The sequence below is a fragment of the Myxococcus eversor genome (genome assembly GCF_010894455.1).
Classification (GTDB): Bacteria; Myxococcota; Myxococcia; order Myxococcales; family Myxococcaceae; genus Myxococcus; species Myxococcus eversor.
The window spans coordinates 1-115343 of the sequence record NZ_JAAIXY010000006.1 but is presented as its reverse complement, the minus strand read 5'-3'; the positions used below and the strand labels follow the sequence as shown (position 1 = coordinate 115343).

The 115343-nt window shown below is 68.9% G+C and carries 91 protein-coding genes (1 of these 91 running past the window's edge); 60 read left to right on the top strand and 31 right to left on the bottom strand.

Annotation, left to right across the window (positions count from 1 at the left end; translation table 11 throughout):
* The 3 genes in view from G4D83_RS13995 to G4D83_RS13985 are tightly spaced (at most 31 nt apart) and all read left to right on the top strand, a layout consistent with a single transcriptional unit that may run on beyond the window.
* A protein-coding gene (locus G4D83_RS13995; RefSeq protein WP_163865242.1) for an aldehyde dehydrogenase family protein crosses the window boundary here: on the top strand, positions 1-256 show its final stretch. The gene continues 1235 nt to the left of window position 1, outside the view; only the last 256 of its 1491 coding nucleotides appear in the window; the start codon falls outside the window, past its left edge; its stop codon occupies positions 254-256.
* Positions 257-287: 31 nt separating this feature from the next.
* The gene (locus G4D83_RS13990) at positions 288-1754 is read left to right on the top strand and encodes a glutamine synthetase family protein (protein WP_176433268.1); all 1467 of its coding nucleotides are present in this window, start codon (positions 288-290) and stop codon (positions 1752-1754) included.
* Between the two features lie 23 nt (positions 1755-1777).
* Complete coding sequence (locus G4D83_RS13985; RefSeq protein ID WP_163865241.1) at positions 1778-2962, top strand: iron-containing alcohol dehydrogenase; 1185 nt, start codon at positions 1778-1780, stop codon at positions 2960-2962.
* A gap of 49 nt (positions 2963-3011) precedes the next feature.
* Here the strand turns inward: G4D83_RS13985 and G4D83_RS13980 are convergent, their stop codons facing one another.
* The 3 genes from G4D83_RS13980 to G4D83_RS13970 form a co-directional block, all read right to left on the bottom strand.
* Positions 3012-3608, bottom strand: a complete 597-nt coding sequence (locus tag G4D83_RS13980) for a hypothetical protein (RefSeq protein WP_163865240.1) — start codon at positions 3606-3608, stop codon at positions 3012-3014.
* 163 nt (positions 3609-3771) lie between these two features.
* Positions 3772-5055, bottom strand: coding sequence for an Nramp family divalent metal transporter (locus G4D83_RS13975; RefSeq protein ID WP_163865239.1), 1284 nt, complete (start codon positions 5053-5055; stop codon positions 3772-3774).
* Between the two features lie 139 nt (positions 5056-5194).
* Positions 5195-6394 (bottom strand): macrolide family glycosyltransferase, encoded by a 1200-nt coding sequence (locus tag G4D83_RS13970; protein ID WP_163865238.1) that lies wholly within the window; start codon positions 6392-6394, stop codon positions 5195-5197.
* 127 nt (positions 6395-6521) lie between these two features.
* On the opposite strand from G4D83_RS13970, the gene G4D83_RS13965 reads away from it, so the two are divergent.
* A complete protein-coding gene (locus G4D83_RS13965; RefSeq protein WP_163865237.1) occupies positions 6522-7136 on the top strand; it encodes a TetR/AcrR family transcriptional regulator in 615 nt (204 codons plus the stop codon).
* Positions 7137-7143: 7 nt separating this feature from the next.
* On the opposite strand, the gene G4D83_RS13960 is transcribed toward G4D83_RS13965, so the two are convergent.
* Entirely contained in the window at positions 7144-7824 is a 681-nt protein-coding gene (locus tag G4D83_RS13960) for a hypothetical protein (protein ID WP_163865236.1), read from the bottom strand.
* A gap of 323 nt (positions 7825-8147) precedes the next feature.
* Between G4D83_RS13960 and G4D83_RS13955 the strand changes: the two genes are divergently transcribed.
* The gene (locus G4D83_RS13955; protein WP_163865235.1) at positions 8148-8879 is read left to right on the top strand and encodes an HAD family hydrolase; all 732 of its coding nucleotides are present in this window, start codon (positions 8148-8150) and stop codon (positions 8877-8879) included.
* Positions 8880-8940: 61 nt separating this feature from the next.
* On the opposite strand, the gene G4D83_RS13950 is transcribed toward G4D83_RS13955, so the two are convergent.
* The 6 genes from G4D83_RS13950 to G4D83_RS13925 all read right to left on the bottom strand — a co-directional run bounded on the left by G4D83_RS13950 (position 8941) and on the right by G4D83_RS13925 (position 15975).
* The gene (locus G4D83_RS13950) at positions 8941-10785 is read right to left on the bottom strand and encodes an ArnT family glycosyltransferase (protein WP_163865234.1); all 1845 of its coding nucleotides are present in this window, start codon (positions 10783-10785) and stop codon (positions 8941-8943) included.
* The gene (locus G4D83_RS13945; protein ID WP_163865233.1) at positions 10782-11732 is read right to left on the bottom strand and encodes a hypothetical protein; all 951 of its coding nucleotides are present in this window, start codon (positions 11730-11732) and stop codon (positions 10782-10784) included. The genes G4D83_RS13950 and G4D83_RS13945 overlap by 4 nt, the downstream gene beginning before the upstream one ends.
* Positions 11719-12231 (bottom strand): zinc metalloprotease, encoded by a 513-nt coding sequence (locus tag G4D83_RS13940; protein ID WP_163865232.1) that lies wholly within the window; start codon positions 12229-12231, stop codon positions 11719-11721. Before G4D83_RS13940 ends, G4D83_RS13945 begins: the two co-directional genes overlap by 14 nt.
* Before the next feature lie 74 nt (positions 12232-12305).
* On the bottom strand, positions 12306-13271 hold the full coding sequence (locus tag G4D83_RS13935; protein ID WP_163865231.1) for a CarD family transcriptional regulator: 966 nt from the start codon (positions 13269-13271) through the stop codon (positions 12306-12308).
* Between the two features lie 72 nt (positions 13272-13343).
* Complete coding sequence (locus G4D83_RS13930) at positions 13344-13556, bottom strand: hypothetical protein (protein ID WP_163865230.1); 213 nt, start codon at positions 13554-13556, stop codon at positions 13344-13346.
* Positions 13557-13644: 88 nt separating this feature from the next.
* Positions 13645-15975 (bottom strand): serine/threonine-protein kinase, encoded by a 2331-nt coding sequence (locus G4D83_RS13925; RefSeq protein WP_163865229.1) that lies wholly within the window; start codon positions 15973-15975, stop codon positions 13645-13647.
* A gap of 236 nt (positions 15976-16211) precedes the next feature.
* Here G4D83_RS13925 and G4D83_RS13920 point away from each other — a divergent pair, with 236 nt between their 5' ends.
* Together G4D83_RS13920 and G4D83_RS13915 are read left to right on the top strand one after the other, a co-directional pair.
* The gene (locus G4D83_RS13920; protein WP_240356315.1) at positions 16212-17099 is read left to right on the top strand and encodes a phosphatase domain-containing protein; all 888 of its coding nucleotides are present in this window, start codon (positions 16212-16214) and stop codon (positions 17097-17099) included.
* Positions 17100-17185: 86 nt separating this feature from the next.
* The gene (locus G4D83_RS13915; protein ID WP_163865227.1) at positions 17186-18022 is read left to right on the top strand and encodes a hypothetical protein; all 837 of its coding nucleotides are present in this window, start codon (positions 17186-17188) and stop codon (positions 18020-18022) included.
* Positions 18023-18025: 3 nt separating this feature from the next.
* Here the strand turns inward: G4D83_RS13915 and G4D83_RS13910 are convergent, their stop codons facing one another.
* The gene (locus G4D83_RS13910; protein WP_163865226.1) at positions 18026-19336 is read right to left on the bottom strand and encodes a hypothetical protein; all 1311 of its coding nucleotides are present in this window, start codon (positions 19334-19336) and stop codon (positions 18026-18028) included.
* A 508-nt stretch (positions 19337-19844) separates the two neighbouring features.
* Between G4D83_RS13910 and G4D83_RS13905 the strand changes: the two genes are divergently transcribed.
* Positions 19845-21140, top strand: a complete 1296-nt coding sequence (locus G4D83_RS13905; protein WP_163865225.1) for a hypothetical protein — start codon at positions 19845-19847, stop codon at positions 21138-21140.
* A gap of 309 nt (positions 21141-21449) precedes the next feature.
* Positions 21450-23252 (top strand): acyl-CoA dehydrogenase family protein, encoded by a 1803-nt coding sequence (locus G4D83_RS13900; protein WP_163865224.1) that lies wholly within the window; start codon positions 21450-21452, stop codon positions 23250-23252.
* Positions 23253-23262: 10 nt separating this feature from the next.
* Here the strand turns inward: G4D83_RS13900 and G4D83_RS13895 are convergent, their stop codons facing one another.
* Positions 23263-23970, bottom strand: coding sequence for a PilZ domain-containing protein (locus G4D83_RS13895; protein WP_163865223.1), 708 nt, complete (start codon positions 23968-23970; stop codon positions 23263-23265).
* A gap of 264 nt (positions 23971-24234) precedes the next feature.
* Between G4D83_RS13895 and mraZ the strand changes: the two genes are divergently transcribed.
* The 18 genes from mraZ (at position 24235) to ftsZ (ending at position 52515) form a co-directional block, all read left to right on the top strand.
* Positions 24235-24687, top strand: coding sequence for a division/cell wall cluster transcriptional repressor MraZ (mraZ, locus tag G4D83_RS13890; protein ID WP_141648205.1), 453 nt, complete (start codon positions 24235-24237; stop codon positions 24685-24687).
* A gap of 46 nt (positions 24688-24733) precedes the next feature.
* The gene (locus G4D83_RS13885) at positions 24734-25120 is read left to right on the top strand and encodes an STAS domain-containing protein (RefSeq protein WP_163865222.1); all 387 of its coding nucleotides are present in this window, start codon (positions 24734-24736) and stop codon (positions 25118-25120) included.
* Positions 25121-25124: 4 nt separating this feature from the next.
* Positions 25125-26039, top strand: a complete 915-nt coding sequence (gene rsmH / locus G4D83_RS13880; protein WP_163865221.1) for a 16S rRNA (cytosine(1402)-N(4))-methyltransferase RsmH — start codon at positions 25125-25127, stop codon at positions 26037-26039.
* Positions 26036-26440: a cell division protein FtsL gene (ftsL, locus tag G4D83_RS13875; RefSeq protein WP_163865220.1), complete on the top strand. Its 405-nt coding sequence runs from the start codon at positions 26036-26038 to the stop codon at positions 26438-26440. Before rsmH ends, ftsL begins: the two co-directional genes overlap by 4 nt.
* The gene (locus G4D83_RS13870; RefSeq protein ID WP_163865219.1) at positions 26437-28455 is read left to right on the top strand and encodes a penicillin-binding protein; all 2019 of its coding nucleotides are present in this window, start codon (positions 26437-26439) and stop codon (positions 28453-28455) included. The genes ftsL and G4D83_RS13870 overlap by 4 nt, the downstream gene beginning before the upstream one ends.
* Before the next feature lie 51 nt (positions 28456-28506).
* Positions 28507-30030, top strand: a complete 1524-nt coding sequence (locus tag G4D83_RS13865) for a UDP-N-acetylmuramoyl-L-alanyl-D-glutamate--2,6-diaminopimelate ligase (protein WP_163865218.1) — start codon at positions 28507-28509, stop codon at positions 30028-30030.
* Between the two features lie 32 nt (positions 30031-30062).
* Entirely contained in the window at positions 30063-31466 is a 1404-nt protein-coding gene (locus tag G4D83_RS13860) for a UDP-N-acetylmuramoyl-tripeptide--D-alanyl-D-alanine ligase (RefSeq protein WP_163865217.1), read from the top strand.
* The gene (gene mraY / locus G4D83_RS13855) at positions 31466-32644 is read left to right on the top strand and encodes a phospho-N-acetylmuramoyl-pentapeptide-transferase (RefSeq protein ID WP_141648328.1); all 1179 of its coding nucleotides are present in this window, start codon (positions 31466-31468) and stop codon (positions 32642-32644) included. Before G4D83_RS13860 ends, mraY begins: the two co-directional genes overlap by 1 nt.
* Before the next feature lie 23 nt (positions 32645-32667).
* Entirely contained in the window at positions 32668-34035 is a 1368-nt protein-coding gene (gene murD / locus G4D83_RS13850; RefSeq protein ID WP_163865216.1) for a UDP-N-acetylmuramoyl-L-alanine--D-glutamate ligase, read from the top strand.
* A gap of 4 nt (positions 34036-34039) precedes the next feature.
* The gene (gene ftsW, locus G4D83_RS13845; protein WP_163865215.1) at positions 34040-35203 is read left to right on the top strand and encodes a putative lipid II flippase FtsW; all 1164 of its coding nucleotides are present in this window, start codon (positions 34040-34042) and stop codon (positions 35201-35203) included.
* Positions 35200-36345: an undecaprenyldiphospho-muramoylpentapeptide beta-N-acetylglucosaminyltransferase gene (gene murG / locus G4D83_RS13840; RefSeq protein ID WP_163865214.1), complete on the top strand. Its 1146-nt coding sequence runs from the start codon at positions 35200-35202 to the stop codon at positions 36343-36345. Before ftsW ends, murG begins: the two co-directional genes overlap by 4 nt.
* On the top strand, positions 36342-37760 hold the full coding sequence (gene murC / locus G4D83_RS13835) for a UDP-N-acetylmuramate--L-alanine ligase (protein ID WP_163865213.1): 1419 nt from the start codon (positions 36342-36344) through the stop codon (positions 37758-37760). Before murG ends, murC begins: the two co-directional genes overlap by 4 nt.
* A gap of 5 nt (positions 37761-37765) precedes the next feature.
* The gene (murB, locus tag G4D83_RS13830) at positions 37766-38701 is read left to right on the top strand and encodes a UDP-N-acetylmuramate dehydrogenase (RefSeq protein WP_163865212.1); all 936 of its coding nucleotides are present in this window, start codon (positions 37766-37768) and stop codon (positions 38699-38701) included.
* Positions 38698-39654 (top strand): D-alanine--D-alanine ligase, encoded by a 957-nt coding sequence (locus G4D83_RS13825; protein WP_163865211.1) that lies wholly within the window; start codon positions 38698-38700, stop codon positions 39652-39654. The genes murB and G4D83_RS13825 overlap by 4 nt, the downstream gene beginning before the upstream one ends.
* Positions 39655-40233: 579 nt before the next feature.
* The gene (locus tag G4D83_RS13820; protein WP_163865210.1) at positions 40234-41088 is read left to right on the top strand and encodes a cell division protein FtsQ/DivIB; all 855 of its coding nucleotides are present in this window, start codon (positions 40234-40236) and stop codon (positions 41086-41088) included.
* A 44-nt stretch (positions 41089-41132) separates the two neighbouring features.
* The gene (gene ftsA / locus G4D83_RS13815; protein WP_141648320.1) at positions 41133-42365 is read left to right on the top strand and encodes a cell division protein FtsA; all 1233 of its coding nucleotides are present in this window, start codon (positions 41133-41135) and stop codon (positions 42363-42365) included.
* A gap of 369 nt (positions 42366-42734) precedes the next feature.
* Positions 42735-50846: an adventurous gliding motility protein AgmC gene (gene agmC, locus G4D83_RS13810; RefSeq protein WP_163865209.1), complete on the top strand. Its 8112-nt coding sequence runs from the start codon at positions 42735-42737 to the stop codon at positions 50844-50846.
* 442 nt (positions 50847-51288) lie between these two features.
* Complete coding sequence (ftsZ, locus tag G4D83_RS13805; protein WP_163865208.1) at positions 51289-52515, top strand: cell division protein FtsZ; 1227 nt, start codon at positions 51289-51291, stop codon at positions 52513-52515.
* A 16-nt stretch (positions 52516-52531) separates the two neighbouring features.
* On the opposite strand, the gene G4D83_RS13800 is transcribed toward ftsZ, so the two are convergent.
* Positions 52532-52879 carry a hypothetical protein gene (locus G4D83_RS13800; protein WP_141648356.1) on the bottom strand — a complete coding sequence of 116 codons (348 nt, stop codon included), beginning with the start codon at positions 52877-52879 and terminating at the stop codon, positions 52532-52534.
* Positions 52880-53056: 177 nt separating this feature from the next.
* Between G4D83_RS13800 and G4D83_RS13795 the strand changes: the two genes are divergently transcribed.
* Genes G4D83_RS13795 through G4D83_RS13785 form a run of 3 tightly spaced genes read left to right on the top strand, consistent with a single transcriptional unit; the run spans position 53057 to position 55434 of the window.
* A complete protein-coding gene (locus G4D83_RS13795) occupies positions 53057-54409 on the top strand; it encodes an acetyl-CoA carboxylase biotin carboxylase subunit (RefSeq protein ID WP_163865207.1) in 1353 nt (450 codons plus the stop codon).
* 42 nt (positions 54410-54451) lie between these two features.
* Positions 54452-54664 carry a biotin/lipoyl-binding carrier protein gene (locus G4D83_RS13790; protein WP_141648351.1) on the top strand — a complete coding sequence of 71 codons (213 nt, stop codon included), beginning with the start codon at positions 54452-54454 and terminating at the stop codon, positions 54662-54664.
* A 5-nt stretch (positions 54665-54669) separates the two neighbouring features.
* Positions 54670-55434, top strand: coding sequence for an enoyl-CoA hydratase-related protein (locus G4D83_RS13785; protein ID WP_163865496.1), 765 nt, complete (start codon positions 54670-54672; stop codon positions 55432-55434).
* 30 nt (positions 55435-55464) lie between these two features.
* Here the strand turns inward: G4D83_RS13785 and G4D83_RS13780 are convergent, their stop codons facing one another.
* On the bottom strand, positions 55465-56058 hold the full coding sequence (locus G4D83_RS13780; RefSeq protein WP_002634367.1) for a response regulator: 594 nt from the start codon (positions 56056-56058) through the stop codon (positions 55465-55467).
* Between the two features lie 102 nt (positions 56059-56160).
* Positions 56161-58041, bottom strand: a complete 1881-nt coding sequence (locus G4D83_RS46810; RefSeq protein ID WP_163865495.1) for an FHA domain-containing protein — start codon at positions 58039-58041, stop codon at positions 56161-56163.
* Between G4D83_RS46810 and G4D83_RS13770 the strand changes: the two genes are divergently transcribed.
* Positions 58036-59697, top strand: coding sequence for a rhomboid family intramembrane serine protease (locus G4D83_RS13770; protein WP_163865206.1), 1662 nt, complete (start codon positions 58036-58038; stop codon positions 59695-59697). The genes G4D83_RS46810 and G4D83_RS13770 overlap by 6 nt on opposite strands.
* Before the next feature lie 24 nt (positions 59698-59721).
* On the opposite strand, the gene G4D83_RS13765 is transcribed toward G4D83_RS13770, so the two are convergent.
* The 3 genes from G4D83_RS13765 to G4D83_RS13755 all read right to left on the bottom strand — a co-directional run bounded on the left by G4D83_RS13765 (position 59722) and on the right by G4D83_RS13755 (position 62974).
* Positions 59722-60720 carry an RNA ligase (ATP) gene (locus tag G4D83_RS13765; RefSeq protein ID WP_163865205.1) on the bottom strand — a complete coding sequence of 333 codons (999 nt, stop codon included), beginning with the start codon at positions 60718-60720 and terminating at the stop codon, positions 59722-59724.
* Between the two features lie 116 nt (positions 60721-60836).
* Positions 60837-61712 carry a hypothetical protein gene (locus G4D83_RS13760; RefSeq protein WP_163865204.1) on the bottom strand — a complete coding sequence of 292 codons (876 nt, stop codon included), beginning with the start codon at positions 61710-61712 and terminating at the stop codon, positions 60837-60839.
* Positions 61713-61714: 2 nt separating this feature from the next.
* Positions 61715-62974, bottom strand: coding sequence for a hypothetical protein (locus G4D83_RS13755; protein ID WP_163865203.1), 1260 nt, complete (start codon positions 62972-62974; stop codon positions 61715-61717).
* A 237-nt stretch (positions 62975-63211) separates the two neighbouring features.
* Here G4D83_RS13755 and G4D83_RS13750 point away from each other — a divergent pair, with 237 nt between their 5' ends.
* The 4 genes from G4D83_RS13750 (at position 63212) to G4D83_RS13735 (ending at position 68514) form a co-directional block, all read left to right on the top strand.
* Positions 63212-65521 carry an ArnT family glycosyltransferase gene (locus tag G4D83_RS13750; RefSeq protein ID WP_163865202.1) on the top strand — a complete coding sequence of 770 codons (2310 nt, stop codon included), beginning with the start codon at positions 63212-63214 and terminating at the stop codon, positions 65519-65521.
* Positions 65518-66435 carry an ABC transporter ATP-binding protein gene (locus G4D83_RS13745; RefSeq protein WP_163865201.1) on the top strand — a complete coding sequence of 306 codons (918 nt, stop codon included), beginning with the start codon at positions 65518-65520 and terminating at the stop codon, positions 66433-66435. The genes G4D83_RS13750 and G4D83_RS13745 overlap by 4 nt, the downstream gene beginning before the upstream one ends.
* 3 nt (positions 66436-66438) lie before the next feature.
* Positions 66439-67239: an ABC transporter permease subunit gene (locus G4D83_RS13740; RefSeq protein ID WP_163865200.1), complete on the top strand. Its 801-nt coding sequence runs from the start codon at positions 66439-66441 to the stop codon at positions 67237-67239.
* A 228-nt stretch (positions 67240-67467) separates the two neighbouring features.
* Positions 67468-68514 (top strand): SPFH domain-containing protein, encoded by a 1047-nt coding sequence (locus tag G4D83_RS13735; RefSeq protein WP_163865199.1) that lies wholly within the window; start codon positions 67468-67470, stop codon positions 68512-68514.
* 82 nt (positions 68515-68596) lie between these two features.
* Here the strand turns inward: G4D83_RS13735 and G4D83_RS13730 are convergent, their stop codons facing one another.
* Entirely contained in the window at positions 68597-70372 is a 1776-nt protein-coding gene (locus G4D83_RS13730; protein ID WP_163865494.1) for a chromosome segregation protein SMC, read from the bottom strand.
* A 30-nt stretch (positions 70373-70402) separates the two neighbouring features.
* Between G4D83_RS13730 and epmA the strand changes: the two genes are divergently transcribed.
* From epmA to G4D83_RS13715, 3 genes are read left to right on the top strand one after another with little or no spacing between them, the layout of a single operon-like run.
* Complete coding sequence (gene epmA / locus G4D83_RS13725; protein ID WP_163865198.1) at positions 70403-71407, top strand: EF-P lysine aminoacylase EpmA; 1005 nt, start codon at positions 70403-70405, stop codon at positions 71405-71407.
* Positions 71404-72147: a lysophospholipid acyltransferase family protein gene (locus G4D83_RS13720; protein ID WP_163865197.1), complete on the top strand. Its 744-nt coding sequence runs from the start codon at positions 71404-71406 to the stop codon at positions 72145-72147. The genes epmA and G4D83_RS13720 overlap by 4 nt, the downstream gene beginning before the upstream one ends.
* Entirely contained in the window at positions 72144-72833 is a 690-nt protein-coding gene (locus G4D83_RS13715; RefSeq protein ID WP_163865196.1) for an inorganic pyrophosphatase, read from the top strand. Before G4D83_RS13720 ends, G4D83_RS13715 begins: the two co-directional genes overlap by 4 nt.
* A 61-nt stretch (positions 72834-72894) precedes the next feature.
* Here G4D83_RS13715 and G4D83_RS13710 read toward each other — a convergent pair whose 3' ends face one another.
* Entirely contained in the window at positions 72895-73965 is a 1071-nt protein-coding gene (locus G4D83_RS13710) for a hypothetical protein (RefSeq protein ID WP_163865195.1), read from the bottom strand.
* Positions 73966-74087: 122 nt separating this feature from the next.
* Between G4D83_RS13710 and G4D83_RS13705 the strand changes: the two genes are divergently transcribed.
* Positions 74088-74600 carry a hypothetical protein gene (locus tag G4D83_RS13705; protein ID WP_163865194.1) on the top strand — a complete coding sequence of 171 codons (513 nt, stop codon included), beginning with the start codon at positions 74088-74090 and terminating at the stop codon, positions 74598-74600.
* A gap of 12 nt (positions 74601-74612) precedes the next feature.
* Here the strand turns inward: G4D83_RS13705 and G4D83_RS13700 are convergent, their stop codons facing one another.
* Positions 74613-76046 (bottom strand): TonB C-terminal domain-containing protein, encoded by a 1434-nt coding sequence (locus tag G4D83_RS13700; RefSeq protein WP_163865193.1) that lies wholly within the window; start codon positions 76044-76046, stop codon positions 74613-74615.
* Between the two features lie 113 nt (positions 76047-76159).
* Between G4D83_RS13700 and G4D83_RS13695 the strand changes: the two genes are divergently transcribed.
* The 4 genes from G4D83_RS13695 to G4D83_RS13680 all read left to right on the top strand — a co-directional run bounded on the left by G4D83_RS13695 (position 76160) and on the right by G4D83_RS13680 (position 84099).
* On the top strand, positions 76160-77605 hold the full coding sequence (locus G4D83_RS13695; RefSeq protein ID WP_163865192.1) for a nicotinate phosphoribosyltransferase: 1446 nt from the start codon (positions 76160-76162) through the stop codon (positions 77603-77605).
* A 24-nt stretch (positions 77606-77629) separates the two neighbouring features.
* Entirely contained in the window at positions 77630-78601 is a 972-nt protein-coding gene (locus G4D83_RS13690) for a cysteine hydrolase family protein (protein WP_163865191.1), read from the top strand.
* Positions 78602-78708: 107 nt separating this feature from the next.
* Positions 78709-81189: a type VI secretion system Vgr family protein gene (locus G4D83_RS13685; protein WP_163865190.1), complete on the top strand. Its 2481-nt coding sequence runs from the start codon at positions 78709-78711 to the stop codon at positions 81187-81189.
* 24 nt (positions 81190-81213) lie between these two features.
* Positions 81214-84099 carry a peptidoglycan-binding protein gene (locus G4D83_RS13680; protein ID WP_163865189.1) on the top strand — a complete coding sequence of 962 codons (2886 nt, stop codon included), beginning with the start codon at positions 81214-81216 and terminating at the stop codon, positions 84097-84099.
* Between the two features lie 24 nt (positions 84100-84123).
* Here G4D83_RS13680 and G4D83_RS13675 read toward each other — a convergent pair whose 3' ends face one another.
* The 4 genes from G4D83_RS13675 to G4D83_RS13660 form a co-directional block, all read right to left on the bottom strand.
* On the bottom strand, positions 84124-84747 hold the full coding sequence (locus G4D83_RS13675) for a hypothetical protein (protein ID WP_163865188.1): 624 nt from the start codon (positions 84745-84747) through the stop codon (positions 84124-84126).
* Between the two features lie 216 nt (positions 84748-84963).
* Positions 84964-86082, bottom strand: a complete 1119-nt coding sequence (locus G4D83_RS13670) for a glycerate kinase (RefSeq protein WP_163865187.1) — start codon at positions 86080-86082, stop codon at positions 84964-84966.
* A gap of 237 nt (positions 86083-86319) precedes the next feature.
* A complete protein-coding gene (locus tag G4D83_RS13665; protein WP_163865186.1) occupies positions 86320-86817 on the bottom strand; it encodes a YkgJ family cysteine cluster protein in 498 nt (165 codons plus the stop codon).
* Positions 86818-86868: 51 nt separating this feature from the next.
* Entirely contained in the window at positions 86869-88176 is a 1308-nt protein-coding gene (locus tag G4D83_RS13660) for a class I SAM-dependent rRNA methyltransferase (protein WP_163865185.1), read from the bottom strand.
* Between the two features lie 57 nt (positions 88177-88233).
* Between G4D83_RS13660 and G4D83_RS13655 the strand changes: the two genes are divergently transcribed.
* Together G4D83_RS13655 and G4D83_RS13650 are read left to right on the top strand one after the other, a co-directional pair.
* Entirely contained in the window at positions 88234-88743 is a 510-nt protein-coding gene (locus tag G4D83_RS13655) for a hypothetical protein (protein WP_176437289.1), read from the top strand.
* 77 nt (positions 88744-88820) lie between these two features.
* A complete protein-coding gene (locus tag G4D83_RS13650) occupies positions 88821-89372 on the top strand; it encodes an FxsA family protein (RefSeq protein WP_163865183.1) in 552 nt (183 codons plus the stop codon).
* Positions 89373-89393: 21 nt separating this feature from the next.
* Here G4D83_RS13650 and G4D83_RS13645 read toward each other — a convergent pair whose 3' ends face one another.
* The gene (locus G4D83_RS13645) at positions 89394-90500 is read right to left on the bottom strand and encodes an acyltransferase family protein (RefSeq protein ID WP_240356312.1); all 1107 of its coding nucleotides are present in this window, start codon (positions 90498-90500) and stop codon (positions 89394-89396) included.
* A gap of 119 nt (positions 90501-90619) precedes the next feature.
* On the opposite strand from G4D83_RS13645, the gene G4D83_RS13640 reads away from it, so the two are divergent.
* The 12 genes from G4D83_RS13640 (at position 90620) to G4D83_RS13585 (ending at position 103165) form a co-directional block, all read left to right on the top strand.
* The gene (locus G4D83_RS13640; protein WP_163865182.1) at positions 90620-91483 is read left to right on the top strand and encodes a YfiM family protein; all 864 of its coding nucleotides are present in this window, start codon (positions 90620-90622) and stop codon (positions 91481-91483) included.
* A 227-nt stretch (positions 91484-91710) separates the two neighbouring features.
* Positions 91711-92826 carry a cytochrome-c peroxidase gene (locus tag G4D83_RS13635; RefSeq protein ID WP_163865181.1) on the top strand — a complete coding sequence of 372 codons (1116 nt, stop codon included), beginning with the start codon at positions 91711-91713 and terminating at the stop codon, positions 92824-92826.
* A gap of 41 nt (positions 92827-92867) precedes the next feature.
* Complete coding sequence (locus G4D83_RS13630) at positions 92868-93266, top strand: hypothetical protein (protein ID WP_163865180.1); 399 nt, start codon at positions 92868-92870, stop codon at positions 93264-93266.
* A 369-nt stretch (positions 93267-93635) separates the two neighbouring features.
* On the top strand, positions 93636-94478 hold the full coding sequence (locus G4D83_RS13625) for a c-type cytochrome (protein ID WP_163865179.1): 843 nt from the start codon (positions 93636-93638) through the stop codon (positions 94476-94478).
* On the top strand, positions 94475-95107 hold the full coding sequence (locus G4D83_RS13620) for a respiratory nitrate reductase subunit gamma (RefSeq protein WP_163865178.1): 633 nt from the start codon (positions 94475-94477) through the stop codon (positions 95105-95107). Before G4D83_RS13625 ends, G4D83_RS13620 begins: the two co-directional genes overlap by 4 nt.
* Entirely contained in the window at positions 95104-95727 is a 624-nt protein-coding gene (locus G4D83_RS13615; protein WP_163865177.1) for a cytochrome c3 family protein, read from the top strand. The genes G4D83_RS13620 and G4D83_RS13615 overlap by 4 nt, the downstream gene beginning before the upstream one ends.
* 12 nt (positions 95728-95739) lie before the next feature.
* On the top strand, positions 95740-98721 hold the full coding sequence (locus G4D83_RS46805) for a TAT-variant-translocated molybdopterin oxidoreductase (protein ID WP_163865176.1): 2982 nt from the start codon (positions 95740-95742) through the stop codon (positions 98719-98721).
* Positions 98718-100199 (top strand): NrfD/PsrC family molybdoenzyme membrane anchor subunit, encoded by a 1482-nt coding sequence (nrfD, locus tag G4D83_RS13605; RefSeq protein WP_163865175.1) that lies wholly within the window; start codon positions 98718-98720, stop codon positions 100197-100199. Before G4D83_RS46805 ends, nrfD begins: the two co-directional genes overlap by 4 nt.
* Positions 100196-100717 (top strand): DUF3341 domain-containing protein, encoded by a 522-nt coding sequence (locus tag G4D83_RS13600; protein WP_163865174.1) that lies wholly within the window; start codon positions 100196-100198, stop codon positions 100715-100717. Before nrfD ends, G4D83_RS13600 begins: the two co-directional genes overlap by 4 nt.
* A complete protein-coding gene (locus G4D83_RS13595) occupies positions 100714-101283 on the top strand; it encodes a c-type cytochrome (protein ID WP_163865173.1) in 570 nt (189 codons plus the stop codon). The genes G4D83_RS13600 and G4D83_RS13595 overlap by 4 nt, the downstream gene beginning before the upstream one ends.
* Positions 101280-102476, top strand: a complete 1197-nt coding sequence (locus G4D83_RS13590) for a hypothetical protein (RefSeq protein WP_163865172.1) — start codon at positions 101280-101282, stop codon at positions 102474-102476. The genes G4D83_RS13595 and G4D83_RS13590 overlap by 4 nt, the downstream gene beginning before the upstream one ends.
* A gap of 302 nt (positions 102477-102778) precedes the next feature.
* A complete protein-coding gene (locus tag G4D83_RS13585) occupies positions 102779-103165 on the top strand; it encodes a hypothetical protein (protein WP_163865171.1) in 387 nt (128 codons plus the stop codon).
* Between the two features lie 193 nt (positions 103166-103358).
* On the opposite strand, the gene G4D83_RS13580 is transcribed toward G4D83_RS13585, so the two are convergent.
* The 3 genes from G4D83_RS13580 to G4D83_RS13570 form a co-directional block, all read right to left on the bottom strand.
* Positions 103359-103832 carry a hypothetical protein gene (locus G4D83_RS13580; protein WP_163865170.1) on the bottom strand — a complete coding sequence of 158 codons (474 nt, stop codon included), beginning with the start codon at positions 103830-103832 and terminating at the stop codon, positions 103359-103361.
* A gap of 69 nt (positions 103833-103901) precedes the next feature.
* Positions 103902-107021, bottom strand: a complete 3120-nt coding sequence (locus G4D83_RS13575) for an efflux RND transporter permease subunit (RefSeq protein ID WP_163865169.1) — start codon at positions 107019-107021, stop codon at positions 103902-103904.
* 19 nt (positions 107022-107040) lie between these two features.
* Positions 107041-108195: an efflux RND transporter periplasmic adaptor subunit gene (locus G4D83_RS13570; protein WP_240356310.1), complete on the bottom strand. Its 1155-nt coding sequence runs from the start codon at positions 108193-108195 to the stop codon at positions 107041-107043.
* A 625-nt stretch (positions 108196-108820) separates the two neighbouring features.
* Between G4D83_RS13570 and G4D83_RS13565 the strand changes: the two genes are divergently transcribed.
* Positions 108821-110239: a hypothetical protein gene (locus tag G4D83_RS13565; protein ID WP_205522636.1), complete on the top strand. Its 1419-nt coding sequence runs from the start codon at positions 108821-108823 to the stop codon at positions 110237-110239.
* Between the two features lie 39 nt (positions 110240-110278).
* Here G4D83_RS13565 and G4D83_RS13560 read toward each other — a convergent pair whose 3' ends face one another.
* Complete coding sequence (locus tag G4D83_RS13560; RefSeq protein WP_163865166.1) at positions 110279-111202, bottom strand: hypothetical protein; 924 nt, start codon at positions 111200-111202, stop codon at positions 110279-110281.
* Positions 111203-111780: 578 nt separating this feature from the next.
* On the opposite strand from G4D83_RS13560, the gene G4D83_RS13555 reads away from it, so the two are divergent.
* Together G4D83_RS13555 and G4D83_RS13550 are read left to right on the top strand one after the other, a co-directional pair.
* Positions 111781-111993 (top strand): hypothetical protein, encoded by a 213-nt coding sequence (locus G4D83_RS13555; protein WP_163865165.1) that lies wholly within the window; start codon positions 111781-111783, stop codon positions 111991-111993.
* Positions 111994-112032: 39 nt separating this feature from the next.
* A complete protein-coding gene (locus G4D83_RS13550) occupies positions 112033-112416 on the top strand; it encodes a hypothetical protein (RefSeq protein WP_163865164.1) in 384 nt (127 codons plus the stop codon).
* Positions 112417-113395: 979 nt separating this feature from the next.
* On the opposite strand, the gene G4D83_RS13545 is transcribed toward G4D83_RS13550, so the two are convergent.
* On the bottom strand, positions 113396-115198 hold the full coding sequence (locus G4D83_RS13545) for a hypothetical protein (protein WP_163865163.1): 1803 nt from the start codon (positions 115196-115198) through the stop codon (positions 113396-113398).
* Positions 115199-115343: the final 145 nt, after the last annotated feature.

The following is a 115343-nucleotide window of genomic DNA, read 5'->3' as shown; positions in this document are numbered from 1 at the left end:
CGCGCTGGAGCTGGCCAACGGCACGCTGTACGGCCTGGCCGCGTCGCTGTGGACGCGCGACGTGGCGAAGGCGCACGCGCTGGCCCGCAAGGTGAAGAGCGGCGTGGTGTGGATCAACTGCTTCAACGAGTTCGACGATGCCGCGCCGTTCGGCGGCTACAAGGAGTCTGGCTGGGGCCGCGATTTGTCGCACCACGCGCTGGAAGGCTACCTCCAGTGCAAGGCGGTGTGGACGCGGCTGCCGACGGACACCTGAGCACTCCCTCACCCCAGGAAGGAAGGTCCCGATGCCGACCCGTCCCAAGGCGAAGGTACTCACGCATCCGACCGTGGCCCGCCGGGCCCGCGCCAAGGAGCGCGGAGGCCCCGTGCGCGGCGGCGCCGTGCCCCGGGACTCGGGCGGCACCGACACGCTCAAGCGCTGGCTCGACGACAACGGCGTGAAGAAGGTGAAGGTCGGCGCCATCGACATCGACGGTGTCTGGCGCGGCAAGTACATCTCCCTGGAGAAGTTCCTCAGCGCCGCCAAGGGCGGCCTGGGCTTCTGCGACGTCGTCTTCGGCTGGGATTTGGGCGACGAGCTGCTCGACAACACCCAGGTGACGGGCTGGCACACCGGCTACCCGGATGCGCACGCGACGGTCGACGTGACGACGGGGCGGGTGATTCCGTGGGAGCCCGACACCGCGGCCTTCCTGCTCGACTTCGTCAATCCGGACGGCACGCCCTTCGAGGCCAGTCCCCGGCAACTGCTCCAGAAGATCGCCACCCGCGCGAGGGAGCAGGGCTACCTGCCTCGCTTCGGCGCCGAGTATGAATTCTTCATCTTCAAGGAGCAGCCGGACTCGCTGAAGCAGAAGGGCTTCCAGGACCTCACGCCGCTGACGCCCGGCATGTTCGGCTACTCGTGGCTGCGCACGTCTCAGAACGCGCCGCTGGTGCACGCGCTCATCGACGGGTGCAACGGCTTTGGCCTCAACATCGAGGGCTTCCACACCGAGACAGGGCCCGGCGTCTTCGAGGCCGCCATCCGCTACGACGACGTGGAGCGCTCGGCGGACAAGGCGGCTCTCTTCAAGACAGTGGTGAAGGAGCTGTGCTCGCGCCAGGGCCTCACCGCGTGCTTCATGGCCAAGGTGAACGCGAAGCTGCCGGGGTGCTCGGGGCACGTGCACCAGTCGCTCTGGGACATGAAGGGCGAGCACAACCTCTTCTACGAAGAGGACGAGCCGCACGGCATGAGCCGCCTCATGCGCCACTACATCGGCGGGCAGATAGCGCTGATGCCGGAGCTGACGGCGCTCTACTGGCCCACCATCAACAGCTACAAGCGCAGCGTGGAGAACACCTGGGCGCCCACCACCGCGGCATGGGGCCTGGAGAACCGCACCTGCGCCGTGCGCGTCATCGGTGAGAACGCCAAGGCGATGCGGATTGAATACCGCCAGCTCGGCGCGGACATGAACGCGTACATCGGCATGGCGACGAGCCTGGCCGCGGGCCTGTGGGGCATCGAGAACGAAATCGAGCCGCCGCCCGCGTGCAACTCCAACGCGTACGCGTCTCATGAGGCCGCGCCGCTGCCGCGCAACCTGAAGGAAGCCGTGGCCTTGCTCAAGCAGAGCGAGCGCGCCCGGGAAATCCTGGGCGAGGGCTTCGTGGACCACTTCGTGCGCACGCGCGAGTGGGAGGTGCGCCAGTACGAGCGCGCCGTCACCAGCTGGGAGTTGGAGCGCTACCTGGAGCTCATCTGATGAGCCCGAGGGAGGAACCCGCGATGAAGCCGTTCGACATTCCCGCTGAGCCCCGTATCACCGAGATGGCGTGGCCCACCCGCATCGTCCTGGGTGCCGGCGCGCTCCAGCGACTGCCCGCCCAGGCGCAGCGCTTGAACATGAAGCGCCCGCTCCTGGTGACGGACGCGGGCGTGGTGAAGGCGGGGCTCGCCTCCCGCGTGCTCGAAGTCCTGAAGACGGCGGGCCTGGAGTGCGCCGTCTTCGACGGCGTGGAACCCAATCCCACCGAGAAGGATGTCTTCGCCGGCCTGGAGGCCTATCGCCACCACAAGTGCGACGGGCTCATCGCGCTGGGCGGCGGCAGCGCGCTGGACGCGGGCAAACTGGTGCAATTGCTCACCACCCACGAGCCTCCGCTCAGTCGCTACGACGACGCGAAGGGCGGCGACCAGTACGTGAAGGACGACCTGCCTCCGCTCATCGCCATCCCGACGACGGCGGGCACGGGCTCGGAGGTGGGTCGCTCGGGCGTGGTGACGCTGGCGGACACGGGCCGCAAGACGGTCATCTTCAGCCCGGCCCTGCTGCCTCGCGCCGCCATCGTCGACCCGGAGCTGACGGTGGGGCTTCCTCCTGGCGTCACCGCGGCCACCGGCATGGATGCCTTCACGCATTGCCTGGAGGCGTACCTGGCCAATGGCTTCCACCCGCTGGCGGACGCGGTGGCCATCGACGGAATCCAGCGCGTGAGTCGCTCGCTGGTGACGGCGGTGCGCGAGGGCAAGGACCTGGCGGCGCGCACGGACATGATGATCGCCGCGATGCAGGGTGCGATGGCCTTCCAGAAGGGCCTGGGCGCGTGCCACGCGCTGGCGCATGCGCTGACGCCCATCTCCGGCGTGCACCATGGCCTGGCCAACGCGGTCGTGCTGCCGGTGGTGATGGAGTTCAACCGCGCCTCCAGCACGACGCGACTGGCGCGTGTGGCCGTGGCGATGGGTGACACCACCAACGCCCGGGAGGACGTGCTCGCGAGCAACGCCATCGACCGGGTGCGCAAGCTCAACGCGGCCATCGGCATCCCCGCGCGGCTCCGCGACGTGGGCGTCAAGGAAGAGGACCTGTCGAGAATCGCCGACAAGGCCTTCCTGGACGCCTCGCACCTGAGCAACCCGTGCAAGGTGGTGGAGGCCGACCTGCTGGCCATGGCCCGCGAGGCCTGGTGACACCACGTCGTCCCGGGGGAGGCGAGCGCCTCCCTCGGGGATGACGGACTCAGGTGCCGTCGTCCGAGGCCGCGGGCAGGGCGCCGGTGGTTCCGCCGTCTCCGATGACCGTGGCGCCCATGTCCGTGGCGTTCGCGGAGCCGGGGCCCCCGTCGTTGACCTCACCGTGCGAGCCCACCACCGCGCCGGTCATCTCCGCGGTGGCTTCCTCGGGCGAGAAGTCCAACGTCTCCACGTAGACGCGTCCGGGCAGGCGCAGGTCCATCGCGTTGATGCGGTCCTGTCCGCGCAAGTCATAGAGCTGCTGCGCGACGGGGCCCGCGGGGATGCGGTCGTCGGAGAAGAAGATGTAGACCTTCACCTTTCCTTCCTGCGTGGGGACGCGGAAGCTGGTGTTGGCGATGGGCTTGTTCGCGTCGCAGCGGATGGAGCGGTTCTCCCGCGTCAGCGTGAGCTGGCGGATGACCCCCTTCTGCGACACCGTGTAGAGCATGCAGTAGGGGAGCTGCCCGGCGGAGGGAATGACCTCCATCGTCGCGGGTCCCGTCTTGCGAACCTGCGCGCGTGTGGGCCGGTCGTCCTTGCCGCCGTTCTGACAACCCGCGCACAGCGCCGCCACCGTGAGCAACGTACTCCAGCGCTTCATGTGTCCCTCCTGAGGGGCGTGGAAGAACGACCGTCAGCGCCGCTCAGCCTACTTCGAGCCTCGTGCTTCGGGGAGGCCATGCCGTTCGCTCGTACACCCTCCAGCGGACGCAACGACCGCCAGTTCACATCCTCGCTCCTGGCTCGCCAGCGTGCGTTCAGGCTCAAGGCCCACGCAGCTTGCGCAGTGCGTCGAGTGCCTCCTGGAGACCGACGGCGAGGAAGAGGAGCAGGGTGGCGACGAGCGCGGCGTTGGTGAGCCAGCCGTTGCGCAGGGCGCCCACCCAGGCGCGTCGGTTGTTCATCCACAGCAGGGTGGCGGCGAGCAGCGGCATGAACAGCGCGCCGACGATGGCGTATGCGAGCTGCGCGCGCTGGAGCGGTGCCCAGAGCATGGGCAGCGGGACGATGGCGAGCGCCACCAGGTACAGCCGCCACGCGCGAGTCTTGCGCAGGTCCACCGGTGGCCCCGGCTCGCGCTTGCGGTGGATGCGCAGGAAGTCCGCGAAGAGGTAGGGAATGCCTTCCCAGACGCCCAGCAGGCTGGAGAAGACCGCGCCCCAGAAACCCGCGAGGAACACCCAGTAGCCGGCGGGGCCGATGACCGCTTCCAGTCGGGTGGCGAGAAGTGACGCCACCTTCAGCCCGCTGCCCTCCAGGCGCAGCGTCGAGCCGATGATGACCATGGCCGCGCCGAACATCCCCGTGAGCGCGTAGCCCACGGCGAGGTCCGCCTGACAGGTCTTCAAGCCTTGAGGGCCCTCGCGGCCCTTCTCTCGAATCCAGTAGCCATACGAGAGCATCGTCACCGTGCCGCCCACGCCGCCCAGGAGGCCCAGCACCCACACGGTGCCCTTGTCGGGCAGGGAGGGAATCACGAGCCCGCGTGCGGCGGCGGCCCAGTCCGGTTGCGAACCCACGGCGGCGAAGAGGACCGCGCCGAACATCAGCGCGATGCAGGCCGCCATCAGCTTCTCGAAGAGGCGGAAACCTCCGAGCCCGACGAGTGCCAGCCCGACGAGCGAGTGGACCACGCCCCAGATGCGTCGGGACGTCTCCGGGTCTCCACCGAGTGGCCACAACGCATCTCCCGCCGCGCCGCACGCGGAGATGAGCGCGCCGCCCGTGAAGAAGCTCCAGCCGAGCAGGTAGACGAAGAAGACGTTGCGCAGGCCCGGGCCCAGCCGCGCCCAACCCTCCAGCACGGTGGTGCCGGTGGCGAGCTGCCAGCGCGCGACGCCCTCGTTGAGGAACCCCTTGAGCACCGAGCCCACGACGGCGGCCCAGAGGATGGCCACTCCCACCGCGGAGCCTCCCAGGCTGGCGGTGAGCAGGTCTCCCGCGCCCACGCCCGTGGCGGCGACGAGGATGCCGGGCCCGAAGCGAGTCATCAGCCCGGGCCTGGCGGAGGCGAGGGACTGCGCGGAGGGCGGGGCCGGGCTTTCCATGGGCCCGAAAGGCTACCACCCCCACTCGAGCGACACGTCGACCAAGCCAGTGCGGCCCGAGAGGGGAAGGCTCGTGTCACTTCCGGCGCCGGGCTCCTCGGGCCGGCCGGTCCGTGTGTTCGCGCGGGGCGCTCGCTCCTCAGTCGAGGGCCGGAAGTGCCGCCTCGATGAGGTCCGCGGCGCGCCTCACGCCTCCTTCGTCTCTCAGCTCGTCACGGACCGCCGCCACTCGCCGCGCGATGTTCTCGTCCGTGGTGATGTGGCGGAGTGCTTCGCGCAGCGCTTCCGCGGTGGCCTTCTCCGTGTCGAGTCGCACGCCGACACCCAGCTCGACGATGCGGTCCGCGTTGGTGAACTGGTCCGTGGCCTGGGGCACGGCAATCATGGGCGTTCCGCACCAAAGCGCTTCCTGCGTGCTGCCCATGCCCGCGTGGGTGATGAAGGCGTCCGACTGCTTCACCACCGAGAGCTGCGGTATCCACGGATGCACCTCGAAGTTGCGGGGAATCTCCCCGAGCTCGGCGCGCTCGACGTGCCGGCCGATGTTCAGCACCACGTGCCAGCCGGGCAGGTCTCCGAAGGCCGCCATGCAGTGGCGATAGAAGGCCGGCTGGTTCGTGAAGGTGGAGCCGAGCGAGATGAGCAGCACCTTCTCGACGCCCTCGGGCCGCATCCACGTGCCCTGCTGGGGACGCTCGTCGAAGCAGGGGCCCACGAAGGTGTAGCGCTTCGTGTCCACGCGGTCCGCTTGCGGTTGCATCGCCCGGGGGATGAGCACGAGCGAGCGCGGTGGCAGCCCCACGAAGAGCGTGGACTCCGTCTGGGCCACGCCGCACTCCGTGAGCCATGAGGAGAACCGCTGGAAGTACTCGGCGCCACCGGGAGCCGCTCGCAGCGACTCCATCATCGGCGCCATCTCCTCGGTGTAGCCCTCCCACGCGACGAAGGTGGGCGAGAGGGAGATTGCCGGCCGCCCCCAGTTCTCCGCGAGGATGCGCGCGACATAGCCCGCGATGTCGTAGAGGAAGAGGTCCGGCTTGTCCTGCCCGTAGACGGCGCGGAGCCTCGGGAGCAGGGCGATGGCGTCGTCGAGGAACACAGCGAGCTGACCGATGGTGTCCTCCGGCCAGCTCCGGTCCGCGACGCCTTCGCGCGGCAGCGTCGACGGGTAGGGCACCAGCTCCGCCCCTGTCTCGACGATGCGCTCCGCGAAGGACGCGTCATTCGCGTAGGTGACGCGGTGGCCTCGTGTCACCAGCTCCCGGATGACCTCCAGGCTCGGATTCACGTGGCCGTGGGCGGGAATGCTGACCATGGCGATATGGGCGCGACGACGCATGGCGTCCTCCTGAGGGCAGGAATGGAGACGATACGGACCGTCTCGCCATGGCCACCATGGAGATGCCGGGCGTCCTTGTCAAGACGAGACGTTGCGTGTCGTCGGAGTCCCGCTAGCCTGCCGGGCGATGAGTGACGCGAAGAAGCCCGATGAGTCCCGCCGCAGCGGGCGTTCGCACCAGGCCATCCTGAAGGCGGTGGTCGAGCTGGTGGGAGAGATGGGCTACTCGCGGCTGACCATTGAAGCCATCGCGGCCCGCGCGGGCGTGGGCAAGCAGACCATCTACCGGTGGTGGCCCAACAAGGGCGCGCTGGTGCTGGACGCCTTCGCCGCGCTGGCGGGCGGAGCGGTGGCCCTGCCTGACACCGGAGACGTCTCGGTGGACCTGAAGACGGTGCTGCGCGCCACCGTCGTCGAGCTGTGCGAGCCGCGCTTCGAGGTGCCCTCCCGCGCGCTCACCGCCGAGTCGCAGATGGACCCGGTGCTCGCACGGCAGTTCGTGGACACGCTCCTGCGCCCTAATCTGGAGGTGACGAAGGAGCGGCTGCGGGCCGCGCAGCGGGCGGGACAGGTCGCGTCAGGCGTGGACCTGGACGTCGCCGTCGAGCTGTTGTTCGGCCCGCTGTTCCACCGCTGGCTGCTGCGCACCGCGCCGCTCACGCGCGAGTACGCGGACACGGTGGTGGACTACGCGCTGGCGGCCCTGCGCCCCCCGAGTCCTTCGTCGGGGAGCGCGGGCTGACGCTCGCTCACGGCATGTCGGGGCTCATCCCCGGGCACTTGCCGGGCTGCATCTGGTCCGCCGTCTTGTGGACCTCGCCGCTGAGCTGCTTCTGCTTCTTCGGGTCCATCGCGGTGTAGACGATGACGACGCCATCCGGCGTGTCCTGGACGCTGGCGCTGGAGGGCATCGTCGGCGCGCCCGCCATGCCGGAGCCACCCATGCCGGTGTCGTCCAGGCCGTCCTGCTCCTCCAGCGGGCTGTCACCCAAGTCCTCGTGCTGGGCCTCCTGCATGGGCGTCTCCTGCTGCGCGCGCTGGGTGCTCTCCGCCTGCTCGTGGAGCATGGCGCGGCTGCGCTGCTGAAGCTCCGCCACCTGCGTCGGCTCCGGCGTGCTGATGATGAGCGCCACGCCCTCGGGCACGTCCTGGGCCCGGGCCACCGCGCCCGAGACGGACATGGGGCAGTTGGCCGCGGAGGCGCTCTTGTGGTGCTTGTCGTGGTGCTTGCCATCCGGCGGGGGCGGCTGCGGCCCCATGTCGGGAGGCACTGCCGCCGCGGTGGCCGGTGGCGGCGGCGCCTCGGGCGGCGGCTGGGTGCTGGCCTGCGGCTCGGCGCCCTGGGATTGCGAGCCCCGCTTGGAGCAGCCGATGGAGAAGCAGAGCGCCGCGGACACGGCGAGAATCGACGGAAGCCTGGACAGATGCATGTGGAAATCCCCCCGGGCGTGAGCCCTTCTCGCCGAAGGTGGGCGGGAGGCCGGGCGTCTGCAATGCGACCGCGACCATGGCCGCCCGGTGGCCCCGCCCGGCGGACGGTGGTGTCTATCCAGGGGGAGACGCGTCTGGACTGTCGGGCGGAGTCTCGTGATGACTCGCCAACCCGGCGCGGGCGCGCCCTGCTCCCGCCGTTCATTGCCAGACACGATTTCTTCCGAGCCGACATCCAAAACCATGGGCCCCTACGTCAACACCTGAGTGCGTGCCGCGGGCCCTCCTGGCCGGAAGACTGGGGCGCCATGAAAGGTTTGGAATGAGAAGGCTCGCGGTGCTCGACCTGGATGGGACGCTGACGCCGGACACCCTCGGCGTGTTGCTGGTGAGGGAGCTGTTGGCGCGAGGCGTCTGTGAGCCCGAATTGGGGCGGGAGTTCATGTCCAATGTGGAGCGACACCACGCCGGCTGCCCGGACTTCTACACGTCCCTGGCGGAGGTCTACCAAAGCCTGGGCCGCGCGGCCGCGGGGGTGACGGTCTCCACCGTGGAGCGCGCGGCGGAGGATGTCTGGGCTCGAGCCCGGGGCCGGCTGTTCGGCTTCGTGCGTCCCCTTGTGCGGATGTTGAAGTCGAACGGGTTCCTGATGGCCCTCATCTCCGGGGGGCCCATCGAGCTGGTCCACCTGGTGGCCTACGAGCTGGGCATCGATGTCTATCGCGCCGCCGTCCTGGACATCCGGAACAGTCGCTACACCGGGCGCGTGCTCCAGGGCCCGGGGCTGCTGGGAGGCAAGCCGAGCATCCTCCGCGAACTGGAGGTGCTGCACCACGTCCGTCTGGCGGACTCGCTCGCCATGGGCAACTCCGCTTCCGACGCGGAGGTCTTCCGGCTGGTGGGGCTGCCCGTGGCCTTCGAGCCTTCCGAAGAGCTGGCGGACCTCGCGGCGCGCCATGGATGGCGGGTGGTGGACCGGCACGACGTGCTGCGAGTCCTTCCGCCCCTGCTCGCACGGGGCGCGGAAGGGGAGGACTCACACGCGGCCCGGTGAAGGTGACGCGGGGCGCCTGCCGCACGGCGTTGATGGGTTTCGAAATCGCTGTCGCAGCAGCTCACCGTGACTCGGGCCTGACGTAGACGACCACCTGCGGCGTCTCGTCCAGGTACAGGCCCGTCGCCGGCGTGCGCGTGCCGAAGGCCTGCCACGTCTGGAACTCGTACTCGCGAAACTCCTGGTGGTACTGGTACGCGACGATGTCCGCGTCGAAGGGACTGCCCACCGCGCGCAAGTCCGGCCGGAGCATGCCGTTGCGCTGGTAGTCGCGGAACGAGCCCCCGTGCACCTCATGCAGGAACAGCCGCGCGCCCGGCTTCGCGTGCTCGTTGATCCACGGCAGCACGCCGGTGACGTGGCTGGACCAGAACTGGCGCTGCATGCCCAACGTCGCCGCGCCCGCAGCGCCTCCCGCCAGCTCAGAGTAGGCCGCCGTCCCGTAGGGGAACACGCGCGCCGAGTACACCAGCGCGGGCGCCAGGAGCAGCGCGAACACGCCCGTCACCACGGCGACACCCGGCAGCGAGGGCCAGCGCTCCTTGAGTCGCTCCACCAGCGCCGCGCAGCCTCGCGACACCGCCTGTCCGGCTAGCAGTCCCAGGAACACCATGGACGGGAACCAGTGCTTCACCCCGCCGAAGTGGGGCACCTGGGGGTGGCTGATGATGAGGATGGACGTCACCGCGTTCACCCCGACGAGCGCCTCCGCCATCGTCGGGGGGCGCACCCAGGCGCGTGTCCGCTCGAGCTGCCCCAGCACCACGCGCGCCGCCAGCGCGACGAAGCCCGTCACCATGGGCGCGAAGAGGCTGGTGGGCACCGTGAGGGCCGTCTTCACCACCACGTAGGACAGGGGGAAGGGAGGCTCGCGCAAGAGCGTGCCCAGATAGAACCACGCGTAGTGGTTGTGCTTCGCGTGGAACGCCAGGTACCACGCGGTGCGGTCCACCGGCTGGTGCCAGAGGTAGGGCCAGTGCAGATAGAAGATGACGGGGCCGAGCACCGCCATCGCCGCCACCGGGACCAGCGCCCGCGTCACCGGCGCGCTCACCTTCTCCATCCCCTTGAGCGTCCACGCGCCGCCCGCCGCGAGGCTGACGAAGAGCAGCGTGTGGGGACTGAGCAGCAGGAACTTCTGCTGGAAGCCCTCTCCGCCACCCAGTGACAGGACGAGGAGCCCGTAGAACACCGCCACCGCGGAGAACACGCCCACGAAGCGCAGGAGCCACCCGCGCGCCTCGGGCGCACTCTCGCTCGCCGTCCAGGCCCGCCACAGCGCGAAGGGCGTCAGCACGAAGGGCAGGAACAGCGCGTTGTGCTTGGTGGCCAGCGCAAGTCCGAAGGCCACGCCACAGGCCACTCCCCACCGCGTGTCCTCCAACGCCCGCCAGAAGCAGTACACGACGAGCAGCCACAGCGCGGCCACGGGCAAATCGAAGCACGCCAGCTCCGCGTTGAAGTACTGGCGCGGCACCAGCATGAAGGCGAACGCGGCGAACAGTCCGGCGGTGCGTCCATACAGCGCGCTGCCAAACAGGAAGCTCAGCGCGGGCACCATCGCCGCCAGGGCGAAGGCCGGCAGCCGGAACGCCGTGGCCGAGCGCATCCACCCCAGCGTGTCGTGGAAGAGCAGGTGGCTCAGCCCGAACAGCGTCTTCATCAGCGCGGGGTGCTCGTGGTTGTAGTCCCACGCGCGGACGATGGCCGCGTCCGTCAGCGCCTTCGCCGGCGAATGGAAGAGCTGCCGGAACCAGCTCGCGTAGCCCTCCGCCGCGGCGAAGTAGACGCTCTCGTCGCGCGTGTAGCCCACCGCGGACTCCGTCAGCCACAGCGCCACGAAGGCGAGCGCCCACAGCGCCCACGCCACGTATTTCTCGTCCCGGGTGGCGGGCCTGCCCATCATCCCTTCACCCCCACCGCCGGCTCCACCGCCAGCACGTCCAGGCACACCGCACGCCGGTCCGGATTCTGTGAGCGGACCCACACCTTCACCGTGCGCGCCTCGCCCGGAGGCAGATGGACCTCCGACTTCTTCACGCCCTCCTGGCCCGGCGCTATCGCCACTTCCATCAGCCGCGCGCCACTGGCCGCGTCGTCCACGCCCAGCACGGCCGGCGTCAGCTGCGCGTCCCGGGGGAAGGCGTACTCGAAGATGATGCCGCCCTCCAACCGCAGGCCCACGTCGCCGGGCACACCGTCGAACTCCGCGACGAGGCGCCGCGCTCCACCCGGCGCGGGCATCCACAAGCAGCGGCGCGGCTCATAGAGGATTTCGTGCCACTCCCGCGCGACGTACACGTTGCCCGGCCCTGGGCAGCGGTGCGCCGTGCCGTCGAAGGGACAGGGCTGGCGCGCACCGTCGTCGGACTCCAGATACACCCGCGCGCGAGACACGAGGTCCGCGGCATCGAAGCGGCGAGGCCGGTGGCGACCATTCTCGTAGAGGGCCAGCGACAGCGGCCCCTCGTGCGTGGCGGTTCCCACGGCGCGGCGCTCCGGCAGGAAGCTCGCGAGGAAGGCGTCCTCGTCCGAGCGCGGCAGCTCCGGCTGGCCCAGCACCCAGACGCGCGGATGCGCGGAGAGGTCATCCCGGTCCGAGCCCAGGTAGCCGTAGACGGGCAGCGACGGCGGGAGGAAGAGGCGGGCGCGCTCCGCCCACCAGGGGAACAGGAGGACGGCGTCACCAGGACGGGCCTCCGCCTGGAGCCGCTCCGCCACCGCGCGGTAGCTCGCCTCGGAGGGGAGCTTGCCCGGCAGTCGCAGGTGGAAGAGCAGCGCCAGGAGCGCGACCAGCAAGAGGCCCCCCAGCTCCAGGAGGGGCAGCGCGCGTGCGGTGCTAGGACTTCGCAAGGCGAATCTTCTGCTCGCTCTTTTCCCGGCAGAAGGTGCAGAAGATGGGCTCGCCCGAGTTGAACGACGGCGTCCAGGGCGGGTACATCGAGCACCGCGGGTCCAGGCAGTGGTGCAGCTCCCAGAGGTGGCCGAGCTGGTGGAGCGCCTGGCGGGCCACCGGCTTGAAGCTGGCCTCCAAATCTTTGTGGGGTTGCAGGGTGATGACCGCGCGGTCCTTGCCCTGGCGCGAGAAGCCCGGAGTGGGGGCCACGCCGCTGGGCAGCTCGCGCTCCTTCAGCTTGCGCGATGTCAGCAGCAGCACCTTGTCATCCTGGTAGGCGCGAATGCCCTTCACCTGGTCCAGCAGCTTCTCGGCGTCGAGCGGCTCGCCGAGCCCGGGAGGAATCTCCGCGCTGCCGGAGTGCTCGCTGCCCACGCCGAACGCCGTGTAGAGCGTGCTCTTGAGCTTGGCGAGCGGCTTTTCCTCGAAGGGGTCCAGCGTCACGATGCGAATCACGGGGCGTCACCTCGGCGCAAAGGGCCCTCGGAGGGGGGCCATGAGCACCGCCCCCGGGACTCGGGTGTCGACTGTCAGTCCTCGCCACCCTCGGCGGGCTTCGCCTTGGGAGGACGGCCACGCTTCTTGGGCGCGGCGGGCTCGGCGCCCTCCGCCTCGGGCGGCTTGGCCTTGGGCGGACGGCCGCGCTTCTTGGGCGCGGCGGGCTCGGCGCCAGGAGGAGGCGCCTCCGGCTTCGGCTTGGGCGGACGGCCGCGCTTCTTCGGAGCGGCGGGCTCGGCGCCCTCGGCCTCCTCGGGCTTGGCCTTGGGCGGACGGCCGCGCTTCTTGGGGGCGTCTTCGTCGGAGGACTTCTCCTCGGACTCCTCGCCCTCTTCCTCGGAGTTCTCCTCTTCGGCGGGCTCGGCCGGCGCCTCCTCCTCGGAGGGCAGGTCCAGGTCTCCGTCGAGCCCCAGCAGGTCGCCGTCCAGACCCAGGTCGTCTTCCTCTCCGCGCGCGAACTCGGCGGCGGTGCGCTTGGGGCGCTCGCGGCCGGGCGGGAAGAGGACGATGTCGATGGCGTCTTCGGCGTTGACCTCGGCGGTGCCGAGCGCGGCGGCGACTTCCGACACCAGGAGGTGCCGGGCATTGTCGTACAGCTCACGCTCCTTGGTCGGCAGGGGCCGCAGCTCGCTGAGGATCTGCAGGTCCTTCACGACTTCGGCCAGGCCCAGGATGCCGCCTTGGGTCATCCGTTCCAGGTTGGTGCGAGCGCGCTGCTTCCAGTCCAGGTCGGCCTTGTCGCCGTCCGAGCGCAGGAAGGCGAAGACGCTCTTCACGTCCTCGGCATTGGCGACCTTGCGCACGCCGATGGCCACGACCTTGGCCTCGGGCACCATGACCACGGCGCCGTCTTCCTCCCGGCGCATCGTGACGAAGACGAGGCTCTGTCCCGCCACTACTTTCGTGTCGATGGCGGTGACGCGGCAGACACCCTGATTCGGATAGACGACCCGGTCGCCGACCGCCAGCTGGTTGAGTGACGCGGACCCTTCAGGCATGTCCCCCTCACGGGCAGATGGACGTCAAAGGAGGTCCGGGCTTAGCACCGGTTCGCGTTCGACGCCACGAGATTACCGGTGAACCGACGCCGTGCGTTCGCCCGTTCGCTGTGCCTCCAAAAGGATGCCCAGAAGCTCCTTCTGCCGTGCGTCCAGCGCCGCCTCCACCTGCGCCTGCGTCGGCCCTGCTTCCGTGCTCCCTGGCCGCGCATCCACGCGACCGGACAGCCCCACCGTCCCCAGCACCACCGCACCTACGACGGCCACCGCCATCAGCTTCAACATGTTGAGCCCTCCTTGTCGCCCAGGGTAGGGGGAGGGCCCGGAGGATCAACTTTTCGGCGACAGGTCGCTGCACGGCTGTAGCAACCCGTCAACGCGTGGGGCGCTCGTTGCGTCGCTCGGGCTGCGCGGTGGGGATGACCTCCAGGAGCAGGGTGCCGGTGTTGTCCGCCAGGTTGTCGTCCGGGAAGGCGAGCTGGAGCCAGGACGCGCCCCTCAACCGGGATGGCTGCCCCACTTCCAGCAGCGCCAGGCCGCTGGGCGAGCCGTCGGGGCCCTGGTCCGTGCCCACCAGGCCGAGCACCCGTCCCACGGGACCGCCGCCCAGGCCCCGCGTCCGGGCGGGCTCGGCGGTGTAGCGCAGCACCACTTCGTACGTGGTGCCCGGGTCCAACGCATGGAGGACGAAGCGGTCCGCGCGCGAGAGCTTCACCGCGTGGTGGCGCGCGTCCAGGCGGAACGGCGGATGGGTGGGTCCGCCCAGCTCCCGCACGCGCACCTGGAGCCCGCCCCGGTTGTCCTCGCGCCGCGCGTCCAGCGCGAAGACATAGAGGACGGTGGCGTGGCGGATGAGCTGCTCGTCGGGACCGAGCAGGCCGAAGGACTCGTGCGCGGGCAGTTCGCTGTCACCCTCCACGAAGTAGCCGGCGTGCTCCACGGCCATCGGTCCCCCCAGGGACATGCGTCCCTCGGTGTGCACCAGGTAGGTGCGGGCCGGGTCCAACGACACGCGCGCGGCGGACGTCAGCGGGACGCGGAAGGCGTGACTCACGGCGGACAGGCGCTGGCCTCCGGGAGCCCAGTCCGCGTCCTGGAGCAGCGGTTCGTGCGGGGCCTTGTCCTCGGCGAGGGCGGCGGCCCCGGAGGAGGGAGTGTTCAGTCGAGGACGGAGCCGCGCGTGGACCGCGAGGGTGTTTCCCCGCTCCGCGCGCACCACCTGGCTCCACGGCACCATGCCGGGAATCTGGACCTCCAGCAGGTGCTCGCTGTCGGCGGGCAGGTGGGTGAGGAGGGCGGGCGTGACGGAGCCCAGCATGCGGCCATCCACCCGGATGGTGGCGCCGGGGGGCGAGGAGCTCAGCTCCACGGAGAAGGTGCCGTTGCGCCCCATCGCCATCACCAGGAGCGCCACGCCCACGGCGGCCAGCACCGGCGCGCCCAGCACCACCGCGCGCGGCAGGCGGAAGCCGCCCGGAGGCCGGGGCGCGGGATGGGGCGGCTCGGTGGGCGCTTCACTCTCCGGGACGGTGGAGGGCTCCGAAGGGCCGGGCACCGCCGGGATGGGCTGGGTGGTGCGCTCTCGGCGGCCCTCTCCGGGCGTCGGAGCGCGAGGGACCGGGATGGACTCGGGCGGCGGAGGCAGGTCGAGCGGAGGCGGCTCGTGGACGGTGCGTCGGTCGGCGGGAGCGCGCGTCCAGCGAGCCATCTGCGCGAGGAACTCGCGCGGCAGGAGCACGGGCCGTCCATCCGCCACCAGCTCCGTCTCGAACAGGTAGCCCATGAAGTGGGCCAGCGCGCTGGAGGAGACGTCGGGCGTGGCGGTGTGCAGGTAGCGGGTGAGGGCCTCGGCGAAGGCCTCGGCGGTGGGGTAGCGCTGGTCGCGCTCCACGGCGAGGGCGGTGAGGAGGATGCGCTCCAGGGCCGGTGGGATGTCCGGCTCCAGCTCGCGGGGGCGCGGAAAGTCGCCCAGCGCGATTTTGCGCATCACGTCCGGGATGGCGCCTTCGAAGGGCAGCCGCCCGCACAGCGTCTCGTACAGGAGCGTGCCCGCCGCGAAGATGTCCGCGCGCGCGTCCAGCTCCCGGCCCCGGGCCTGCTCCGGCGCGAAGTACGCGTACTTGCCCTTGGCCTCTGTCTCGTCGGATTCGTCGCTGGCGCCGTGGCCCGCGAGCCGCGCCCGGGCGATGCCGAAGTCCACCAGCTTCACCTGGCCCTCGAAGCTCAGGAGCACGTTCTGCGGGCTGACGTCGCGGTGGATGATGTGCAGCGGGCGGCCCCGGTCATCCAGGCGGGTGTGGGCGTAGGCCAGTCCCTTGAGCACCTCCACCGTCACCAGCAGGGCCAGCGGTTGGGGTAGGGTGTAGAGCCCCTTCTCGCGGGCCCGTCGCAGCACCCGTGACAGCGGATGCCCGTCCACCCACTCCATCGCGATGAAGTACTGGCCGCCCACTTCGCCGAAGTCGAAGACCTGGGCGATGTTGCCGTGGCTCAGCCCCGCGGCGATGCGCGCCTCGTTGACGAACATGGAGACGAAGGCGCTCTTGTCCGCGTAGCCCGGGAGGATCTTCTTGATGACGACGGGCTTGGTGACCCCCGCCACCGCGGTCATCCGGGCGCGGAAGATCTCCGCCATGCCGCCCGTCGCGATGCGCTCGAGCAACGTGTACTTGCCGAAATCGAGCCCTTCGGACGGGTGCTCCACGTGTCTTCCGGCTCCTCTGGGCGCACCGGGCCGATGTGCTGCCCCTCCACGACTCCAACACGCCTCTCGAAACCTGCGCGAAGCTATCATCAGGGCTCTTGAAACGTTAACACGGGAAAATTCCGTTGACCATGCTTGCTCGGCTCTTTGTCCTGGGTGTTCTACTGGGGGGTTCCGACGTTCTGGCGGCTCCAGCGGTGTTGCTCGCGCCTGTGTTGGGATTGCCAGAGCGCGTCATGTTTCAGGGACGCGTGCTGAAGGAGGCGCCCTCGGACGGAAGCTCGGCGCTGTCGCGCAATGTGCGGCGGTTGGTGGCCCCCAACTGGGAAGGCGCGAAGGTGTCGGTGCGCTTCCAGGGCGTCACCGCCATCGTGACGAGCGGGCATGACGGTGGGTTCGAAGTGACCTTGATGCCGCCCGAGGGAAGCCGCTTCAAGGAAGGCGCCTCCGAAGCGGAGGCGTGGGTGGAGGGCGCCATCGCCAGTGCCCGGGTGGAGGTGCTGCCGGCGACGACGTCGCTGCTGGTGGTCTCCGACTTCGACGACACGGTGGCGGTGACGCAGGTGACGAAGCCGACGAAGCTGGTGCAGACCGCGTTGCTGAAGGACTCCGACACGCAGGAGGTGGTGCCGGGCATGGCCGCGCTCTACGGCTGCATGCGGGGCGTCGGGACGTCGTCGGCGTTCGCGCTGGTGAGCGGCTCGCCGGTTCAGTACCTGCCGCGCGTGCGGGGGTTTTTGGAGCGGCACCAGTTCCCCGCGGGCTTCGGCGTGTACCTGCGGGATTTGGGCCCTTCGTCGCTGTCCAACTACAAGCAGCCCATCATCCGCCGGCTGCTCACGCAGTTCTCGCTGCCCGTCGTGTTGGTGGGGGACTCGGGGGAGAAGGACCCGGAGGTCTACGCGCAGATTCGCGAGGAGTTCCCGGGGCGGGTGAAGGCCGTGTACATCCGCGACGCGGGGCGCACGAAGGACACGAAGCGCTTCCAGGACATGCTGCTGTTCAAGGACGCGCGTGAAGCGGCGGAGCACGCCGTGGGCCTGGGGCTGGCGGACGCGGCCTGTGTGTCGAGCGCGCTGCCGAAGCCCGCGCTGCCTGCCACGGCGGGTCCGTCGACTCCATGATGTTCGTTCGGTGGGGCGCGGAGGCGCGGGGCCGATGGCGACTCTCGTGGCTTCGCCTCGCGACCTGGCGTTGCCTCGACACGCGGATGCGAAGCGCGTCCCTGGCGCTTCGAGGCTTCGTGGTGGTGCTGTGTCCGCTGCTCGCGGCGGTGGGCTGTCGCGAGGAGAAGGCCGCGGAGCCGCTGCAGTCGCTGAAGCCCGAGCCATTGCCCTCGCTCTCCACGGGAGCAAGCCAAGCGCCCGAGGACGGAGGGCCGACTGTTCCACGCGATGCGCCCGGGTCCGTGCCCGTGTATGGCGAAGCGCTTCCGTCCAACGCGCTGCGATTGTCGCTCGCGGGTGAGCAGGTGCGGCTCGGCTCGGAGGCGTTCGAGCCCGCGCGTCCGGAGTCCCTCGCGCGGCTCGCGGAGCGGGTGAAGGGGCGTGAGGTCCTGCTGGTGCCGGACGCCGACACGTTCCTGGCGCAGGTGTCCGAGTTGCTCGCGATGCTGCGGGACTCCGCCAAGGCGGTGTGGCTGGCGCATCCAGACGCGCCAGTGGCGTATCCGCTCGTCTTGCGCGACGAGGACGGTTTCCGCGCGTGGCTGGCGGAGGTGGCGCCGGGAAAGCTGCGCATCATCCAGCGCGCGGACGGCTTCGAGTTGAGCACCAGCGTGGGCAAGCTCCCCGGGCCCGATGCGAATGGCCCCTCGGTGCCGGTGCGTGAGGGGCGTCAGGACCTGGCGATGCTGCGGCACGGGCTGCGACTGCTCGAGGGACGCTTCAAGCAGTCCGAGGACATCTGCCTCGTGCCTTCGTTCGGCACCGAAGTCTCACAGGCCGCGCGGGCGCTCGGAGCCGTGTACACGGCCCCGGGCGAGCCCTTGTTCGACACCCTGTGCCTCGTCTTCCCGACGCCGCCCCACGTCAGGGACGCGGGCTGACGTTCAGGGCTCGAAGTTGAACAGGAACAGGTCCGACCAGCCGTTCGCGGTCCACGTGTTCGGGCCCACCTTGAGCGTGTCGTGGAAGAGGCCGAGGACCGCGGCGCGGCCATCCTTGGAGACAGCGACGGAAGCCGCGTCGAGACCCGGCGAGCTGCGGTCCAGGCCGCTGGGGAAGCTCTGCACCCAGCGGCGCTGGCCCTGGAGGCGGTCGAACTTCGCGACGTAGACGTTGGCGGCGCTCGACGGATTGCCGGCCAGCGGGCCCAGGATGCCCAGGTCCGAGCTGCCCGCCTGATAGCCCCCGACGACGGTGACGCCGTCGCGCTCGTCCATGGCGACGCTCTCGATATCGAAGCCGAAGTTCCACGCCCAGCGCTCCTCGCCATCAAGAGTCCAGGCGGCGACGAACGCGTCCTGGTCGATGCCCAGGTTGCCGGTGGAGGCGTGGGACTGCCCCGCGAAGGTGAAGGAGTTGGCGTACGTGCCAACCATCACCACGCGGTTGCCGTGGGCGGCCACGCCATAGGCGAAGCCCAGCGCGCCGAGCAGTCGACGACGCCAGCGCGGCTGACCGCTGGGGGAGAGGCTGACGAGGTAGGGCTCCGCGATGCTGGTGGTGCCATAGGCGTCTCCGCCCACGTAGAAGTTGCCCTCGCTGTCGACGGCGGCGGCGCGCGCGAGGCTCTGGAACGCATTCACGTCGACGAAGCTCCACAGCCTCACGCCCTCCGGGCTGTGCTTGTAGAAGGCGAACCGGGGGCTGGCATCTCTGACGACGTAGCCGCCGATGCCGATGTTGCCGTCGCGGTCCGTCACCAGCGTCTGCACCCAGATGTCCGAGCTGGGGATGGGGCGCAGCCAGAGCAGTCGGCCATTGGCGTCGAGCTTCACCAACTGGAAGCCTTCGCTGAACAGGCTGCTGCCAGGACTGACGCCGATGGCCTCGACGATGATGACGATGTTGCCCTGCGCATCCACCGCATGACGAAAGGCGTAGAGCCCGCTGATGACGCGGATGACGCTCGGCTTGCCGGCGGCATCATGGCGGATGAGCGCGACGGCCTGGTCCGTCGGACCTCCGGGGGCTTGGATGGGGCCCGCGCCCACGTTGATGCTGCCGGTGAAGTTGACGAAGGACACGAATCCGCCGTCCTTGGAGGAGGCAATCCGTCCGCTCTCTTCGCCGGGTCCGCTGAGCTGATGGGCCCACGACAGGCCTCCCACGAGCGGCTCGGCGGCAATCGCCCGTGCGCCGCTCGCGATGACGCCCATGACGCACAGCCACGACAACACCTGCGTTCTCATCCGCATGACAGCTCCCCATTCACAGGAGCGGAAAGGGGCCCCTGTTTGAAGTGAGGACGCATGGGTGGTCACTGTGAATGGCGAGGGCCCGAACTGGCGGACGCAACTGTCCCTCACGGCACAATCACGCGGGAATGACGGCGGGGCAGCCACCTCCCCGCGGGGTTCTTCGCGCGGGGGAGGGTGCCTGAGCGTCGATGTCTCCGTGGACACGCGCGTGGCGCCGGTGGGCGGTATGCCCATGCCGGGGAATGAGCAACCAACCGAGGCGTCGGGTGTCAGCGGAACGGTGTTCGTTTCCGGCTACCCGAAAGCCTCGCGGGAGGATTGCCGCGAGCCATCGCGGCGCGGAGCTTCAATCCTGGTGCCCTCCTCACCGCCTCGCTTTCGATGACGTCTCAACGGCGCGGGGTGTGGACTGGCGCGCTCGCCATGTCGACACCGGCCCCGTTTCGAATCGTGTCAGTCCATGCGGACCGGGCTGGTGGCCCGGTCTCCTCTCGGAGGTCAATCCATGCGGAATCGACCGATGTGGTGGTGTGGCGTGGTGATGATGGCGGCCCTGGTGCCGACGGGGGCCTGGGCCTTCGCTGAAGACGTGTGCTACCCGCTGGGCGCGGGGACGGTGGCGAACTGCACGAACCTGCCGTCGAGCTGTTCGCTCCGGGAGCCCACGAGTGCACGGTGCCGGGCCGAGTCCCTGGCCGTCCTGACGAATGCCCCGTCCCAATTCAATGGCGGCCGGAGCGTCGTCCACTCGGATGCCACCTACCTGTTGGCGCGGGCGGTGGGCTTCTCCTTCTCCGATGCGTATTGGATTGCCGCCTACAACGAGGCCACGGACCTGGGCCAGTTCATCCCTCGCGACATCCATGGGCAGCCCGTCCCGGAGGCGGCGGCGCTGACCACCGTCGACATCAGTGGGCTGGTGCGCACCGACCTCAAGACGGGTGGTGTCCTCTACCATTACCTGGCGCCTCGCAGCGGGGGCTCGGCGGTGCCATTCCCAGGAGTGAATGGCCTCAAGCCGGAGGTCAACGACGCGGACACCGAAGGGATGCTCACGCACATCCGTGCCTGGGCGATGGCGGGCACGGGCACCACCGCGCCGTTGTGCACCGCGGGCCTGACGGTGCCGAGTCCGGGCGGGGACCTGTCCACGGGTCCGGCCTGCTACACGGACGACGGTGGCCAGTCCGTGCCGGTGCGAGGGCTCATCGGATTGTTTGGTGTGGCCGCTTCGATTCCCTTCACGCTGGCCACGGGGACGCAGGTGTTGTCCGTGTCTTCCGATGGCAGCACGCCGAACGTGCTCGCCACCGGGTTCGATGCGTGGGTGGGCGGAAGCTCGGCCCATGTGGAGGACGCGCGGCTCGGCATCTATCTGCACGCGCTGGGTGACCGCATCTCCCACCACGTCTGTACGGACCAGGCCGTGGTTGCGGGGCCCAATCCCATCGACGGTGGTTTCCGCGAGGACTTCATCGGCTACGAATGTGGACAGGGGCTCCACGCCTTGCGACACCTGTATGAGATTGGCGTCGACTTCTCCCAGCTCAGTCCCCAGGACCGCACGACCATCGCCGCGCTCTCCGCCGTCTATGACGAGCTGGTGGTTTTCGCTCGCGCGAGAGGGGTGCTCCTCGATGTCGCGACGACGCCCGCCTTCAAGGCCGCGTTGATTGAAGGGCAGCTCCTCCCCGCCCTCCAGACCAAGGATGTGATGTCCCGGCTCAACCAGCTCAGCGCCACCGCCTGTAGCCGGGGGTGGTCGCCGTTCCCGGGTTCGCCGGGCTGCCCGGCGAAATGAGCCGTCACCGACAGCCCTGACACGGCGTGGCCGTTGCGCTCCATGACGAGCGACACCGCGAGCGCTTCACGCGCCGAAGGCACGGTGGGTCCGTGTCCTCGGCGCACGGCGAGGCGGTTCCGCTCAGCGGAATGCTCGGATGTCACCTCGGTGCTCCGGTTCAAGACCGCCTGGCGAAACCGCCCGAGAGAAAAGGGCTGGCCTGCTCGCCACTCCTCCTATGATGCGGCACTTCATAGCTTGCCGAGGATGGGCCGCGTCTCCGCTCGACGGAAAGCAAGGCCCTCCGCGCATCTTGGGAGGTCATCGATGGCCGCAGTCAATGAGCCCGCCGCGTCGAAGGAAATTCCCACCGGAGGGGCCTTCCTCTTCCAGGAGGTCGGCACCTCCCGCTTCGTCACGCCGGAGACCTTCACCGAGGAGCAGCGCCTCTTCTTCCGCACGGCGCTCCAGTTCAGCCGGGAGCAGGTGCTGCCCCAGGCCGCTCGAATCGAGCACAAGGACAACGCGCTGCTGCGCGAGCTGCTGCGCCACGCGGGAGAGCTCGGCCTGCTCAGCGTGGACATCCCGGAAGCCTACGGCGGCACCGGCCTGGACAAGACCACGTCGCTCTTGCTCGCGGAGGCGATGAGCCTCAACGGCTCCTGGTCCGTGACGTTCGGCGCGCACACCGGCATCGGCTCGCTGCCCATCGTCTGGTTCGGCAACGCCGCGCAGAAGGCGAAGTACCTGCCGAAGCTGGGCACCGGCGAGTGGGTGGCGGCGTACGCCCTCACGGAGCAGGGCAGCGGCAGTGACGCGCTGGGCGCGAAGACGAAGGCGGTGCGCTCGCCGGACGGCAAGCACTGGATTCTCAACGGCTCCAAGCTCTACATCACCAACGCGGCCTTCGCGGACGTCTTCATCGTCTTCGCCAAGGTGGATGGCGACAAGTTCACCGGCTTCATCGTGGAGAAGGACACCCCGGGCCTCACGGTGGGGCCCGAGGAGCACAAGATGGGCATCCGTGGCTCGTCCACGTGCCCGCTCTACTTCGAGGACGCGCGAGTCCCGGCGGAGAACCTGCTGGGCGAGGTGGGCAAGGGCCACAAGATTGCCTTCAACATCCTCAACTACGGCCGCTTGAAGCTGGGCGCGGGCGTGCTCGGGGGCATGAAGCTCCAGCTCGGCAACGCGCTGCGCTTCGTGCAGGAGCGCAAGCAGTTCGGCACGCCCATCGTCCGCTTCCCGCTGTCGCGCGAGAAGCTGGCGCGCATGGCCGCGCTCATCTACGCGCTGGAGAGCATGACCTACCGCACCACGGGCCTCGTCGACGCGCGCCTCGCCGCTCGCGACAAGTCCGCCCCCGACTACGAGGGGCATCTCCTGGCCGCAGTGGAGGAGTACGCCATCGAGTCCTCCATCATGAAGGTGTACGGCTCGGAGGCCCTGGGACACGTGGTGGACGACGCGGTGCAACTGCACGGCGGCGCGGGCTACATCGAGGAGTACCCCGTCGAGCGCGCCTACCGCGACGCGCGCATCAACCGCATCTTCGAGGGCACCAACGAAATCAACCGCATGCTCATCACCGGCATGCTCCTCAAGCGCGCGGTGAAGGGCGACCTGCCGCTGTTCGCCATGGCGGGCAACGTGGCGGAGGAGCTGGCGCGAGGCGAGAAGCCCCAGGCTCGAACGAATGACGCGCTGGCCCCGCAGGAAGTGGCCGCCGAGGTCGCCAAGCGCCTGGCCCTCCACGGCCTGCGCGTGGCGGCGGAGAAGTTCGGCCCGGAGCTGGAGCAGCACCAGGAGGTGCTCGCCGCGCTCTCCGACGTGGTGATGGACGCCTTCGCCCTGGACTCGCTGGTGACGCGCACGCGTCAGGCGGCGGCCGGCGGAGCGTTGGACCCTGTGCGGTTGGCGCTGGTGCGCCTGTTCGCGTTCGACAGCATCCCCCGCTCCTACGACAGGACGCGCCGAGCGCTGTGCGCGACGCTCCAGGGAGACGCGCTGGACACGGAGCTGAAGCGGCTTGCCACGCTGGACCTCTTCACGCCGTACAACCCCGCGGAGCTGCGCGAGACGGTGGTGGCCGCCATCGAGTCCGCCGGCGGCTACCCCTTCACGGAGTAGCGAAGCACCGTCACGGCATCCGCGTCACGGCGTCCATGCCAAAGCTCACCCGCGCCTTCCAGGGCGCGGGGGGCAGTGACTCCAGCGCGAGCAGCGCATCCAGCCGCTGCTGCATCGGCGCTCGCAGCCTGCCGAACGTCGCGCCGAAGCCCGGCGTCGCCTCGGTGGCGTTCTTCCGGGGCACCGACGACGTCCACACCACCTCGCCGTGCAACAGCAGCGAGCCGCCCGTCAGGTCCATCTCCAACAGGAAGGGCGTGCCCACGCGCACGTGGCGGGGCAGGGTGGGCGCCATCACCTCCAGCCCCACGCCGCCGCGGGAGATATCCCGGACGAGGAACGTCGGCGACAGGGGCGTGGCCTCCAGCGCGCGCAGGTGCAGCGGGAGCCGGGGAAAGCGCCGCAGCCCCTCCTGCTCCTGGGCGGCGAAGATCCGCTGGAGCACGGCGTCCAGCGCGGTGCGGTCCTCACTGGCCCCATAGCGCACGGTGACCAGGTAGTTGCGCTCCTCGCGGGGCTCCACCTGCACCACCTCGCCCAGGACCTCCACGGGGCGGGGCAGACCTCCGGCATGCAGCTCGAAAGTGAAGCGAGTCCCCAGCGGGAGACTGCGACGCGTCTGGAGCGTGGCGCCACCTTGACCTACGCTGCGCGTGTATTCCCCCACCAGGGACTGCGGGCTCTTGTAGGCCACCTTCAGTCGCACGTTCGTGTTCACGCGCCCGTCACTCTGCGCTCTTCCCCGAGCCAGCTCAAGTTTGCCCCCTCCCCATGGGTAGGGCGCCGCGATGCGCCAAACACCTGACCTTCCAGGTGTGACGGGTTGTCTGGATGTCGGGAACCCACTGGCGGCGTGTTCCAACCTGTTGCGCTTTCTTGACCCCCCCTAGGGGGCCGCGTATGAATGCCGCCCGGTAGTGGCAAGAAGTGGGAAGGAGTGGAGCTTCATCCCCTGAAGGGCTGAAAAGGTGGATCATCCCCCGTGTTCCGAGGCGTCTATGAGCACCAGATCGACGCGAAGGGGCGGACCAGCCTCCCGGCGAAGCTCCGGGAGACCTTGGTGGGGGCCTATGACGAGCGGCTCATCATCACCACGGCCCTGGACCGGTGCCTCCACGCCTACCCGGTGCGGGAGTGGGAGGCGCTCGAGGCGTCCCTCGCGCGGCGCAATCCGATGGAGCCCGGGGTGAAGACGCTGATGCGCCTGTACGTGGCCAGCGCTCAGGAGTGCCCGCTGGACAGGCTGGGGCGGCTGCTGATTCCGCCGTCGCTCAGGACGTATGCGGGGCTGGAGAAGGACGTGGTGTGGGCGGGGATGGTGAAGGTGATCGAACTTTGGAGCCGCGAGGGTTGGGCGAAGGCCCAGGAAGAGGCCCGGCAGGAAGCGGCCTCCGCGGACGTGATGAAGGTGCTTTCCGAGCTGCGGCACCAATAGCCGGAAAGTCGACAGAAGGTCGGAGTCCCGAGAGGGTGGCACGCGTATGAATCAGGTTCTGGAGGTCCGGCGGAGGGCGACGAGCGCGCTGGCGGGTACCGACCGCGTGGAGACGCTCATGCTGGAGGGCGAGCTGAGCGAGCAGGACCTGCTGAAGCTGTGCGACGAGCTCACCCAGCGGATGCACCGGGGCGTGCGTCAGGTGGTGCTGGACCTGTCCGAGGTGGGGCACCTCAACTACCGGGGCGTCAAGCCGCTGATGGCCCGCGCCGAGGCGTTCCGTCGCACGGGTGGAGACTTGAAGCTGTCCGGACTGTCGCCGTACCTGGCCGCCATCTTCCGGGCGGCGGGCGCGCACGACGCGTTTGAAATCTACCCGCACATGAACGACGCCCGCGCCGCGTTTTCACTCGCGCGGGCTCCCTTCGTCTGACCGCGTGGGGGACTTGGACTTCCAGCACCAGACCGTCCTTCTGCGTGAAGCGGTGGATCTGCTGCGAGCCGGAGCGGGCAAGGTGATCATCGACGGCACACTGGGGGGCGGTGGCCACACGGAGGCGCTCCTGGCACAGGGCGCGTCCGTGGTGGGCGTGGACCGAGACCCGGTGGCGCTCGCCGCCGCCTCCGCCCGCCTGGGGCCCAATCCCCGCTTCCAGGGCCGCGCCGGCAACTTCGCGGACCTGCCCCGCGTGGCCGCGGAGCTGCTTCCGGTGGACGGCGTGCTGGTGGACCTGGGCGTCTCCTCCCCGCAGCTCGACGTGGCCGAGCGCGGCTTCTCCTTCATGAAGGACGGCCCGCTGGACATGCGCATGGGCCCGGATGGCCCCACCGCCGCGGAGCTCATCGCGTCCACGGACGAGTCGGAGCTGGCGCTCATCCTCAAGGAGTACGGCGAGGAGCCCTTCGCCCGGCCCATCGCCCGCGAGCTCAAGCGCGCGCTGCCCACGCGCACGCTGGAGGCCGCCGAAGTCGTCAAGCGCGCGGTGCCTCGCAAGGCGTGGCCCACGCGGATCCACGTCGCCACCCGGACGTTCCAGGCGCTGCGCATGGCGGTGAACCAGGAGCTGGAGGCGCTGGACTCGCTCCTGGCCGCGTTGCCCACGCTGCTCAAGGTCGGCGGCCGCGCCGCGGTCATCTCCTTCCACTCGCTGGAGGACCGCAAGGTGAAGGAGGGCTTCCGCACGCTGGAGGGCCGCTGCACCTGTCCTCCGGGCCTTCCCATCTGCGTCTGCGCCAGCGTGGGCAACTTCATCGTGGTGACGAAGAAGGCCGTGGCCGCCTCTGACGAAGAGATTTCGGTCAACCCCCGCTCTCGAAGCGCGCACCTGCGCGTGTTGGAGAAAGTACGATGAGCAAGGCGTCCTCCCCGCGTGGCTCCGTGTCGTTGACGGGGGTGCTGTTGCACCTGCTGCCCGCCGTCCTCCTGTTCTCCCTCTTCGCTGGAGTGGGCATGCTCCACGTCACCAGCCGGGTGATGGTGGTGGACATGGGCTACCGGCTGTCGCGCGCGGAGTCGGAGAGCCGCTCGCTCACCCGGGAGAATGACCGGCTCAAGCTGGAGCTGGCCACGCTCAAGGCGCCGGGTCGGCTGGAGCGCGTGGCGCGTGAGCAGCTCGGCATGACGATGCCCGCCGGCAGCGCGGTGGTGTCGCTGTCCGCTGACAAGCCCTCGCGAAACAGCGCGTCGGCGTCCGCTCCTTCTCAAGACAATGCTGGCGTACGCGTGGCGGGCCGTGGAGGCTCGGGCCGGTGAGGGACTTCAAGGCGACACGGGCCCCGGAGCCCAACACGAAGGGACTGAAGCTGCGCGTGCAGCTCTTGTTCAGCCTCTTCCTGTTGCTCCTGGGCGTCGCCTTCGGTCGCGCCGTGCAGCTCCAGGTCTTCGAGCAGGAGAAGCTGCGCGGAATGGCGCAGGACCAGTACGTCCGCCAGATTGAGATTCCGGCCCGCCGGGGCGACATCTTCGACCGGCGCGGCACGCCGCTCGCCCAGAGCGTGGAGGTGGACTCCATCTGGGTGGACCCCTCCATGCTCCCCGACGTGCGTCAGGCCTCGCGCTCGCTGGCCAAGGCGCTGAAGGTGGACGCGGACGAGCTGGGCGCGCGGCTGGCGCGCTCCAAGCGCTTCGCCTGGGTGAAGCGTCAGGCCAAGCCCCAGGAGGTCGCCGCCGTGAAGGCGCTGGGCCTGCCCGGCATGGGCTTCACCAAGGAGCCCAAGCGCTTCTATCCGCAGCGCGAGCTGGGCGCCCACGTCGTGGGCATGGTGGGCATGGACGGCAAGGGCCTGGAGGGCCTGGAGCTGGCCTTCGAGGACGAGCTGTCCGGGCAGAACTCCCGCATGTCGGGCTTCCGCGACGCCAAGGGCCGCAAGCTGCTGGTGCAGGGCGCGTTGGATCCGCTGGAGCGCCAGGGCGCCGCCGTCACGCTGACCCTGGACCGGCATCTCCAGTACGTGGCGGAGAAGTCCCTGGCCAAGGCGGTGGAGGAGGCCAAGGGCATCGCCGGCATGGTGGTGGCCCTGGACCCGAAGACGGGGGAGATTCTGGCGCTGGCCAACCACCCCCGCTTCAACCCGAACACCCCGGAGAGCATCACCCGTGGCACGGTGCGCAACCGGGGCGCGCTGGACACCTTCGAGCCTGGCTCCACCACCAAGCCCTTCGTGGTGGCCACGGCGTTGGAGGAGAAGGCCATCACCGAGGAGAGCGTCTTCTTCTGCGAGAATGGCGCCTGGCGCGTGGGCCGCCACACCATCAACGATACGCACCCCTACGGGTGGACGGCGCCCAGGGGCATCCTCCAGGTCTCCTCCAACATCTGCATGGCGAAGATTGCCCAGGTGCTGGGGCGCGAGAAGATGGTGGCCGGCTACCATGCCTTCGGCTTCGCCGAGCGCACGGGGCTGGCCCTGCCGGGAGAAGGGCGGGGCGTCATCCCGTTCCCGAAGGCGGAGGTCTCCCTGGCCACCCAGTCCTTCGGGCAGGGAATGACGGCCACCGCCGTGCAGATTGCCTCGGCCTATGGTGCGCTGGCCAACGATGGCGTGCTGATGCGGCCCTACCTCGTGACGAAGGTGGTGGACCCCGACGGGGTAGTGCTGCTTGAGAATCGCCCCACCGAGGTCCGCCGGGCGGTTTCCGCGAAGGTGGCCAATCAGGTGGTGAGCATGCTCGAAAGCGTGGTGGTCAAGGGAGGCACCGCCCCCAAGGCCGCCATGGAGGAGTACCGGGTCGCCGGCAAGACGGGAACGGCCCAGAAGGCGGATCCGGTGGCTCGGGGCTACTCGGACAAGCGGATTGCCTCCTTTGTCGGCATGGTGCCGGCCGAGGATCCGCGCATTGTCATCCTCGTGGTGGTGGACGAACCCAAGACAGACGTGTACGGGGGGCTCGTGGCTGCCCCTGCTTTCAAGGAAATTGCGACCGCTGCCATGGCCCACCTGGCCGTGCCCCCGTCTCGGACGGTGGCACCCGGGGTGGCCGTGGCGGCAGCATCCTCCGTGCCTGTCGTGGCGAAGCCGGTGGCGAAGGCCACCGAGCCCGCTCGGCCGGCGTTGGAGGAGGCGGTTTCGGAGAGCCCTGAGCCCGGCACGGTGCGTGTGCCGGACGTCCAGGGTGCCGGAGGTCGCGAGGCCGTGGTGAAGCTGCTCGCCGCGGCTCTCGAGCCACAAGTACTGGGCAGTGGACGTGTGGTGTCTCAAACCCCCGCCGCCGGCTCGCTGGTGGAGAAGGGGGCCCGGGTGACGCTGGAGCTCGCGACGCGGCAATGAGGCCGCGCTCGTTCCAGGCCCCGCGCTTGCAATGCGTGTGAAGGGGAAGAGATGAAGCTGACGGATGTCCTCGCAGGGTGTGGTGCCGAGCAGACCTCGGGTGGTCGTTCCGCGGTCGACGTCACCGGTGTGACCCAGGACTCGCGGCATGTGAAGCCTGGCGACTTGTTCATCGCCATTCCAGGCACCAAGGAGGATGGTGCCCAGTTCATCGGGGAGGCCGTGTCACGCGGAGCCGTGGCGGTGGTCTCCGAGAAGCCGGTGCCTTCCTCGCAGGTGCCCTTCTTCAAGGTGGGCAGCGCGCGCAAGGCGCTGGCCCTCATCGCCGCGAACTTCCATGGCCGGCCGGCCGACAAGCTGACGTTGTTGGCCGTCACGGGCACCAACGGGAAGACGACGACGTCGTTCCTGCTGGAGGCGATGAGCGCGGCGGCCTACGTGTCCACGGGTGTCATCGGCACCCTGGGCTACAAGTTCGGGGGCAAGACGGTCGAGACGGCCAACACGACGCCGGATCCGCTGGAGCTGCATCGCATCTTCAGGGAGATGGTGGACGCGGGTGTGGAGACGGTGGTGATGGAGGTGTCCAGCCACGCGCTCGCGCAGGAGCGCGTGCACGGGTTGACCTTCAAGGCCGCGGGCTTCAGCAACCTGAGCCGCGACCACCTCGACTACCACAAGGACATGGAGGACTACTTCCAGGCGAAGCGGAAGCTCTTCGCGGAGAACCTGTCCGCCACGGGCGTGGCCGTGGTGAATGGCGACGACACGTACGCCAGCCGCATCTACAACGAGCAGCGCGGTCAGAAGCGCATGGCGTGGAAGTTCAGCCGCACGGGCGCCGGTGAGATTTCGGCCTCGGATGTCACCTTCTCGCTGACCGGCATCACCGGCACGCTGAAGACGCCCTCGGGCGACATCGCGCTGAAGAGCAAGCTGCTGGGGCCCCACAACCTGGAGAACATCCTCCTGGCGGTGGGCATCGGCATCGGCGCGGGCTTCTCGCGCAGCGACGTGAAGGTCGGCATCGAGCGGATGACGCCCGTGGCTGGCCGCATGGAGCGCGTGGAGAACTACGGCCCCGCCGGGGCGCCCGCCGTGTTCGTGGACTACGCGCACACCGACGACGCGCTCAAGCGCGCGCTGGAGGCTTCGCGCGCGATGGCCAAGGGCCGTGTCATCACGGTCTTCGGCTGCGGTGGAGACCGGGACAAGGGCAAGCGTCCGCTGATGGGCGCGGTGGCCGCGGAGGCCGCGGACCTGACGGTCATCACCAGCGACAACCCGCGCACGGAGGACCCGGACGAAATCATCAGCCAGGTGACGTCGGGCGTGGAGAAGGGCGGCCTGCGCCGCATCTCCGCGAACAAGGCGAAGTCGGGCGAGAAGGGCTACCTGGTCGAGGCGGACCGGCGCACCGCCATCGAGCAGGCCATTGCACTGGCGAGCGCGGACGACGTCGTCCTCATCGCTGGCAAGGGCCACGAGACGTACCAGCAGGTGGGCAAGGAGAAGCTCAGCTTCGATGACCGCCAGGCCGCCGCCAAGGCGCTGGCGAGCCGCACCGCCGGCTGAGAAGGCTCGCGGACGGGACGCCCCACACCCCTATGGCAGCTCGATTCAGCGACGAAGAGGTGGTGCAGGCGACGGGGGCGACCCGGCTCGGAAGTCCCGGGCCGGCCGCCTTCGAGGCCGTCTGCACCGACACGAGGGCACTCACCCCGGGGTGCCTCTTCGTGGCGCTGGTGGGTGAGCGCTTTGACGCCCACGCCTTCGTGGACGTCGCGGCGAAGGGTGGGGCGGCCGGCGCGGTGGTGGGGCGGGGCCGCGCCCTGCCCGCGCTACCAGAGGGCTTCACGCTCTACGAGGTCGACGACACGCTGATGGCGTTGGGGGCCCTGGGCCGCCACCACCGTCAGCGCTTCCGCATTCCCATCTGCGCGGTGGGCGGCTCCAACGGGAAGACGACCACCAAGGAGATGGTGGGCGCCATCCTCGCCACGCGCGGGCCGGCGCTGAAGACGGAGGGCAACTTCAACAACGAAGTGGGCGTCCCCCTGACGCTGTTCCGGCTGGAGCCCCAGCACGTGGCGGCGGTCATCGAGGTGGGGATGAACCGGCCCGGCGAAATCCAGCGGCTCACCCGGGTGGTGCGGCCGGACGCGGGGGTCATCACCGTCGTCCAGCCCGAGCACCTGGAGGGGCTGGGCAGCCTGCGGGGCGTGGCGGACGCGGAAGGGGAGATGTTCCAGGAGATGGGACATGGGACGACGATTGTCGTCAACGCGGACGACGCGCTCATCCCCGCGCAGGCCGAGCGCAGTGAAGCGAACCGGCTGACCTTCGGCCGCGCGGACGGCTCGGACGTGCGGCTGGTGTCGGTGGAGACGAAGGGCCGCGACGGCATGGTGGCCACGGTGCGCCACCTGGGCCGGGAGTGGCCGGTGCGGCTGGGCTTCATCGGTCCGCACAACGCGCAGAACGCGACGGCGGCCTTCGCGGTGGCGCTGGCGCTGGGCTACACGGCGGAGGAGTGCGTGAAGGGCCTGGAGGCGGCGAAGCCGTACGCGCGGCGCCTCAACGTGGTGGACGGGTTGGGAGGCGTGACGGTGATTGACGATTGCTACAACGCGAACCCCGCCTCCATGGACGCGGCGCTGGAGACGCTGGGCACGCTGGTGACGCCCGGGGGCCGCGCGGTGGCGGTGCTGGGCGACATGCTGGAATTGGGGCCGGGCGAGTTCGAGGAGCACGCGCGGCTGGGCGGGCAAGTTGCAGGCAAGGCGGAGCTGGTGGCCTTCTTCGGCCCGCGCTCCGCGGAGGGTTTCAAGCACGCGGGGCTGGGTGGGTCCGCGGCGCATTTCACGGAGGTGGAGCCCCTGGTGGCGTGGTTGACGCCGAGGCTTCGTCCTCACGACGTGGTGCTGGTGAAGGCAAGCCGCGGAATGCGGCTGGAGCGGGTGGTGGCCGCATTGACGGGCACGACCGCGTCCTCCGGAGGAAACCACTAGTGCTGTATCTGCTCTACGAGCTCATCCAGAACACGGAAGCGGGGCGGGTTCTCAACTTCCTGCGCTACCCCACCTTCCGCATCATCGCCGCCGGAGTCTTCGCGCTCGTGCTGGGCATGCTGATTGGGCCGCGCCTCATCGCGAGGCTGCGCCTGAAGCAGCACGGACAGAGCAACGTCCGCGAGGACACGCCGGACTCGCATCAGAAGAAGAAGGGCACGCCCACCATGGGTGGCGCGCTCATCCTCATCTGCATCGCCGCGGGCACGCTGCTGTTCGCGGACCTGAAGAGCCGCGCCGTCTGGGTGGTGCTGCTGCTGACCTTCGGCTACGGCTTCATCGGCTTCCTGGACGACTGGCTCAAGCTGTCCAAGCGCAACTCGAAGGGCCTGGCGGGGCGCAAGAAGATGGTGCTGCAGACCGTCTTCTTCCTCATCGCCGTCTTCGGTCTGCTGACGACGTGGACGCAGCCGGACGGTTCGTTCGGCCCCACGCTGCTCATCAACACGCGGCTGACGCTGCCCTTCATTCCGTCCCACTGGTTCAACCTGGACCTGGGCTGGTTCTACGTCGTCTTCGCGTGGATCGTCATCGTGGGCACGTCCAACGCGGTGAACCTCACCGACGGCTTGGACGGGCTCGCGATTGTCCCCACCATCGTCTCCGCGATTACCTTCGCGGTGCTCTGCTACGTCGCGGGGACCACGCTGAGCATCGCGGACTCGGTGACGGTGGGCGGCACGACGAAGCTGGTGGCCACGCCGCTGTGGCAATACCTGGGCATCCTCCAGGTGCCGGGCGGCGCGGAGCTGGCGGTGTTCTGCGCGGCCATCGTCGGCGCGGGCATCTCCTTCCTCTGGTTCAACACGTATCCGGCCTCCGTGTTCATGGGGGACATCGGCTCGCTGGCGCTGGGTGGCGCCCTGGGCGGGCTGGCGGTGCTGTCCAAGAACGAGGTGGTGTCCGCCATCATCCACGGCATCTTCTTCGCGGAGGCGCTGAGCGTGATGATTCAGGTGGCCTCCTTCAAGATGACCGGCAAGCGCGTGTTCAAGATGGCGCCGGTGCACCACCACTTCGAGCTCAAGGGGCTGGCCGAGCCGAAGATCATCGTCCGTTTCTGGATCGTCTCCATCCTCTGTGGTGGCGTGGCGCTCCTGTCGCTCAAGCTGCGCTGATTCTCCCGAGGGGTGGAACATCCATGACGTTCGCGCTGTCCGGGCAGAAGGTGCTGGTATACGGGCTGGCGAAGAGCGGCGTGGCGGCGCTGCGCCTCTTGTCGCAGCGGGGCGCGAGAGTGACGGCGCTGGACGCCCGGAGCGAGGACGCGCTGGGCGACGTGGCCCGCGAAGTCAAAGCGCTGGGCGCCACGCTCGTCACCGACCCCGCGACGCCGGGCCTCCTGGAGTCGCAGTCGCTGGTGGTGGTGAGCCCGGGTGTGCCGCTGGCGCTGCCGGAGCTGCGCGCCGCCGCCGCCGTGGGCGTGCCCGTCTGGGGCGAGGTGGAGCTGGCGTGGCGCTTCCTGGAGTCGGTGCCGCTGTTCGGAATCACCGGCACCAACGGGAAGAGCACCACCACGGCGCTCACCGGCGAGCTGTTCCTCCAGGGAAAGAAGCGCACCTTCGTCGGCGGCAACCTGGGCCGGCCCTTCAGCGAGGCCGCGCTGACGCCCGGCGACTGGGACGCGCTGGTGGTGGAGCTGTCCAGCTTCCAACTGGAGGGCATCCAGACGCTGCGCCCTCGCGGCGCCGCCATCCTCAACCTCACGGCGGACCACATCGACCGGTACGCGAATCATGGCGCGTATGGCGAGGCCAAGGCCCGCATCTTCCACCACCAGCGAGAGGGTGACTTCGCGGTGGTGAACGCGGACGACGCGGACGTGCTCGGGCTGGCGCGACAGGCGCGAGTGCCCGTGTACGGCTTCAGCCTCACGGGCAAGCCCGTGGCGGACGCGCCGAAGCTGGCGGGGCTCGCGTTGGCGGAGGAGGGCGGCTTCCGGCTGGACTTCCAGGGCGAGAAGTACCGGCTGAACAACCGCGCGCTGCGAGGGGCCCACAACGCGCAGAACGCGATGGCGGCGACGCTCCTGGCGCGGCTGGGCGGCGTGTCGGCCGAGGCGGTGCAGGCGGGACTGGACAGCTACCCGGGCCTGCCTCACCGGCTGGAGAGCGTGCGGGTGCTGGACGGGGTGGAGTGGGTGAACGACTCGAAGGCCACGAACGTGGACTCCGTGCTCGTGGCGCTGCGCGCGTTCCAGGACGGGCTGTGGCTGATTGCCGGCGGCAAGGGCAAGGGCGCGCCGTACTCGCCCATGGTGGAGGCGGGACGGGGCAAGGTGAAGGGCGTGCTGACCATCGGCGCCGACGCGGAGTTGCTCGCCCGGGCGTACGAGGGGCAGGCGGCGGTGCATGCGTGCGGCACGCTGGCGGCCGCGGTGGCGAAGGCGCGTGCGCTGTCGAAGGCGGGTGACACGGTGCTGCTGTCGCCCGCATGTGCGTCGTACGATCAGTTCAAGAACTTCGAGGACCGGGGCGACAGTTTCAAGCGCCTGGTCGGAGCGCTGTGACGGCATGAAGACCTCTCCTCCGTCGAACGCTCCCGTGCGGTTCGACCCCATCCTCCTGTGCGCCGTGCTCGGCCTCGTGACGATGGGCCTGGTGATGGTGTACTCGGCGAGCGCGGTGCTGGCGCAGGACAAGCTCGGCGACAGCCTCTACTTCTTCAAGCGACAGGTCACCGCGGCGGGCATCGGCCTGGTGGCGATGGCCGTGGCGATGAAGCTGGGCTGGCGCAAGCTGGCGCGCTTCGCCTATCCGCTGCTGCTCGCGGCGATTGTGTTGCTGGTGCTGGTGGCCATTCCCGGCATCGGCTCCACGGCCGGCGGCGCGCGGCGCTGGATTCGGCTGCCGGGCTTCAGCCTCCAGCCGGCCGAGGTCGCCAAGTTCGCGTGGGTCGTCTACCTGTCCTACTCGCTGGCGAAGAAGCGCGAGAAGGTGGCGACGTTCTCCGTGGGCTTCGTCCCGCATCTGGCGCTGTGCGGCATCCTGGTGATGCTTTGCATGCTCCAGCCCGACTTCGGCAGCAGCGTGCTGCTGGTGTTCATGTTGTTCGTGCTGCTGTTCGCCGCGGGCGCGAAGCTGAGCTACCTGGTCGGCTCCATCCTGCTCGCGCTGCCCATGGCGTACGTGGCGATTGCCTCCAGCCCGTACCGCATGAAGCGCATCCTGGCCTTCCTGGACCCGTGGGCGCACCGGCACGACGTGGGCTACCAGGTCGCCGAGTCCCTCATGTCCATCGGCTCCGGTGGCGTGGTGGGCCTGGGCCTGGGTGACGGCCGGCAGAAGCTCTTCTTCCTGCCAGAAGCGCACACCGACTTCATCTTCTCCATCCTCGGTGAGGAGACGGGGCTGATTGGCGTGGGCGTGCTCGTGTCGCTCTACGGCCTCGTCCTGTGGCGCGGCGTGCGCGCGAGCCTCGCGGCCGGGGAGACCTTCGGTACGTACCTGGGGCTGGGCATCACCTCCATCATCGCCTTCCAGGCCACGGTGAACATGTGCGTGGCCATGGGGCTGCTGCCGACCAAGGGCCTGACGCTGCCGTTCGTCTCGTACGGCGGCACGTCACTGGTGGTGCTGATGGGCGCGGCGGGCGTGTTGTTGTCGTTGAGCGCCAGCGCGGAGGGCGCGCCTCGGAGCGCGCGTGCGGGTTCGGAACTCAGGGAGGTGGCGGCGTGAAGGTGCTCATCGCGGGGGGCGGCACCGGTGGTCATCTCTTCCCGGGCATCGCCCTGGCGGAAGAAGTGGTGACGCGTCACCACGCCAACGAAGTCGTCTTCGTGGGGACGGAGCGGGGCCTGGAGGCGCGCGTGGTTCCGCGCGAGGGCTATCCGCTGGAGCTGGTGAAGGTGCAGGGCCTGAAGGGCAAGGGCTTCTTCTCGCTCATCAAGGCGCTCGTCGCGCTGCCGCTGGCCTTCATCGAGTCGTTCCGCATCCTCGCCCGGCAGAAGCCGGACGTGGTGGTGGGCGTGGGCGGCTACGCGAGCGGTCCGGTCGTCCTGGCCGCGTGGCTGATGGGCATCCCCACCGCCATCCAGGAGCAGAACGCGCTGCCGGGGCTCACCAACAAGCTGTTGGGCAAGGTGGTGCGCGTGGTCTTCATCGCCTTCGATGAAGCGCGGCGCTTCTTCCCGGAGAAGAAGGTGCAGCTCATCGGCAACCCCATCCGCCGCAAGCTGATGGACAACTACCTGCGCAGCCACGTGGCGCACGAGAACTTCTCGGTGCTCGTCTTCGGCGGCAGCCTGGGCGCGCGCGGCATCAACCAGCGGATGTTGGAGGCGCTCGACTCGCTGGGGGACTTGAAGGAAGGCCTGCGCTTCGTGCACCAGACGGGGAAGAACGACCTGGAGACGGTGCGCAAGGGCTACGCGGACAAGGGCTTCCACGCGGACGTGGTGGAGTTCATCGACGACATGTCGAGCGCGTACGCGATGGCGGACCTGGTCATCTGTCGCGCCGGTGCCACCACGTTGGCGGAGCTGACGGTCTGCAAGAAGGCGAGCATCTTGATTCCCTTCCCGCACGCCACGGATGACCACCAGACGGTGAACGCGCGGGCGCTGGTGGACGCGGGCGCGGCGCTGATGTTCCAGGAGTCGGAGCTGACGGGCGCGAAGCTGGCGGAGACGCTGCGGACGCTGAAGTCGCAGCCGGAGCGGCTCAGGGGCATGGAGAAGAAGGCGGCCCTGCTGGGCCGTCCAGAGGCGGCGAAGGAGCTGGCGGACGTGTGTGTGGACCTGATGGTGCAGACCTGGGGCCCCACGGGCCGCGAGCGTCCCACCCCCGAGGCGAAGACGGCACCCAGGAGCAAGTCGTGACGAAGAACAAGCCCCCCAGCCTCTTCAAGACGCGGCACGCCGCGCAGGTGCACTTCGTGGGCATCGGCGGCATCGGCATGAGCGGCATCGCAGAGGTGCTCCTCAACCTGGGCTACCGGGTGTCCGGCTCCGACTTGAAGGAGAGCGATATCACCCGGCGCCTGACGCGCATGGGCGCCACCATCTTCGAGGGGCACAAGGCGCAGAACCTCGTCCAGGCGGACGTGGTGGTGATTTCATCCGCGGTGCGCAAGGACAATCCGGAGGTCGTCACCGCGCGCCAGCGGAAGATTCCCGTCATCCCCCGCGCGGAGATGCTCGCGGAGTTGATGCGGCTGAAGTACGCCGTCGCCGTCGCTGGCAGCCACGGCAAGACGACGACGACGTCCATGGTGGCCACCGTGCTGAGCGCGGCGGGGCTGGACCCGACGGCGGTGGTGGGCGGCAAGGTGAACGTGCTCGACTCCAACGCCAAGCTCGGCAAGAGCGAGCTGATGGTGGTGGAGGCGGACGAGAGCGACGGCAGCTTCCTCAAGCTGCACCCGTCCATCGCCATCGTCACCAACATCGACCCGGAGCACATGGACCACTACGGCTCGCTGGAGGTGCTCCAGACGGCTTTCGTGGAGTTCTGCAACCGGGTGCCCTTCTACGGCCTCAACGTGTTGTGCCTGGACAACCCCAACGTCCAGGCGCTCCTGCCGCGCATCGAGAAGCGCTTCGTCACCTACGGCAGCTCGCACATGGCGGACTACCGCCTGGAGAGCATTGCCCTGGACGGCTTCACCACCACGTTCCACGCGTTCCGCCGCGAGGAGGACCTGGGCGAGTTCCGCGTGCGCATGGTGGGCGCGCACAACGCCTTCAACGCGCTGGCTGTCATCGCCGTGGCTGAGGAGATGGACATTCCGCTGGAGACGGTGCGCACCGCGCTGGCCGAGTTCGGCGGTGTGCAGCGTCGCTTCACGGTGAAGGGCGAGGCCAAGGGCATCACCGTGGTGGACGACTACGGACACCACCCCACGGAGGTTCTGGCCACGCTGGCGGGTGCCCGGCGCGCCTTCGGTCGCCGCGTGGTGGTGGCCTTCCAGCCGCACCGCTACACGCGCACGCACGACTTGATGAAGGAGTTCACCACGTCGTTCAACGACGCGGATGTGCTCTTCGTCACCAACGTCTACGCGGCCGGCGAGGAGCCCATTCCGGGCGCCACCGGTGACGCGCTGGCGGAGGCCATTCGCGCGCACGGCCACCGCGACGTGACGTTCGTCCCCAAGCGCACGGACCTGCCGGCGGCGCTCCTGCCCCGGCTGCGCGAGGGGGACCTGGTGCTGACGCTCGGCGCGGGTGACATCACCCATGTGGGGCCGGACCTGCTCGGCCTGCTCGGCAACGCGGCTCCGGCGAAGGGCTAGCCGACATGGTGGAAGCAGGCGTGAAGACGGCGCTGGCGGCTCGCGTGGAGCGACTGCCGGACTGTGAAGTGAAGGCCGGCGAGCCGCTGGCTCCGCTCATCAGCGTCCGGGTGGGTGGCGCGGCGGAGGCGCTGGTGCGCCCGCGAACGCCCGATGCGCTCGTCGCCTTGCTGAAGCTCGCGAGGGACGAAGGCGCGCCCGTGAGCATCCTCGGTGGTGGCGCCAATACGCTGGTGGGGGACGGTGGCGTGGCGGGTGTGACGGTGAAGCTGCCCGGGGACCTGTTCCCCGAGCTCATCGAGGTGGGGCCCGACGACGGGCTCATCACCCTGGGCGCGGGCGCGGCCATCGTGAAGCTCGTCAACGTGATGCGCGGCCAGGGGCTGGTGGGCGCGGAGTTCCTCGCGGGCATCCCAGGCACCCTGGGCGGCGCGGTGTCGATGAACGCGGGCACCAAGAACGGCGAGGCGTTCCGTGTCATCGAAGCCGTGGAGGTCGCGTCGCCCGATGGGGTGGGGTGGCTGAAGAAGGCGCAGATACCGCATGCGTACCGGCACTCGGAGCTGCCGCCCGGGGGCGTGGTGACGCGGGTTCGCTTCCGGCTGCCCAAGGGCGATGTCGCCGCCTCCAAGGTCGCGATGGACGCGGACCTGGGCTACCGCAAGCGGACGCAGCCGTTGAGCCAGCCGAACTTCGGCAGCGTCTTCACCAATCCCCCTGGAGACCATGCCGGGCGGTTGATTGAGCTGGTGGGCCTCAAGGGGCACACGCTGGGGCGGGCGCAGATTTCGACGCTGCACGCCAACTGGATTGTCAACCTGGGGGGGGCCACCGCCCGGGACGTGCTGGGGCTCATCACGCTGATGCGGACGCGTGTGCATGAGCACTCCGGTGTCGACTTGAAACCCGAAGTCAAACGCGTGGGAGAGTTCCTGCCATGACAGCGAATCGCGGCGCCTTCTCGAAGGATGAACTCAAGAACAAGCGCGTGGGCGTGCTGTACGGCGGCCTGTCGTCCGAGCGCGAGGTGTCCCTGCGCACCGGCGCCGCCGTGGCGGGTGCGCTGCGCTCGCTGGGCTACGACGTGGTGGACATCGACGTGGGCAAGGACCTTCCCGCGCGCCTCATCGCGGAGAAGGTGGACGTGGCGTGGCTGGCGGTGCACGGCCGCTACGGCGAGGACGGCAGCCTCCAGGGCCTCTTGGAGTCCATGTTCATCCCGTACACGGGCAGCGGCGTGCTCGCGTCCGCGCTGGCGATGGACAAGGTCTACGCGAAGCTCGTCTTCATCGCCCAGGGCATCCCCACGCCCGCCTACCGCGCCTTCGCCGACGAGGCATCCGCGCTGGCGGCGGGTGACTCGCTGGGCTTTGCCTTCCCGGTGGTGGTGAAGCCCAGCCGCGAGGGCAGCAGCGTGGGTGTGCACATCTGCAAGGCGCGCGAGGACTACGACGCCGCCGTGAAGGACGCCGCGAAGTACGCGGGCACCTTGCTGGTGGAGCAGTTCATCAAGGGACGCGAGGTTCAGGGGGGAGTGCTGGACGACGAGGCCCTGGGCGTCATCGAGGTCCGCGCCGCCCGCGAGTTCTACGACTACGACGCCAAGTACAAGGCGGGCACGGGCACGCAGTACCTCTTCCCAGCGCCGTTGCCGGAGGCTCAGTACGCGCGAGTGAACGAGGTGTGTCTGGGCGCGCACCGGGCCCTCGGCTGCGCGGGCGGCTCGCGCTCGGACGTCATCGTCACGGAGGCAGGCGAGGTGTTCCTCCTGGAGACGAACACGCTGCCGGGCATGACGGCCACCAGCCTCCTGCCCAAAATCGCGGCGGGTCGTGGCATCGACTTCCCGGCCCTGTGCGAGCGCCTGCTCCTGGGCGCGAGTCTCAAGTCCTAGAGAAGAGACGTTCAGCCTCGCTCCATCTCCGCGACGTCGGAGACCGCGAGGCGCCGAGGACCCTCGTCGCGCTCCTGTCTCGCGGGGACCTCCGTACGGGCCGCGGCGCGTTCCCATCGTCACGTCACGTGGAGGGGCGTCCGTCGTCACGCCTTCCTCCCGCGCCCGGGCTTTCGCGTCCGGGGTTGCCTCCCGCGTGACGACCACCGATGGCCACTCCCGGCGTGACCTGGTGGAATCGAGGGTGGGGCGTCGCGGTGGGGGACTCCGTCCGGCCCGTGGAAATCGTCCCAACGCCTGCGAGACGGCGGGGCCATCACCCTTCGTCAGGCGCCGACCCGGTGCGGGAGAGGTCCATCCATCCACTCGTCGACACATTCGGGCCTGCGTCCTGATAAAAAGCCTTCTTGAAATCCAGCGGCTTGAGGACGAAGGTCGTCAGCCCTTTGCCTGGGGCCCGCGTGGGGCGGGAGCCCGGCTTCCTCGACGACGTCGTGCGCGCTACAGCGACGTCGCTGTAGCCAAAAACTGGCGTGGGGATCCATCCGCGCGCAGCATGGGTCCCAGCGTTCCCACACCATGGCCTTCGGTCGAAGCAAAAATCGCCGCCGTCAAGACACTGCCCAGCGAAATGAGGCCGTGAAGAGCGTCGTGCGCTCGCAGGGCCCGGGCGTCATGAAGGTGGTCGCGCTGACGCTGGTGACGGGGTTGTTGGTGTGGGGCGGGGTGGAGCTGCGCCGGTGGGCGCTGGCATCGCCCCGGTTCGAACTGGCGGCGGTGTCCTTCACCGGCCTGCAGCGCGCATCGCGCGTGGAGCTGCTGCGCCTGGCGGCTTTGACGAAGGGTCAGAACCTCTGGACGTTGGAGGTGGGGGCGTTGGAGCGAGCCATGCTCCAGCACCCGTGGGTGAAGAAGGTGGACGTGACGCGGCGCTTCCCGAACCGGGTCTCCGTGGAGGTGTCCGAGCACGTCCCCGAGGCGCTGGCGGTGATGGGAGAGCTGTACGTGCTGGACGAAGAGGGCGAGCCCTTCAAGCGGGTGACGCCGGGGGACGGGCTGGATTTGCCGCTCGTCACCGGGGTGGACCGCGAGGGCTACGTGACGGACCCCGCTGTGGCGCGCCAGCGGTTCCAGGCGGCGCTCGAGGTGGCGCGGGCGTACGCGAAGGAGTCGCCGGGCAAGCCGGAGCGGCTGTCCGAGGTTCGGATGGACGGGCGGGACGTGACGCTGGTGGCCGCTTCCGGACAGGAAGTGCGCCTAGGCGAAGGAAATTCCGAAATCAAGCTGCAGCGGTTGGGCCGTGTCCGGCGCGAACTGGGCGCCAGGGGGCTTGCAGCGGAGATCATTCACCTGGATAACCGGGCCCGGCCCGGTTGGGTGGCGGTGAAGCTTTCGAGCCCCGTGTCCGAGAGGAACGGGAGCGCGAGGCAGTAAGAGGACGCCCCTTTCACGAGAGTGGGGGGCCTGGGAGGGTTGTCATGGCGAAGCAGAAGTCGGGGGAGATTATTGTCGGCCTCGACATCGGCACGACGAAGATTTGCGCCATCGTCGGGGAGCTGACCGACAGCGGTATCGACATCATCGGTATCGGGACGCATCCGTCGAAGGGGTTGCGCAAGGGCGTGGTGGTGAACATCGAGGCGACCGTCTCCTCCATCCGCCGCGCGATTGAAGAGGCGGAGCTGATGGCGGGCGCGGAGATCTCCCACGTCTACACGGGCATCGCCGGTGGCCACATCAAGGGCTTCAACTCCCAAGGCATCGTGGCGGTGAAGGACAAGGAGGTCCGCGAGGCGGACATCGCGCGCGTCATCGACGCGGCGAAGGCGGTGGCCATCCCCCTGGACCGGGAGGTCATCCACGTCCTGCCCCAGGAGTTCATCATCGATGACCAGGGCGGCATCAAGGAGCCCCTGGGCATGGCGGGCGTGCGCCTGGAGGCCAAGGTGCACATCGTCACGGGCGCCGTCTCCAGCGCGCAGAACATCGTCAAGTGCGCGAACCGGACGGGCCTGAATGTCTCCGACATCGTCCTGCAGCCGCTGGCGAGCGCCGAGGCGGTGCTGGGCGAGGACGAGAAGGAGCTGGGCGTGTGCCTCGTCGACATCGGCGGCGGCACCACGGACATCGCCATCTTCTCCGGCGGCTCCATCGTCCACACGGCGGTGATTGCGCTGGGCGGCAACAACCTCACCAGCGACATCGCCATCGGCCTGCGCACGCCGGCCCATGAGGCCGAGCGCATCAAGCAGAAGTACGGCTGCGCGCTGGCGTCGCTCATCAACAAGGACGACACGCTGGAGGTGCCGAGCGTGGGCGGTCGTCAGCCTCGCGTCCTCGGGCGGCAGATTCTGTGCGAAATCCTGGAGCCGCGCGTGGAGGAGATCTTCCAGCTCGTGCACCGTGAGATTCAGAAGTGCGGCTACGAGGACCTGCTGGCCTCGGGCGTGGTGATTACGGGCGGCTCGACGTTGTTGGCGGGCATGCCGGAGCTGGCCGAGGAAGTGCTCGGGCTGCCGGTGCGCCGGGGCATGCCGCGCGGCATCGGCGGGTTGGTGGACGTGGTGAAGAGCCCCATGTACGCGACGGGCGTGGGCCTGGTGGTCTACGGCGCCAAGCACCTGGACCGGCGCATGTTCCGCATCCGCGAAGAGAACGTGTACAAGAAGGTGAAGGGCCGCATGCGCGAGTGGCTCGAGGAAATCTTCTAGCGCCTCGGGACGCAGCCGCGTCCTGGCGTCACGCGAAGGGGCTCTCCGGAAGGAGGGCCCCTTTTGCTTTTGGCGGTGCGCGTCACGGTTCTGCCCGACGCAGGGCCTTGGCTGACACGTCAACGGGGACCCGTCGCCCTGGGTTGACGGGTCAAAGCGAGCCCGCAAGGTCCTACCCAGGTGGGTCATTCGGTCCGGTTTCCAGAATCTGGATCCGTGATTCGGATCCACCGCTCCGTCTCAGAGGGGAGGGGCGAGGGACCCCCCCTGGGCCGGGGTAGGACCAGAAGTGGACGGAGGGTGGCTCCTGGATTGCTATGTGGGATCAGCGCCGCCCGGGCCCCACTTCACTCCGCGCGGCCCAGGCCTATGAAACCGAACCCACAAACTCCTACTTCGCTGGTCGAGTCGCGGCGCGTACGTGCTCGCTTGCCCGCCGTCGGCCTGCTGGCGCTCTTGTGTGCCGCGCTGGTGGCCCCCGCCGCGCATGCCTCGGCCGATACCTTCCACCTGGGTGACGGCTCGGATGGTGCGCTCACCGTCAACGCGCCCGGTACCATCGTCAACACCTATACGCGGGTGACGGCGTTGGTTCCGGCCGGCCAGAACTTTGTCACGGTCGCCTCGTCGACGGGCTTCGCGGTGAACGACCTGGTGCTGGTGTACCAGTCGGCGGGCCTCACGGCGCCGGCCTCGGGCAGCCAGACGCCCATCGACCTGACCGCGGCCGGCAACGAGGCGGTGGGCCGGTGGCAGTTCGGGCGCGTGCAGGCGTTGACAGCGACGCGCCTCACCTTCACCGCGCCGCTCACGGTGGCCTTCGCGGCCAACACCGGGACGCAGGCCATCCGCGTTCCCGAGTACTCCACGGTGACTGTCAACGCGGCGGGAAGCCTCGTCGCCAGGCCGTGGGATGGAACCACGGGTGGCGTGCTCATCTTCCTGGCCACGGGCGCGGTGAACAACGCGGGCTCCATCTCCGCGACCAACACGGGCTTCCGCGGCGGCATCTTCTGGAATGGTGATGGGGATGGCTGCACCGGTCTCAACCAGACCTATCCGGGCGGCGCGCCGAAGGGCGAGGGCGCGGTGTTGGCGAGCTACGACAACACCTTCCCGTTCACCGCGGGAACGACGGGCTACGGCAACATCGCCAACGGCGCGGGCGGCGGCATCTGCCACAACTCGGGGGGTGGTGGCGGCGGCAGCGCGGGCGCGGGCGGCAAGGGTGGCCGGACGTGGAGTGGCGATACCATTCCCTCCCGTGACGTGGGCGGCCTGGGCGGCACGCGCATGGACTTCAGCGCGGTGGACAAGCTGCTCTTCGGTGGTGGTGGCGGTTCGGGCCACAGCAACGACGACTTTGGCGGCGGGGGCAGCGCCGCGGGCGGCATCGTGTTCATCCGCGCGGCCTCGCTGGCTGGCGCGGGGACGATTTCCTCCAATGGCGTGGCGGGTGAGAACGCTCGCGACGACGCCAACGACGCGGCGGGTGGCGGTGGCTCGGGTGGAACGATTTATCTGCGCTTCACTGGCGCGCTGACCTGCGGCGCCAACCAGGTGTCGGCGCGCGGTGGCAACGGCGGTAGCACGACCTTCGCGGAGCACGGCACGGGTGGTGGCGGTGGTGGTGGTCGCATCCTGCTCCAGGGCGGCACCGTGACCTGCTCCCCCGCTGTCACGGGCGGCACCCCTGGTACGCAGCCCACGGCGGGCGCTCCGGACGGCCTCACCTACGGCGCCATCGCGGGCAGCCCCGGTGTCATCACCATCCTGACGGGCCCCTTCGCGACGCCGACGGCTCCGGTGGTCGTGACGCCGGCCAACGGCTCCGTCACGGGTGTGCGTCCTCCCATCACCGGCACGGCGACCCCGAACTCCACGGTCATCATCTCCGTGGACGGCGTGGAGCTGGCGCGTGTCACGGCGGATGCCGCGGGCAACTTCACGTACACGCCGGTCGTGGACCTGACGACGGGCGCCCACACGGTGAATGCCGTGTCCGTGCTGAATGGCGCCTCGAGCGTGGTCAGCAACACCAACACCTTCACGGTCAACGCCGCGCTTCCTCCGCCGGTCGTCGTCACTCCGGCGAACAACGCGGTGCTCACGACGGCGCCGACGCAAATCACCGGCACGGCGTCGGGCGGCGCCACGTCCGTGGTGCTCACCATCAACGGCACGACGTACCCGGCTGTCGCGGTGACGGGCGGTAACTGGACGTTCCCGATTCCCTTCGCGGTGCCGGACGGCGTCTACAACATCTCGGTCGTCTCGCAGGATGCGACCCGTACGAGCACGGCCACGACGTCCACCTTCACGGTGGACACGGCGACGACGGTGACTGTCACGACGCCCGCTGAGGGCGCGGTGCTGACCAACGGCGTGGTGACCTACTCGGGCACGGCGGAGCCGGGCGCCTCGGTGGCGGTGGTGGTGGATGGCGTCACGGTGGGTATGGTGACGGCGGCGGCGAACGGGACGTGGTCTGTGCCAGTGGCCGCGGCGCTGGCGGACGGGCCGCACTCGGTGACGGCGACGGCGACGGACGCCCAGAACCACACCGCGACGGACACGAACGCCTTCACGGTGGACACGGCGACGTCGGTGAGTGTCACGACGCCGGCCGAGGGCGCGGTGCTGACGAACCCGGTGGTGACGTACTCGGGTACGGCCGAGCCGGGCGCCTCGGTGGTGGTGGTGGTGGATGGCGTCACGGTGGGCACTGTGACGGCGGCGGCGAACGGCAGCTGGTCGGTGCCGGTGGCCGCGCCGCTGGCGGACGGGCCGCACTCGGTGACGGCCACGGCGACGGATGCGCTGAACCACACCGCGACGGACACGAATGCCTTCACGGTGGACACGGGCACGTTCGTGAGCGTGACGACGCCGGCCGAGGGCGCGGTGCTGACGAACCGGATCGTGACGTACTCGGGTACGGGTGAGCCGGGCGCCACGGTGGTGGTGCGCGTCGATGGCACCACGGTGGGCACGGTGACGGTGCCCGCGAATGGAATCTGGTCGCTGCCGGTGGCCGCGCCGCTGGCGGACGGGCCGCACTCGGTGACGGCGACGGCGACGGATGCGCTGAACCACACCGCGACGGACACCAACGCCTTCACGGTGGACGCGACGACGAACGTGAGCATCACCACGCCGGCGGAGGGCTCGACCACGAGCAACCCGGTGGTGACGTACTCGGGTACGGGTGAGCCGGGCGCCACGGTGGTGGTGAGCGTCGATGGCACCACGGTGGGCACGGTGACGGTGCCCGCGAACGGCAACTGGTCGCTGCCGGTGGCGACGCCGCTGAGTGACGGGGCGCACACGGTGACGGCGACGGCGACGGACACGAATGGAAATACGGCGGCGGACACGAACGCCTTCACGGTGGACTCGGGCACGTCGGTGAGCATCACCACTCCGGCGGACGGTTCTACGGTGACCAACCCGGTCGTGACGTACTCGGGTACGGGTGAGCCGGGTGCCACGGTGACGGTGGTGGTGGACGGCACCACGGTGGGCACGGTGACGGTGCCGGCGAACGGCATCTGGTCGGTGCCGGTGGCGACGCCGTTGGGCGAGGGGCCGCACTCTGTGACGGCCACGTCGGAGGACACGAACGGCAACACGGCGTCGGACACGAACACCTTCACGGTGGACTCGACGACGAACGTGAGCATCACCACGCCGGCGGAGGGCGCGGTGCTGGATGACGGCGTGGTGACCTACTCGGGCACCGCGGAGCCGGGCGCCACGGTGACGGTGGTGGTGGACGGCGTCACCGTGGACACGGTGACGGCGGGCCCTGGCGGCGACTGGTCCCTGCCGGTGGCGACGCCGCTGGGCGAGGGTCCTCACACGGTGACGGCCACGGCGACGGATACGAGTGGCAACACGGCGTCGGACACGAACACCTTCACGGTGGACTCGACGACGAACGTGAGCATCACCGCTCCGGCGGACGGCGCGGTGCTGGACGACGGCGTGGTGACGTACTCGGGTACGGGTGAGCCGGGCGCCACGGTGACGGTGGTGGTGGACGGCACCACGGTGGGCACGGTGACGGTGCCGGCGAACGGCATCTGGTCGGTGCCGGGCGTCTCGACGCTGGGTGACGGACCTCACACGGTGACGGCCTCGGCGGAGGACGCCAACGGCAACACCGCGACGGACACGAACACCTTCACGGTGGACACCTCGACGAACGTCAACATCGTCTCGCCGGCGGATGGCTCGACGGTGGGCGACCCGATGGTGACGTACTCGGGTACGGCGGAGCCGGGCGCCACGGTGACGGTGGAAGTGGATGGCACGGTGGTGGGCACCACGACGGCGGCGGCGAACGGCAGTTGGTCGGTGCCGGGCAACTCGTCGCTGGCCGAGGGTCCTCACACGGTGACGGCCACGGCCGAGGATGCGAACGGCAACACCGCCACGGACACGAACAACTTCACGGTGAACACGTCGACGAACGTGAGCATCACCACTCCGGCGGACGGCTCGACGGTGAGCAACCCGGTGGTGACGTACTCGGGTACGGCGGAACCGGGCGCCACGGTGACGGTGGTGGTGGATGGCACCACGGTGGGCACGGTGACGGCGGGTGTCGACGGCAGCTGGTCGGTGCCGGTGTCCACGACGCTGACGGACGGCCCGCACACGGTGTCGGCCACCGCCGACGACGGCGAGGGCAACACCGCGACGGACACCAACACCTTCACGGTGGACACGGCCACGACGGTGAGCATCACCACGCCTGCCGAGGGCGCGGTGCTGACCAACGGAGTGGTGACGTACGTGGGCACCGCGGAGGCGGGCGCCACGGTGACTGTCACGGTGGATGGCACGGTGGTGGGCACGGTGACGGCGGCCGCGAACGGCTCCTGGACCTTGCCGGTGGCCGCGGCGCTGGCGGACGGTGCGCACTCGGTGACGGCCTCGGCGGAAGACACCGAGGGCAACACCGCGACGGACACCAACGCCTTCACGGTGGACGCGACGACGTCGGTGAGCATCACCACGCCGGCGGACGGCTCGACGGTGACCAACCCGGTCGTGACGTACTCGGGTACCACGGAGCCGGGCGCCACTGTCACGGTGGTGGTGGACGGCACCACGGTGGGCACGGCGACGGCGGGGGCCGACGGCACCTGGTCGGTGCCCGTGACGACGCCGCTGTTCGACGGGCCTCACACGGTGACGGCCACGGCGACGGATACGAGTGGCAACACCGCCACGGACACGAACACCTTCACGGTGGACTCCGTGCCGGACACGCGCATCACCGCGAGCCCGCCCGTGAACACCGCCAGCACCGACGCGGAGTTCAGCTTCAACTCCGTTACGGGAGACCCGCGTGACACCTTCGAGTGCTCGCTCGACGGCGCGCCCTTCGCCCTCTGCACCAGCCCCATCAACTTCACGGGCCTGCCCGAGGGAACGCACACCTTCCAGGTGCGCGCGGTGGACGCGGACGGCGACGTGGACCCCACGCCCGCCAACTTCATCTGGTCCATCGGCCTGGACACGGACGGCGACGGCCTGACGGACACGGAGGAGATTGCGATTGGCACGGACCCGAACAACCCGGACACGGACGGCGACGGGGTGTCGGACGGCATCGAGGTGGAAGTGGGCGGGACGGATCCGCTCGACGACGACTCGGATGACGACGGTCTGCTGGATGGCACCGAGGACAAGAACCACGACGGCATCGTCGACGCGGACGAGACCGACCCGAACGAGGCGGACACGGACGGCGACGGCATCCAGGACGGCACGGAGCTGGGCCTCACCGAGGGCGAGGGCTCGGACACCGACGCCACCATCTTCATCCCCGATGCGGACCCGACCACCGTGACGAACCCCCTCAACCCGGACACGGACGGCGGCAGCGTGCGTGACGGCGTGGAGGACGCGAACCACAACGGCCGCATCGACCCGGGCGAGACGGACCCGAACCTGGCCGCGGACGACGTGGACTCCGACCTGGACGGCGTGAGCGACGAGCGCGAAATCGAGCTCGGCATGGACCCGCATGACGCCGACAGCGACGACGACGGCGTGCCGGATGGCCAGGAGGCCCTCACCGACACGGATGGGGACGGCATCATCGACGCGTTGGATCCGGACAGCGACAACGACGGCATCAACGACGGTACCGAGCGCGGCGTGACGCGGGAGACGGCGCCTCCGGGCACCAACGTCGACTCGCCGAACTTCGTGCCGGACCTGGACCCGAGCACCACCACCGACCCGAGGAACCCGGACACGGATGGTGACGGCCTGAACGATGGCCGCGAGGACGCGGACCACAACGGCCGCGTGGACGCCACGGAGACCAACCCGAACGACGCCGACACGGACGACGATGGTCTGAACGACGGCGTGGAAGTCCTGGGCTCCAACGCGACCAACCCCCTCAACCCGGACACCGACGGTGACGGCCTGAACGACGGCCGCGAGGACACCAACCACAACGGCGGCTTCGACAACGGCGAGACGGACCCGAACAACCGCGACACCGACGCGGGTGGCGCGAGCGACGGTGAAGAGGTCAACGGCGGCACCAACCCGCTGGTCGGCGATGACGACTTCATCGTCGTGGGCCGTGGTTGCAGCACGGGCGGAGCGGGCACCTTCGCGCCGCTGGCGCTGCTGTTCCTGGCGCTGCCCCTGTTCGGTCGCCTCCGCCGCGTGGCGGGGCGCTCGTCGCGGGGCGTGGCGGCGGCCGTCACCGGAGGCCTGGTCCTCGCGGGGACGCTCGCGGCGCAGCCTGCCCACGCGCAGGTGACGACGCCGGGCCCCGTGTCGCAGTCCATCGACGTGCAGCGCTTCAAGCCGGGTCCGGGCGCCGAGGACATCCTCGGCATCCACAGCGCCCGCGTGCAGCGCCACCTGGGGTTGAACCTCGGCCTGTCGCTCAACTACGGGAGCAAGCCGCTCAACTTCCTGGACCCTCGCTCGGACCGGTTCATCACCGCGCTGGTGAGCCGTCAGCTGGGCATCGACCTGATGGGCGCGGTGGGTCTGTTCGACCGCTTCGAAATCGGCGTGATTCTGCCCGTGACGATTCAGGGCTCGGACCCCGCTCCGCAGGTGGACGCGTCCTTCTCCCAGGGCGTGGGCGGCGGTGGTATCGGCGACCTGCGCCTGGTTCCGAAGGCGCGCCTGATTGATGGGGAGCGCTTCGGCCTCGCGCTGGTGGTGCCGGTGACGCTGCCCACGGCGGGTGGCAACGACTTCCTCGGAAGCTCCGGGGTGGGCGTGCAGCCCAAGCTGGTGGCCGAGTACGGTGAGAAGGTCCGCTTCGCCGCCAACGTCGGCGTGGACATCCGCGAGAAGCAGGTGCTGCGCAACCTGACGGCGGGCAACGCCTTCACCTACGGCCTGGGCACGGAGATTCCCTTCACGCTGGGCCGGGTGCCGCTGTCCGCCGAGGCGACGGTGATTGGCGCCATCGGTCTGGACGAGCAGGACTCCGAGGAGAGCCCGCTGGAGCTGCTGGCCGCGCTGAAGTACCGCGCGGTGAGTGGTTTCACGGCGCACGTGGGCGGTGGACCGGGCCTCACCCGGGGCTACGGCACGCCGGGTTACCGGCTGCTGGCGGGCTTCGGTTACAGCCCTCCGCCCGAGCCGAAGAAGGCGGCGCCGCCTCCGCCCGTGGACACGGACGGCGACGGCCTCTACGACCCGGACGACCAGTGCCCCACGCAGCCCGAGGACAAGGATGGCTTCCAGGACGCGGATGGCTGCCCGGACCCGGACAATGACCAGGACGGCATCCTCGACGGCGACGACAAGTGCGTGAACGAGCCGGAGACGAAGAACGGCTTCCAGGACGAGGACGGGTGCCCGGACGAGGCTCCGCCCGTGGACACGGACGGCGACGGCATCTTCGACCCGGACGACAAGTGCCCGAACCAGCCCGAGGACAAGGACGGCTTCCAGGACGCGGATGGCTGCCCGGACCCGGACAACGACAAGGACGGCATCCCGGACGTCGCGGACAAGTGCCCGCTGGAGCCGGAGGTCATCAACGGCGTGGCGGACGAGGACGGCTGCCCCGACAAGGGCAAGGTGAAGGTCCAGGTGGATGGCGAGCGCATCCTCATCCTGGAGAAGGTCTACTTCGCCACGGGCAAGGACATCATCCTCCCGCGCTCCTTCCCGCTGCTGAAACAGGTGGCCGCGGTGCTGCGCGCCAACCCGCAGGTGGAGCTGCTGCGGGTGGAAGGCCACACGGATGACCAGGGCAACGACGCGTCCAACCTGGACCTGTCCAAGCGCCGGGCCGCCAACGTGCGCGCCTTCCTGGTGAAGGAGGGCATCGACGCCGCCCGCCTGGAGTCGCAGGGCTACGGCGAGACGAAGCCCGTCGACAGCAACAAGTCGGCGAAGGGCCGCGAGAACAACCGCCGCGTGGAGTTCAACATCGTCCGCATCGGCAAGGTGGAAGTGGAGCGCCCGAGCCCCTGATGTCGCCGCGCCGCCCCGGGCGCCCACCGCGGTGCCCCGGGGCTGACAGCCGAAGTCGCTGACCCGAGGGTGGTTCCGGCAAGTCGTCCGGAGCTGCCCTCTGTTTTTCGCGCGAGGGTCGTCCGCCACCCGGAGTCGGAGGCGCGTGACGCTCCGTGAAGACCCTGCACGTGTGTCGTGGAACAGGGGGGAAAGGGGTGGCGCCAACGCGGGGAGACCTGCCAGGGTGAGCCGTCAGGCGCGAGTCAAGGGGCGAAGTGGACCCGCCACGCCACGCTGCTTGCTTTCGGGGCCGCTGCGTAAGTCCGCGTCAGGACTCGGCGCGGTGCCATCCCGCTACATGTGCGTAGCGGAATACTTGCCAAAGATCCCGACTTGCTGATGATTGCGGAGGTTGGAGGCTTGCGCGCTGCACCGCGTGACGCCCGCCGAAAGGACCGCCATGGACCAGTTCGATCAGAACAAGCAGGCCGCCAAGATTCGGGTCGTAGGGGCGGGTGGGGCCGGCTGCAACGCGGTCAACACGATGATTCTGTCCAAGCTGGAGCGCGTGGACTTCATCGCCGCCAACACCGATATCCAGGCGCTGGCCGCCAGCAAGGCGCCCACGCGGCTGCAACTGGGCCAGACGCTGACCAAGGGCCTGGGCGCTGGCGCCAACCCGGAGATGGGTCGCGAGGCCGCGCTCGAGTCGCGAGATCAGATTGCCGCGGTGCTCGAGGGCGCCGACATGGTCTTCGTCACGGCGGGCATGGGCGGCGGCACCGGCACGGGCGCGGCGCCCATCATCGCCGACATCGCCAAGAGCCTGGGTTGCCTCACGGTGGGCGTCGTCACCAAGCCCTTCCTCTTCGAGGGCAACAAGCGCCGCAAGCAGGCCGAGCAGGGCATCGTCGAGCTCAAGGCCGCGGTGGACACGCTCATCACCATTCCGAACCAGCGCCTGCTGTCGCTCTCCAACGAGCCCATGCCGCTGTTGGAGACCTTCAAGCGCGCGGACGCGGTGCTGCTGAATGCCGTGCAGGGCATCAGCGACCTCATCCAGTACCACGGCTACATCAACGTCGACTTCGCCGACGTGAAGACCATCATGAGCGACAAGGGCCTGGCGCTCATGGGCACGGGCCACTCGTCGGGTGACAAGCGCGCGCTCAACGCCATGCAGCAGGCCATCTCCAGTCCGCTGCTGGAGGACGTCTCCATCGACGGCGCCACGGGCCTGCTCATCAACATCACCGGCGGCCGGGACATGACGCTCCAGGAGGTCAACGAGGCGTTGACCCTGGTCCACGACGCGGCGGACAGCGAGGCGGAGATCATCTTCGGTTCGCTCATCGACGAACAGATTCAGGATGAGGTGAAGATCACCATCATCGCCACGGGCTTCGTGCACCGCGACGCGCCCAAGGTGCGCATGGTGACGCCGGCGGTTCAGGTCCCCCTGGCGCGGCCCGCGCAGCAGTCGGTGCTCATCCACAACGCGCGCGAGGAGGTGGCCAGCCTGGTCCCCGCGAAGAGCGGCGCCTCCCGCCCGATGTCGACGGTGGACAACAGCAAGTCCGTCAGCAACCGGACGTCCGTGGTGAAGGACTCCGCGCTCCCGTTGGATGAGGACCAGTTCGACATCCCCACCTTCCTGCGCCGCCAGGGGCAGACCGAGCTCCCGTAGCGGCAGCGGGGCGGCGCTAGCGGGCGGGCAGTCGCGCCACGCTGGCTTCGTCGCGGCCGGCCAGCTTGTCCGCGCGGGTGAAGAGCGTATCCAGCTCTTCGTAGAGCGCGTCGATGCGCTCCTGCTTGCGGGGTGCCGGAATCACGCCGCCACCGGCCAGTTCCTCCAGCCGGGCGCTGGCGCGCTGCAGCAACTGGAGCGCCTTGAGGAGCGACAGCCCTCGGCGCGTGCCTTCCTGGGTGAACAGCGTGCCGCTCTGAGTGAGCGCTTCGAGCGTGCCTCGGACGCTGCGGACGCGGTCCGACTGGCGGGTCCGGTAGAGGTCCAACCGACGCGCGCGGCGAGCGCCATGGAGGTCGACCACGCCAACGCCGGTGCCTGAGGAAGAGGTGGGCTTCACGGTGTGGCAAGGTACGTCATGCCTTCGTAGAGCCGCAAATTTACTGGACTGTAGGGACCTGTTGCACGCCTGCTCGCGCCCTTGTCAGGGAGGGGGGCGGGGGTTAGGTTCGCCGCCCTTTCGCACACGAGGGCATGCGCCATGTTCCAGAAGTTGCTCATCGCCAACCGGGGTGAAATCGCGCGTCGGATTGGCGCGGCGGCCCGGCAGATGGGGCTCAAGACGGTGGCCGTGTACTCGGACCCGGACGTGGAGCTGCCGTTCGTGAAGGAAGCGGACGAGGCCGTGCGCATCGGCCCCGCTCCCGCGAAGGACAGCTACCTGAGCATCCCGGCGATTCTGGAGGCCGCGAAGAAGACGGGCGCGCAGGCCGTGCACCCCGGCTACGGGTTTCTGTCCGAAAACGGAGACTTCGCCCAGGCGTGCAAGGACGCGGGGCTCATCTTCGTGGGTCCGCCGCCGGAGGCCATGGCGCGGATGAAGGACAAGAGCCAGGCGCGCAAGCTGGTGTCCGCGGCGGGCGTCCCGGTGGTGCCCGGCAGCGAGGGCCTGGTGCCAGACGTGGCCACCGCGCTGTCCGAGGCGGAGCGCATCGGCTACCCGGTGTTGTGCAAGGCGGCGGGCGGCGGCGGCGGCATCGGCATGGCGGCGGCGAACAACCCCGCGGAGCTGGAGAAGGTGTTCCGCCAGTGCACGGACCGGGCGAAGTCCGCCTTCGGCCGTGAGGGTGTGTACCTGGAGCGCTACTTCCCCGCGCCTCGCCACATCGAGGTGCAGATTCTGGGGGACCACCACGGCCACCTCATCCACTGCCTGGAGCGCGAGTGCTCCATCCAGCGGCGCCACCAGAAGGTGGTGGAGGAGGCGCCGTCCGTGCTGTTCGCGGACGGGAAGAACGCGGAGCTGTCCCAGAAGCTCTTCACGGCGGCCGTCACCGCGGCCAAGACGTTCGGCTACGCGAACGCGGGCACGGTGGAGTTCCTGTACTCGGACGGGCAGGTCTACTTCATCGAGATGAACGCGCGCCTCCAGGTGGAGCACCCGGTGACGGAGCTGACCACGGGGCTGGACCTCATCGGCTGGCAGCTGCGCATCGCCGCGGGCGAGCACCTCACGGTGAAGCAGGAGGACGTGGTGCGGCGCGGGGCGGCGTTGGAGTTCCGCATCTACGCGGAGGACCCGGTGAAGTTCTTCCCGTCGCCGGGGCCGCTGAAGGTGTTCCAGCCGCCCACGGGCGAGGGCGTGCGGCTGGACGCCGGCTACGCCGAGGGCAACACCGTCACGCCGAACTACGACCCGCTCATCGCCAAGCTCATCATCTCCGGCGCCACGCGCGCGGAGGCGATTGAGCGCTCGGTGACGGCGCTCCAGTCGTTCCGCATCGAAGGCATCAAGACGAACATCCCGCTCCACCTGCGAATCGTTCAGGATGCGGCCTTCAAGGCCGGCGAGCTGGATACGCATTTCCTGGAGCATCACGCCAAGCCGGCGTAGTGGCAGGCTCCTGTTTCATCACCCCTGCGGAGGAACGGACTCATGGCGGACGTTGCGGCGCATATCACTGGCACCGTGTGGAAGATCGAGGTGCAGGTCGGCCAGCAAGTCAAAGAGGGCGACACGCTGGTCATCCTCGAGTCCATGAAGATGGAGATGCCGGTGGAGACGACCGAGGCCGGCACCGTGAAGGAGATTCGTTGCAAGGAGGCTCAGTCCGTCAACGAGGGTGATGTCCTCGTGGTGCTCGGGTAGTCGTGGTGGAGCCCTCGGTGGAGGTGGAAGACCGCGAGGGCGGCGTACGGGTGTTGACGTTGTCCAACCCGGCCCGGCGCAACGCGCTGAATGACGCGATGCTGGCCCGGTTGGACGCGGCGCTGGAGCCCGCTCCGCACGTGCGAGTGCTGCTGGTGCGGGGCGCGGGCGGCACCTTCTGCGCGGGCTATGACTTGACGCACCTGGGGCCACCGGGGGCGGACGGGCGCCTGCCGGATGACGCGCTGGTGGAGTGTCTGCTCAAGCTTGAGCACCACCCGGTACCCAGCGTGGCGTTGGTGCAGGGCGCGGCGGTGGGCGCGGGGTTCGATTTGGCGGCCTCGTGCGATTTCCGGGTGGGCGCGCCGGACACCGTCTTCCTCATGCCTCCGGCGAAGCTGGGCATCGTCTACTCGCCGGAAGGCCTGGCTCGGGCGACGCGGCTGGTGGGGTTGTCCCGGGCGAAGCAGCTCTTCCTCACGGCGCGCAAGCTGGATGCGCGTGAGGCGCTGGACTGGGGACTGCTCGACGTGTGCGAGGGGGACGCGGAGGTGCGGGCCCTCGCGCTGTGCGCGACGCTGGCGGGCCATGCGCCTGGCGCGGTGTCGGGGATGAAGGAGTCGTTCGGAATGCTGTCGCGGGCGCCACTGGGTGACGCGGAGCAGGCGCGGCTCAGGGTGCTTCGCGCGACGGCGTTCGGTAGCGAGGATGCGAAGGAAGGGCGTGCGGCCTTCCTGGAGAAGCGTCCGCCCCGCTTCACCGGCCGCTAGTCACGCGGCCGGCGAGGCGGTGTCGGGGCTTCAGGTGTCGCCGAACAGCTCGCCCATGCGCAGTTGCAGCGCCGAGGCAATCTTGTAGAGCGACGAGATGGACGCGGAGGACTCCGCGCGCTCAATCTGGGACAGCAGTGACACGGACAAGCCGGTGCGTCGCGCGAGTTGCTTGAGGGTGAGCTCTTGCGTCTTGCGCGCGTCGCGGATGGTGCGACCGATGGCGCGGTGCAGGTCCGCCTCCGGGTCCTGTGACAAGCCCTTCTTCTGGAGGGCGTTGCGGACCGCGGTGATGAACTGCTCCGGCTCCATGGGCTTCTTGACGTAGTCGGAAGCCTGGGCCTTGAGCGAAGCGACCGCCGTATCCACCGTGGGGTACGCGGTGGCGACGATGACGGCAACGTCCGTATCGTACTTGCGGATCTGCTCCAGCACCTCGGTCCCCGACATCTGCGGCATCATCATGTCGAGGATGACGAGGTGGAAGTCGGAACCACGGAGGATCTCCACCGTCTGGGTGGGGTCCGTCGTGGTCACGACCTCGTAGCCTTCGCGGGTCAGCACCAGCTTGAGGTAGTCGCAGTTGTCCTGCTCGTCATCAACCACCAGGATGCGAATCTGCACAGCGTCTCCTCGCTGCAGGTGAACTTCGTCGTGCTGCGGCTCGGGGAGGGGGGGCGAGCACGCACAGCCGATGGGGGATGGTTCAGCCTCCCTAGGGTCTCTTCATCGAGTCTTCGAGTCTTCGTACTGGTTCAGGAGATCTTGAACGCCCTTGCGGGAGGGATGATCCTTGGGCGCGAGGTCCAGGAATCGCTGGTAGTGCTTCGCACCCTCGTCAACCTTGTTGAGCCGCGCCTTGGCGATGCCCAACACCAGTTCGCAATCGGGGCTCGCCGGATTCAAGCTCGAGCACTTCTCGGCAACCGCCAGGGCTTCCCGGTATTTCTGCCCTTTAATCAGTGCGCGAGCGTCAGTGACGAGCGCGCCGGTCTGCGCATCGCGCTCGGCGGCGGCGGTCGCTTTGGGGTCTTCCTTGCTGGAGGCCGGAACCACTGCGGGAGGAGGCTTCGCCGTCTCGGCTACCTTGGCCGCCTCGATTTCCTGCAGCTTCGCGTCGAGCTGACCCTTCAGCTCCGCATGGCGCTCCATGAAGATGCCAGTCTTGGCACTTGCCTCGAGGGCCGCCTTCGCCTCATCAACCTTGCCCGAAGCCAGCGCTGACTCGGCCTTGTCGAGCTGAGTCTTGAAGGTCCGCTCGGTTTTGACCTCGTCCAAGAGCGTCTTCGCTCCAGGGGGAAACTTTCCGTCAGCGTTACGGGTCTTCTCCAGCACAGCCGCTGCGCCCTCGAAGTCCGCAGCCGCGAACGCCGTGCGGGCGTTGGCGAGGTGCTCCTCAAGGGTCGGCTTCGGAGGCTCCGGCGGCTTCGAGGGCTCCGTCGAAGGAGGCGTCTCGGGAGGCGGAGTCGTCCCGGTCTGCGCCGTCGTCGGAACCTTGTTCTCGTCGGGCGGCTGGACGGGAGGCGCGGGCGGCTGCTCGGGCGGGGGCTGCTGGATGGCCACCGGCTCCGTGGGGGGAATCGGTGTGACCGTGCCCTGTCCCTGCTTGGACATCCAGAACGCGACGCCACCACCTCCCAGCAGCAGGGCGATGAGCCCGGCCACCAGCGGCATCTTCGACATCCCGCCTTCGCTGGCGGGAGCGTCGTCGCCGTCTCCGGCATCCCCCGCGGTCAGGAAGCGCAGCTTCACGTGGCCCAGCTCGACGATGTCGCCGCTGTTCAGGGTGGCCTGGGCGTAGCTCTCGCCGTTGACCGTCATCCCATTGGCGGACTGCATGTCGATGACCCGCCACTCACCCGTCGCCTCACGCACCAGCTTGGCGTGGGTCCGCGACAGCGAGCGATGGTCCAACGTGATGTCGTTGTCGTCCGTCCGTCCGATTCGCAGCTCGGTCCGGATGCACGCGAACTCCTGACCCCGCAGCTCGTCGGGGGTCAGCACCATCAACCGGGGCGCATCTTTACTATCGATGTCCTCCAGCTTCCGGGGCCTGTCGGCCTCCACATGATCCAACCGGATGATGGAGGTCGAGTTTCGGCGCTTGTCCGCGGAGGCTTGGGACGGGGGCGTGTGGTCGTGCTCGTCGCCGTCTCCAGGTGCCTCCTCCTCGCTCTCCGAGCGTTCAGGCTCCTCGGGCTCGGCCTCCTGCCGGCGTGTAGGTACCTTGGTGGTGATGGGGCCTACGGCATTGGCGGCGCCTTCGGCCTGGAGAGCCAGGTCGTAGTCGCCGATCTGGATCAGGTCGCCCTCACTGAGGGGCGACTGACCCGCGATACGCTCGCCGTTGATCCGGGTGCCGTTATAGCTACCCAGGTCCTCCACCACGACATGGCCGTTCAACCGCACCAGTCGTGCGTGACGACGAGACACGTTACGTTCGGTCAGGCGGATGGTGTTTCCCTCCTGACGTCCGATGGTGATCTCGTCGCGCACGAAGGGAACAACGGTCTTGCGCCCCTCGTCGTCTTCGATGATGAGCTTCAGCACGGGTCCGATCCGCGTACAGTCATAGCAGAACGGCCTTTCAACGCACAAGTCATGCATCCCCCTCAAAAGACAGGGCTTTCTCCCCAGGAAGCGGGGGAGCCGGGGCTGTTGTCCATCGGTCAATCGGCCGACCAAGGGAGCGCTCGCATTTTTCCCTGGGTCACCGTGGTCCTCGCGGGCCTTCTGGTGGCTGTCCACGGGGTCCTCGCCGCCCTGGGGCCTGTCGACGTGGATGCGCTCGTACGCTGGGGCGCCAAGGCGGGCCCGCTGGTGCTGGAGGCGGGACAGGTCTGGCGGCTCTTGTCGGCCAACCTGCTGCACCGGGACGCGCTGCACCTGGCGCTCAACGTCACCGTGCTGGTGGCGGCGGGCACCGCGCTGGAGCGAGCCTGCCGACGCCTCGACTATGTCGCGCTGTTGATCTCCTCCGCGCTGACCACGATGGCGAGCTCGCTTGCCTGGTCTGGCGCGGTGAGCGTGGGTGCCTCCGGGCTCGTCTATGGATGCATGGGCGCGCTGCTGGTGCTGGGCCGGCGTCACCGTTCTCGCGCGGGTTTCCGTGTGCGGTGGCTATCCGGAGAGAGCGCGCTTCCAACGGTGCTCGTGTTCCTCTGGATGGGCTGGACCTCGGTGGGCGTGGACAACGCCGGGCACCTGGGTGGACTGGTGGCCGGGTTGCTGGCGGGAGCATTCCTGGAGCCGCGCGAATTGGAGCGCCGCACCATGCGGTCGAGCGTGGCGAGGCCGCTGGTGGGAGTGGGCGCGGCGCTGCTCGTGGCGGGGCTGGTGGTGATGGAGCGCTCGGGCTGGCGCGTGGAGCGGGATGACGGCTTCGGCGTCGCGGTGGTGATGCCCGAAGGCTGGCGGGGCGAAGTGGACGGGCAGGGGCGGCGCACGTTCTCCAACGGGTTGCCGGGACTGGGTCGCGCCACGTTCTCCGCGGAGGCCATCGAGGCGGGTGAGGCGGTGGATGGCCTGTCGCAGGCGCGGCACTTCCATGAGGAGACGCTGCCGCTGGGAGTGCCGGGGCCCGAGGGCCGGACGCTATCGGTGCAGGGCCCCTCGCGAACGCTGGTGGGTGGACGTGTCGCGCAGCGGCTTCGCGCGCAACTGGAGGGACCCGATGGAGGGCGCCATCTGCTCGCCTTCTTCGTGCCTCGGGGGGAGTGGGTCTACCGCCTCGTCTTCACGTGGCCCGCGCAGTGGCCCGCGTATCAGGACGTCGTGGGACGGATGGTGGCGGAGCTGCGGTTCGATGAGCCCTCGGTGCTGCGCGAGGCGCGAGGTCGGGCGCTGTTGTCGCCTGGCGCGCCAGGGCCTCAGCGGGAGCTGGGCGCGGTGCTGCGACGGCTGGGGTTGTCGCGAGAGGCCGTCACGCCGCTCGCGGAGGCGGTGCGCCTGTCCCCCGCGCATGTGGGCGCTCGGGTGGAGCTGGCGCGCGCGCTGTTCGACACGGGTCGCGTCGAGGAAGGGTGTCACGCGGCGGACGAGGCCCAGGTCTACGGCCCTTCGGATACGGGGGCACTGGAGGCGGGCGTTCGGTGCGAGCTGTCCCGGGGGGCGCTGCCTCGGGCACTGGAGCGACTGGAAGAAGCGCGCCGCGTGGACCCGCAGGATGCGCGCCTGCGGGCCGCCGAGGCCGCGTTGAAGACGGTGCTGGAGGCGTCTCCGTCCTCTGTGCACCGGGAGACCTCGGGTCCAACGCCGCGCTGACGCGTTGGCTCCGAGGCTTCGGCTTCAGTCCTCGTCCTTGAGGAGGAAGTCGTTGTTGATGACCTTGAACGACAGCCTGCCGCTCAGCGTGGGCGAGTGCCGCTCGACGAGCGGCCGGATGACGATGCCCTCCTTGCGGTTCTTCGTGCCCGGGTAGAGACCCTGGGCGAGCTTCAGGTAGTGCTCCAAATCATGGTCGAACGTCCGCGCGGCCTCGCCCGTGACGACGTGCTCCACCGGCACCGTGCGCAGCCCATGCTTCGCGCAGAACGCGATGAAGTCCTCGTGGCCCAGGAACTGGCCCGTCCGGGTGTCGTGGACGCTGAACACGAACAGGTCCACCTCGGTGAGTCCCAGGCGGTTCTTCTGGATGCCGGGGCCGCACAGCTCTCCCTGGATGGCGAAGCCCGGAGGCAGCGCGGTGTCCAGCGAGTACCGCTTCGCCACCGTCCACACCCGGCTCGTTCCGGGTCGCAGAGACCAGTTCCGGGAGCACGCCACCAGTGGACCTTCGAGCGGCCGGAAGTACGTCGCGGAGGTACCGTCCAGCTTCGTCGTCACGAAGAAGTCGTGGCCCCGAAGCTCGTCCAGCACGGCGAGCGCCGACTGCAGGCGGATTTCGTCCGTCCTCGGCACTTCACTTGGGAAGGGCCCGGCCACGTCGCTGCCCTCGGGCGGCGCCGGCTCGTACTTCACGACGCCCAGCCTGTCTCGCACGTCCGTGCCCTCGGGAGGCACCTCGCCCTCCAGGATGGACGTGGGCAGCGCGAGTCCCTGGGACAGCACGCCCCGCAGTCGCGCGGTCTTCACGCGAAAGCTCCGGGCCCTGAGGAACTCCGCCCAGCTCGCGCCCTCTGGAAGCTGGCTGTCGATTTCGAAGAAGACGCACGCGTCACCGGGGGCGAACTCGCCCTTCCTCACCACCACGTCCCAGCCCATCACCCGGGCCTTCAGGATGTTGTCGGCTCCAGGGATGTCCTCCAGGTGGTCGATGCGCTGAATCGAGACGAGCTTTCTCTCCATGACGGACCTCCTTCCTCGCCACCGGCGAGGGCCAGGGCTCCCCAGCGACGCCCTCGAGTGCCCCGGCTGACGGTGCCTCGATATCAGGAAACCCCCGAGCTTGGGGCTCGGCGGACTCACCATCGCGCGCTGAAGGCACGCACCACCAGGCCCACGCCGAGCGTCCACTCGTCACGGCGCATGAGGCCCGCGTCACCCAGGACGTAGCCTCCGGAGAGTCGCAGCGCCACGGGCTGGTCCGCCACGGCGAGGAACACGCGCTCCAGCGAGGCGTCGGCGTGGGCGCGGAAATCCGTGCCGCCCTCGAGCCCCAAGGTCCACCCCGCGAGTCCCGACGCGCGCAGCGCCCACAGTCCGTCATCGCTCTCCAGGCCCAGGTCGAACATCAGCGAGGTGAAGGGGGACAGCGCGTGCTCGGTGGTGTCTCCCGCGTGGCGCAGCGTGTGGCTCGCCACCGGGCCGAAGCCGAACCAGGCGCGCCCCGTCTCCGAGCGCAACGGGTCGACGAGGAGCCCCATGCGCCCCGTCTCCAAGGTCCACCCCGAGCCTTCCCACTCGCGCCGCTCCAGGCTCGCCGCGCGCAGCGCCACCGTCACGTCGAACGGGAAGGGGATGCGCACCGGGCGCGCGGTGGGAATCAGGATGAAGCCCTCCTCCAGGTGGCGACGCAGCAGTCCGTCATAGGCGGTGAAGCCAAAGCCGCGCCGCTCGCCATCCCAGAGGTCCACGCCGAGGAGTCGATGGTTGGTGAACCAGGGCGTGCCCTTGCTGCGGCTGGTGCGGCCGGTGCGGATGCGCACGCTCGAGTGCAGCGTCAGGGTCCCCACGCCGTCGCGCACCGTCGCGCCCGTGCCCACCACCCAACCGTCTCCCGGGTCGAAGCAGATGGGGAACTGCTCGCCCGTTGAGTCCGTGGAGTGACACGGGTCCGGTGGCGGAGGGCCCGCGCCTGGCGCCGAGGCCAGGAGCAATGCGAGTCCAAGCGCGAGCACGGTCAATCCCGGGCCTTTTCGGCCAGGGGCGCGGAGCGGCGCGCGGGGGCCCACAGCGAGAAGCGCAGGCCCGCCGAGGCGGACCACTCCCAGCGCTCCGGCAGGAAGGCGATGTCGTTGCGCCACGTCCCTCGCGCATCCGCGACCAGGCTCAGCGGCTGGTCGTTGATGGCCAGCAGGATGAGCTCGTAACCCGCGGAGAGCCTGAGCCGCTCGGGCCTGAGCGGACGGCCCTCCACCTCGCGCGACAGGAGCACCTTCTCCGCCTCCGCGCCGAAGCGCAGGTGGTGGAACCCATCCCTGTCCAGCGTCAGGTTGCCTTCGAGCGCCGCGCCGGGCACCAGCGTGGTGACGCCGTTCTCGTAGTCGCGCTCCGCGGAGGGGCCCGCGCGCACGCGCACGTACGACACCATGTCGCGTGAGTGCCACAAGTCCAAGGCGGCGTGCAGGGTGCCCCAGGTGAGGAACCCACCCCGGGCATCTCCGCGCTCCAGGTCCTCCACGTGGAGCGCCTCCATCCACACGCCCAGGTTGATGCTGATGTCGTGGCGTCGCGGCTCGCCGAAGAAGGTCGTCACCCGGAACAGCGGCTCGTCGCGCTCGACGCTGAAGTCGTAGCGCATCATCGTGAAGTCGATGGAGGGCTCGCCGAGTGAGAGGTCCGTCTCCAGGAAGTGCAGCCGGTGCAGCCGCTTGCGCTCGGCCACCTCCAGCGCGATGCCGAAGTCCAGGCGCACGCGGTCCTCGCGCGCCTCGTCACCGGGCCACAGCGGGCTCCACGCGCCACCCAACCAGACGCGCCGGTTCAAATCGAAGTTGAACTGCATCACCCGACCGCGCTCATCGCGGTACCAGCCCGGCGGCGCGTCGGCGATGGCCGGCTCCAGCCGATACGTGAACAGCTCCGCGTTCGGGACGGGCGCGGCCTCCTCCGGGACGCAGGCGCGGACCCGCTCCAGGAAGCGCTCCGTCTCCTGGCCGTCGGCATCCAGTTCGTAGCCGGGAGTGACGAGACACCTCCGTTGCTCGAAGTCGCACTGCGCGCGCCACAGTCCCGAGGGCACGGCCGGCGTGGGCGGCAACGTGAGGCACAACACGGGGCGCTCCGCGTCCTGGAAGGGCAGCGGCACGGCGGCTGGCTGAAGGATGGGAGGGGCGACCTCGACGCGGGCGTCCTCGGTGGGGACGACCTCAGCGGGCGGACCGCCCTCGACCTGCCCCAGGAGCAGGGCACAACCCAACGTCACCGCTGATACGAGCATGGAGCCTCCGAAACTGGACGGGGGCGGGCAATACAAGGCCCGTGCCCCCGCTCCCCCAGCGGGCTCTCTGCATGTGGGCCTCCCACCTCCGTGCAGGCTCCTGCACAATGGCGCGCACGCTGCCTCACGCTGTGCCTCCAGAGGAGGTCGACCGGCGGGGGTGGCGGGGATATAAGGCCGCGTCCTGCCCGTGGTGCGCAGGCAACCGCCCGAAACGACTCAAGGAGCCCTTCACCCGTGGCGAGCGACGGCGAACAGCAGGAGCAGCAGCGAGAGCAGACCTTCGCCGAGGCGATTCTCGGCAAGGAGACCTTCTCCGCGCGGTGGATGCAGCGGTGGCTTTCGCTCTCCGCGACGACTCGGACGGTGTTGTCCACGGCCTTCTTCGCGGGGCTGCTCTTCCTGCCCTACCTGGGCGCGGTGGGGCTGTGGGACTGCTGGGAGACCCACTACGGCGAAGTGGCGCGGATGATGATCGTCCGCCGCGACTACCTGTATCCCTTCTGGGAGAACGCGTGGTTCTTCTCCAAGCCGCCGCTGACCATGTGGATGCAGGCGCTGGGCATGCAGGTGGTGGGCACGGTGCGCTCGGGAGGCCAGCTCGGGCTGTACACCGAGTGGGGCATGCGGGTGCCCTTCGTGGCGCTGAGCATCACCGCCGTGACGCTCCTGTCCCTGGCCGTTTCTCGTGTGGTGAACCGCCGCGCGGGCCTGGCCACCGGCTTCGTGCTGGCCACCATGCCGCTGTACTTCCTGCTCACCCGGCAGACGGTGACGGACACGCCCTTCGTCACCACGTTCGTCTGCGCGATGGCGTGCGCGCTCATCGGCCAGTTGGATGACACGACGAAGCACCGCGCCGCGTGGTGGTACGGCTTCTATTTCTTCGCGGGCCTGTCCACGCTGGCCAAGGGCCTGTTGGGCGTGGGCCTTCCCGCCGTCATCCTCATCCTCTACGCGGGCCTGGCCGTCATGCCCTGGGACGGGCCGAGCCTGGATGCGCACCTGCGCTGGCTGACGGACGGAGGCTTCCGCAAGGACGTGCGCGAGGGCCGCCAGCCCATGCCGGTGCTGTGGGCGCAGATGCACAAGATGCACCTGGGCACGGGCATCCTCGTCTTCTTCGCGGTGGCCGCGCCCTGGTACGTGGTGATGTCCCTCTTCAAGAGCGTGGACGACGAGGGCAAGCTCTTCTGGTACCGCTTCTTCGTCCACGACCACCTCAACCGCCTCACCGCGGGCGTGCACACCACCACGCCGGGTGGCACGTTCATCTACTTCATCGAGCAGGGGGGCTTCGGCATCTTCCCCTGGGTGGCCCTGCTGCCCGGCGCCTTCGCCATCGTCGCGAAGCTGAAGCTGCGCTCGGAGAAGAAGGCGGACCACCTGGCCATCATCGCCGTGGTGTGGGTGGCCTTCTCCTTCTGGCTGCTGGCCTCCAGCGCCACCAAGTTCCACCACTACGTCTTCCCCGTCCTGCCCGGCCTCGCGGTCCTCATCGCGTTGTTCATCGACCGGCTGTGGGAGGAGGGCATCTCCGCGCACGCGGTGAGCCTCATCTTCGGCCTGGTCCTCTTCGTGCTCGTCGGCAAGGACCTGGCGGAGAACCCGAAGAACTTCACCGACCTGTTCGTCTACAACTACGACCGGCCCTATCCGCAGGAGCTCGTCACCAAGCCCATCGCGTTCTTCTCTCGCGCGCTGTGGACCGGCGACCTCGTCACGCTGGTGCTGCTCGCCTTCGGCGTCTACCTGTCGTTCGAGGCCTTCTCGCCCAAGACGCGGGAGAAGGTGACGCCGGGCTCGCGCGCGGTGGCGCTGCTCATGTTGCTGGCCGGCGTGGCCACGCTGACCGCGGTGGCGTCCGGCGCGAAGGTGTCCGCGACGGGGCTGGTGGGCGTGGCGGTGGCGGTGGTGGGCGGCTTCCTCGGGTGGCAGTCCATGCGCCCGAACACGGAAGGGCGCGTGTCGCTCCAGGCCCTGGCCGGGGTGCTCGCGCTGGCGGGCGTGGCGCTGGCGGTGCGCGGCTTCAAGAACCCCGCGGGGGATGACTCGCTGCTTCGCTCGCTGTCGGAGCCCGTCAACATCAAGGGCGCGCTGGGCTTCGTCTTCGCTGTGACGGGGGCCATGGCCGTCGTGGCCACGCTGATGCGGGCGCGGGTGATGCTGTTCGGCACCTTCTGGATGCTGGCCGCTGGCTTCGCCCTCTGGTTCAACTGGAACCACTGGGTGGACCTGTCCCACCACTGGACGCAGCGCGACCTCTTCTGGCGGTACTACTCGCAGCGCCAGGAAGGCGAGCCCATCGTCGCGTACCTGATGAACTGGCGCGGCGAGACGCTCTACTCCAGCAACACCGTGGAGCAGTACCGCAGCGGTGACTACAACGCGAAGCTGCGCACGCTCGTCGCGCGGCCCGGCCGCGAGTGGGTGCTCGCCGAGCAGAAGATGCTCAACTCGCTGCGCAGCGCGGTGGGCTCGGACAAGGTCGTCACCCCGGTGGACAAGGACATCAACAACAAGTTCGTCCTGGTGACCATCGATTGAGTGGCATCGACGTCCGGGGACTGGGCAAGCGCTTCGGAGACCGCGTCGCCGTGGAGGGGCTCACCTTCCACGTGCGGCCCGGCGAGGTGTTCGGTCTGCTCGGCCCCAACGGCGCCGGGAAGACGACGACGGTGCGCATGCTCACCGGCCTTTTGAGCCCCTCCGAGGGCGAGGCCGTGGTGTGGGGCCACCGCGCGGACCGCGACGGCGAGGGGCTGCGCAAGGTGGTGGGCCTGCTCACCGAACAGCCCGGCCTCTACGAGCGGCTCACCGCCCGGGAGAACCTGCGCTTCTTCATGAAGCTGCACGAACTGGACGAGGCCAAGGCCTGGCCGCGCACGCAGCACTACCTGGAGCGCTTCGGCCTGGGCGGCCGCGAGGAGGAGCCCGTGGGCGGCTTCTCCAAGGGCATGCGCCAGAAGCTCGCCATCGTCCGCACGCTGGTGCACGACCCGCGCGTCATCTTCCTGGACGAGCCCACCAGTGGCCTGGACCCGGAGTCCGCGCGCACGGTGCGCGACGCGGTGGCCGAGCTCGCGTCGGAGGGGCGCACGATTGTCCTGTGCTCGCACAACCTCTCGGAGGTGGAGCGGCTGTGTGAGCGCGTCGCGGTGGTGAAGAAGCGGCTTCTCTTGATGGGGCCGGTGCGGGAGTTGCGGCGCTCCGGACAGGCGCTGGACGTGCGGGTGGACGGGGAGGCGGAGCGCTTCCGCAATGTCCTGGCGGCGCTGCCCTTCGCGCCCAACGTGCTGGCGGAAGGGATGCGGCTGCGCGTCATGCTGGAGGACGAGGCCCACGCGCCGGACGTGCTGGCGTGCCTGGTGGGCGCGGGCGCGCGCGTGCACAGCGCGGTGCCGGCGCAGCGTCCGCTGGAAGAGGTGTACCTGGACCTGCTTCGTGAAGAGGGCGCTTGAGCCATGGCATTCCGTCCGCGTCGAGCCCTGGCCGTGTTCTGGAAGGACTTCCTGGACCTGCGCAAGAACGTGGGGCTGCTCGTCTCCATGGCGGTGCTGCCGGCCGTCATGGTGCTGGTGCCCATCGTCGTCGTGTGGACGTACGTCAACACGCCCAACAGCGCCGACCTGCGCAGCGTGGCGCAGTTCTATGACCCCACGCTGCCGTTGGGTGCCAGCGCGGCGCGCTTCCTCATCGACAAGACGCTCACCGACTGGTTCGGCCTGTTCCTCGTCATGCCCGTCTTCGTGCCCATCCTCATCGCCTCGCAGAGTGTCGCGGGCGAGAAGGAGCGGCGCACGCTGGAGCCACTGCTCGCCTCGCCGGTGACGGCCGCGGAACTGGTGGCGGGCAAGAGCCTGGCGGCGCTGGTGCCCGCGGTGGTGATTACCTGGGTGGCCTTCATCGTCTTCTGCGTGGGCGTGGACATCGTCGCCTGGCCCCTGGTGCAGGGGCCGCTGATGCCCAACGCCCTGTGGACCTTCGGCGTGCTGGTGATTGCCCCGCTGTTCGCCTTCTTCGGCAACGGCGTCGCGGTGCTCATCTCCGCCCGGGTGAGCGAGGCCCGCATGGCGCAGCAGATTTCCGCACTCGTCGTCCTGCCGCTCGTCGGCATGGTGGGCGGGCAGGTGGCGGGCGTCCTGAAGGCCGGGCTGGGCTTCTACGCGCTTCAAGGCGCGGTGGTGCTGGTGCTGGACGCGGTGCTCCTCGTCGCCAGCATCCGCCTGCTGGACCGCGAGCGCCTGATCAGCCGCTGGGGCTGAACTCCCCGGGGGCCCTGGCGGGCCTCCCACCCGTCCACCGGAGGCCATCCCAAGGCCGTCTGGAGGGCGAGCGGCTAGGCAATGGCCAGTGAAACTGGCATCTTCCGGGGAGGGCTGACGGGCGGAAAGCGGGCACGCTTTCGTCGCGGACGCCATGTTCTTAGAGAGGGTCGGGTGGGGGCGCGGATTTGCCGGCCACCATGGCGGCCACGGAGGCGCTGACTAGCAATGGGTATCTTCGACACCATCAAGGGTGAGGCGAAGCGCAACTTCATCGCTCGCGCGGACACGGCGAAGGGGGAGATCATCTACAAGTATCCGGAGAACAACATCCGGATGCTCACCCAGCTGACCGTCGACGCGGACGAGGTCGCCCTCTTCGTCAAGGACGGCAAGGTCGAGGGCAAGCTGGGGCCCGGCCGTCACCAGCTCGACTCGAACAACATCCCGTTCCTGTCCGCGCTCCTGGAGAAGTTCACGGGAGGCAACCTCTTCGTCGCCGAGGTCTTCTTCGTCTCCGTCCGCGAGTTCGCGGGCGTGAAGTTCGGCGGGCCCATTGGCGATGCGCGAGATCCGGAGACGGGCCTTGGCATCGGCACCATGGTCTACGGCGACTTCTCCATCCGCGTGACGGACCCGGAGAAGCTCGTGGTGGGTCTGGTGGGCATGGGCCGCACCAGCAATGAGGAGCTGCTGGGCTGGTTCAAGAACCAGGTGCTCAAGGTCACCAAGGACCGCATCGCCGAGCTGCTGGTGAAGAAGCGCTGGCCGCTGCTCGACGTGACGAGCGGTGCGTACACCGAGGAGATTGAGACCGAGGTCATCAGTGGAATGAAGCCCCACGTGGACAGCTACGGCCTGACCGTGGTCCGCCTGGGCAACTTCCATGTCAGCATCAAGGAGGAGGACGAGGCGACGCTGAAGAAGCTGTCGAAGGACGTCGCCTACTCGAGGCTGGCCGGTGGCTTCCAGCAGTACGCGCAGGGCCAGGCGATGCTGGGCGCGGCCGAGGGCATGGCCAAGGGCGGCGATGGCAGCGGCTCCGGCAACGCGCTGGGCGGCATGGGCATGGGCATGGGCTTCGGCATGGCCCAGCAGTTCATGAACCAGCAGGGCCAGCAGCAGCGCCCCCAGGAGCCCGCGCAGCAGGCGGCTCCCGCCGACACGCGCAGCCCCGCGCAGCGCCTGAAGGAAATCAAGGAGCTGAAGGACGCGGGCGTCCTCTCCGACGAGGAGTACAACGCCAAGCGCGCGGAGCTGATGAAGCTCCTGTAGTCCTTGGCTGACGGCGGGGACTCGGCTCCCCGCCACATCGACAGGGCCTCCGTCCCCATGTGGGCGGAGGCCCTTCGTGTTTCTACCGTCCGTCGCCCGTGCCCGCCTTGGGCGGCAGCGTGGGGCCCTGCTGCGTCCCCTGCGGCGCGGTGAACCCCTCCAGCCCCGGAGGTGGCGCGGGCTGGGTGAAGCCCTCCAGGCCAGGCGCCGCGGGGAGGATGCTGTCCTCCACGCCCTCCAGGTTCAGCCGGATGGGCACCTGCAGCGTGGTGCCCAGGCGCAGCAGCAGCACGTCGGGTTCGATGCCCTTCTCGCCGATGGCCTCGGCCACCTCGCGCGCGGACAGGCCGTTGCCCTTGGCCCACAGCGCCTTGAGGAACTCACCTGACTGCGGCGCGTGCCACCACGCGGGGCCGAAGCGCGCCTTGAGCTGCGCCTGGAGCTGGCCCGCGAGGAACCACGCTCGGAAGCTGTCCGCGGACTGGAAGAAGTCCTCCTGGTCCACCAGGTAGCGCTCCGTGTCTTCATCCGTCATCGGGATGTCGTCCGTGCGCGACATCACCTGCCGGTACAGCTCCTTCGGGTCCACCTCCACGCGCCGGTGCAGCTCCAACTGGTACAGCAGCCGGCCCGCCGCGTGGCGGATGAGGTACAGCTTGTGCGCGCTGGAGGTGGCCAGGAACTGCGAGCGCTGATCTCCGCTGATGCCCGCGTGCTCCTCCAGCCACACCGGGTCCTCCAGCAGGTCCTCGAACAGCGACGAGTACGCCTCGCCCACCGTGGGGTTGCCCAGCCGCGCCAGCTCGAAGCGCGTCTCCTTCGTGAAGGCCGAGTGCAGCGCGTGCCCGAACTCGTGCAGCACGCGCGCCTGGTGCAGCACGCCCGAGCCCGGCTTGAACGACAGCCGCACGTCGTCCGGCACGCGCACCGACAGCGCCAGGGGGCGGTTGTTCTTGCGCGGCAAGTCCCTCGCGTCGATTGCGACGTTCTTCAGCTCGGCGAGGTCCAGGCTCATCCCCGACAGCGTGCCGTGCGCCTTGAGCAGGGACTCGCCCTTGGGGAAGGCGTCCTCGACTTCACGCGAGCGGAACAGCCGGGGGATGTCCGCGCGGGTGATATCCTTGAAGGGCACGCCCAGTTCGCGCTGCGCGAGCCGCTCCATCACCAGCCGGTACGGCGCCTGCGTGGCCTGGAGAATCTCCTCCGCCAGCACGCTCAGCTTGCCCAGGTCCGCCTGTCGCAGCTCGCTGCCGAAGGCCTCGTACGAAGGGAAGCCCAGCGTCTTCACCAGCTCCTCCGCGCGCTCCTCCTTGCGGCGCAGCGTCTGGTTGAGCCGCTCCAACAGGGGCGTCACCGCCGCGTAGAGCGCCTTGCGCCGCGCCGCGCTCCGCTCGTTGGCCAGGAGCCGCTCCAAGTCCCGGTAGCGCAGCTCCTTGCCGTCCAGGGTGAAGGTGAGGGAGGCCTCCAGGTTGGCGGACGCGTCGTTGTACTCGGCCAGCGCGTGAGACAGGTACTCGCCGGCGAAGTGCGAGTGCAGCGCGGTGAGGGCGCGCACCTCGCGCGGGTCCTGCGTGAGCTGCCGCAGCCGGTCCACCTTGCGGATGTTGTCGAGCGTGAAGAGGTCCTCCTGCCCCACGTACGTCCCGGAGACGTCCACGTGGCGGCCCTCCGTCCAGAACACCCAGACGAGCCGGTGCTGCGCCTCCAGCAGCGTCTCCGCTCGCGAGGCCAGCGCGCGCACATCCTCTGTGAGGCGCTGCTCCTCCGTGGGGGGCTGCCGGGAGTCCGCGGGAGGGCCCTTGGGGCAGGCGCTGAGGAGGCAGGCCAGGGCGAGGAGGAGGGGAATCCTTGGGTGCATGTCGGGCGGCATGTTACTTCCGCCTTGCCCATGCCCAATCTTTCTCAATGGCGGGCCGCCCGGGGACGACAGGCCCTCTACTCCGCCCTTCGACGTTTCTTCGTCGCCGAGGGGTATCTGGAGGTGGAGACGCCCCTGCTCATCCCCACGCCCGGAATGGAGCCGCACATCAACGCCTTCGAGGCGGGCTTCATCCCCGAGACGGACGTCGGCACCGCTCGCACCCTCTATCTGCACACCAGCCCCGAGTACGCGATGAAGCGACTGCTCGCCGACGGGGCGGGGCCCCTCTTCCAGCTCTGCAAGGTGTTCCGGAACGGCGAAGTCACCGCCACGCACAATCCGGAATTCACGATGCTGGAGTTCTACCGGCCCCAGGCGGACTACCACGCCATCATGAGCGACTTGGAGGGCGCGCTCGCGGAGGCCGGGCGCTCCGCCACGGAGGGTGAGCCCGGCGCCGACCCGGCCTTCTTCACGCGCACTCCGTATGAGCGCCTCACGGTGCGCGACGCCGTGTTCAAGGCGACGGGCGTGGATATCCGCGTGCACTCGGATGGGCCCTCGCTCAAGCGCGCCGCCGAGGCCGCGGGCGTCCGGACGGGCGACGCGGAGAGCTTCGACGACGTCTTCTTCCACCTCTTCCTGCAGCGGGTGGAAACGGGCCTGGGCCACGAGCGGCCCACGTTCCTCATCGAATACCCGGCGTCCATGGCGGCGCTCTCTCGCTTGAAGCCCGGGGATTCCGCCGTGGCGGAGCGGGTGGAGCTGTACGCGAAGGGCCTGGAGCTGGCGAACGGGTTCTCCGAGCTGACGGACGCGGCCGAGCAGCGGGCGAGGTTGGTGGAAGAACAGGACCTCAGGCGCAAGCTGGGGCGTTCCGTGTATCCTCTGGACGAGCGGTTCCTTGACGCAGTAGGTCGAATGCCGCCCTCGGCGGGTATCGCCGTGGGGCTCGACAGAATCCTGATGCTGCTGCTCGGGGTCCAGCGCATCTCGGACGTGCTCCTGTTCCCCGCCCACGAGTTCGTGTGATTCGAGACATCGTCCGGACAGCGTTCGCGGGTGTTTCAGCAGTGGGCCTGACGGGGGTGTTCTCCTCGGTCATCTCCGCGTTGTCCGTGGGTGGCGCGCACGGGGAGGCGGACAAGGCCCTGAGGCTCTGGGCGCGAGGCGTGCTGGCGTCGGCGGGCGTGCGTCACGAGGCGGTGGGGCTGGAGCACATTCCCACGGAGGGCCACGTCGTCTTCGTGTGCAACCACCAGTCGCACTACGACGCGCCGCTGGCCATGGCGTACGTGGAGACGCACACGCGCTTCGTGGCGAAGGCGGAGCTGTTCAAGATTCCGGTGTTCGGCGCGGCGCTGCGGCGGGCGGGCAACATCCCCGTGGCTCGCAGCGGCGGCAGCGAGGACCGGGCCCGGCTGGAGGAGGCGGTGACGGCGCTGCGCGAGCGGGTGAGCGTGCTGTTCTATGCCGAGGGCACGCGCAGCGAGGACGGGCGGCTGCGGCCGTTCAAGAAGGGGGCCGCGACGCTCGCCATCCAGGCAGGCGTGCCGGTGGTGCCCCTGGCGGTGTCGGGGACGCGGCTCATCCTTCCCAAGGGAGGACGGGCGGTGCGGTGGGGCCAGCGCGTGTCGCTGGTGGTGGGCGAGCCCATCCCCACGCAGGGCCTGACGATTGAAGACCGCGATGACCTCACGCGCGAGCTGGAGGACGCGGTCGCGCAACTCTACTCCGAGGCGTGCAGGCGCTCGGGAGACGTGCCCACATGAAGAAGTCAGCACCTCAGAAGTCGTTCGCGGCTCATCCCTGGCATGGAATCACCCCTGGGAACGAGTCTCCTGAAATCGTCACCGCCTATATCGAAATCGTCCCCACGGACGCGGTGAAGTACGAGCTGGACAAGGAGTCGGGCATCCTCAAGTTGGACCGGCCGCAGCGGTTCAGCAGCCAGTGCCCGACGCTGTACGGCTTCATTCCCCAGACGTACTGCGACGAGCTGGTGGCGAAGCGCTGCGCCGAGCGCACGGGTGTGAAGAACATCCAGGGCGACCGAGATCCCATCGACGTCTGCGTGCTGACGGAGAAGGTCGTCAGCAACGGCAACCTCCTGGTGCGCGCGGTGCCCATCGGCGGCTTCCGGATGATCGACGGCAACGAGGCGGACGACAAAATCATCGCGGTGCTCGAGTCCGACCTCGTCTACGGAGAGCTGCAGCACATCGCCCAGCTCCCGCGTCCGCTGTTGGACCGCCTCAAGCACTACTTCCTCACCTACAAGCAGATTCCCGGTGAGGGAAAGCGCAGCGTCGAAATCGCGGAGGTCTACGACAGGCCGGAGGCGATGGAGGTCATCCGCCGCAGCATGAAGGACTACGACCGCGTCTATGGGCAGGCCTCCTCGACGCCCGTGCGCACCCGCACCCGGCGCCCTGCTCGGAAGTCGCGCGCGTCCTGATGCTTCAAGCCTCGCGCGGAAGCGGGAGTGAGTCCCGCTCCGCGTCTTCAGGCGTCGCTGCTCAGGGCTGGTTCGGGTCCGTGCCGATGCCCTTGAACGGGTTGAAGGTGTACGTCGTCGAGAACTGCGACGACGGGCTGAAGTAGTAGGCCGCGAGCTTCGCCGGGTCGTTCGCGATTTCGCCTCGGAGGATGGGGCCGTCGTTCTGGTCATCCCAGCCCCAGGGCGCGTTGGCGGAGTTCGTGCCGCAGTTGCCCGCGACGAGTCCGCAGCCGCCGCTGGTGTCTCCCCGGAACGTCCCGTACGAGGAGAACAGCGTGGTGAGCTCGCGCCTCGGCCAGAGGCCCTCCGCGCCGTAGATGTCCACCAGCTTGTAGCGCACGTCGGAGTCCGTGGCGGACGAGGGCTGCTCGGCGAGCGAGAGGGACGGGAAGTACTTCACGCCGTCACCGACGATGTCGTACGCGGGCCACGCCTTGAGGCCATGGCCCTTGGCCTCCTGCGCGGTGATGGGGTGGAGCTGTCCCTCGAACGACGCCAGCGACAGCGTGCCGTCGAGCGACTCCGAGCCCGAGCCGAGCGGGCTGCCCGAGGGAACGAAGGAGAAGAAGTCCTTGTGCGCCACCGTCACCGCGCCCACGAGCGAGCCGTACTCGCTGCCATCGCGCTGGACGACGAGCAGCACGCCCTCGCCGTCGTTCTCGTGCTCGGTGTCGAAGATGCTGTCGGACCAGTCACGCGGGTGGAAGAACGTGTAGAGCAGGTACCAGTGCGTGCTGGTCTCCACCACGGACTGATACGCGTGCGCGGACAGCACGCGTGAGCCGGTGTTGTCCCAGTTGTTCGTCCCGCTCCAGTCGCCGTCGAAGTCCACGCGGGTGAGGAAGTCGGACTTGCCGCTGAGCGAGTGCGAGCCCGTCACATCCACGTCCTGGTAGTGGATGGGCGCCCACCGCTTCGTCAGGGCCGCGCGCGCCGCCGTGGAGCCCACGCCGTTGAGCAGCGCCCGCTGCGCCTCTCCGAACGGGTCGTCTTCCGAGGCGCCCTCGCCGCAGCCCGGCAGCAACGCGAAGGTCAACGCGACGACAGCGAGGACGAGGACATCGGAAACACGACGGAGGAGGGTCGCCACGCGGGCCTGCCTTTCAAGAGGCGGACACTCAATGTCATCCCGGATTATTTGTGAAGACAGTGTTTCGTGAAAAACGAGTTAAGCCCGAGTCACCTGATTGTTCCAGGGGGAGGTCCGTCGGGATGAGCATGCGTTCATGGTGGGTGCTGTCGATGCTGGGGATGTCGTCGCTCGCTGGGGCGGAGGTGCCCCAGGAAGGGGTGTCCTCGCGGCCCCTGGAGCGGCGGCCGAAGTCGTATGTCGATGCGGTGAGCTCCTTCCAGTCGGAGGCGGAGTTCCAGGCGTGGTTCGAGCTGCGCGGCCACTTGAAGCAGAACTTCGACGACATCTGTGGCGACACGTTCTGCGAGGGGGACTACGCCAACATCGAGTCCATCGTCTTCCGCTGCTCGGTGGAGACTCGGACGGGTGTCGTCGGCCAGTGTCTCTGGGTGTTCGGCGGGAGCGCCGAGGACATTGATTCGCGCACGGGTGTCATCACCACGCAGACGCGGACATGGGCCTGCAAGAGCCCGCTGGCGCGCGGCACCACGATGGCGGCGTTGTTGACGGCGCTCGCGGGGCCGGAGCCGCTCTACGCCACGTTGCCGGGGACGCGGAAGACGCTCTACGACGGGCTGGTGGACTGCCTCTAGCGTGGCGAAGCGCTAGCGAAGCTCGACGAGGCGCACGCGCTTGTAGATGCGCTTGTCCAGGGGCAGCCGGGTGTCGATGAAGCCGAGGGCCTCGTCGAATTCGAAGGTGAAGGTGGGGATGGGCGGGCTGATGGAGATGATCAGCTCGAACTCCCAGAGGCTGACGAGCCGCTCGCGGCTCCCCACGGCTTCGGCGGGTGGGGGAGGGAGCTTCTCCGCGGCGGCGCGCACGTCCTTCACGGCCTCCTGGTCGACCTCGGGTTGGTGGCTGGGCTGCACGAGCACGACGTCGAGCAGGCGTCCGTGGTTGTCCTGGACGACGCGGATGAGGGCTCGGCGCGTGGAGCGGAAGCCCTCGCGCATCTTCTCGCGCAGCTCGCTGCGCATGCGCAGGGCCGGGTCTCCCACGGTGCTGACCGGGCGGCGCTTGTCGTCCAGGGGTTGGTTGTTCGCGACGAACGCGCCCGAGGAGCCGTAGTTCGCGGCGCGCTCGCTCCAGGCTCGGCCGTAGGCGCGGCTGCGCTCCATGCCCATGTCGAAGTAGCCCTGGAGGCCATGCTCCTTCACGGAGCGGTCCGCGTCCCAGACGGCCACGAGCTTCTTGCCGAGCTGGCTGAAGTAGGGATGCACGAGCCCCCGGTCCACCCTGCCGCGTCCCACGCTCTCCGAGACGAGGTCCTCGACGAGTGCCTGGGCAGTGGGGGACTTGCGTGCGTCGCGGATGCCGACGTCCGGTGCCGGGGTGGTGTCTGCGCGGCGCATCGGCAACGCCTGGGTCCGTGTGGCCAGGAGCAATCCCGAACCGGGAGACTCCGTGAGGCGCGCGGTGTCCGGGGCTCGCGCCACGGCCTCGGGGGCGCGCGCGAAGTCCGTGAGCACCGCGGAGGAGACCGCTCGCGGGACATCTTCGGCCAGGCCCGGAGTCGCGCGAGGAAGGTCGCTCACGCGTGCGCGCTCCGTGACGGCGGAGGTATCGGCCATGGCCAGCGGGCTGTCGGGTGGACGCGGCCCTGCTCGTGGCGCTCCGGAGGGGGCTGCCTCTTCACGAGAGGGCGGCGCCTCGAGCGCGGGCTCGGGCGGAGCCGACGCATCCTCGGGACTCGGCTTGTGCTCCTTCGCGGTGCTGGCCGCGGAGTCCTTGTCCGCCACGGGGCTGCCCGGTGGGGGCTTGCTCGGGCCAGGCGATGCGTCGGCCCGTGCTTCGCCGGATGGCCGGGGCGCTGACGGCTTCGTGTCGCTCCCAGACCTGGGCATCGGGCCGTCCCGACGGGCGCGCTCGGGCGCCACCGAGGTCACCTCCACCCATTGCAGCGTGGCGGGGCGGGCAGGCGGCACGGGCGGGCGCGGAGCACGAGGCAGTCCATCGACGAGCAGCCACAGCAATCCGTGCACGGCCACACTGGCGGCGAGCGCGGGAAGCAGGCGTCGGGAGGGGGCCGGCGACATGGCCTCCCCTTTTAATCGCGTCGACAAGGCATGCCTGGGAAAGCGAGCCAGAAGGGTAGGAAACCCATCATGCCGCGCGTAGTCTCAACAAACACCGGAGGAAGGCACCCAGGATGGCGACCTCGCTGCTCGCGACGGATGGCTACAAGTTCAGCATGGCGGAGGCCGGCTGGCCGTTGCGCCGGGAGACGTTCTATTACTCACACCGCAAGGGCGGCCTCCAGGTCATGCCCCTGGACCTCGCGGCCTACGTGCGTGCGCTCCTCCCCGAGCCCAAGCCGGAGGACTACGACTTTCTCGCGCGCTACGACTACGAGATGGGCGTGGGCTTCAAGGCGGCCATCCTCCGAAAGGAGAAGCTCTCCATCCGCGCCATTCCGCGCGGCTCGGTCTTCTTCCCACGCGAGCCCATCCTCACCCTCACCGGTCCCTCCGCCCTCATCTCCTGGGTGGAGCCGCTGCTGCTCCAGCTCAACTTCCGCATCCAGGTCGCCACCCAGGCCCTGATGGACCGGGACGTGCTGGCCCGCGCGCTCGCCCGCGTCACCTGCGAGGATCAGAAGACCATCGCCCTGGAGACGCTCGACGCGGTGGGCGTCAAGCCGGTGCCCATCACCGTGGACTCGGAGGGGTATTCCCAGCGCGTGCGCGCCACCGTCCAGGAGCTCATCGACATCGTCGAGGACCCCGCGCGCATCTTCGAGGTGGGCCTGCGCGCGGCGACCTGTCTGGAGCAGCACGAGCTCGCCCTGCGCGCCTGCAAGGACGTGGGCGTCACGCGCACCAGCAACGTGGAGGGCGCGCGCTCCCTGGGGATGATGCCCGTGGGCACCATGGGGCATGAGCACATCCAGCGCTTCGGTTCGGACGATGCCGCGTTCCGCGCCATGCGCGAGCGCCGTCCCCAGCGCTCCAGCTACCTGCTGGACACCTTCGACACGCTCACCTCGGGCATCCCCGCCGCCTTCCAGCTCATCCGCGAGGACCCGGGCTCCGGCGACTCCATCCGCTTCGACTCCGGCAACAAGAAGCTCCAGTACCTCTACGCCGTGACACGCGCGCGTGACATGGGCATCCGCCCCGTCAACATCCTCGAGGACGGCCTGGATGCGGAGGCCACGCGCGAGTTCGAGGCGCTGCGGCGACAGGTGGAGTGGGACGCGAGCGCGCAGTTCTACGGCTACGGCGGCCACATCGTCGCGCGCACCATGGACTGCCCCTTCACCCGGGACAGGGTGGCCGCCATCTACAAGCTGTCGCAGACGGGAGCCCAGCCGGTGATGAAGTTCGGCAACGAGCTGGCCGAGGGCAAGCAAAGCATCCCCGGCACCCCCGTCATCTTCCGCCGTCGCCATGGCTCTGGTCCCATCGGCCTGGTGGGCCAGGAGGGCGAGCCGGCGCCGGAGGGATACTTCCCGCTCATGGAGGCCGAGCCGGAGACGCCCTCCCTCGTCGGCGCGCTGGAAGCGAGCGCGGAGCCCGCGAGGATTGCCCAGACTCCCGCCACGAAGGCGCTCGTCGAGGAGCTGACGCGGCGTCACTTCCCCAAGAGCCGCTGACCCGAATCACCCCAGGAGGACCGCATGCCCCTGCCCATCCCTGACTTCCACCAGGACGCTCGCGCGGGTCAGCTGTACCTGGAGCGCACCGCCGAGGTCGCCGACGAGGCCCGGCGCTACGTCTCCCAGCACGGCCTGCGCCCCGCGCGAGAGGACAAGGTGCGCATCGCCGCCTTCGGCATCGACGTGCAGGTGGCCTTCTGCTCGCCCGGCGCCAGCCTCTTCGTCCCCGGCGCCGTCGAGGACACCCAGCGCACGCTGCGCTGGCTCTACTCGCACCTGGACCGGGTGACGGAGCTGGTGTTCTCGCTCGACACCCACCGCATCTTCCAGATCTTCCATCCCGCGTGGTGGAAGGACGCGCGGGGGCAGCACCCCGCGCCGATGACGCAAGTCACCGCGGCGGATGTCCGCTCGGGCCGGTGGCGGGCCACGCGCTTTCCGGAGGAGAGCCTGGAGTACTGCGAGCGCCTGGAGACACAGGCGCGCTACGTGCTCACCATCTGGCCGTACCATGCGCTGCTCGGAGGGCTGAGCCACGCGCTGGTGCCGGCGTTCTACGAGGCGAGCGTGTTCCACGCCCTGGCGCGGGACACCGCCACCCACTTCGAGATGAAGGGGGAGAACCCGCTGACGGAGAACTACTCCGTGCTCATGCCCGAGGTGACGGAGGTGAAGGGGCAGCGTGTGGGCGAATTCAACACGCGCCTCTTCGAGCGATTGATGACGTTTGATCGCCTCTACGTCTTCGGTCAGGCCAAGTCCCACTGCGTCCTGTCCACGCTGCGCGACCTCCGGGAGCACATCGAACGGACCGACCCCTCGAAGATGGGGCGGGTGCACATCCTGGTGGATGCGATGAGCCCGGTGCCGGCGCCGCCCCTGGACCCGCTTCCGCCCTCGTTGGACTTCCCCCGACTGGCCGATGAGGCCATCGAGGAGCTGCGGCGGGCGGGGATGCGGGTGGTGCGCACCACGGAGCCGCTGGACGTTTGAGCCGGACTTCCGGCGCGGGGCGTGCGCCGGGATTCACTCGGTGTGGTAGAATTCCGCCTCCGTCCCCGGCCCGCCGTTGATGGCTTGCCGCTGGTGAAGGGGGAGTCATGTCACGACAGAGCTCACCGGCGTTCTCGCTGAAGGTCGGCCCGCATGGCCCGGATGGGCTGGGCGTGTCGGGCATCTCCGGCTCCGAGGGGCTCAGTCGGCTGTACGACTTCCGTGTGGACTTCTTCACGGTGGAAGGCGACGCGCTCGACGTCGCGGAGCTGGTGGGCCAGGAAGCGCTGGCGACGTTCTCGGTGCGGGACTTCGCCGCCCGGCACGTGCACGGCTGGGTGCGCGAGGTGGAAGACCTGGGGATGAAGACGGGGCGCCGGCGCTACCGGGCCCACGTGGTGCCGCGACTGTGGCGACTGACCCAGTCCCACAAGAGCCGCATCTTCCAGGAGAAGACCGTCCCCGACATCCTCAAGGCGGTTTTGAAAGAGAACGGCATCGAGATGCGCGCGGCCCTGTCGGCCACCTACGCGCCGCGCGAGTACTGCGTGCAGTACCGCGAGTCGGACTTCGCCTTCATCAGCCGGCTGATGGAGTGGGAGGGCATCTTCTACTTCTTCGAGCACGCGGAGGACGGGCACACGCTGGTGCTGGGCGACAAGCCGAGCGCGCATGCACCGCTGCCGCAGGGCAAGACGCTGCCGCTGCGCCCCAGCCTGGGCAAGGCGGTGGTGGAGGAGGAGTACCTCTCCGCGCTGGAGGTGGTGCACCGGCTGCGTCCGGGCGCCGTGCACCTGAAGGACTACGACTTCGCGAAGCCCGCGCTGGACGTCTCCGGAAAGACGGAGGCCAAGGAGGGCGTGACGGCGCTGGAGCTGTACGACTACCCCGCCGGCTACGTGACACCGGGCGTGGGCAAGTCCACGTCGAGTGTGCGCGTGGAGGAGGCCACGGTGGGAGGCCGGACGCTCGCGGGTGACAGCGTGGCGCCTCGGCTGACGCCGGGGTTCCTCATGGAAGTGGAGCTGTCCGAGGACGACGCCTTCAAGGGGGAGTACCTGGTCACCGACGTGGTGCACTCGGGCCTCCAGCCGGACGTCACCGCGGGCAGCGAGTCGCTCCAGGGGCTCTACCGCAACCAGTTCCAGCTCCTCCCCAAGGAGGTGCCCTTCCGGCCGCGTCGCAAGACGCCGCCTCCGCGCATCGCCGGCCTGCAGACGGCCACGGTGGTGGGGCCCTCCGGCGAGGAGATCCACACCGACGAGCACGGGCGGGTGAAGGTCCAGTTCCACTGGGACCGCGAGGGCAAGAAGGACGAGCGGGCCTCCTGCTGGGTGCGCGTGGGGCAGCCGTGGGGTGGCCCGGCGTGGGGCGACGTGTGGCTGCCGCGCATCGGCCAGGAGGTGGTGATTCGCTTCCTGGAGGGTGACCCGGACCGACCGCTGGTGGCGGGCGCCGTCTACAACGGCTCCAACATGGCGCCGTATCCGCTGCCGGACGAGAAGACGAAGAGCACTCGCAAGAGCGCGTCGAGCCCCGGCAGCGACGGTTTCAACGAGGTGCGCGTCGAGGACTCCGCGGGCGCGGAGGAGGTCTTCACCCACGCGCAGAAGGACGAAGACCTGCTCACGGAGAACAACAAGGACCAGCAGGTGGGCGGGTACGAGGCGCTGCTGGTGAAGAAGGACCGCAAGCGCACGGTGGACGGCTTCCAGACGTTGCTGGTGAAGAAGCACGACGTGTCGGTGGTGGAGGGCAACCAGTCGCTGCTGGTGCAGAAGAACCGCGAGAGCACCACGCTCGGGAGCCACGACGAGGAGGTCGATGGCAACCAGGTGATGACGGTGGGCGGCAACCTCTTCGTGGACGTCTCCAAGGCCTCGTCGGAGATGGTGGGCGCGGCGAAGGCCACCACGATTGGCGGGGCGCTGGCGGTGTCCGTCGCGCTGGCGCTGAACGAGGCGACCGGTGGCGTGAAGTCGATTCAGGTGGGCGGCGCGCACGTCGAGAACGTCATGGGCCACCGCAGCGAGACGGTGGCGGAGAAGACGGAGCGGAAGGTCGGCACCGACTGGCAGACCGAGGTGAAGGGCGCCGCCACGGTGACGGTGGGCAAGGACTTGAAGGAAGAGGTGAAGGGCCTGTTCCAGATTCACATCAAGGAGGAGACGACCTTGATGGCCAAGTCGTACTCGCTCAAGTCCGACAAGCTCTCCGTCATCGTCAACGGCAACCTGGCGTTGCAGGTGGAGAAGTCCGGCAACGTGAAGCTCATCGCCAAGACGCTCACGCTGGATGGCTCCGAGGTGAAGTTCAAGGGCGCCAAGGTGAAGATGGAGGCGGCGGGTTCGGCGCAGAGCGAGTCCATCAGCCTCAAGGAGATTGGAAAGCTGCCGCCGGCCGAGTCGGGCTCCATGCAGCTCAAGATGAAGAGCCGCAGCGGCGGGTCCGTGGAGGGGCGTGAGTTCGAGCTCAAGCTGCCGGATGGCAGTGTCCGCAAGGGCACGTTGGATGGGCAGGGTGGCGCGAAGCTCGAGAAGCTCCCCGAAGGTGAGTCGGTTCTGTCGTTCCCGAAACCGCAGGGCTGAGTCGCTGGAAGGACCCAACGCGCGATGAGCACACGGCACAAGGTCAAGCAGGGCGAGTGGCTGTCGAAGATTGCTCGGCAGTATGGGTTCGCCAAGTGGCAGGAACTCTGGGACCATCCGGACAACGCGTCCCTGCGCGCGAAGCGGGCGAATGCGTTCTGCCTCCAGCCGGGTGACGAGGTGGTCATCCCAGAGCTGCCGGGACTCAAGGTATCCACGGGCTCCAGCTACAGCCTGCAGGGGGGAGACCCTCCGGACCGCATCCGGCTGGGCATGCGACGGGCGAACGCGCCGCTGGGGCTCAAGCGCTACGAGTTGAAGCTGGGCGAGAAGCTCTTGAAGGGGACGCTGACCTTCCAGGGGCTCTTGGATCAGCCGCTGCCGCCGGATGCGACGGAGGCCACGCTCAAGGTGTGGACCTCCGAGGAGCCCGAGCTGGCGTGCGAGTGGAAGTTGAAGCTGGGCTTCCTGGACCCGCTGGACGCGCTCAGTGGCGTGCAGGCGCGACTGGCGAACCTGGGTTGGTACAACGGGCCCATCAACAACGAGCTGACGGACGCCACTCGCACGGCGCTGGCCAGCTTTCAGTTGGCGCAGCTGCTGCCGCCCACGGGTGAGCTGAGCAAGGAGACGCTCGAGACGCTCGAGGACCGGCACGAGCAGAACGGCGGCACGGAGGTCATGCCCCCGTCCTTCGGGTCGGACGACGACGAGGAGGAACTCCAGGAGGGTGGAGGCGCACCGGGTGGTGGTGCATCCTCGGCGGGAGCGGGCGCGGCTCCGCCTCCGGCGACGGGCCCGGCGAGTGCGAGTCCTGGGGGCACGGGCGGTTCGGCGAGTGGTTCGGGCACGGGTGGCTCGGGCACCACGACAGGCGCGAGTGCGGGTACCGGAGGCTCGGGCTCTACGACAGGCGCGAGTGCGCAGAGCGGTACGAGCACGGGCGGCGCGGGCACGACTGCTCAGAGTGCTCCTGGCGCTGGAGGCTCGGGCACCACGACAGGTGCGAGTGGGCAGAGTGGTACCGGCACGGGCGGCTCGGGCACGACTGCTCAGAGCGGTGCGGGCACGGGTGGCTCGGGCACGACGACCGCCGCGTCCACGCAGGGAACCACGGGCACAGGTGGCTCGGGCACGACGACCGCCGCGTCTCCGCAGACGGGCGGAGGGACGGCGACGGGTGGCACGGCTGCCGCCGCGACCGCGCAGCAGAGTGCCACGGCGGTGGACACGCACCGCTACGGTGGCTTCGTCCTCCAGCGCAGGGACCGCGATGACCAGCATCGCTGGGGTGGCGCTGTGCAGCCTGTCGCCCAGGGCAACAACGGCGCGCCCACCCTGGTCGCTCCAGGCACGGGCACCGCGGGCAATGCCCTCACGGCGCCCACGCATGTGCTCCGGCTCCAGCGGGACCTGCGCGAGCTGGGCTTCCTCATCGGCGGCACTCCGGACGGAGCCTTCGGTCTGAGCACCGAGTGGGCCGTGCGCGAGTTCCAGATCTACTCGAAGATGGAGAACGTCGCGCTGGAGGACACCGCCAACACGAGCACGAACTACGTGGAGCGGCTGTCCCAGGTGGCCAACTCCCAGGTCTATGACGGCGCGGTCAGCGGCGTCGTCAACGACGACACCGAGCAGCGCATCCGCCACTGGCTCACCAACCACTGGCGCTGCCCCGTCATCGTCCGGGCGATGAACGTGGCGAACGGCAACCCCACCACCGTCGTCCAGGACAACCTCTGGCGGCATGACGACTGCGTCAACACCGCGCCGCGCATCTACGTGCGGGACTTCTCCGGCTACTACACGCTGCCCACCGGCCGGAACCAGACGGACCTGCACGTGCTGGGCACGTACACGAACTATCCCAGCTACGGCGGGCCGGTGAGCATGCCCACCCGGCACACGTGGGCGACGTCGGAGCTGCTGCCGGCGAACTTCGTGGGCGTGGCCAACTACAACTCGATGTCGGCCTCCCAGCGCTCCACGTACAAGGTGGTCCGCGCCGCCGCCGAGCAGGAGAACCTGGGGTACTTCGACTCGCTCAACGCCTACGACAACGCCTTCATCTCGCTGGGGCCGTGTCACTGGACGCTGGGCATCCTCTTCGCCGGAAGCGCCGAGCCCTCCGAGGGTGAGCTGTGCGGCTTCCTCTCCTATCTGCGCTCCAGCAACCAGACCGCCTTCGAGGAGGCCATCGAGTTCTTCGGCCTGCGCATCGACGAGGACTGGAACGCGGGGGCCGGCAACGGCGCCACGCTCTACAGCAGCGCCGGCAAGAAGTACTCGGGCTGGCCCGCGCAGCAACTCGACGACGAGACGTGGGCTCGGATGGCGCAGACAGAGGCCGCGGGCAACTACTACAAGACGTATCACTGGTACTACCGTTTCCAGATGGCGGGACGGACCATCGAGGGCTTCCAGCGCGCCATGTGGAACGCGGCCCGCATCCGCCTGCGAGACATCCGCAACACGCCCTGGGGCACCGGCGTGGCCGACGTGGGGACCGGCGCCAACGCGCGTGCTCCGACCATCGGCGACGTGGCGACGTCCGAGAAGCTGATGGGCATCCTGCTGCGCTGGCACATCTTCCGCCCGGGCCATGTCGCCGGGGGGAACTCGGCGGGACAGCGGCTGCGCAATGCCTTCACCGCCGCGAAGGCCGCGAACCCCACGCTCAACTGGACCCAGGCCCCCAACCTGTGGGCCAACGAGCACGAGACCGCCCTCATCACCCACATCCTCGCGGAAGCATCGAGCGTGAATGACTCGGTGGACAACGTGGCGAACTGGCCGAGCTGGCTGGGGGGCACCGTCCAGACGACGAACACGCGCAACTACCAGCTCGTGCTGCCGGCGGGCACGACGCTGTTGTCGACGCGGAACTCGTTCAACTTCGACGTGCCCTGAGTCGCCGGGAGGCGGGGACGCCCGTCAGGGCTTCTCCGTCTCCGTGGACGCGTCCTGGTAGGTGTCGCCCTGGAAGCGCATCGTCACGCGCTTCACCTTGGGCGCGTCGAGGGTGCCGCTCTTCTCCCGGTGCACCACGTCGCGCCAGCCCTGGGTGCGCGTGTCCAGGGGCTTCAGCTCCAGCGTGTACTCGGGGCCCCAGACAGGCGCGTACCGGTCTCCGCTGCAGTGGACGTAGAGGGCCTGCATCGTGGCGCCATCGCTCCCCGCTTCCGCGGGGAAGATGACGTAGAGGTCTTGCTGGCCTCGGCCGTCCAGGTCCACCTCCGCCGCGCGCAGGGCCTTGCCGTAGCCGGGGTCCGGCTCCACCTGGACCGTGGGCTGCTTGCCCTTGCCCACCGTGGTGATGCGGAAGGTCTCGTCACGCGAGCACGGGCCCGCCGGGGATGCTGTGGGGGCGGTGTTTCCCGGGCCTTGTGCCGTCGCGGGCGGAGTCGTGCCCGCGCCGCCGGTGCCCTGGTCCGTCGTGGGGGGCGTCGCGCTTGCGCCAGTCGTGGCCGGTGCCTGGCCCGTCGCGGATGCGCCGGCGGACGCAGGCGGAACAGCTTCGCCAGCGGGGGAGGCAGCCCCTTCTCGTGCCTGGACCACGGGCTCCGAGGGAGTGGCGCGGAGTGAGCCCTCGGTGCAGGCGGTCGCGAGGCATGCTGCGGTGGCGGCGAGCAGGACGTGGCGCATGGACGGGAAGTGTACCGCTCCCTCCCGTGCGATTGCAGAGGAGCACCATCGGTCCTCGAGGCCACCCTCGCGAGGGGCAGGGTAGAGGACGTCAGTCCCTCTGGACGCACCTGCCCAAGGTCAGGACTGTCAGCGGCCGGACTTGAGTCGAGCCGCCGTCCAGCGCGCCACGGCCTCACGGAGCACATCCGCCGCCGGGGCCCCCGGACGCGCCTGGGCGCTCAAGTCCACCACCGTGTGGAACAAGTCCAGCTCCAGCCCCTCGTCGCGCTGCACCGAGCCGGCGAACAACTCCACCGGCGTGCCGTGCTCGCGCGCCAGCCGCGCCAGTCCACCCGGTCCCTTGCCCATGGACGTCTGCCGGTCGAAGCGCCCCTCGCCCGTGAGCACCACCTCCGCGAGCAACACGCGCCGCTCCAGCCCCAGCGCGCGCGACACCAGCTCATATCCAGGCACCAGCCGCGCGCCCGCGAGCACCGTCAGCCCGAAGCCGAAACCGCCCGCCGCGCCCGTACCGGGCCAGCCCGCAGCCAGGTCGCCCACCACGCTCGCGAAATGCGAAAGCGCCGCCTCCAGCGCCTCCACCTCTTGCGCGTCCGCGCCCTTCTGCGGGCTGAACAGGCGCGCGGCGCCATCCGCCCCCAAGAGCGGCGACGTGACATCCGTGGCGCCCATCAGCTCCACCTTCCCGAGCCTCGGGTGCCGTCCCGTCGAGTCCACCCGCGCGAGCGCCGCCAGCGCGCCGCCACCAGGCGGCAACGGGTTCCCCCGCGCATCCAGGAAGCGATAGCCCAGCGCCCCCAGCGCGCCCGTGCCTCCGTCCGTCGTGGCGCTGCCACCCAGTCCGACGATGAGCCGCTCGCAGCCCGCGTCCAGCGCGGCGCGCATCAGCTCTCCCGTGCCGTACGTGGAGGCACGTCGCGCGTTGCTGGGACTCGGCTCCATCCGCGTCAGCCCGGACGCCGCCGCCATCTCCACCACCGCCGTGCGCCCATCCTCCAGCAAGGCCCAGGCGGCCTCCACGGGCTGGCCCAGCGGACCATGCACCCGGCACACGCGGCGCTCGCCTCGCGTGCCCGACAGCAACGCTTCCACCGTGCCAGGTCCTCCGTCGGCGAGCGGCGCGACATCCAGCACCACCTCCGGAGAAACCTCCCGCACGCCCTTGGCCATCGCCTCGGCGGCCTCCGTGGCCGTGAGCGTTCCCTTGTATTCCTGCGGCGCGACGAGCCAACGAGGAGCAATCACGGCCGGGACACCCGAGCTTTCATCGGGTGGCCTCGATGACCTGTCGCTCCGCTCGTCCGACCTCTCCGCAAGCCCACGCCTCCGCAGCCGATTGCCGGCGCAATCATTGCCCCGTCAGCGCACGAGTTCACGCTGATACATGCACCCTTGTTTCAAAACTCCCCGAATTGCCGTGTTGCCTTGAATCCAAGAGCCGGATTCAGTGCAGACCAGGGCGCTGCGGTACGAGAGGACCCGTCAGGGTGTCTGTCTCGACGCCGCTGACGTAAGGGATTCCGCGTGCCACTCCAGCAGCGGGCGCGGTGCCTTGAGCGTGGCGTCCCTGCTCTGGGACACGCGCTCCAGCCGCTCCAGCAGCGCGCCCACCGTCTCCGCGGGCTGTCGCGCGGGCCCGCGGATGCGCTCGCAGAAGAAGGTGCGGCAGCCGAACGGGCGGTCCGCGTACACCGTGCAGCGCTTGCCCGCCGCATCCAGATAGGGGCACCCGCCGTCCTCGCGAGCGGGGGGCAGGGGGCGCCCCTTCGTCAACAGCTCCCACTCGGGCAGCCACAGCCAGGGCTGGCGTCCGGTGCGAGCGAGCTGGCAGCACTCGCCGCTCGCCGGGCACGAGAAGGGGACGTAGGCCGTGTCCGCCTGTCGATAGATGGCGCGCACTTCCTTCAGTGCGCGCTCCTTCTCGCGAGTGCCCCCTGTCGCGGGTGCGTCCTCGCCTTCGTCCCAGTCCCGGGTCCGCATGGTCCGTGCCGTTGTCTCACGCCCCGGGCGCGCGGGTCGATGCGTGGCGCCTCACAACGCGCGCAGCACGTAACACTTCAGGTAGCGGGTTTCCCGCAGGTTGAGCAGCACGGGGTGGTCCTTGCCGGCGCCACGTCGCTCGATGATCTGCATGCGGCGGCGCGCATCCGCGGCGGCCGAGGCGAGCATGTCCTCGAAGGCCTGCTCGTCCACGTGGTACGTGCAGCTCGCGGTGATGAGGATGCCGCCGGGCCGCAACAGCTGCATGGCGCGGAGGTTGATCTCCTTGTAGCCGCGCACCGCGGCGGCGATGGCGTCCTTGTTCTTCGCGAAGGACGGCGGGTCCAGGACGATGGTGTCGAACTTGCGACCCTCGTCCACCGCGTCGCGCAGGAAGTCGAAGGCGTTGGCCACCACGACGTTCAGGTTGGTGAGCTTGTTGGCGGCGGCGTTGTCGCGAAGCTGCGCCGCGGCCAGCTCCGAAATCTCCACCGCCGTCACGCTCCGCGCCCGCGTGGCCAACTGGAGCGCGAAGCCGCCCACGTACGAGAAGCAGTCCAGCGCCTCGCCATGCGCGTACTGCGCGGCCACGACGTGGTTCTCCCGCTGGTCCAGGAACGCGCCCGTCTTCTGTCCCTCGAGCAGGTCCGCGCGCACGCGCACCAGTCCCTCGTCGAAGGAGACGGGGCCGGGCGCCTCGCCGCGCAGCATGCCCTTCTCCGGTGTCAGGCCTTCCAGGTGGCGCACGCTCACGTCCGAGCGGTTGACGATGCCCTTCGGCTTGAACTGCTCCTGCAGCAGGTCGGAGATGAGCGCCTTGCGCTGCTCCACCGCCGGCACCAGGAACTGGACGCTGAGGTAGTCGCCGTAGCGGTCCACCACGAGGCCCGGAATCCCGTCCGCCTCGCCGTGCATCAGCCGGTACGTCGTCTCACCCGGGAGCGCCTGGGTGCGCAGGGCCTGCGCGGCCAGCAGGCGCTGGCGGAAGAAGTCGTCGTCCACGGCGATGTCGTCGAAGCTGAGCCAGCGCAGGGAGATTTTCGACTGGCGCGAATAGAACGCCTTGCCGATGAACCAGCCGCGCCCGTCCACCACGCGCACCACCTCGCCACCGACGAGGCCCGGGTCGCCGTTGAGGTCGGCGCGATAAATCCACGGGTGCCCCGCCTGCCACCGGTCCACACCCCGGCGCACCAGGGAGACCTGGGGCAGTCCGTCCGGGCCAATCTCGGGGGAGGTCCGGTCCGGATGGACCTTTTCGGGACGGTGGTGGGGCCGGCCACGGCCGGCGCCGGAGGGCGGGGAGGAGGGCCTGCCACCGCGATGGGGGCCAGAAGGGGGCTTGGAAGAGGTGGGCATGGCGATTCGCGGCGTATACTCGCAACCCGCGTGAGATACGAGTTGCTCCTACAGACGATGACGCCGGGCACGCCTTACGAGGCGGCGCGGGTGGATGGCCACCTCTCGGAGAAGCGGGTGACCGTCCGTCCGGATGGAAACCGCCTCTGGCACCTCCAGCACGGAGACGTGGAGGTGGGCGTGCTGCGCGAGGGCGGACGGGTGGTGGCCACCGAACTGCGAATCCCCCTGGCCGAGCGCTCGGACCTGGTGCGCGAGGTGGTGGGCGAGGCCTCCAGACTGGCCACCCAGGCGGGAGCCCGGCTCGTGGACCCCCAGCTGGGCCGCTCGCTGGTGGCCTCCGACGAAGGCATGGTGGCGGACCAGTACATGCGCACGGTGCGCTACGCGGGCGGGGCCTCCGGGGCGTCGACCGAGGCGATGGGCTCCGCCACGTACACGCCGCTGACGACGGAAGGGACCAAGAGCTTCCAGCCGGGCGCGAAGTTCTTCCTCATCGCCATCGCCGCCTTCTTCTTCCTCTACATGCTCGTGGACTCGATGTTGGGGAACCTCGGCGGCAGGTAGGCCGGGCGGGCGAGGAGGGGCCTTCACGCCCGCTGGGTTGCCCGGCGCGAGGGAGCGCTCGGCGTTAGATTGCGGGGGTGTTCAAGTACTTCCTGCTCGCGCTCATCGTTCCCTTCTTGGAGCTGTACCTGCTGGTCGTCATCGGCCGCGAGGTGGGCTTCATGCCGACGCTGGCCCTGGTGCTTCTGACGGGCGTGGTGGGCTCCTGGCTCGCCCGTCGTGAGGGCGGCAGGGTGATGCGCCGCTGGCGAGACGCCCTGGCCCGGAGGCAGGTTCCCGAGGAGGGCCTGTTCAGCGGCGCGTTGGTGCTGCTCGGCGGCGTGCTGCTGGTGATTCCCGGCGTCATCACCGACGTGGTGGGCCTGTCGCTGCTCTTGCCTCCCGTGCGTCGCTTCGTGACGGCGCGCCTGCGCCGGGCCGTGGAGCGCCGCATGCGGGACGGCTCGCTGCGCGTCACCACTCTTGGTGGCGTGGGCTTTCCCGGGCCGTTCCCCGACGAGACTGTCTCGCGGACTCCATTCCCCGAGTCGTGGACGGAGGACGCGGCGAGCCCGTCCGCGCGCATGCGCTCCGGTGCATCCAAGTCGGAAGTGGACGCGGAGTTCACCGAGGACGAGCCGCGACACTGAAGCCGCGCGCGGCTCCGCGCCTCAGGCTCGAGGGCTCATCCGCGTGGAGCTGCTGAGGTTGGCGTTGAGCGTGGTGGAGCCCGCGCGCCAGGGGCGGGCCTGGTCCAGCAGCCAGCGGCCGAGCCGGGCCACACCCGCGCAGGTCAGCAGCAGGACCACCCCTACGCCCACCGCGGCGGGAACCCCGAGGATGGGGCCCACGCGGGCGGAGAGGCCGCCGATGTCCGCCCAGCCGTACACGATGGGCAGGTGCAGCACGTAGACCCACAGCGACAGCCGCCCCATCGGCGCCAGGAGCCCGCTGAGCCGGACGGGGGCCAGATTCACCACGCCCAGGACGATGAGCCCCTGGCCCACGCGATAGGCCACCAGCCACGCGCTCGTGGGGCCCCAGTCGGCGGTCGTCAGATGCGCGAGCCCGAGCATCCCCGCGCCCAACGCGAGCAGCGCCAGTCCCTGTGGCCAGCCCGGCTTCAAGAGGTGCAGCGCATAGGCGGCGAAGGCGCCCGCGAAGAAGAAGCCCGCCCAGGGGAAGAAGGGGAAGCGGCTTCCCTCGCCACTGCCGAGGAACTGCTGCACCGGCATGGGCAGCCCCGCGCCCAGCCGCCACATCGCCGTGCTCGCCAGCGGAATGGCCAATGCCAGGGTGAGCAGGACGAGCGGACGGCCTCCGCGCGCGGGCACGAGCGCGAGCAGCACCGAGCCCGACAGCAGCGCGAAGCCGATGCACTGGAGCGCATCGAAGGCGAAGACGCGCGACAGCATGGCGTCCGTCCAGCCCAGGTCATGCACCGCCGGCCAGCCGGGCCAGTGCAGGAAGTATCCCAGGAACAACAGCAACAGCGACCGGCGGATGCGGCGACCGAGCGTGTCGCGCGCGGCGTTGGGCTTGGTGCCCAGGGCGGCGACGACGGCCCAGCCACTCACCAGCAGGAAGAGGGGCGCGGTGATTCCGCGAAAGCTCCAGTAGTGCTGCACCCAGGGCAGTTGGCGAGCCTCGGGTGAGAGCAGCGCGTCCAGCGTGTGTCCCAGCACCATGGCGAGGACAGCGAGGCCACGAGCACCATCGAGCCCGGGGTGCCGGGTCGATTGCTGCTGGAAGGTGAACGAGGGACCGAGTCGTTTCACGCGACCTGGAGCATAGGACGACCCAGGGGCCGCGTCTCGAAAACGCTCGATGGCGAGATGCCACTGCCACACTCCGGGCGAGCCACCTGGACGGTCCGTGGGGTGCTACATCCCTGCTCATGCGGACCCTCTCCCTGCGCCTGCTCGCCCCGCTGCTGCTCGTGTCCACCACGCCTGTGTCCGCGAGGGCCGCGTCTGGAGATGAGTGGCTGGGCCCCGACAAGAAGAAGCACTTCGCGGCGTGCTTCGTCCTGGCGGGCGTGGGCTATGGCGCCGGTGCGCTGCTCTTCGAGCCGCCAGAGGCGCGCCTCTTGACGGGTGCTGGATTGGCGCTCGGGGTGGGCGTGGGCAAGGAGCTGTACGACCTGGGGCGAGGGACGACCTTCTCGTTCAAGGACCTGGTGTGGGACGTGGCGGGGACGGCGACGGGGTTGGGCGTGTCGTGGCTCGTCGACCGGCTCGTCTTCGGGTCTCCCTCGCGCGAGGCGTCCGCGATGTCGCCGCTACGACGGGATGTTCCGCTCGTCGTGTTCGTCCCTGGAGGACTCGGGGGCGGCGGGCTCGGGCGACAGGAGCTCCTCGTCGGGACGCGCGCGCGCTTCGATGAGTCGCAGCAGCTTCTCGCGGTCCATGAGCGGATCCACCGTCATCAGGGCGCTGCCTTGTCGCGGGTCTCCGCCGGTGACGAGCACGGTGACCTGGCCTCGGGGACACTGCCGCAGGCAGCCGGTGGGCATGACGTGGACGGTGTCGGAGAGCCCTCGCTCGCTCAGCGAGCGTTGGAGCCAGCGGGGCAGCTCGATGCCACCGGACCTGGCGCCTCGGCGCATCAGGCACTTGCGACAGACGAGCACGTCGACGTCCTCGCGCGTCTCGTCCGTCTCCCCAGCGCGTTCATCCCGCATCCATCCTCCTCGTCGTCTTCGGAGCCAGGCACGTCGACCGCGCGGCACACCGCCGATGCGCCGCTGCGAGGGCGCTGAGCGCGGGTCGACACGAAGGAACAACCCCGTCTTCAGAGGTAGCCGCTGGCCGGTGCCCGCGCAGCCCAGGCCCTCATGTCCGAGGAGCAGGGGAGCGGAGGAGCGGTTGCCGTCGCCGAGGCTGATGGACGCTGAAAGGGGACGTGGGGTGCGTCATCAAGACGCGGGCAACATGGCGGAGTGGGACTGGTAGCGTCCCGGTCCGTTAAACGCCCCTGGAGTGCCTCATGTCGCGCAACCGGTTCCTGATGCTGCTCACGTTGACCTCGCTCGGCGCGGGTGGACTGACGGCGTGCGAGCCGAAGCAGGAGGTCGCGTCTCAGCCCGCGCCTCCGGTGGAGCAGGCCGCGCCGAAGCCGCGCACGCCGAAGCCGCTGACGCCCGACCAGCTCGCGCACTTCTTCCGTCCGCTGCCTCCGGCGAAGGACGCGAAGCCCGCGCCCAAGGACACCGAGGCGCAGGTGATGCTGGGCCGCATGCTCTTCTTCGAGCCGCGGTTGTCGAAGAACCACGATGTCTCCTGCAACACCTGCCACGGCCTCGATACCTACGGCGTGGACAACAAGGCGTTGTCGGACGGGCACCGGGGGCAGAAGGGCACGCGCAACTCGCCCACCGTCTACAACGCGGCGGGGCACATCGCGCAGTTCTGGGATGGCCGCGCGGACACGCTGGAGGCGCAGGCCACGGGCCCCATCTTGAATCCGGTGGAGATGGCCATGCCCGACGAGCGCCGCGTGGTGGCCACGCTCTCCTCCATTCCGGAGTACGTCACGCGCTTCCGCGAGGCGTTTCCCGGGGAGAAGAAGTCGGTGTCGCTGACGAATGCCGCGCGCGCCATCGCCGCCTTCGAGCGGGGCCTGACCACGACGTCGCGCTTCGACCGGTTCCTGGCGGGAGAGCACGCCGCGCTCACCGAGCCGGAGCTGCGCGGCCTCCAGCTCTTCGCCCTCACGGGCTGCACCACGTGCCACAACGGTCCAGCGGTGGGAGGCATGTCGTTCCAGAAGCTCGGGCTGTTGGAGGACTACCCGGGCCTGACGGACGCGGGGCGGTTCGATGCGACGAAGAACGAGGACGACCGGGGCAAGTTCCGGGTGCCCACGCTGCGGGACGTCGAGCGGACGGGGCCGTACCTGCACGACGGCAGCGTGAAGGACCTGCCGACGATGGTGCGGCTGATGGCGAAGCACCAACTGGCGCGGACGCTGACGGACGGGGAGGTGGATGACCTGGTGGCCTTCCTCCGGAGCCTCACGGGCGAGCTGCCGCCCCGGGAGCGCATCGCCGCGCCGCCGCTTCCCCCCAGCACGAAGAAGACGCCCGAGGCGGATCCGTCTTGAAACGTGCGTCTCACCCCGTGCGTTGCTAAACCGCGAGCCCCATGGACCGAATGTTCTTCTACGCCCACTCAGGGCTTCGCTATCTGGTGCTGCTCGCGGGCGTGCTGGCCATCGCCTACTTCGCCTTCGGTTTCGCCACGAAGCGCCCGTTCGACAAGGGCGGCCGCATCCTCGGCGCTTCCTTCGCGGGGCTGCTGCACCTCCAGGTGCTGCTCGGCATCCTCGTGCTGGTGACGCGCTTCTACTACCCGGCCCTCATCGGCCACATCGTGCTGATGGTGCTGGCGGCCGTCGTCGCGCAGGTGCTGCTGTCGGTGAACCGGCGTCGTCCGCAGCCGGGCTACGCGCTGCCGCTGGCGGGCGTGGGGCTCGCCATCGTGTTCATCATCGGCGGCATCATGGCTATCGGCCGCGGCGTGTTCACCACCACCGCGATGTGAGCTGAGCCGCGCGGGTGGAGCCTCTCGCTCCCCGCGCGGTCTTGTGTTGGAGGCTCGCTACGCTCCCAGTGTCGAGCAGGGCTGCTCGTCAGCCCTTTGCTCTGTGTGGGCTCGTGGGCTTCACGCTGGAGCCGAGCAATCCATCGTGCTGGAGGCCGCACGGTGCGAGGACCTGTTCCTGCCCGCCTTCGTGCGTTGGCAAACGGTGCGTCCGCTCGTGCCGCGCGGCGCAAATGCTGCGCTCCCTTCGCATGATTTCCCGTGCTCCATGAGGGCGTGAGCCAGTGAACTCCCTGGCCCCCTGGTTGCACTGAGTCCGCGTGTGCCGAGCAACGAGCTTGGCTTCCCCGTGAGGAGGGGCACGCAGCAATGCGGACACGTGTGCTGGGAGGACGGCCGCATCAGGAGCGAACGCTCGTCCCCATCCTTCCGCTCCTGGCCGTGCTGGCAGCACCGACCGCGCTGGCGCAGGCGTCGCGACAGGGCGCGCAGCTCTTCACCCAGCGGTGCGCGACGTGTCACTCGGTGGGCGAGGGCGACCGGATTGGTCCGGACCTGCACGGGGTGCTGGAGCGTCGCGACGAGGCGTGGCTCACCCGCTTCATCAAGAGCCCGGGTGCGCTCATCGATTCGGGAGACCCCGTCGCGGGCGCGCTGCTGACGAAGTTCAACGGCGTGCGCATGCCGGACCAGGCGCTGTCCGACGCGGAGCGCGCCAGCCTCTTCACCTACTTCCGCGAGTGCACGCGGAAGGGGAAGGGCGGCTGCAAGCCCTCGCCCGCGGAGAAGATGGGCACGGACGCCACGCCGGAGGAAATCGCGCGGGGCCGTCGCCTCTTCGAAGGCACCGATCCGCTGACGAACGGAGGTGCCGCCTGCATCGGCTGCCATGACGTGCGCGGCCTGGGCATCGCGGGTGGTGGCACGCTCGGCCCCAACCTCACCTTCGCCTTCGCGCGCATGGGCGAGAAGGGGATGCGTCCCGGGCTCGCGAAGCTGGAGGGGCCGATGATGGGCGCGCTGTACGCGAAGGCGCCGCTCGTCGAGGAGGAGCAGTACGCCCTCAAGGCCTATCTCGCGGACGCCTCGCGTGATGGCAGCCGTCCGCGCGCGGACCGTGACTTCTTCTACCTGGGCGTCGTCGGTCTGGTCGCGGCGCTGGGCTTCATCGGGGTGGTCTTCACCACGCCGTCCGCGCGAGGTCACTCGTGAGCGACTCCCTCCTCTTCTCCTTGGTTCCATACGCGGCGGCCGGCGTCGCGCTCGTGGGCATCATCCGCGGGCTGACGCTGCGTGAGGCGCCCGCGCCGGTTTCGCCCTGGACGCCCGCGGGCCGCGCCGTGCTGGCGGGAGCGGCCATCGTCGCCTTCAACCACCTGCTGGGCCTCGCGGCGCCGCGTGCGATGCAGGTCTTCAACGCCTCGCCGTCGCGACTGTTCGCGCTGGAGTCGGTGAGCCTCATCGGCGCGCTGCTGCTGGGCTGGGGCCTGTGCTCGCTGACCCTGCGCCAGGCACGCGAGCGCCAGTGGGGCTCGGCGGTCGCCCTGGGACTGGTGTTCGCTCATGTCCTCACGGGCGTGTACGTGGCGGTGTCGTTGCGCTGGAGCTCCGCCTGGTACGTGCACGTGACGGTGCCGTACCTGCGCTCGGTGCTGGCCGTCCAGCCGGACTCGACGTTGATTCAGAGTGCGCCGCTCGTCTTCCAGGTCCACCTGCTCGCGGGCCTCACCCTGCTGGGGCTGGCTCCCTTCTTCCGGATGAGCCGTGTGTCGGCACCGGTGCCTTCGACCAGGCCCGTCGAGTCCGGACTGCTTGTCACGCCTCGCGAGGAGACGCCATGAGCCGCGTTTCCTTCCAGGCCCTGGGGTACGCCGGTGCGCTCGTCGCGCTGGGCCTCGGTGGCTGCAGTGGGCCGGTGAACAACCAGCAGGGCCACATGCCCGCGCAGCCGGTGGCCTTCTCCCACGCGGTCCACGCGGGCCAGTACGAGCTGGACTGTCAGTACTGTCACGTGGGTGCCGAGCGCAGTCGTCACGCGGGAGTGCCCTCCGCCAGCGTGTGCATGAACTGCCACACGCAGGTGAAGAAGGACTCGCCGGAGATTCAGAAGGTGGCGGCGGCGGTGGCCGCGAATGCACCCATCGAATGGGTGCGCGTCCATCGCCTGCCGGACCATGCCTTCTTCAACCACGCGAGCCACGTCACCGCGGGCCTGAAGTGCCAGACGTGCCACGGCCAGGTCCAGGAGATGGTGCGCGTGGAGCAGGTGGAGCCCATGACCATGGGCTGGTGCCTCGACTGTCACCGCGAGATGTCGACGGAGGCACTCGCCGCGCCGACGCCGTCCGCACCTCGCGCGGGAGAGCTGCTGGCGCTGACCTCCGGCACGCCACTTCCCGAGCCTTCGAAATCCCCCCGCATCCTCCGGCCGCCCTCGGATTGCTCGGGCTGCCACCGCTGAGGACCTCTCGCCATGTCCGACCCCCTTCCCAAGTACTGGCAGAGCCTGGCCGAGCGGGCCACCGACGCCGCGTGGCTGGAGCAGTCGCGCGACGAGTTCGCCGAGGAACTCCCGGTGGGCGTCGCCGCCACGCCGCCGGACGCGAGCAGCCGTCGCGACTTCTTCAAGATGATGGGGCTGAGCGCCGCCGCGGCCATGGTGGCGTGTCAGCGCGCCCCGGTGCAGAAGCTCATCCCCTACGTGTCCCGGCCGGACGAAGTCATGCCGGGCACCGCGCTCTGGTACGCCTCTACCTGCGAAGGCTGCTCGGCGCGCTGCGGTCTGCTGTTGAAGACACGCGACGGACGTCCCATCAAGGTGGAGGGCAATGACGAGCACCCCGTATCGCGCGGTGGCGTGTGCGCGGTGGGGCAGGCCTCCGTGCTCTCGCTCTACGACGCGAGCCGCGCCCGCTTCCCTTCACGCGACTGCCATCGAGTGTCCTGGACGGACCTGGACACGGAGGTGAAGGCCGGGCTGCGCAAGGTGGCCGAGGCGGGCAAGTCCATCCGTCTGGTGCTGCCATGGGGGATGGGGCCCACCGCCGAAGCCGGAGTGAAGCGCTTCCTGGCCGCGCACCCCCTGGCGCGCACCGTGCGCTACGAACCGCTGGGTGAGCTCGCCGCGATAGGTGATGCATACCGCCTCACGCACGGCGCGCGCGTGGTGCCCGACTACCGCTTCGACCGTGCCCAGGTCATCGCCAGCTTCGGCGCCGACTTCCTGGGTACGTGGGTATCGCCGGTGGCCTTCACGCGCCAGTACACCGAGGCGCGGGATGCGGCCGGGCGAAGGGCGATGGCGCGGCACTACCAGATTGAACCGGTGATGACGCTCACCGGCGCAGCCGCCGACCGCCGTTTCGTAGTGGCCCCCTCCGAGGTGACGCTCGCCCTGGGCGACGTGGTGCGCCGCCTGGCGGTGAAGGCGGGGCGTACCGTCCCTGGCCTCAAGGAGTTGCCGGCCTCGCGATTGGAGCCGGCCGCGCTGGACGAGCTGGCCGAAGCCCTGTGGTCGCACCGCACGGAGTCTCTGGTCGTGTGCGGTGGTGACGAGGTGGCCGCGCAGGTGCTGGCCGCGACGGCGAACGTATTGCTCGGAAACGAGGGCACCACGGTGCTGCCCATGGAGGGCGTGGCGCTGGACGAGCGTGCCCTCTCCTACGGCGAGCTGCTGACCGAGCTGGGCGAGGGTGGAGTAGGTGCGGTGCTCTTCCTCGGCGTCAATCCCGCCCATGCGGACCCGAGAGGAGCGGCGCTGGGAGCCCTGCTCAAGAGAGTGCCGCTCACCGTGGCGCTCAATGACCGGCTGGACGAGACGGCAATCCTGTCGCGGCTTCATGCCCCGGCCTCCACCCCGCTGGAGTCGTGGGGAGACGCGGAGCCGCGACGAGGCGTGCTCTCGCTGCGACAGCCCGCGGTGGCGCCGCTGCACGACACCCGGGACGCGGTGGAGTCGCTGCTGAAGTGGGCGGACGTCCCGGTGTCCCACCATGAATTCCTGCGGGCTCGCTGGGAGGTGGAGGTCTTCCCGCACGTCACGCAAGCAGGGACGTCCTTCGATGCCTTCTGGGACGACGCGGTCCGCCGAGGAGTTGTGACGCTTCCCCCGGTACCGACGGTCCCACCGTCCTTCCGCGAAGACGGCATGGCGAAGGTGCTGGGCGCGGTGGCGCGGCCGTCCGTGGAGTGGGAGCTGATGCTGTTCCCCTCGGTGGCGCTGCGCGACGGCGCATTCGCGAACAACGCCTGGCTGCACGAGGTGCCAGACCCCATCACCAAGGCCACCTGGGGCAACCCCGCGCTCATCGCACCCTCGCGGGCGAAGGAGCTGGGCCTGCGCGACGGAGACGTGGTGCGGGTGCGGGTGGGCGGTGAGGCGCTGTCCCTGCCCGTGCTGGTGCAGGCGGGGACGCACCCGTCCGTGCTCGGCGTGGCGGTGGGCTACGGCCGGACGCGGGCGGGACGCATCGGCGATGGCGTGGGCACGAATGTCTTCCCGCTGGCGGCGGTGGTGGAGGGGCGCGTGCGGCGCTCGGTGCCGGGGGCGACGGTGGTGGGGACGGGCGAGAAGCAGAAGCTGGCGCTCACGCAGACGCACTCGCGACTGGAAGGTCGGCCGCACGTGCGCGAGGCGGAGCTGGCCGCGTTCCTGGCGAACCCGCGCGCGGGCAACGAGGAGCACGGCGGGCATGGCGGCAACGGAGCGCACCCGCTCTCCATCTGGTCTGGCCACGAGTACAAGGGCCACCGGTGGGCGCTGGCGGTGGACCTGAGCGCGTGCACGGGCTGCTCGGCGTGCGTGGTGTCATGCCAGGCGGAGAACAACATCCCCAGCGTGGGCCGCGACGAGGTGCTGCGGCAGCGCGAGATGCACTGGATGCGCATCGACCGTTACTACCAGGGCGACGAGGCGAACCCTCAAGTCGTCCACCAGCCGATGATGTGCCAGCACTGCGAGAACGCGCCGTGCGAGACGGTGTGCCCGGTGCTCGCGACGGTGCACTCCAGCGAGGGGCTCAACCAGCAGGTCTACAACCGCTGCGTCGGCACGCGCTACTGCGCGAACAACTGCCCCACCAAGGTCCGCCGCTTCAACTGGTTCGACTATCCGCACGACGAGCCGCTGGAGCGGATGGTGCTCAACCCGGACGTGGTGGTGCGCAGCCGGGGCGTCATGGAGAAGTGCTCGCTCTGCGTGCAGCGCGTCCAGGAGGGCAAGGCCGCGGCGGCTCGCGAGGGCCGCGCGCTGAAGGACGGCGACATCCAGACGGCCTGTCAGCAGAGCTGTCCCGCGAAGGCCCTCCACTTCGGGGATGTGAATGACCCCGACAGCCGCGTGGCGAAGCTGGCGAAGGACGGGCGCGCGTTCCGGCTGCTGGAGGAGCTGAACATCGGGCCGTCCATCACCTACCTCACGAAGATCCAGAACACCGGGTCGGGAAGCGGAACATGAGCCAACAGCACCTGTCCCCGCTGCGCGTGCCGCTGGTCACCGAGCCGCGCACCCTGGGCCAGCTCACCGAGGAGATCTGCGCGCCCATGGAGCGTGCGCCCACGTGGAAGTGGTGGGCGGCGTTCGCGATAGCGGTGTCCGTGTTGGGCACGGGCGCGGGAATCGTCGCGTACCAGGTGGGCACCGGCATCGGCGTGTGGGGGTTGAACAAGACCATCGGCTGGGCGTTCGACATCACCAACTTCGTGTTCTGGGTGGGCATTGGCCACGCGGGCACGCTCATCTCCGCCATCCTCTTCCTCTTCCGGCAGAAGTGGCGCACCAGCATCAACCGCGCGGCGGAGGCGATGACGCTGTTCGCTGTCATGTGCGCGGCGCTCTTCCCCGTCATTCACATGGGGCGGCCGTGGCTGGCTTTCTGGGTGCTGCCCTATCCCAATACACGCGGCAGCTTGTGGGTGAACTTCCGTTCGCCGCTCTTGTGGGACGTGTTCGCCATCTCCACGTACTTCACGGTGTCGGCGGTGTTCTGGTACGTGGGCCTGATTCCGGACCTGGCCACCGTGCGTGACAGGCTGAAGGCGGGTGCGAAGAAGGCCGTCTTCAAGGTGCTGTCGCTGGGGTGGACAGGGTCGCACCGGACGTGGAGCCGCTACGAGACGGTGTACCTGTTGCTCGCGGGGCTGGCGACGCCGCTGGTGCTCAGCGTGCACACCATTGTCTCGATGGACTTCGCCACGTCGGTGATTCCCGGGTGGCACACCACCATCTTCCCGCCGTACTTCGTGGCGGGCGCGGTGTTCAGCGGCTTCGCGATGGTGCTGACGCTGATGATCATCACCCGCGTGGTGCTGGGCTACGAGCACCTGATTACGCTGCGCCACCTGGAGAACATGACGAAGGTCATCATCGTCACGGGTGGCATCGTCTCGCTGGCGTACGCGACGGAGTTCTTCATCGCCTGGTACTCGGGCAATCCATACGAGCGCTTCGCGTTCATGAACCGCGCCTTCGGTCCCTACGCGTGGGCGTATTGGATCATGGTGACGTGCAACGTGGTGTCGCCGCATCTGTTCTGGTTCAAGAAGATTCGCACGTCGCCCGCGGCCATCTTCGCGCTGTCGTTGGTCATCAACGTGGGCATGTGGTTCGAGCGGTTTGTCATCATCGTCACCAGCCTGCACCGCGACTTCCTGCCCAGCAGTTGGTCCATGTACACGCCCACGATGGTGGAGGTGGGGACCTTCATCGGAACGTTCGGGCTCTTCTTCACCCTGTTCCTGCTCTTCGTCCGCGTGCTGCCCATCATCTCCATCGGCGAGGTGAAGAGCGTGTTGGGCTTCGCCAGGAATCCTCACGAGCACGCCGAGGCGCATCCCTCAACGCATGCCCCCGCGAGGGATGTGTCGACGGAGCCCTCGTCGCCTCGACTCCACCCGCCGCTGGCCATCGCCACCCGGAAGGACGTCCCCGTATGAGCGCCCCGGTCCTCATCGGCTATTTCGAGCACGAGGCGCAGGTCCTCGCCGCCACCCGCGCGGTGCGAGAGGCGGGACATGACTTGCGCGACGTGTACACGCCCTATGCGGTGCACGGCCTGGATGACGCGATGGGCCTCAAGCCCAGTCGGCTCACCTGGGTGTGCTTCGGGGCGGGGCTTCTGGGCTGCACGCTGGCCCTGTCACTCCAGCTCTACACCAGCGTGGTGAGCTGGCCGCTCAATGTGGGGGGCAAGCCGTTCAACTCGTTCCCGGCCTTCATCCCGGTGACGTTCGAGCTGACGGTGTTGTTCGCCGCGCTGAGCACGGTGGCGGCGTTCCTGGTGAGGGCCCGGCTGTTTCCGGGGAAAAAGCTTCAGACGTTGCCCCGCGTGACGGATGACCGGTTCGCCATCGTCATCGCGCCGCGCCAGTCCCCGGAGTCGCTGGAGGCCGCCGAAGACCTGCTGCGCCGTCATGGCGCGGTGGCCACGGACTTGAAGGAGGTGGGGCCGTGAGGAGGACCTGGGTGGGACTGGCGGCGCTGGGGCTGGCCGTCGGCGGCTGCGAGCAGGACGAGACGCGGCCGAACTTCGAGTACGCGCCGGACATGGTGGCTTCGGTGCCCTATGACAGCTTCGCGCCCAACCCGAACACGGGGGACGGCAAGACGCTGCTGGCTCCGGCGAAGGGCACGGTGCCTCGGGGGCATCTGCCGCTGCACCTGTCCGCCGGCCTGGAGGCGGCCGAGCGCGCGGGGAGCGAGCTGCGCAATCCGTATCCCGCATCGCCCGAGGTGGTGGCGCGAGGCCAGACGGCGTTCCAACGGTACTGCTCGCCGTGTCATGGCTCCGGAGGGTTGGGAGATGGTCCGGTGACGGCGCGCTTCCCGATGCCGCCCTCGCTGCTGGCGGAGCACGCGGTGGGGCTTCCGGATGGACGCATCTTCCACATCATCACCCATGGGCAGGGACTCATGCCGGCCCACGGCTCGCAGGTGGCGCCGGAGGACCGGTGGAAGCTGGTCCACTATCTCCGCACGCTCCAGAACCCCGCGCGCACGGCGCGTAAGGAGACGCCATGAGCGCCCCCGTCGAAGCAGCTTCCACCGAGTCGCAGGGGGGCTTCGCCGTCTCGCCTGTCTTCCATCGCGCCGCGCAGGTGGCGGCGGGGGCGGGGTTGGGAGTGCTCGTACTGGGGTTGGTGCAGGCTCCGGAGCGTGCGCTGACCAGCCTGCTGACGAGCGGCTTCTACTTCCTATGCCTGGGGTTGGGCGGCGCGGTGTTCCTCGCGCTGATGTACGTGGCGAACGCGGGGTGGTTCACCGTCTTCAAGCGAATCCCGGAGGCGTTCGCGTCCTACGTGCCTTGGGGCGCGGTGACGCTGCTGGCGCTGCTGCCGTTCGTGACGACGCTGTATCCCTGGGCGAAGCCGGGGGTGATGGAGACGGACCACCTGCTGCATGAGAAGGCGGCCTTCCTCAACGTTCCCTTCTTCGCGATTCGGATGGGGGTGATGTTGGCGGTGTGGGTGGGCTTCACGTGGATGTTGCGGCGCAACTCGCTGCGACAGGACGTGGAGCGCGGGGAGCCGTTGACCCGGAAGAACGTGACGGTGTCGGCGGTGTTCCTGGTGCTCTTCTCTCTGACCTTCTGTCTGGCGGCGTTCGACTGGCTGATGAGTCTGGAGCCGCACTGGTTCAGCACCATCTACGCGCTCTACAACGTGGCGGGGCTCTTGAGCTCCAGTGTGTGTGCCATCACCGTGGTGGCGGTGTTGCTGCACCGGGCGGGGGCGCTGCCTCGGCTCAACTCCAGCCATCTGCATGACCTGGGCAAGCTGATGTTCGGGTTCGCCACGCTGTGGGCATACCTCTGGTTTTCGCAGTTCATGCTCATCTGGTACGCGAACATCCCGGAGGAGACGGTCTACTTCATCGCGCGGATGCATGGCGGGTGGGAGGTGCCGTTCTATGTGAATGTGGTGTTGAACTGGGCGCTGCCGTTCGTGCTGTTGTTGCCGCGTCCCGCGAAGATGAACCCGAACCACCTGCTGCGCGTGGCGGGGGTGCTGCTGGTGGGGCGTTGGTTGGATTTGCAGTTGATGGTGGCGCCCGCGCACCAGCCGGAGGGGCTGACGGTGGGGGTGTATGAGCTGGCGGGGCTGGTGGGGGTGGGGGCGTTGTTCACGCTGGCGGTGACTCGGGCGGTGCGGACGTCGCCGATGTTGCCCGTGGGAGACCCGTACCTGGTGGAGAGCCTGCACCACCACACCTGACACACGAAGGTCCAGCGCGGCGTGTGGCACGAGTTGCACTCCGGTTGATGTGGGCACGCCGGTGGACCGCTGGCCGCGCTCGCCTTGCCGCGGTGTGTAGGGCTGGCCCGTGTGCGCCGCCGTAGGAACTCCTGTGTCACCCGTCACGTCCTGACCGCCACTCCCGGAACTTTCTTCTCGAAGTCCCGGGCGCGGTGCGTCCCGTCTCTCCCCGTGCCTGTTCGCGGGTGACAGTGTTTGACGGAATGTGTGATGTCGAAAGATGCTCTCCGTGAAGTCTCAAAACCACGGGAGGGTGTCTGATGAAGCTGAACACGTTGGGAGTACTGGCGGGATTGCTGACGGTGCTGGCGGGCTGCGGTCCCGTCGACGGTGTCGCGGTGTCGGACGACGTGGGGGCCGTGGGTGAGAGCGAGGCGGCCCTGACGACGTATCCGGAGTGCTGCGCGGCGATTCCGGGCTCGGGGACCACGGAGGCCTTCTGTGACTCGGTGGCGTGGTCTCCGGGCCGCTGCAATGCGGTCAACGGTGGGACGTCGTGTTCCTGGAACACCGCGAACTGCCCCGTGACGTGTTGCCAGCCCATCTCTGGCAGCGGCGCGACGTGGGCCTTCTGCAGCGGCGTCGGCATCTCCGCGGGGCGCTGCAACGCGGTCAACGGTGGGACGTCCTGCTCCTGGACCTGCTGAGTCGTCCTGAGGTGCTCGCGGCCCCGCGCTGTCCAGGGCCGCGAGTGCCGTGGAGAATTCCTCCCTGGATGACTGACAGGTGTCTGCCAATTTGGAGACCCGGGGAAAGCCATCCAGCACGCCCGCGTTGCGCACCTCGCGCGGCACCGTCGTCATCAGGATGCAGGCTCTGGCGCTGATTCGCGGATGCGCCCTAGTGTGGCTTCTCTGACTCCGGCGGCCACTGCGCGGTGGGAGCACGGCTCCTTTCCACCCGCGACATCCGCGCGAACAGCAGCGGCGCGTACACGAGGTTCTGGAGCGCTCCCACCATGGCGAGCGCTACGCCGTGGGGGTTGCCGAGCGTGAACGCCCCCGTGGCGTTCCCCTCCATGAAGATCGCTTCGAGCAGCGCGACCTCGCGCGCCCGCAGGCAGGCCAGGTGCGAAGTGAGGCTCGAGAGCATGTCGAGCTTCGCCTCGTCAGGACATGGAAGCTCCCGAACGAGCTGCTCCGCTTGCTGTTGGCGCGACTGGGCGAAGGCCCGCACCTTCGCCTCGGGATTCGGCGCGGCGCTGACGGCGGCTTCGATGTGCCGCAGGGCTTGCTCCCAACGCCGCGCCACGACCTGGGCGAAGGGCTCCTCCTTGTCTGTTGAACGACCAGTCATCACGGGCCTCTCACGCATGAGTTGTCTCCAGCGAAGCCGAGCCCCCCGTGGCGTGGAGTTTCGTCCACGGGGAGCCCGGGGCTCGGCTCAGGGCTGCGTCGCGGGCGCGAGCGGCGACGGCTCCACTGCTGGCACCTCGCTGTCCGCCGGCACCTTTCGGGTCCGTGAGACGAGGAGGTAGATGGCCGGGACGAAGTAGAGCGTGAAGAAGGTGCCGACAGCCATGCCCGCTACCAGGACGAGTCCGATGCTGTTGCGTGCCGCCGCGCCCGGTCCTTCCACCAGGACAAGTGGGAAGTGGCCCGCGACGGTGGCCACCGTGGTCATCAGAATCGGACGCAGTCGCGCGGACGCGGCCTCCTGGATGGCTTCGAGCTTCGACCTGCCTTCGTCCTGGAGCCGGTTGGCGAAGTCGACGATGAGGATTCCGTTCTTCGCAATCAGCCCCACCAGCGTCACCAGCCCCACCTGCGAGTAGATGTTGAGGGTGGTGGTGAAGCTGTCGGTGAAGAAGGGCATCGTCGGGTTCGGCATCTTCAGGAACGTCGTCAGCAGCGCGCCGAAGAGGGCCAGGGGCACCGAGCCGGCGAGGATGATGAGCGGGTCCCTGAAGCTGTTGAACTGGGCGGCGAGCACCAGGAAGATGAGCACCACCGCGAGCAGGAACGCCGGGAGGAACTTGTTGCCCTCCGTGCGGAGCTGCCGGGACTCGCCCGTGTAATCGATGCTGTAGCCCTCCGGGAGAATCTTCGCCGCCTCCGTCTCCAGGTAGGTGAGCGCCTCATCCAGCGGACGGATGGCCACGCCGCTCAGCTTCACCGCGTTGAGCTGCTGGAAGCGATTGAGTGAGCGGGGCGCCACGGTGTCCCGGATGGAGGCAATCGACGAGAGCGCCACGAGCTGTCCGTCCGGTCCGGTGACATGGACATCCTGGAGCTGCTCGGGGGTGAGCCGCGAGGTCCGCAGGAGCTGGGGGATGACCTTGTAGCTGCGCCCGGCGATGTTGAAGCGGTTGACGAAGTTGCCGCTCACCGCCGCGCTCAGGTCCTGTCCCACCGTCCCCAGGTTCAGCCCGAGCTGCGCGAGCTTCTCCCGGTCGAGCTCAATCTCCGACTGGGGCTGGTCGAACTTCACGTCGATGATGGGCGGGAAGGCGAACAGTCCGCTCGCTGTCGCCTTCGCCTGGAGCTGCTGAGCGAAGCCCAACAGCGCCTCTGTCTCCGCCGTGGAGGCGATGACGAACTCCACCGGGAAGTTGCCGCCTCCTGGCAGCGCGGAGGGCTGGATGACGAGCGTCTGCACGCCCGGGACGCTGGCCACCCGCTGCTGCGTCTGCGCCAGCACGCTCGCCGCGGAGCGCTCGCGCTCCTCCCAGGGCTTGAGTCCCAGGCCCCAGAACCCGCTGCTCGGGTTCATGATTTGGAAGATATACGAAGCCTCCGGTATCTCCATCAGCGACTGGTTCACCTCGTGGACCGAGGGCGCGAGCTGCTCCATGGTGGCATTGGACGGCGTGTTGACGATGCCGAACACGATGCCCTGGTCCTCCGTGGGGGCGAGCTCCTGTGGAGACTGCGAGAACATGAGCAGCGCGAGCAGGCTCAACACCACCCACACGGTGTAGACCAGCCCGCGTGCGCCGAGCGTGCGGTCCAGCGTGCGTGCATAGGCCGCGCGCAGTCGCTCGAAGGCCCGGTTGATGACCCCCGCGAGTCCCTGGTCCTCATGGCCCGCGCGCAGGAGGGCGGCGGACATCATGGGGGAGAGCGTCAGCGCCACCACCCCGGAGAGCGTCACCGCGCCGGCCAGCGTGAGCGCGAACTCGCGGAACAGCGAACCGGTGAGGCCGCCCTGGAAGGCGATGGGCGCGTAGACGGCGGCGAGGGTGATGGTCATCGCGATGATGGGGCCGACCAGCTCGCGAGCGCCCTGGATGGCGGCGTCCACCGGACGCAGGCCCGCCCGCAGGTGGCGCTCCACGTTCTCCACCACGACGATGGCGTCGTCCACGACGAGCCCCACCGACAGCACCACGGCGAGCAGCGTGAGCAGGTTCACCGTGAACCCGAACATCTGCATCAGGAACACGGTGCCGATGAGCGACACCGGGATGGCCACCACGGGGACGAGAATCGAGCGCACGGACCCGAGGAAGAGGAAGATGACCACCACGACGATGAGCAGCGTCTCTCCCAGCGTGTCCACCACCTCGTCGATGGCGTTCTGGATGTACTTCGTGCCGTCGAAGGCGATTCGGGCGTGGATCTGCTCCGGGATTTCCCGCTGGAGTGCATCCATCTCCTTGCGCACGCGCTTCAGGACGTCCAGCGAGTTGGCATGCGGCAGCACCCAGACGCCGATGAAGACCGCTCGCTCCCCGGAGAAGGTGACGTCGCTGTTGTAGTCCTCGGCTCCCAGCACCACGTCCGCGATGTCGGAGAGCCGCACGACGGCGCCGCCGTCCCGCCGGACGATGAGCTGCCGGAACTCCTCCACCGAGCGAAGGTCCGTGTTCGCAGTGAGATTCACCTGGACGAGCGAGCCCTTCGTCTGGCCCACCGCGGCGAGGTGGTTGTTGTTCGCCAGCGCCTGCCGGACCTGCGCCGGGCTGACGTTGAGCGAGGCCATCCGGTCGGGCTTCATCCACACCCGCATCGCGAACGTCCGCGCCCCGAGGATGTCCGCGCGCTGCACGCCCGCCACCGCCGAGAGGCGCGGCTGCACCACTCGCACCAGATAGTCCGTGATTTCGTTCTGCTTCAGGAACTCGGAGGTGAAGCTGAGATAGGCCGTGGCCGACTGGCTCTCCGCGGACTCGATGCTGAGCACGGGGACCTGGGCCTCGGGCGGCAGGTCTCCGCGCACCTGGTCGACCTTGGCGCTGATTTCGCTGAGCGCGCGGTTGGAGTCGTGGTTGAGCTTGAGCCGGGCCCGGATGATGGAGACACCCTGGAGGCTCTGGGATTCGAGATAGTCGATGCCGTCCGCGGAGGCGATGACCCGCTCGAGCGGCGTCGTGATGAAGCCGCGGACCAGCTCCGCGTTGGCGCCGACGTAGGCCGTTGTCACCGTGATGTCGGCGTTCTCGCTGCGCGGGTACTGCCGCACGTTGAGGGACTGGATGGCCTGGAGGCCCGCGATGATGATGAGGAGGTTGACCACCAGCGCCACGACGGGGCGCCGGATGAAGAGGGCGGTGAAGTTCATGAGCGCGTTTTCCGGTCCACTACGGGTCCACGGGAATGGGGGCGGTCTCTGCTTGTGGCGCCATCGAGTTGTTGGCGACGACGGCCGCGCCGTTGCGCAGCTTGAAGACGCCGCTGCTGGCGACCTGCTCTCCCGGCTTGAGTCCGGAGGTGACAACGACGAAGTCGCCTCTGCGCTCACCCAGTCGCACGAAGCGCTGCTTCGGCAGGAGGGCCGTCTTTCCACCCGCGTCCTTTCCTTCCTCGAGGACGAACACCGAATCGCCATACGGAGCAAAGAGGACCGAGGTGGCGGGGATGACCAGCACCTGGCTCTGGCTCTCGGCGAGCACGTCGATGTTGGCGAACATTCCTGGCATCAGGCGCCCGTCCGCGTTCGGGACGGTGGCGCGCATGCGCACGTTCCGAGAGGCGAGCTCCACCTCGGGATTGATGGTCGTGAGGTCGCCCTCCCAGGTGTCCCGTGGAAAGACATCCACATGGACACGCACCTTCTGCCCGAGGGCCACCTTCGCCAGCATCTGCTGCGGCAGGAGGAACTCCACCAGGACAGGGTCCAGGGAGTGCAGTGAGGCGATGGGGCCGCCCGCGGAGACCACCTGGCCCAGCTCCACCTGTCGGATGCCGATGCGGCCATCGAAGGGCGCGCGGATGACCTTCTTCGCGAGCATGGCGCGCAGGGTGGCCACCGAGGCCTCGGCCTGGACCGCTCGTGCCTGGGCGGCATCGAGCTCGGCCTGCGTGGTGGCGCCCTGGGAGTGGAGTGACTGGACCCGGGCACGGGTGAGCCGGGCAAGCTCCGCTTCTGCTTCCACTCCCGCCAACTGGGCCGCCTCGCTGGTGCTGTCGAACTGGACGAGCACCTGCCCCTTCTTCACCCGTGCGCCGTTCTCGAAGCCGATGTCGCGCACGAGGCCAGACAGCTCCGCGCCCAGCGTCACGCCGCGCACCGCGAGCACCGTGCCGACGGCTCGCTGGGTCCCCTGCCAGTCGACGGCGCTGGCCGTGGCGGTGGTGACCGCCTCCGGGGGCGGGACATAGGTGGCGCCTGCCTGAATCATCGCGCCGATCTGTGCGCCCTTGATGCCCACCAGGATGGCGATGACACCTAGCAGGGACAGGATGCCCAGGACCCAGCGCTTGCGGCGGCCGGTAGGGCGTGGGGATGGAGACATGGCTTCGCCGGGACGAGCAGTGACGGATGCACGCATCGAAGACACTCGGAAGGGAGGGATGGCGCAGCCGTGTATCGGATTTGTTCGAGGCGTGTGCTCTTGAAAATACAGATTTGCTGTGGCCCGAGCGGACCCTGATTCCTCTCTTGAATTCAGCGATGGGCTGTGGACAAAGCGTGGCGGATTGCGCGCTTGAAAACCGCCGGGGACTGTGGACAAAGCGCGGGCCGGGGAGGGCTGACGTGTTCCTATGCTTGCGAAAGCCCGAACCCCGGACCGAGCTCTTCCAGAACGCCCTGGGTCTGGGGCCCTGTCCGTTGACGGTCTCCGCACGCATCGCTCGCATTGCCTGCCACACCCGACGACGACCCCTCGGACGCGGTGTCGCTGGCTCAACGGGTGGGAGCCTCCACGTCCCTCGTCGAACACCGCTTCAGGGAACAGATTGGCGTCCCTTCACGCAGAGTCTCACGGGCACCGGCTTCGACGCGGAGGATTCGCCGTCTCCTCATTCCAACGTCCACCGGACGAGGTCAATATGACCTGCCGCCCCGGGCGTTTCAGCGGTCGACGCGGCCGGAGGTCTGAAACCCGTCTCCGGGACTCGTGGCTCATGGAGGAAGTGATGCGACGGCTTGGAGTGATGCTGGGGCTCTTGGGGTGCGTGGGATGCGCCAGCGCCACGCGCGGTATCTCGGACCAGTACAACCCGGAGACGGGGCGGTACGAGAAGCCCACGCATGAAGTCGTCTATTCGGTGCCCGTCGAGGACGCGATGATGACGGCCCGGTACATCCTGGAGAAGAACCGCATGGACGTGATGGAGAAGGAGGGAGGGTTGGAGATGTTCTCCTCCTTCATTCCGGACGTCATCCCTCCCGAGCGCTACTACATCCAGGGAGAGCGGCTCGGGCCCCGGCAGGCACTCGTTCGGGTTTTTCGCATCAGGTACACGCAGGAAGGGGGCTTCGCCGCCCCGGAGGCCTCCGGTCGGTCCAGCGGGCAGGCCTCCGTGCCGGATGCCTTCATGAACATCCCTGGGCTGGAGGGCTATCGGCCAGCACATGGCTACCGCGACATGAACATCGAGCAGAAGCTCCTGGAGCGGCTGGAGATGGCTCCCGCGCTGGAGCTGGTGGGCGGCAATCCCCCCATTCCCATTCGCTCGGTGGTGATGGAGAGCTGGGGCGAGGAGGACGGGGCCTCCGCCACCGCTCCCGCGTGTGGCGCGCCCGTGGAGGGTGCCTCGTCCCTGTTCTCCAAGGGAGGCGTCCTGCTCGTGGCGGACCCCCTGGGAACGCAGGAGGTGCCGTCCGTGGCGCTGCGGATGGCGTGCGAGGCCACGGCCCAGGACCTGCCGGTGACGCTGGCGCTGTCCATTCCCGTCTCCGAGCAGCCGCTCCTGGAGCGCTACCTCGCCAGTGACGGCGATTCAGGAGCCATCCAGGAGTTCCTCTCGGGGAGCGCTTTCTGGCGCCGGGTCCACCAGGACGGGCGCAGCAGCCGCGCCATGCTGTGGCTCGTCGAGCAGGCCCGGCGCTTGCGCGTCTCCGGCAAGGACGTGGCCGTGGCCGCCATCGACTCCGACAAGGCCCACGGCAATGAGCGCGAGGAGCAGATGGCCGAGCATCTGATGAACGCCCGGTCGAAGCGCCCCCAGGCCTGGACGCTGGCGCTCACGGGCAGCGTCCACGCGCGCACCACGGAGGTCAGCTGGGATGGTGACCTCGAGCCCATGGGCGCTCGCGTGGCGCGCGTGCTGCCCTCGGTGCGAGCCCTGGACGTGGGCTTCCAGCGCGGCACCCAGTTCACCTGCCGCTACAGCGTCTGGGACGAGGATGTGGAGTGCAACGTCTTCGGCATCAGCCCGACGCTCGAGGCACGGCAGTCCTCCAAGCAGGCCGCTGGCGTGACGCTCTTCACCGCCCCGCGGCCTGACGGCTTCCACGGCAGGCTCTACCTGGGCGCGCTGACCGCGTCGTTTCCCCCGCTCCAGGCGCCGCGCCAGGCCCCCCCAGTCAACCCCGTGCCCGCCAGGAAGTGACCAGACGAGCAGCGGCGGCGTCCCCGAAGCCCGCATCAATCACACACAGTAGTACGTCGGCGCCAGCTCCAGGACGCGCTGCTCGGCCACGGGGGAAAGCGCGCGCAGGCGTGAGAGGAAGAGGGGCGCCTTCATCCCCATTCCGATGAACCCCCAGACATACGAACGCTCCTGGGACTCGGCCAGGTGCTGGTGTTCCTCCGGGGTGAACGCGCGCCCCACCGCCTTCTCCAGCGTCTGGAGATCCAACGCGAGCTGGGCGTTCAACGTCCCCCGCAGCGCCTGGAGCAGCTCCGCGTACTCCGTGAGGGCCGCGTCCAGGGTGTCGGGCTCCTGCGCGAGGATCTTCTGCGCCTCCAGGAAGTCCAGCCGGGTGTGCTGTGCCTCCTCGAGCCAGTGGTGCTTGAGCAGGTCGCAGAACAGCGGATCCAACGTCTCGGTCTTGTTTCCCCGGATCGTCTCCAGATAGTGCTGCTGCGTCATCAGCTCCAGGTGCAGGTTGAAGATGAGCACGCCCAGGTTCGACTTCGCCATGATGGCCCGCGCCACTTCGACGTGGTTGTCGAGCAGGGCGGGGACGACCTTGAACCCCCGGGCGAACGCGCTGGTGAAGCGCGCGAAGAGTTGCTGGTGCTTCAGCTCCTCCTCTGTGAAGCGCAGGAGCGCGCGCATGTGCGTCGCGTTCCCGTGCAACTCCAGCCCGGCGCGCTGCGAGGCCAGGGCCACCGCGTACTCCTCCAGGAACAGGAACAGGTGCGCATAGCTGTTGGAGCGGATGTGATTCAGCATCAGCCGCTCCTCGGCGTTCAGGAAGGGAATGGCCTCCGCGCCCGTCAGCTCATTCGAGAGGAATCGGCGGCTGAAATCCAGGACGGTGTCTTTGGGCAGCAGCTCATCAAGACGCCAGGACACCTTCTCTGAACTCTGGATGCAGGATTGATATTCAGCGGTTTGATTCAGCATTTGAAAATAGAACAATTCTCCCCGTGAGAAGTCAAGCGTTGTTGATACGGGAGGCTTTGCCGCGAAGCGACGGCCTTTTGGGATGCCGAGGCGCCCCTCAGGGGGCTTGTTCAATTGTCTATGTGCAACGTGATTCCTCATCGCTTCGCGTCCAGCGACGGCACGGCGGGCGCCTCCGGCTTCACTCGGCGGCCCTTCGTGCTTCCTTGGGGGCCCATGTGACGTGCTGGGGCTGCAGGACAGCCCCAGCGTTCGGTTCGCCGCAGGTCGCAGGGCTGGGACCTTTCGGAGCAGGTCTGTGGCGACCCGTCTCCCATCGGGGTGCGAGGAACGGCGCGGCTCAGTCGCGTCGATGACTCGAGCTTGCCTGTCGTTGAGGCCTGCGGCTCGCCGTGCGCCGTGTCGTGCTTTTCCTGGGTGGTGGCAACTCCAGTTCGTCGCTGAGTGAGTGATACCGAGGCTTGGCCCCTCACCTCAGGGATGTTCGGCCGACCAACGCCGAGGTAGCCTGGGCCCCGTGGTGGGAGGAGGGCAAGATGGTGGCAAAGATACATGGGACCATTAAGGGTGTCTGAACGATGAATGCTGACGAGGCGACTGATGTGGCGCGGCGTTTTGTCGCGCATGAGTTGAAGGAGGAGTTGCGGCTGGCTTCAGGAGCGCGGAAGCACCCGAGAATGGCCGATGAATGGGTCGCCTTGTTTGAAGGGAGTCGTGGGGATGGCCCCGTTTTCGATGGGCCGTTGATGGTGCTGGTCAATGACAAGACCGGAGGCGCTCGATTTCTTTGAGCACAATGTGGGGCCGCTCCCAGTCAAAGGAGGAGTCTGATGGAGTCCGCGACCTATTTTGGCGGGTGGTGCCGCATGCGGGAAGGCACACGCGCGGGATTCGTGAAGTGGATGATGAAGTCGCGTCAGGTTCCAGTCGCCGAGGCCTTGGATGTCTTGCGGTGGGGTGAGAAGTCGGACGGTTGGGTACAAATTGGTGAACAGTGTGGATGGGTGGAGGCCTCAGAAACCGTGAAAAACCTTCCTGAATTCGCCGCTCCGAATTCGGGTGTGATGACGATGTTGGAGTTCACTCCTTGGAATTGTGACAAACGCTGCGAGGTTCACGGCGTGAGTTACCTGGGTGCGCGATGTCCCGTTTGCTTCGTGAGATATGTGGTGAGTTCGGTGGGTGTTTTCCACGTTCCTCGCGGTGCGACGTGAGTGAAATCCGGTAAGCCGGTGTTTCCTGAGGGGTGCTGGATGAAGGTCTTGTTCATTCGGTCCCAGGCAGGCCGTGTCCTGGTGATGGGTCTTTTTTTCCAGGCAGTGGCTTGAGCAGGCCGAGGTGTGGCCCGGTGAGGACTTCACGGAATGTCCTATGCGGAGCTACGAAAGTTGGGAGATGGGCGACATGAGGTGGAGCTCAATCCCTCCGTTCCTTCGCGCACTGGGACGAACTCGCAGGTGGTTTCGATTGCCGATCAGAACGGGGCCATCGAGTTTGAATGTGACCTCGGGTTGCTGAGTAAGGAGCTGGCGGCGCGTGAAGTCGCTGTCTTGTGTCTCTCGAATGCGGTGGGGTGGTGCTGGCTGGCGCGTCCGCCGAGATGCGGGAGCGTGTTTGTCTCTTCGCCCGGGAGGCGAACGATGCGCCGGGCGACGAGGACAATGTCTATATTGGCTGTCCAGATCTCCCACGTGGCGTGATTCGGGCCATCGTCGCGGCCTGTGGTGTCGCACAGGGCGTGTAAGCCGGCGTCTGGGGAGAGTGGCCGCCGCTGAGGCGCGCCGCCCCTCGACCCGGTGGGCCTTGCTCGTGGTGCCAGACCACGCGGTCGATGGTGCCTTCGCGGGGCGTCCGATTGTTCTTCCGCGTGGAAGTGTCGCAGGGGCCCTGGAGAAGAGCTGGCGGCGGTACGTGAATCCGCGCATCACGTATGTGGCGTTCGGGCTCACGCTCATCGGTGCGTGCCTCCCGCCCCTGGCCTTCGTGAGCGTGCTGCTGTGGGTGAGCCTCGTGGGGAGGACGGACCGGTGACGGGCAAGCCGTTGCTCCGGCGCGGCTACGGGGTCGCGGGTCTGGTGTTCTCCATCATCGTGGCCTGGGTGGCGCTGTTCAACTTCTTCTCCGTGTGAGCGGGGTGGGGTGGGCCCCGCATCCTGCGGTGTCCGCGCGGGGATGGGGGGCCGGGCCCCTCCTTCAGTCAAAGGTGAGCCGATAGGGGCCGGAGGGGTAGCTCCAGACGGTGAGGTTGGGCCGCACCTGGATGTGATGGAGGCCGGACTGGGTGGGAGTGAAGTCTCCCTCGAAGCTCTTCGTCACTTCCGTTCCGTCCGGGGCCAGCACGCTCACCACCGTCGAGAACCCCGCGATGGCTCGCACCCGGTGCGTCTGGCCGGCGAGCAGGCTCAGTGAGAACACATCCACATCGAACACGGAGTCCAGCGCCGCCTGCAGATTCAGGGGATAGGTGATGCCCGTCGCGTGGTCCGTGTCGTCCCCATGATCATCCTTGCCCAGGTACTCCAGGGAGAGCTGGTAGAGGCTTCCTGAGTAGATGGTGATGTAGACCGGAGCCGTGGCGTACGCATCGAGGTGGTAGCTGATGGTGGAGTTCCGGGTCGTCTTGAGCGTTCGAGGCTGGCCGCCCGGCGACTGGAACGTCACGTCGCAGCCGGTGCAGTTCACCCGATAGAGCGTGTTCTCCTCCATCGAGAAGACGAAGACGTCCCGGTCGCTGCCCAGATACCGCGCGCCGGAGAGGGGCAGGCCGGGCTCGAGCAGAGTGGCGGTCTCCGGTGTGTCGCCGTGGTCGTCAGGACCCAGGTCGGTGGCCTCGATGGAGAACGTGCCCGCCCTCCCGAGGGGCGCCGCGTCCACTTCGAGCGTGTAGCGTTCCTCCGAAGAGGCGAGATAGGTGAAGCCGCCAAAGTTCATTGTCTGGAGCACCGTCCCCTGCGCGTTCTTGAGCCACACGGCCCCCGGGCTGCTGGTGCCTCCCTTCCATTGAAAGGAATAGAAGTGGCCGGGCCGCATGGGGAAGGCGAAGACGTCCACGTCGGAGCGCGTCTCCAGGTGGCCCGTGAGGCGCGTCGAGAGCATCACCACTGTCGCGCCCACGGAGCTGTCTGCGTGGTCATCGAAGCCCAGGTCCTCCAGGCGGCAGGAATAGGTGCCGACGTAGGTTCCATAGGAGAGCTCCACGAAGTACTCGGTGGCGGTGGTGGCCTCCACCGAGACCCGGGTGGGCTGCTCCTGGAAATAGGGGGCGATCTCCACCTGCCGCCCCGCGGCGTCGAGGAGCACCAGCCTGGGAGCCAGGAGTTGTCCGGGCAGGACGTCGCAGATGAAGAGGTAGGCATGCCCCACCTGGGTGGAGAAGGAGAAGACGTCCCGGTCCATGGCGCCGGAGAGCATCCCGCTGAAGGGCGAGGGCGAGGGCATCAGCCGGGTGGCGTGCTCCCGTGTGTCTCCGTGGTCGTCCGTCCCCAGATTCTCGAGCTGGAGCGAGTAGGCCGCCTGGATGACAACGTCCTGCGCGAAGGTCGAGGTCACTTCCACTCGGTACGTGCCGTCATGGGAAGCATTGAAGCTGGCAGTGCTCGCGGGCTCCCCCGTGGACACGCCCGTGGGTGACAGGACATTCACCTTGCAGGGTACGGAGGGCAGTTGGGACGTGCAGACGACGCGGTAGAAGGCTCCGCGCCGCAACGACAGGGCAAACACATCCACGTCGGTGACCAGCTCCATGACGCCCGTGGCGACGGTGTCCGGTGACCATGGGGTTGCCGTGTCCAGGGTGTCTCCGTGGTCGTCGGGTCCCAGGTCTTCGAGCTTGCAGCTGTACGGGCCGCTCAGCTCGGAGTGGATGGTGGACATCCGAAGATAGGTGGTCTCCGCCGCGTGGACCTTGAAGTAGAGGGGGCGCCCGGACGAAATCCAGACGGGAAGCTGCTCCAGGCGTCTTCCCTCCGCGTCGATTCGCTCGAGCCCCCAGCCCACAAGAGGCTCGGGAAAGGTGTGAGTCTGCCCCAGTTCCGTGGACACCCGAGATGTGATGAAGGGGTCCAGGGATGTCCACGGATACGAAGCAGAGAAGGAAGCGCCGCAGCTTCACCGCCGAGTTCAAGGTGGAGGCTGTCCGGCT

Coding starts and splice junctions, on each gene's coding strand:
- G4D83_RS13765 (WP_163865205.1), bottom strand. CDS start 60,720: ATGGAGAGAAAGCTCGTCTCGATTCAGCGCATCGACCACCTGGAGGAC.
- G4D83_RS13885 (WP_163865222.1), top strand. CDS start 24,734: ATGAATCAGGTTCTGGAGGTCCGGCGGAGGGCGACGAGCGCGCTGGCG.
- G4D83_RS13570 (WP_240356310.1), bottom strand. CDS start 108,195: ATGTCTCCATCCCCACGCCCTACCGGCCGCCGCAAGCGCTGGGTCCTG.
- G4D83_RS13915 (WP_163865227.1), top strand. CDS start 17,186: ATGCGAAGCGCGTCCCTGGCGCTTCGAGGCTTCGTGGTGGTGCTGTGT.
- G4D83_RS13695 (WP_163865192.1), top strand. CDS start 76,160: ATGGCGACCTCGCTGCTCGCGACGGATGGCTACAAGTTCAGCATGGCG.
- G4D83_RS13550 (WP_163865164.1), top strand. CDS start 112,033: ATGGAGTCCGCGACCTATTTTGGCGGGTGGTGCCGCATGCGGGAAGGC.
- G4D83_RS13600 (WP_163865174.1), top strand. CDS start 100,196: ATGAGCGCCCCGGTCCTCATCGGCTATTTCGAGCACGAGGCGCAGGTC.
- G4D83_RS13615 (WP_163865177.1), top strand. CDS start 95,104: ATGAGCCGCGTTTCCTTCCAGGCCCTGGGGTACGCCGGTGCGCTCGTC.
- G4D83_RS13680 (WP_163865189.1), top strand. CDS start 81,214: ATGAGCACACGGCACAAGGTCAAGCAGGGCGAGTGGCTGTCGAAGATT.
- G4D83_RS13920 (WP_240356315.1), top strand. CDS start 16,212: ATGTTTCAGGGACGCGTGCTGAAGGAGGCGCCCTCGGACGGAAGCTCG.
- G4D83_RS13930 (WP_163865230.1), bottom strand. CDS start 13,556: ATGTTGAAGCTGATGGCGGTGGCCGTCGTAGGTGCGGTGGTGCTGGGG.
- G4D83_RS46810 (WP_163865495.1), bottom strand. CDS start 58,041: ATGCATGACTTGTGCGTTGAAAGGCCGTTCTGCTATGACTGTACGCGG.
- ftsA (WP_141648320.1), top strand. CDS start 41,133: ATGGCGAAGCAGAAGTCGGGGGAGATTATTGTCGGCCTCGACATCGGC.
- G4D83_RS13580 (WP_163865170.1), bottom strand. CDS start 103,832: ATGCGTGAGAGGCCCGTGATGACTGGTCGTTCAACAGACAAGGAGGAG.
- G4D83_RS13565 (WP_205522636.1), top strand. CDS start 108,821: ATGCGACGGCTTGGAGTGATGCTGGGGCTCTTGGGGTGCGTGGGATGC.
- murB (WP_163865212.1), top strand. CDS start 37,766: ATGGTGGAAGCAGGCGTGAAGACGGCGCTGGCGGCTCGCGTGGAGCGA.
- G4D83_RS13640 (WP_163865182.1), top strand. CDS start 90,620: ATGCGGACCCTCTCCCTGCGCCTGCTCGCCCCGCTGCTGCTCGTGTCC.
- G4D83_RS13860 (WP_163865217.1), top strand. CDS start 30,063: ATGGCAGCTCGATTCAGCGACGAAGAGGTGGTGCAGGCGACGGGGGCG.
- G4D83_RS13910 (WP_163865226.1), bottom strand. CDS start 19,336: ATGCGGATGAGAACGCAGGTGTTGTCGTGGCTGTGCGTCATGGGCGTC.
- G4D83_RS13990 (WP_176433268.1), top strand. CDS start 288: ATGCCGACCCGTCCCAAGGCGAAGGTACTCACGCATCCGACCGTGGCC.
- G4D83_RS13665 (WP_163865186.1), bottom strand. CDS start 86,817: ATGCGGACCCGGGACTGGGACGAAGGCGAGGACGCACCCGCGACAGGG.
- nrfD (WP_163865175.1), top strand. CDS start 98,718: ATGAGCCAACAGCACCTGTCCCCGCTGCGCGTGCCGCTGGTCACCGAG.
- G4D83_RS13825 (WP_163865211.1), top strand. CDS start 38,698: ATGACAGCGAATCGCGGCGCCTTCTCGAAGGATGAACTCAAGAACAAG.
- G4D83_RS13985 (WP_163865241.1), top strand. CDS start 1,778: ATGAAGCCGTTCGACATTCCCGCTGAGCCCCGTATCACCGAGATGGCG.
- G4D83_RS13590 (WP_163865172.1), top strand. CDS start 101,280: ATGAGCGCCCCCGTCGAAGCAGCTTCCACCGAGTCGCAGGGGGGCTTC.
- G4D83_RS13705 (WP_163865194.1), top strand. CDS start 74,088: ATGAGCATGCGTTCATGGTGGGTGCTGTCGATGCTGGGGATGTCGTCG.
- G4D83_RS13625 (WP_163865179.1), top strand. CDS start 93,636: ATGCGGACACGTGTGCTGGGAGGACGGCCGCATCAGGAGCGAACGCTC.
- G4D83_RS13975 (WP_163865239.1), bottom strand. CDS start 5,055: ATGGAAAGCCCGGCCCCGCCCTCCGCGCAGTCCCTCGCCTCCGCCAGG.
- G4D83_RS13960 (WP_163865236.1), bottom strand. CDS start 7,824: ATGCATCTGTCCAGGCTTCCGTCGATTCTCGCCGTGTCCGCGGCGCTC.
- G4D83_RS13700 (WP_163865193.1), bottom strand. CDS start 76,046: ATGTCGCCGGCCCCCTCCCGACGCCTGCTTCCCGCGCTCGCCGCCAGT.
- G4D83_RS13905 (WP_163865225.1), top strand. CDS start 19,845: ATGCGGAATCGACCGATGTGGTGGTGTGGCGTGGTGATGATGGCGGCC.
- agmC (WP_163865209.1), top strand. CDS start 42,735: ATGAAACCGAACCCACAAACTCCTACTTCGCTGGTCGAGTCGCGGCGC.
- G4D83_RS13865 (WP_163865218.1), top strand. CDS start 28,507: ATGAAGCTGACGGATGTCCTCGCAGGGTGTGGTGCCGAGCAGACCTCG.
- ftsW (WP_163865215.1), top strand. CDS start 34,040: ATGAAGACCTCTCCTCCGTCGAACGCTCCCGTGCGGTTCGACCCCATC.
- murD (WP_163865216.1), top strand. CDS start 32,668: ATGACGTTCGCGCTGTCCGGGCAGAAGGTGCTGGTATACGGGCTGGCG.
- G4D83_RS13790 (WP_141648351.1), top strand. CDS start 54,452: ATGGCGGACGTTGCGGCGCATATCACTGGCACCGTGTGGAAGATCGAG.
- G4D83_RS13820 (WP_163865210.1), top strand. CDS start 40,234: ATGGCCTTCGGTCGAAGCAAAAATCGCCGCCGTCAAGACACTGCCCAG.
- G4D83_RS13900 (WP_163865224.1), top strand. CDS start 21,450: ATGGCCGCAGTCAATGAGCCCGCCGCGTCGAAGGAAATTCCCACCGGA.
- ftsL (WP_163865220.1), top strand. CDS start 26,036: ATGAGCAAGGCGTCCTCCCCGCGTGGCTCCGTGTCGTTGACGGGGGTG.
- G4D83_RS13735 (WP_163865199.1), top strand. CDS start 67,468: ATGGGTATCTTCGACACCATCAAGGGTGAGGCGAAGCGCAACTTCATC.
- G4D83_RS13575 (WP_163865169.1), bottom strand. CDS start 107,021: ATGAACTTCACCGCCCTCTTCATCCGGCGCCCCGTCGTGGCGCTGGTG.
- G4D83_RS13715 (WP_163865196.1), top strand. CDS start 72,144: ATGAAGAAGTCAGCACCTCAGAAGTCGTTCGCGGCTCATCCCTGGCAT.
- G4D83_RS46805 (WP_163865176.1), top strand. CDS start 95,740: ATGTCCGACCCCCTTCCCAAGTACTGGCAGAGCCTGGCCGAGCGGGCC.
- G4D83_RS13560 (WP_163865166.1), bottom strand. CDS start 111,202: ATGCTGAATCAAACCGCTGAATATCAATCCTGCATCCAGAGTTCAGAG.
- G4D83_RS13970 (WP_163865238.1), bottom strand. CDS start 6,394: ATGCGTCGTCGCGCCCATATCGCCATGGTCAGCATTCCCGCCCACGGC.
- G4D83_RS13660 (WP_163865185.1), bottom strand. CDS start 88,176: ATGCCCACCTCTTCCAAGCCCCCTTCTGGCCCCCATCGCGGTGGCAGG.
- G4D83_RS13965 (WP_163865237.1), top strand. CDS start 6,522: ATGAGTGACGCGAAGAAGCCCGATGAGTCCCGCCGCAGCGGGCGTTCG.
- epmA (WP_163865198.1), top strand. CDS start 70,403: ATGCCCAATCTTTCTCAATGGCGGGCCGCCCGGGGACGACAGGCCCTC.
- G4D83_RS13585 (WP_163865171.1), top strand. CDS start 102,779: ATGAAGCTGAACACGTTGGGAGTACTGGCGGGATTGCTGACGGTGCTG.
- G4D83_RS13955 (WP_163865235.1), top strand. CDS start 8,148: ATGAGAAGGCTCGCGGTGCTCGACCTGGATGGGACGCTGACGCCGGAC.
- G4D83_RS13690 (WP_163865191.1), top strand. CDS start 77,630: ATGCCCCTGCCCATCCCTGACTTCCACCAGGACGCTCGCGCGGGTCAG.
- ftsZ (WP_163865208.1), top strand. CDS start 51,289: ATGGACCAGTTCGATCAGAACAAGCAGGCCGCCAAGATTCGGGTCGTA.
- G4D83_RS13685 (WP_163865190.1), top strand. CDS start 78,709: ATGTCACGACAGAGCTCACCGGCGTTCTCGCTGAAGGTCGGCCCGCAT.
- G4D83_RS13655 (WP_176437289.1), top strand. CDS start 88,234: ATGACGCCGGGCACGCCTTACGAGGCGGCGCGGGTGGATGGCCACCTC.
- G4D83_RS13555 (WP_163865165.1), top strand. CDS start 111,781: ATGAATGCTGACGAGGCGACTGATGTGGCGCGGCGTTTTGTCGCGCAT.
- G4D83_RS13755 (WP_163865203.1), bottom strand. CDS start 62,974: ATGCTCGTATCAGCGGTGACGTTGGGTTGTGCCCTGCTCCTGGGGCAG.
- G4D83_RS13630 (WP_163865180.1), top strand. CDS start 92,868: ATGGACCGAATGTTCTTCTACGCCCACTCAGGGCTTCGCTATCTGGTG.
- G4D83_RS13935 (WP_163865231.1), bottom strand. CDS start 13,271: ATGCCTGAAGGGTCCGCGTCACTCAACCAGCTGGCGGTCGGCGACCGG.
- G4D83_RS13740 (WP_163865200.1), top strand. CDS start 66,439: ATGGCATTCCGTCCGCGTCGAGCCCTGGCCGTGTTCTGGAAGGACTTC.
- G4D83_RS13635 (WP_163865181.1), top strand. CDS start 91,711: ATGTCGCGCAACCGGTTCCTGATGCTGCTCACGTTGACCTCGCTCGGC.
- G4D83_RS13770 (WP_163865206.1), top strand. CDS start 58,036: ATGCATCCCCCTCAAAAGACAGGGCTTTCTCCCCAGGAAGCGGGGGAG.
- G4D83_RS13980 (WP_163865240.1), bottom strand. CDS start 3,608: ATGAAGCGCTGGAGTACGTTGCTCACGGTGGCGGCGCTGTGCGCGGGT.
- G4D83_RS13950 (WP_163865234.1), bottom strand. CDS start 10,785: ATGATGGGCAGGCCCGCCACCCGGGACGAGAAATACGTGGCGTGGGCG.
- G4D83_RS13795 (WP_163865207.1), top strand. CDS start 53,057: ATGTTCCAGAAGTTGCTCATCGCCAACCGGGGTGAAATCGCGCGTCGG.
- G4D83_RS13730 (WP_163865494.1), bottom strand. CDS start 70,372: ATGCACCCAAGGATTCCCCTCCTCCTCGCCCTGGCCTGCCTCCTCAGC.